Below are 112753 nucleotides of genomic sequence, written 5' to 3' on the forward strand. Positions count from 1 at the left end.
AAGCATTCGATCGAGGATCCGATCGAGATGGAGGCGGCGGCGGATGCGTTGCCGATCGAGCAGGTGGCGAAGCGGTGGATTGTGGCGTCGGATCCGGATGAGGCGGTGGAGCAGGTGAAGGCGTATGTGGATGCGGGTTTGAATCATCTGGTGTTTCATGCGCCGGGTCATGATCAGCGGCGTTTTCTGGAGTTGTTCGAGCGGGATTTGGCGCCGCGCCTGCGCGCCCTCGGCTGACCGGCCCGAAATCACGGTCGAAGGCGCCCACCCGGACGCGTAACCCTCACGAACGAAAGGATTTTCACCGATGGCAATGGCTCGGCTCGGTGTGGTGAGTGCGCTGCCCACGGCAACCGTCGAGGCATGGGACTGGCAGTTGCGTGCCCGATGCCGGGGTATGGACAGCGCGATGTTCTTCCATCCGGAGGGGGAGCGCGGTCCGGCTCGCGCCTGGCGCGTGCGCACCGCCAAGGCGCTGTGCGCGGAGTGTCCGGTGGTCCAGGAGTGCCGGCAGCACGCCCTGAGCATCGGTGAGCAGTACGGAATCTGGGGCGGGCTCTCGGAATCCGAGCGATACCGCGACGGAAGGCCCGTCAGCCGAATGGCGCGGTGACCGATCCCTTTCTCTCGGCGCCCGGGTATTGACAGTATGCTGTCGTCATGACAGTCTTCTGTCATGACTGAGACGGTGCACGTAGCGATCTATGACACGTTCGTCGACTGGGAGATCGGTTTCGCGATCGACCACATCAACAAGCCGATGTGGCACCGGGAGCCGGGCCGGTTCACCGTCGCCACCGTCGGTGCCGACGACCGCCCGATCCGGACGATGGGCGGCCTGCGCATCCTCCCTGACAGGGTGTTGGGCGAGCTCCGCCCGCAGGAGAGTGCGATGCTCATCCTGGCGGGCAACGACATCTGGAACACCGCGCAGTTCACCCCCTTCGCGGACAAGGCCCGCGAGTTCCTCGACGCCGGAGTGCCGGTGGCCGCCATCTGCGGTGCCACCGGCGGCCTGGCGATGGCCGGCCTGCTCGACGATCGTCAGCACACGAGCAACGCCGCCGAGTTCCTCGCCGGCGTCGGCTACGCGGGCGGGCACCTGTACCGCGACGAGCCCGCCGTCACCGACCGGGACCTGATCACCGGGGCGGCCAACGCCCCGGTCCACTTCGCCCGCGAGATCCTCGAACGCCTCGACGTCTACGAACCGCACGTCCTGGCGTCGTGGTTCAAGCTGTACGGGAAGCGCGATCCGCAGGGCTTCTACGAACTGATGGCGGGCTGAGCGTGCGCGACGACCAGGACCTGCTCAGCGGTCTGGCGCTGGGGACGTTCCGGCTCAACGGGCAGTTCCTCTCCGTCGCAGAGGATCTCGCCCGCCCGGTCGGGTTGACCGCCGCGTGGTGGCAGGTGCTCGGTGCCGTCCTGACGCGGCCACTGTCCGTGGCCGACGTCGCCCGCGAGATGGGCATCACCCGCCAGAGCGTGCAGCGGATCGCCGATCTGCTCGTCACCCGTGGGCTCGCGGAATACCGGGAGAACCCGGCCCACCGGCGGGCGAAGCTCGTCTCGCCGACCCCGGCCGGACGTCGGGCGGTGTCCGCGATCGGTCCGGCGCACGCCGACTTCGCCGGCCGACTCGTCGAAGCCTTCGGACGTGAGGAACTGGCCGATGCGCTTGCCGCACTGCGGCGGCTGTCGGCGGTCCTCGACGACCTCGCCGACGACGACTGACCGGTTCGAGTGCCGGGGTGCCCCGTGCCCGCCCTCGCCGATCGGAGATCAGCACCTGGTGATAACTGTGCGCGATGCGCCTTCACCTGTTCGGCGTGCTGGGCTGCGTCGTTCGTGTGTGGCGCTGCCCTCGGCGCCGTACAGGTGGCCGGATCAACCGCCGGCCGCGGTGTGTGCTCGCTTCTCCGATCGGCTACCCGCTCCCGACGCTGTGCTCAGTCGAGCAGTTCGACCTCCCAGTTGGTTTGCTGGATCCGGGTGTCGACCTCGCGGATCGCGCGGGCCAGATCGTCCGCGGTGGCGCGCAGTTCGGACACCGGTACGGCGGCGATGTGGACCAGTTCCGAGCGCAACTGGCGGCCGTAGCCGCGATCCTCACGACCGGACGCGGCGTCGGCGGCCGCGGTCACGGCAGAGTGGCGCAGCCGCAACACATCTCGGCGGGCCAGTGCATCGGTGACGGTGCCGTCGCCCAGTGTGGCCCGGGCGTTCGTCCGATTGATGCGACGAATGAGCTGCTCGAGTTCGTCGAGCGTCCGGTCGAGTTCGGCGAGGAGGGCGCCCGCGTCCTCCGCAGGTTGCTCGCCCTCCTGGTACCGGGCGTTGGCGACGATGCGCTCGCGCAGCTGGGCAACCTTGCGGACGACGTCGCCGCGCAGCGCCAACGCCTCTGCCAACTTCATCGAAAACAACTCCGCCCGGTCGACAGCAACACGTCTTCGACTCTATCGACCGGCACGTCGTCGGCCCGGGATGATTCACGGCGCGGCGACCGGAATGTCGGGAATGGGCCGGCGGTAGCCGTCGCTGTCCGTCACACACCGCCCGGCTGTTTCGTCAGAGATGCAGGGGAGACGTAATCCGGAATCGGGAAGGTGATGGTCATGCGGGTCTTCGTGGCAGGCGGGGCCGGGGTCCTCGGACGGCGGCTGGTGCCGCAACTGGTGGCGCGCGGGCACCACGTGACGGCGACGACGACGAGCCCGGACAAACTGGAGTTGGTGGAGCGATTGGGCGCCGAGGCGCTCGTGATGGACGGGCTCGACGCCGGGTCGGTCGGTGCGGCGGTGGCGCAGGCCAAACCCGACGCGATCGTGCACCAGATGACCGCGATCTCCCTCACGCACGGCGGCAAGCCCGACATGAAGCACATCGACCGCTGGTTCGCCACCACCAATCGGCTGCGCACGGAGGGGACCGACCACCTGCTGGCCGCCGCCGAGGCGAACGAGGTGTCCCACGTGGTCGCGCAGAGCTACGCCGGCTGGAACGGGATTCGCCGGGGCGGATGGGTGAAGACGGAGGAGGATCCGTTGGATCCCGAGATGGGGACGAAGGCGCGGCCGGGGATGGAGGCGATCCGCCATGTCGAGGAGGCGGTGGTCGCGGCCGGTGGTGCGGCCCTGCGCTACGGCGCGTTGTACGGGCCCGGTGCCAGCGACGATCAGGTCGAACTCATCCGCAAGCGGCAGTTCCCGCTCGTCGGGGGCGGCACCGGTTACAGCTCGTGGGTGCATCTCGACGACGCGGCGAGCGCCACCGTGCTGGCCGTCGAGCAGCAGGCGAAGGGGGTGTTCAACATCGTCGACGACGAGCCCGCCCCGGCGAGCGAGTGGCTGCCGTACCTGGCCGAGTGCGCGGGAGCGAAGCCGCCGATGCGGGTCCCGAAGTGGCTGGCGCGGCTGCTGGCAGGGGAGGTGGCGGTGACGATGATGACCGAGGGACGCGGGTTCTCCAACGCCAAGGCCAAGCGGGAGCTCGGCTGGCAGTTGCGCTACCCGTCGTGGCGTCAGGGCTTCGAGGAAGGTTTGACCTGAGCGGATTCTCTGCTCGACCGTGATGCGACGCAGCCGAGGGCCGCGACGATTCCGGTTGCGCCCAGTCCGATCCAGGCCAAGGCCCGGCGGGTGTCGAGCTCCTCGCCGCATGCCTCGAACCGATCCGCACCGATCACGCCCTGGGCGTGGGGTGATGCCGGACTTCCACAGTTGACGCCGTCGGTCCGGAAGTCGGCGACCAGCAGAATCGCGCAGACAACGAGGCCGACCAGCGCCAGCGCGACCGTCACCCTCGCGGCCACGGACCGACCGGAGGTCCCCGCGCCGACAGCGGCCCGCGGCCCATCCGGGACTCGGCCGCTGTCGGTGGCCGGAGTGCTCGGATCGGCATGCCGGCCCGCCTGCATGTCGGTCGTCATACTGTCGCATCCAACCAGACGGACCACGAATTTGCTGAATCGTTACCAGATCGACGGCGGCGTGAGGTGGGGGCTCGACGCGTTCGTCCTGCGTTGGGGTGCGACGGCGACGCGGACGGAATACGGGCCGATCCGGTGCTTGCCTGTCGGTAGCTGAACGGGGAGAGGGGTCCGCGGCGGGATCGTCGAGCGGGCACGTCGGGTCGGCCCCGCCGAAGGCGGTAGCCTGCATCGATGGCATCGGATGCGAGCCCCCGAATCGATCGGTTGCGAACGCTGATCGACCACCCGCGCACCGGCGACAGCGAACGGGCGGTGGCGCAACGGATGCTCGACCGGATCCTCGGGAGGACCGGCATTCGCGATCACTCCGGCGGACCCGACCGCGGTGCCGGGCACGGCCGGGTCGGGCGGCATGCGGGCCTGGCGCACATCGCGGACCTGATCCGTGGCGACATCGCGCTCGCCCGGTCGGTGTTCACGGCGAACACGCCGGACGGACTTCCGGCGGTCGCGGACCCCATCGGCAACGCCCCACCGGGAATCACCTTGGCCGTCGAGACGCCGCACGATGCGGGCATCGTCATCACGATCGACGGCGTTCCCGAGCACTGGGGCTGGGTGAACGACGGCGGCATCGAGACGGTCACACCGGCGCTGCGCACGCTCGCCGACGAGCTGGCGTCGGTCATGAACGCGTACAACCGCGACGATGCGGAGGGCGGCAGGCGATTCTTCGGGAGGGTGCGGGTTCGGGACACCACCTTGGTGTGGTGACCGCGACCCAGTCGATCACGGCCGCGACAGATGGCTATCCGGCGCGCGGGTGCGGGCTACGATGGCAGGGAGGTTTGCCCAGCTGGTGCCGCGCAGCCGGTGCGGCGCTCGGACTCTGGTGCCGAGGCGGTGGAACCGACGATGAGCGATCTGCGCGCGGGGTTCCTGCCGGCCCGGACCGCTCGCCTCGCCGTACTCGCGGCGTCCGGCGCACTCGTGATCGCGGGCTGCTCGACGAATTCCGAGCCGACGGTCGCTCCGACATCGGATGCAGCGATCGGCTCGACCACCGGGACCGTCTCCGCCCCAACGTCTTCCGCGCTCAAGCCCATCGATCCTGCGGCGTTCCAGGCGGCGGTCGACGCGGCCGCGAAGGAGTTGCTCGTTCCCGGGGCGGTGGTACGGCTGCGCACCCCGCAGGGGAGCTTCGAGGCGCTCGTGGGCACCACCGAGCGGGGCACGCAGGCGCCGCCGGCCATTGATTCGCATTTCCGGATCGCCTCGAACACCAAGACGATGACGGCGGCGCTGACCGTCCTCCTCGTGCAGGACGGGAAGCTCCGCTTCGACGACCCGGTGTCCGCCTACGTCCCGGGCGTGCCGGGCGGCGAGAACATCACCATCGCTCAACTGCTGACGATGCGCAGCGGGCTGTACAACTACACGAATGCGCCCGAGCTGTCGGCCACCCTGGACGCCGACCCGACGAAGGCATGGACACCCCAGGAGGTTCTGGACCTCGCGTTCGCGCACCCGCCGAATTTCCCGCCCGGAACGGAATACGAGTACAACAACACGAACTATGCACTGCTGGGGCTGGTCGCCGAGGCCGTCGGCGGGCGCCCGTTGGCGCAACAGTTCGAGGACCGGCTGCTCGGTCCGCACGGCCTGCGGCAGACCTCGCTTCCCGCCGCGGACGACACCACCCTGCCTGAGCCCTACTCGCACGGCTACATGTACGGCGGATCGGCGTATGCGATGGGTGACCAGGAGTACCCCGCCGACATGCAGGCCGCCGCCCGGAACGGCACCCTCCAGCCCCACGACTACACCAACCAGAACCCCTCCTACGCCACCGCCGCCGGCAGTGCCGTCTCCACGGCCGACGACATGGCGACGTGGATCCGGGCGCTGGTGTCGGGCAAGGTCTTCGATCCCACCTTCCAGCAGCAGTGGCTCGACAGTCCGCAACCCGAGGACCCGGGCAACCCAGACGGGCAGCGGTACGGCTACGGCATCAGCCATCAGCGATTCGGCCCGAACGCCGCGATGTATTACCACGGCGGTGAACTGCCCGGCTTCAACTCGTTCATCGGCTACGACCCGGACAACGACGTGACGCTCGTGGTCTGGACGAACCTGACCCTGTCGCCCGACGGCAAGACCACGGCAAACGCCCTGCTGCCGACGATCCTCGACCAGATCTACGCCGGGCTGTCCCTGGCGCCGGCGCCGACCCCGAGCCCCACCGGATAGCGGCACCACGTCACTCGCTTCCCTCCCGGCACGACCCGAGGCCCAGCCGTACCGTGTTGAGCTGCAACGTCTTCCCGGGTGAACGGATCGTCAGCGTGATTTCTGGGTGCCGGGACATGTCGGTTCCATGCTGTCCTGGCAGCTGAGCCGGGTCGAGTCGGCGATTGTCATCGTCTGCGGAGTGATGGCTGTCACATTTGTCCGGGTCGTCGTAAAGGTGTTCGCCGGCATCTCGGAGAATTAGCGGGTGAATCGCTGACTGGATGAATGCGTGGGCGAACGACGGTCGGCCCCGCATGTTCGGATTGGCGGCGGACGGGGCTCTGGGTGTTGGTGTACCGGCTGGGAGGGCCGGTCGGCCCGGCGACCGGGATGAAGAGCGGGGTTGGGTTCAGTGCTTGATCTGTTCGGAGGTTGTCGGGCTGCGCTACCGAGTTCCCTGGTGTGGCGATGATGATGCATGACCACCTGTTCGGTCGACTGGACCGGGACGTGCGGCTGGTGGTGCTGCGAGCACCCCTCGGGTTCGGCAAGTCGGCATTGGTCAGCAACTGGCTACAGAGCCGCGAATCGGTGACCGAGTCGGTCGTCTGGATGGACAGGCCGACCCGTGACATCGATCCCGACGCATACTGGGCCTCGGTCCGGGCCAGGGCCGCGTGCCCGGAATGCGGGACGGCCGATGCGGGCTCCCGGCGCCGACGAGGGGGCCCGGTGCCGGACCGTACCGCCTCGCCCCGGATACTTCTGATCCTCGATCGTGTCGACCTGCTGGGCAGCGACGAGGTCGAGGCCGGGATATTGCGGGCGCTCGGCGGATGCAGGCACCTGAAGGTCGTGGCGACGGTGTGCGACGGTGGCTGCCTCGCGGATCTCGCGGCACTCGGATGCAGTCACGACCTGATCACCGCGGACGATCTGCGGCTGAGTCCGGCCGCAGCCAGGTCGTTGGCCGAAGAGGCGTCGGTCCACCTGGAACCGGGTGAACTCGAGCAACTGCACGAGAAGGTGCGGGGGATGCCCGCCCTGCTGAGGGTCGCCGTGGCAGCCGCGCGGGGCATCCCGCGCGGCGCCGGGCGCGGAGCCCGTCTCGACTACGCGGTGGAACGCGCGCTTCGGCGACGGGTGCGAGACCTTTTCCTCGAACGTCCGGACATCGTCGACGTCGCACCCGAGGTGCTGCTTCGGTTGGCAACGGCACGCGAACTCACGCCGGCCGTCGCGTCGTTCCTGGTCGACGAGGGGAACCCGCAGGACCTCCTGGCGCGGCTGGAGGCGGCCGGGGTACTGGGCCGCCACACGCAGTCCGAACACGAATGCTGGGAGTTCGCCCCCGCGGTCCGCGACGTGCTGCTCGGCATCGCGCAGGACAACGGGGTGGCCACAGCCCACAACATCGGGAGGCTCGCCCGGTTCCACGTCGACCGCGGTGAACCCTTCACCGCCCTGCGGCTGGCCCTCGATGCGCGGGACTGGGATCTGGCCGTCGATCTCGTCGAAGCCCACTGGGCGGACATGATCGCCGAGCAGATGAGCCTGCTGCGGGCAGCGCTGGAGTTGCTCCCCGCGGAGATGCTCGTGGACAAGCCCGCGATTCGCGCCGGACGCGAATTGTTCGTGTTCGCAGGCGGACAGGTGCCGGTGAACACGACGGTCCTGCCGTACGACGATCAGGCACTCCAGCAGCTCACGGCGCCCGACGCCACGGATCTCCTGACCGCCGGGTGCGTCCAGTCGCTGATGCTGCGGGTGTCCGGCGAGTTCCGGGCAGCTGCCGAATTCAGCCGGCGATTGGCGCACCTGAGCCGCAGTGTGGCCGAGACGCTGCCGGACGAGGTGACCGCACAGCTTCCGATCATGCGCCTGCAGTGGGGGATCACCTACCAACTCGCCGGGGATCTCGCCGAATCCAATGTCGAACTCGCGGCGGCATACCGGGCCGCGGTCGCGGACGGGGTCGCGTTCATCGCCCGGAACGCCGCGGGCAGCTCGGCGTTGAACTGGGCCCTCGTGGGTGAGCCGCGACGCGCTCTCGAGTGGCTCGCGGACGAGCACACCCATGCCGAGCCCGTCGGCTGGCTGGAGCCCAAGGTGCGGGTGGCGGGCATGGTGGCGCGTGCCCTGATCTCACTGGACCAGCTCGACATTGCCGCGGCAGGCCGGGCCCTGGGCGAACTGGGCGAGGTTGATCCGACCGAGGAACTGTGGGCGCTGGTGGCGTACGCGCGGTGCAGGCACGCGTTGCTCAGCGGCGATGCACACCGCGGTCTGGTCGACCTCCACCGGACCCTGCCGCTGCATCACGCGACCTTCCGGGACGGTATCGCGGTGCCGCTGCTGACCGCGGCCGAGATCGAGTTGCGGCTCGCCCTCGGCCAGGGCAACCGCGCGCTGGCGATCGTGGACACAGCCGACACCGACGACCCGTGGATCGCGGTGTCGGCCGCGCGGGCCCGGCTCCTGACCGGAGATCCGGCCGGTGCGCTGGCACTGTGCCGGCGGCTCGACGAGCCGGGTCGGCACCACCCGCGTGCGCATCTGGGATGCCGACTCGTCGAGGCCGCCGCGCACCTGGACCTCGATGAGCCCGGTGCGGCCGTCGTCGCATGGCAGCACGCGGGCAAGCTCGCGGAACTGACGGGACTTCGCGCACCGCTGGCCACCATTCCTCGCCGGGCGATCGACCGCCTCGTGACTCTCGGCGGCGGGCACGTCGGCGCGCAGTTGCAGGGCACGGACGTCCCCGCAGTTTTTCCGGGGCCGGTCGAGGTGGTGCGGCTCACCGAAAGGGAGCAGGCGGTCCTCACCGAACTCGCACACGGAAGTTCGGTGCGGGAAGCGGCGGCGAACCTGTTCGTTTCGGTGAACACCGTCAAGACGCAGCAGCGGACCCTGTATCGGAAGCTCGGGGCCCATTCGAAGGACGAGGCGCTCGGCGCCGCAACAAGACTGGGGCTCCTCGCCGAGGCCTACCCGGTCGGCGGGGACTGAGTCGGCGCCGGCCGCTGTCGCGCACCACCGCGCACACGCGGGCAGGCACTGCCCGCGGATCTATCTGACGTAGTGCAGCGTGTTGCCTCGGGGGACGTGACTCAGGGTCAGCTCCTGCTCGGTGACCGAGAGCAGCACATACCGAACGGACAGATGGTCGGCGTCGTCGACGATCTCGAGGATCGTCGTGTCCGGTGCGGTCGACGGCGGAAGGTCGGGGGCGTCGTCCCGTCCCACGATCGCCCAGGTGCCGCTACGGGGCGGGACTCCGGTGTAGTCGCGGCTCGTTGTTCCATCCGGATTGAACGTCACGGATTCTGCAGGGTCGACCGCCGAGGTCCAACGGCCCGCGAGTTCGGCCGGTCGGTCGCCCGCCCGCAGCTGGAGGACGGCCCCGGATGCGGTCGCGGGGGACGGTGCCGACGCCGCGGTGACGGATGGCTGCGACGAGGACTCGGCGCAGCCCGACACACCCAGGGCCGCGACGGCCAGCGCCGCCGCAGCCGACGCCCTGTAGCTGTCTGCCGTCATCCGAAGGTCCCCTCGCGTGGTTCGACTACACGGTGACAGTAGGCCATCCGTTCGGTGAGGGCGGTGCCGGCCACTCGTCGCGCCCGGAGCCCGGTGCCGCACGCGTCGACGACGGTGCGGACAGGATTGCCGGCGCCGGTGCGAGTTCGGCTGCCCGGTGGGCGTCGTCCGCGCGGTCGGCCACAGCAGCGGCGCGGGAATGGTTGTGGATTCCTAACGGGTCCAACAGATTCGGTCGATGCGCGCCCGTGCTATTCCTCGGGCAGCGCGCGCAGTTCGTCGAACGCGGCCTCGAGGAGGTGTGCGTATGCGTCCGGGTCCCGCATCATCGCCGCGTCGGACGTGAACTCCACACTCAGCACGTCGCCGATCGACACCACACTGTGTGACAGGCCGGCTCCCGGGTGGATCGGGGGGACATAGAACCCGTCCACGACGGGACTGCCGCCGAACATCAGGTCCGCGGCACCGCGCGGCATACTGGTGACCAGGGTGTTCGCCCATGTGACCGTGCTCTCCGTGCTTCTCGCTGCCGCGGCGGACTTTCGCTGGGAGAGGCGGAGGGCGATCCGGAGATAGATCGCCGGCGCATGGTCGATCGGCGACTCGATGTCGATGGCCGATTGATGTTGCACCCGAGCCTTTTCGGCGATTGCCGAGTCGTGGATGCGCCGCAGTCGTTCGATCGGTGTCGGTTCGTCGGTGTGAAGATCGACGAACATGGTGGTGATCTTGTTCGACGCGGCGACATGGGACCTGTCCCGGATCGAACGGGGGACCTGCGCGGCGAGGGCGCCATCGGGCGCTTCTCCGAGGCCGCCGAGATATGCGCCCAACCCGCCGCCGACGATCGCCAGGACGACGTCGTTGACCGACGTCCCGGTCGCTCTGGCGACCTCCCGGACATCCGACAGGGCGAACTTCGCTCGACCGAACGTCCGCTGCCCGCTCTGGTTGCCGTTGAACCGGGTGCGCGGGCGACGATGTCGGGGCGTGGACAGCGCGCCGGACTCGACCAGCGCGGTGAGGTCGCGCCGCGCCGCTGCGGACCTCACCAGGGACCTGCCCAAGCCGATGAACTGCGCCGGCAGGCGAAGCAGCGACGACACCGGACCGCGGATGGGGCCCCTCCTCCCTTCGAGGCAGGAGACGGCTTCCGGGTCGTCGAACAGTGCTCGGGCAACCTGGACGGCGCCCAGCCCGTCCGTGGCGCAGTGGTGAAACCTCAGCACGACCAAGGTCGCGTCGTCGGGGATCCCGGCAACACCGCGGATCTCCGTGAGCAGGTGCAATTCCCAGGGGTTGTGAGCGAGGTCAACCGGCTGCTTCGTCGTTTCGGCAAGATGATCGGACAGGGCCCGCCATGACGTTTCGCCGATGCGCTGAACGCGGATGTGGTGGTCCAGATCGACGTCGGGCGCGAAGCTCCAGTACGGGTGGTCGAGATCGCCGGGTACCCGGACCAGTCGTCGGCGGAGCACCTCGGCCCGATCCAGACGATCTCGCATCCAGGACGCGGCTGAGGCGTGGGTCCGAATGGGGTGAGGATCGTGACGGGTGTCGAAAACGTAGACCGTCGTGATGACGTCCGGCGAGTGCTGCCGATCTGTCAGTTCGGAGTAGACGAACCACGAGTCCCGCCCGGCCAGTTGTACCGGCTCCGTGCACTCGCCTGCGGTGATCGGTTGGTCGTCCAAGGCTGTCCATCCTCCCCAGAGGATCCCTCGCGAACCCCCGGTTGATGGATCGATTCAATCAGATCTGCCGAGACCTACATTGTTAGTGATGCGTATGAATTGCTCCGCGTGTCGCGTCTAATCAATCGTCGTCGCCAGGGGTACCGAGTGAGGCAGTGGCAGAATTCGCCGGACCACCAAGGGATGCAGGGTATTCGAGGTTCTCGTGATGCCCGGCGAGGGGTGAGTGCGGCGCGTCAGTCTCCGGTAGCGGTGTCGCCGTTCGCGTTGCGCGAATTGGACAACGTCTCCATGAGGCCGCGCATGGCTCGCATGTCCGAGCGTAGTTCGTCGAGTTCGGAACGGAGGTCGTCCACGGTGTCGGTGGATGGTCCGGGGACGGTCTTCGCGGCGGGCACCGGTTCGCGCCGGCCGACCGTCGGAGACGGTTTCGGTTCCGTGTCGGTGCGTTCGGTTCGCGCCGGCGCGAACCCGTCGAGGAAAACCGATGTGACTGTGGCGGTTATTGATTCGATGTCGTCGGCGAGCGTTCTCCGATGCCATCTGACCGACTGGAACACGCACTCACGCATCATTCTCTGGAACTCGAAGACGTCGATGCCGGAATTGAATTCACCGACGCGCACGCCTTCGTCGACAACGTCGAACCAGGCCCGGTGCGAGGACTCGACGGCACCGGCGATCTCCGCGTAGTCGGGAAGCGCACCGAGGTTCTCGAACTCGTTCTGATAGATCTCGGTGGCGTAGGGGTGCTCGTGTGCGACCTCGAGCGAGACCTGCACCATGAGTCCGAGACGGTGACGCGCCGTCTCGGTCGCGGTCAGGACGATGTCGTAGCGGCGCACCAGGTCCGTCAGGAAACTCCTCAGGATCTCGGAGACGATGGCGTCCTTCGAGCTGAAGTAGTGATACAGCGTCCCGGAGTTCAGGCCCACCGCATCGGCGATCTCACGGATCGTGGTGGCCGACATGCCTCGTTCGGAAAAGAGCCGAGCCGATTCGGCCAGGATCATCTGACGCCGACTGGCTGTCACTGTTCACCTCTCGTGTCCGGTCCGACGATCTGTGCGCGTGCCGTATCCGAGGCTAGCAGCAGGTCAGGGCCGTTTACCTGAACTCTGTCGACGAACTCCTCGGCTTCTCTGCGCCGGGCCGGACGAGCATACGGCCTCGGCCGCGACCGTGCCGTCACCCGGTCGGGTCGGGGTCTGGGGGAGCGCCGTCTCATCAGTCGAACCAGGTCCAGTTCCAGGGTTCGATGTTACGAAGCACTCCGGAGAACAGGAGTGTGAATCCCTCCTCGGATGGCGCCGGCTCTGGCTCGATCCCACGCCGTGCCCGATCGGCCCTGTACCGGGCCGGATCTCCGTCGAGGAACACCATCAGAATCCGCACCTGGCCAGATGCACCGTGGTTGTCCTCTGCGAAGGTGACGCCGTCGTCGGCGTCGCGTCCCAGGTCGAGCGTGGTGCTCTCACTCGAGAAGGTCCACGCTCCGGCAACCCCCTCGCAGTCCAGCAGGGCGGGAATCACCTCGCGATCCTGCCTGGCGAAGTACTGCTCGCTTGCGATGGAGCTGGGGTCGAGGACCCGGATCGCGACCAGCGCAATGCCCCGGTTCGGGCGCATCGGCAGTGCGTCGGCGCCGAGCAGGCAGCGCGGGCTCACGTAGCCCTTGACCGGCATGAAGGTGCCCATCGCCAGCCGACGGCTGATCCGGATGTCGGGTCGCCGTCCGAGCTGGAACGTCCGGACCGCGAGCTCCTGCCACTCGGCGAAGCTCTCGTCGACCGGGTCCCGGAACCAGTAGCTGTTGACGTAGTGCAATCCGTCGAGTGCGTCGCAGGTCCGGGTGGATGCGGCGCAGTCCGGGCTGTGTACCCACCGCTCGCCGTGCACGACGCCGTCCAGAGCGAGGTTCTCGGGCCGATGGTCGAGTTGGTGCCAGGCGTTGTACTCCGCGTGTGAGGCCCGCTCCGTCACGTGGGTGAACGAGAAGAAGACCTTGCGGGCTAGCACGGTGCCGCCTCGGCCAGTGCCGGCTCGACGCGGGTGAACATCAGTTCCAAGTGGCGGTCGACCAGCGCGTCGGGCATCCCCGGCAGTCCGGCCCACAGATAGACGTGCTCGACGGGCATGCCGTGGGTGCGGAGTCGGATCTCGCGGGCGGCCGCCTCGGGCGTGGCGACGGTCAGCCCCGGCACCGATCCCGTCCGGTCGAACTCGGCGGTCAGCCCGGCCTCCAGATCGGCGGCACTCCGCGCGTCGCCGCGCCGGCTCTGGTAGGTCGCCTGTTGATGAGCCAGATGTGGGATCAATTGTCTCGTGGTCGATTCCGGGTCGTCGGCGACCACGATATCGAGCATTCCGCCGCGTCGAGCCGAGTCCGCGCCGTGGCCGCCCTCCTCGAGACCCGCGAGGTACGGCGCCGACAGCGCGGGATCGAGAGAGAGCAGTCCTGCGCCGAGGCGTCCGGCTCGGGCGGCGCCGCGGGGCCCCTGGTACCCGAGCCACATCGGCACCGGGTCCTGCACCGGCCCCGGCGTGACACCGCCGTCCGAGAGCAGGTTCCGCACGGCCGCGAACGCCCTGTCGGTGACGGCGTACCGGGCGCGGAAGTCCGAACCGAAGGCGTCGAACTCCTCGGGGGACCACCCGGCACCGAGCCCGAGTTCGAGTCGGCCGCCCGAGACCAGGTCGACCAGCGCGGCCTCCTCGGCGATGTGGACCGGATGCCGGTGGGGGGCGAGCAGCACGGCCGTGCCGATCCTGATGCGTTCGGTTCGGGCGGCGATCGCGGCGGCGAGGGTGAGCGGTTGCGGCAGGTAGCCGTCCTCGAAGAAGTGGTGCTCCGTCAGCCACACCGAGTTCGCACCCAGTTCCTCTGCCCGGACGACTCTGTCGAGCATCGCACGGTAGTGCTCGGCACCGGGGCGCTCCCAGCGGGCAGGGTTGCGCATGTCCAGGAACAGTCCGAGTTTCACGAAGTGGTGTCCTTGTCCGTGGGTGTGGTTGGGGAGCAGGCTCAGTCGGCGCTGGGAGAGGGAAGGGCGCCTGGAGCATTGATCTCTGCGGCGCCGCCCTCGCTCGCATCGTCGTCGGCGCACGCGTCGATGTCCGCACAGTCGCGCGCGTCCTCGATCTCGGCTCCTCGGCCCACCTCGTTCTCGAATGTGGCGTTCCACTGGGTGAGCTGTTCTGCGGTCCAACCGAACTGGGTGCGTTCGCGGAGCAGACGATCGGCGATCCCCGCGACCATCGCCACCCGCGGTGCGCGTCTGGACTCGACCTGCCCGAGGATGTCCGCCGGGGTCAACGGCCGTGTCTTCGTGCGGTAGTGGGCCCAGGTGGCCTCGAGAGCGTCGGATTCGGCGCAGTCCCTGAGTAGTTCGGCCCAGTAGTATTCACCGAACCCCTCCGGCGACGCGTACTGCTCGATTCCGGCGCGGATTCGCAGAATCTCCCGGCAGGTGAAGATGTCGACGGTCTTGACCCTGGTCACGACGCACTCGTATCGGGCGCGCGGTCCGTCGTGTCGCGCGACCACGTCAGGTTCTGGTCGCCCCACGAGCGCGGCGGGCGTGAGAAGACCTCCTCCAGCATCGGCGTGAAGAACTCGAGGGGTTCGGAGTCGTAGTTCGGGTCGAACGACTCCTGGTCCCAGGCCGCGCAGAAGTGTGCGCACGCGTCGAAGTACGGGGAGTCCCGATACCGGTCACGACTGTCGGTCGGCATGCCGAGCTTGTCGCCGTAGTGGTAGGTCTGGAAGACACCGTGGTGCTTGACGATCCACACCGCCTCGTCGTCGAGCACCGGCCGCAGAATTGCAGCGGCGACCTCGCTGTGATTGTCGGGACACAGATCGTCGCCGATGTCGTGCAGCAGCGCGGCGATCACCAGATCGACACGGGCGCCCTCCCGATGAGCGCGGGTCGCGGACTGCAGCGAGTGCTCGTAGCGATCGACGCGGTAACCGAAGGTGTAGCCCTTCATCGACTCGAGGAGACGCACGACCGTCCCGAGCCAGTGGTCGCGTCGGTGGATCGCTGCTTCGTCCCGGATCAGCTCCATCTCCGCGGCGGTCGCCTCGTCCATCCGGGTGAATTCGACGGTGCGGGTGTCGTCGACCATGTCGGCCCTCTCATGTCTGGTTGATTGAACGGAATGGTCACGCGACGGGTGCGGCTGCCCCGCTCGGGACCTCCGTCTCCTCGGTGAGGGCGATGCCCTTGGTCTCGCGAGTGAAGTAGGCGGCCGCGACGACGGCCAACGCGAGCACGACGACGTACCACGTGAACAGGTCCGGCGTGCCGCGGGACGTGAGCCACGAATTGAGGTACGGCGCAGTGCCTCCGAAGATCGCGGCCGCGAGCGACACCGCGATTCCCGTACCCGCTGCACGGGACTTGGTGGAGAACAGTTCGGCGAACCAGGCGACCTGGGTGCTGGCGGCGAGCGCCTGGATGATGAGCGCCAGGGACATCGCGATCGCCAGGGTGCGGGCCGAGCTGTCGAGCATGCCCGACAGCGGGAAAGCGAACAGGGCGATGAGCACGCCCCACAGGATGTTGTTGGGGCGCCGGCCGAAGCGGTCCGCGGCCAGGGCTGCGAGCGGCAGGGCGGCGATGAAGACGAGGTTCGCGACCACGCCGGCCCACATCGCCAGTTTGTCGTTCACGTGGTGAAAGCTGATGGCGTACGCGGGAGCGTTCACCGACCAGGTGTACGAGAAGACCGATGTGCCGCCCACCAGGAGGACGACCCGCAGGATCGAGCCGCGCTGCGCCCAGATGTCGCGGAGCGCAGATCGGGCCGACGATGGCGCCGCGGCGGCCTCGGTCTCGGCGGCGTGGTCGGAGAAGGCAGCGGATTCCTCGAGGCCGCGGCGCAGGTAGAGCGCGAAGAAGCCGAGCGCGCCGCCGATCAGGAACGGGATGCGCCAGCCCCAGTCGGCCATCGCTTCCGAGTCGATCGCGGTGCGCATGACGGCGCCGAGGAGTGTGGCGAGCACCGTTCCGCCGACGGTGGACATGATCACCGTGCTGCCCCACAGTGCGCGGTTGTCCGGCCGCGCGACCTCGGCGATGTAGGTGTACGAGCCGCCCTGCTCACCGCCGTGTGCCACACCCTGGAGGCACCGAACGAGCAGCAGCCACAGCGACGCGAACACGCCGATCCGTTCATAGGTGGGTGCGATCGCGATGAGGACACTCGATGCCGCGACGAGTGACATCGTCAGCACCATGACGAACTTCCGTCCCTTGCGGTCGGCGACGAGGCCGAACAGCAGGCCGCCGATCGGGCGCATCACGAACCCGACCGCGAACACGGCCATCGTGGACAGCAGGTTCGACACCTCGTTGGTCGAGTGGAAGAACTGGTTGGAGAAGTAGACCGCGAAGATCGCGAACACGGTCCAGTCGAACCATTCCAACGTGTTACCGAGATTGACCGCCAGGATCATCCGCGCCTTGGCCCGGAGCGTGGACGGGGTTGTTGGCGTTGGACCCTTCGGGGCGTCGTTGCTCGAGGGTGTTGCGGTCATGCCGGTTCTCCTTGTCGGGCGGGTCTCGGTGGTGTTGTCGTGGTGGCGGATCAGGCAAGGCGGTCACGGGCCGACGTCCCGGCGGGTACCGGAAAGCGGCAGGGCTCAGCGCGAGAGTGATGGGGCCACACGGTGTATGGCGCAGGTCACAATCTAGATCTATCCATAGTTGATGTCAATCAACCGTTTGACTGGGTCGGAAGTGGCCGCGTGCGTGAATCCTGCCGAGTCCGTCCTCGGCGCGTTGCGCTCCACATCTGTGCAGGTCGAGGGGGTGAGGAGGTCGAATGGCGGATGTGGGGCGGGGTGGGTGCGGCTCGACCGCCGGTTCAGTTGCCCGATCTGGCGGTGGCTTACATCGCTATCTTTTGTAAGATAGAGTTCGATCCGTCCGAATCTGTGACCCTGATCTCATCCCATGGAGGCGTTGTGACCGTGTACGACGAATCGACGGCGATCGGAGGTGGCGTGGACCCGGTGGGCGAGTGGAGGCCGCGCGCCACACCCCCGATCGGGGTCGAGCTCAGCAACGAGCAGAAGCTCGCCTGCGCGTTCCGAACCTTGGCGCACAACGGTTTCAGCGAGAACATGGCCGGCCACATCACCTGGGCCGACCGGGACGACGACAGCCTTCTCATCAACCCGTGGGGGCTGTGGTGGGAGGAGGTCTCGGCCTCCGACGTATGCCGCGTCGACGCGAACGGTGTTGTGATCGAAGGCAAATGGGACGTCACTCCCGCCTATCACATCCACACCGAACTGCACCGGCGTCGTCCGGACGCCCGGGTGGTGATCCACAACCACCCGTACTACGTGACACTGCTGGCCGCCGTCGGTGTGCTGCCGATGATCGCGCACCAGACCGGCAGTCTGTACGACGACGACCTGTCCCTGGTCGACGAGTACGGCGGCGAGGTCAACGATGCCGAACTCGGCAGGGATCTCGCCGACCAGATCGGTGACCGCAACAACGTGATCCTCGCCAGCCACGGCATCATCACCACCGCCGACACGATCGAACTCGCGGTCTACCGCGCGGCGTCGATCGACAGGTTCTGCCGGCTCGCGTACGACATCCTGTTGCTCGGCAAGGACCCCCTGCCGATCGAGAAGAGCATCCGCGTCGCGATGCAGAAGGCGCTCGTCGAGCGCGCCTCCGGCGTCTACTGGGCCGGCGCGGTTCGCAAGCTGCTCCGAACCGATCCCGACGTTCTCGACTGAGTCCGTCCACCCCAATCCCCGTTCCGGGCTGCGTATGTAGCGCAGCCGGATTCACCGACCCACGAACAATCGAGGAGTGTGCGAGATGGCCAATCTCGACGAACTGATCCACAACACCGACTTCACCCAGAACGTCAAGGGAAAGGTGACTTTCCTGCCCGAGCCGGAGAAGGCGCACCGGCCCTTCCCGTTCATCTCGGTCGACGACCACATCGTCGAGCCCAAGGACACCTTCGAGGGTCGCCTGCCGGCGAACCTCGCCGACCGGGCTCCCAAGGTCATCCACCGTGACGGCGCAGACATCTGGGTGTACGACGGCAAGGAGATCCCGAACGTCGGCTTCAACGCGGTCGTCGGACGTCCGGTCGACGAGTGGGGCTTCGACCCGCAGCGCTTCGAGGACATGCGCCGCGGTTCGTGGGACATCCACCACCGAGTCAAGGACATGAACCTCTCGGGTGTGTATGCGTCCCTGAACTTCCCGTCGTTCCTCCCCGGATTCGCCGGCCAGCGTCTGCAGCTGAGCACGAACGATCAGGAACTGGCGCTCGCCGCGACCCGCGCCTACAACGACTGGCACCTGGAGGAGTGGGCGGGCCCGTACCCGGACCGCATCATCCCCTGCCAGATCCCGTACTTCCTCGACCCGGAGATCGGTGCACAGGAGATCTACCGCAACGCCGAGCGCGGCTTCAAGGCGGTGACCTTCTCGGAGGGTCCGCACGCGCTGGGGCTGCCGTCGGTGCACTCGGGCCACTGGGATCCGATCATGCGGGCGTGTGAGGAGACGGAGACCGTCATCAACCTGCACATCGGCTCGTCCAGCACGTCGCCGAGCACGTCGGAGGACGCCCCGCCGGACGTGTCCGGCACGCTGTTCTTCGGCTACGCCATGTTCGCGACCGTCGACTGGCTGTTCTCGAAGATTCCGGTGCGCTTCCCGAACATCAAGATCGTGATGTCGGAAGGTGGAATCGGTTGGGTTCCGGCCCTTCTCGACCGCCTCGACCACATGACCACGTACTCGTCGATGTACGGCACCTGGGAAGGTGTCGACATCTCCCCGGCGGACGTGCTCAAGCGGAACTTCTGGTTCTGCGCCGTGGAGGATCCGTCGACGATGGTGCTGCGGGACCGGATCGGTATCGACCACATCCTCCTCGAGGAGGACTACCCGCACAGCGACAGCCTGTGGCCGCGCACCATGGAGATCGTCAGCGAGTCCATGAAGGGGCTCTCGGCCGACGAACTGCGCAAGATCACGTGGGAGAACGCCTCGAAGCTGTACCGGCATCCGGTGCCGCAGAGCGTGATCGACGACCCGAACAGTTTCTGACCGAGGGCTGGGCGGGTCCGGGTCGGCCGGGCCCGCTCAGCCGAAGAAGAGGCGGTCCCGCGCGACCGCGGGGTCGAGGGAGACGGGAGGGCGCTCCGGGTCGTGCGGATAGGTCTGCACGTCCCGGAGGTGCCGGGCCGCGATCACCCGGGCCGATGCGGCGTCGCCGTCCTCGATGCACTGCAGGATCTGGCCGTGTACGGCCAGGGCCTGCGCTCGTTCGGCCGGCGGAATCCTCTCGGGGTCGGCTCGCTCGTTGGCCCAGTCCGTGACGTGACTCGACCACAGGGCTTCGAGGGCGCCGGCCAACACGATCAGTGACCGGTTTCCGCACAGCTTCACCACGGATTCGTGGAACCGCCGCGAGAGCGTGGTCGCGGCGACGAGGTCGTCGACCTTGGACAGCGATTCCTCGTGCAGGGCGCGCAGGACCGGAACCACCTCGGTGGCGCGGTCGTCGCGTTCCGCGCACAGGGCGGCGCACATCGGTTCGACCTCGTGCAGGGCGCGGCCGACGTCGTCGATGTCGGTTCCCGACATCGCGAGCACCATCGAGAGGCTGTAGGCGACGTTTCCGGGGGTGGGGCGATGGACCACGGCGCCGCCGCGATTTCCGCGGCGGACCCGGACGAGACCCTCGGCCTCGAGGATCCTCAGCGCCTCGCGCAGGGATTGGACGTTGACCGGGTATTGCTCGCGCAGCTCGGCTTCCTTCGGCAGGAGGTCGCCCTCGGCGAGGTCGCCGCGCAGGATCCGCTCGCGGATCTGGTCCGCTACCATCTCGGCCAGTCGCCGCCAGCGCAGGCTGCTCGGGTCGGGGGCCGGTGACTTCCGGTCCTGTCCCTGTGCGGACACCGCCGTCACATCCTTCCGGTCTCGGTCGTCCTTCCGTCGCAAAGTTACCAAACTTACTGAACTTGGGTTGCGGGTGTCGATGCAGTTGCGGCTGGATCACCCACGCGTCCACAGCGGTGGTTCGCCGCGGCACGCTCGCGCAACGTTGGCGGCGGTCATCTCGAACATCCGCTCGAGGGCGGTCGAACTGCCGCCGGCGACGTGCGGGCTCAGCAGGACGTTGTCCAGCCCGAACAGTGGACTGTCGGCCGCGAGCGGCTCACGGGCGAAGACGTCCAGCGCCGCCCCCGCCACCGACCCGGACCGGATCGCAGCGGCGAGCGCGCCTTCGTCGACAACCGGACCACGAGCGACGTTGACCACCAGCGCTTCCGGGGGAAGCAATGCCAACTCGCGGGCGGAGATCAGGCCGTCGGTCTGTGCGGTCAGCGGGACCGCGACCACCAGCACGTCCGATTGTTCGAGGAGGGCGTCGAGCGCCCGGTGTGGCAGTGAGGAGCCTGGGTCCGGACGCCTCGACGTGTACGCGACCTCGCACCCGAATGCCTGGAACAGTGCGGCGCAACGTCGGTTGATGGCGCCGAAGCCGACGAGCCCCACTCGTCGCTCACCGAGGTCCCGGCAGTCTCGCTCGAGGATCGACATCTGTGGCCACCGTCCGGCCCGCATTTGGGCATCGGCCCATCCGATCGAACGGCACAGGCCGGCCGTGGCCGCGACCGCCCACTCCGACACCGACGTGGCGTTGCCTCCCGGCGTGTTCGCCACCGGGACACCGACGTTCGTCCAGGCATCGACGTCGATGTAGGCGATGCCGACCCCGGGTTGCTGGATCAGCCGCAGGTGGCCGCCCATCGCCGCCTCCGCGGCGCCGAGCGGCAACCGCCCGCTCCAGTCCGCAACGACGATGTCGACGTCCGGCAGCAGGACCCGGACTTCGTCGACGGTACGGGCAGCGGGCACCACGACGGCCGCGGCATCGCCGACGGCGCGCCGCACCGCCTGCTCGATCGCGGGCTCCGGCGTGAGCACCAGGATTCGGGGCCGCTCCACTGCCGCCGTGGTTCGCCCTTTCGGGTCGGTGTTGGCGGTGTCCACGACATCGTGCCGGTTTTCCATGTGTGACGGATGCTTTCGACGACAGAAGTGCCGGGTCAGCGCGTGAGGAACTCGGTCACGAGCGACTCGAAGTCGTTTTTGCGCTCGACCTGGGCCCAGTGCCCGCATTCGCCCAGGATGTGCAGGTCGGCCTTGGGCATGCGCCGCAGCGCGAACAGGGCGCCGTCCGGCGGGAGCATGCGGTCGTCGCGGCCCCAGGTGACAAGGGTCTTGTGCGGAATCTCGTGGGTCCGCGCCCACAGCGGTGCCTTGCCGGGCAGCGCCAGCGACGCCATCACTGCGCGCATGCGCTCGATGGCTCGGGGTGCGGTGGCGTTGTTCCAGCGCTCGTCGAGCAGTTGTGGCGTGACGATGGCGGGGTCGTAGACCATCGAGTCGACCCACGCCTCGAGTGCCTCTCGGGTGGGGTCGACGAGGAAGTCGCCGAGGCGCCGGGCGCCCTCGCTCATCATCGGCCCGAGCAGCGGCGCGTACAGCCCGCCGGGTCCCATCAGCGCCATGCGCTCGACTCGTTCGGGTGCGATCGCCGCCGTCTCGAGTGCGACCCATCCGCCCATGGAATTGCCTAGCAGATGCGCTTTTTCGATGCCGAGATCGTCGAGCAGCGTGACCATCGATTCCGCGGCGATCTCGGGATACGGGCGGTCGTACTCCAGGTCCGGGCTCGCGCCGAAGCCCGGCATGTCGACGACGATGGTGCGGAAGTTGCGCGCGAAGACCGGCAGGTTCTTCGAGAAGTTGGACCAGCCGGACACGCCCGGGCCCGACCCGTGCAGCAGAACGAGGGGATGGCCCTCGCCTGCCTCGTGGTAGTGCAACTTGTCCGTGGCCGACGGTCCGCGGGTGGTGTCGGCGTAGTCGAGGGTGTCCATGTCGATCCAATCTCTCTCGCGGCGAGGGTATTCCGCCACGCACAGCGAAACGGTGAGCCCACGCGAAACCACGACCCGCTCCAGTGGGACTCGTCATGTGAGCTGAGTCACGAATGATGCACACCGTAGCGCCCGAAGACCTATTGATCAAACACGCGGTTGGTATTCCCAATCAAGCGATTGATCGAGCGGACTCTTGACGCTACCGTGGGTGGCCGGGCCGTCGTGTGACGGCCGACACGATCATGAGTTCGGGCCTGGGAGGCAGTGATGGACAACGCGGCGGCTGCGCGCTATCGGGAAGCCGGCTGGTGGGGTACGCGTTCGCTCGGTCAGGTGATCGCCGACCACGCGGGGAGGATTCCGAAGAGGCCGGCGTTCGTCGCCGGCGCGGACCGGACGAGCTGGCGTGAGTACGACACCTACGCCGACGCGATCGCGGCGGCGCTGGTGGCCGCGGGAATCGAGCCGGGGGACCGTGTCGGTGTGCTCCTTCCGGACACCGCCGATGTGCATGCGGCGCTGGTGGGGACCGAGCGCGCCGGGCTCGTGGCGATGGGCATCGGGGCACGTGCCGGAGATGCCGAGATCACCCACCTGCTGGGTCGTTCCGGCGCGGTCGCCCTGATCTCGAGGGCGGACGATCGAGGCCGAGGCCTCGATCAACTCGGGCAGCTCGTGCTCGCGGCCGGGTTGTCGGTCCGCGTGCACCTGGTTGTCGGGGCCGGGCGGGTGCAGGCGCTCCGTCGGCTCGACGCCGGACGCTGGCGTGAGGTCCCGGTCGAGTTCGCACCGGCCGATCAGGTGCGTCCGCGTGCCCTCGGCCCGGACGACGTCTCGATGCTGAACTCCACTTCGGGGACCACCGGCCTGCCGAAGTGCGTGGTGCAGTTTCAGAACCGCTGGATGCACTTCTCCCAACTGGCCATCGAGGCCGGCGAACTCGGCGACGACGAGGTGTTCCTCGCGGCGGTGCCGGCCCCCTTCGGCTTCGGACTGTGGACGAGCCACTTCGCGCCGACGATGCTCGGGGCGCCCGCGGTCCTGTTGCCCCGCTTCAACGCCGACGAGATGGTGCGAAAGATCGCGGAGGAGCGGGCGACCGTCCTGTTCTGTGTCAGTACGCAATTCCGCATGCTGCTCGCGTCCGATCTGGCGGATCAGGTCGACCTGTCGTCCCTGAGGGTCATGTTCACCGGCGGCGAGGCGGTGCCGTACCGCGACGCGGCACGATTCGAGGACCGGACCGGGGCCACAGTGCTGCAGTTCTTCGGGTCGAACGAGAGTGGCGCCTTCAGCTACACGACGACCAAGGATCCCCGGGAGAAGCGGCTGACGACCGCCGGACGGATCGTGCCGTCGATGACCGTTCGCCTGTACGACGACGAGGGACGAGACATCACCGCGAGTGGCGGACCGGGGCAGCCGGGTGGCACCGGGCCGCTCCTGAGCCTGGGGTACTACGACGATCCGGTGGCCAGCGGCGAACTCTATGCACCCGACGGCTCGCTGCTCATGGGTGACCTGGTCACGATCGACGACAGCGGCTACCTCACCGTCGTGGGGCGCAAGGCGGAGATCATCATCCGGGGAGGGAAGAACATTTCCGCCGCCCATGTGGAGCGGGAGGTCGAGACCCACCCCGACGTCGAGATGGCGGTGGCCGTGGGACTGCCGGACGACGTCTTCGGCGAGCGGGTCTGCGTGGTGGTCAGCGGGAGTTCCGCTGCCGGGCTGACGCTCTCGGACCTGACCACGCATCTGGCCGGGCACGGAATGACCAAGGAGTACCTGCCCGAGTATCTGCTCGTGGTCGACGAACTGCCCCGCTCCTCGGGAGGAAAGCTGGCCAAGGGGCAGGTCCGGGATCTGGCCCTGGCGGCGCGAGCCGCCGGTGACGTCGAGGCCGCGGGTGGCGTCGACCTTCGCGTCGAGGCAGGCAGGGGAGCGTCGGGATGAGTTCTCTTGCGACGGTGCTCGTTCCCGGCGGGAGCGGCGGACTCGGCGTGGCAGTCGTCGAGCGGTTGTTGCGCGACGGCCGCCGCGTGGTGGTGCCGTCTCGTTCCGTGGACGCCGATCGACGTCTGGCCGGGCTCGCCGACAGTGAGCGACTCGAACTGGTCCGTGCCGACCCGTTGGACGAGGCGGCGGTCGGTCGCATGGTCGAGGTGGCCGCCTCGCGGCCCGACGCCCCTCTGCGCGGACTGGTGAACCTGGTCGGTGGTTTCGCGATGGGTGGACGAGTCCACGAGACCTGCGTGGAGGACTTCGATGCACAGTTGCGCCTGAACGTGCGCCCGACGTTCCTCGCCTGCCGGGCGGTGCTCCCTCACATGATCGCGGCCGGAGGCGGGTCGATCGTGTGCGCCTCGAGTGCGGCCGTCCGCGCCCCGTTCTCGGGGGGCCTGCGGCTATGTCACTTCGAAAGCCGCCGTGCTCTCCCTCGTCGACGTGCTGGCCACCGAGTATCGCGCAGACGGAGTGCGGGCCAACGCCCTCTTGCCCACGGTGATCGACACCCCCGCCAATCGCAGGTCGCAACCGAATGCGGACCGGGCCGGGTGGGTTGCGCCCGAACTCGTCGCTCGGACCGTCGCGTACTTCGTGTCCGAGGAGTCCGCCCCCACGACCGGAGCCCACGTGCCGGTGTCGGCGGTCGGTCGTCGTGAGAGTTCCATCCGCTGAGAATTGACCACAGTTGTCGCCCCGCTGCCGGTACGAAGGCAACACGCCCGTGGTTCCAGATCTGTCCGCCCGCGAAAAGGAGGTCCCCGTGACCGAGATCGACCAGCCGACACCCATGGTCGGCTTCACCAGAATGGACGAGTCGACGAAGGAGGACATCGAACTCATCGTCACCGAGTCGAAGAAGTTTCTGAACGATCGCCTGGTCGACACGATGATCGACCTGCTCGACTCCCTCAAGGGCCCCACGCTCGGCTACCAGGTCGACCGCTACGAGCACTCGCTGCAGACGGCGTCGAGAGCCCACCGCGAAGGGGCCAGGACCGATCTGGTCGTCGCCGCCCTGCTGCACGACGTCGGCGATGCGATGGCACCGGCGAACCACGCGGAGTTGGCGGCCTCGATCGTCCGTCCTTACCTGGACGCGGAGTCGACCTGGGTCGTGCAGCACCACGGCATCTTCCAGGGGTACCACTATTGGGACCGTCTCGGGCTCGACACGAACGCCCGCGAGAAGTTCCGCAGTTCACCGTATTTCGACACATGTGCCCACTTCTGCGCCGAGTGGGACCAGGTGTCCTTCGACCCGGCCTACCCGACCCTCCCGATCGATCACTTCGTGCCGATGTTGCGTGAGGTGTTCACCCGCCCGGCATCGGGATTCGGCTCGGACTGACCCGGACCGACACCGGCACACCGCCGTCGGTCGGATGCCGCACAGGCGCCTGCAGCTCGACGAGCCGTGGGCGCCTGTCCGCGTGGCGGGGAGGACCCGGGGAGGCGTTCGGTCATCGTTGTCGGTACGGTGACCCGACCCGCGCGATCCGCAGCAGCCACGGCAGCACGCCGTGCCTGTGCACCATCGGAATGAAGTCTTTGCCGGTGGCCTGCTCGAGATGGTCGCGCCGTGCGTGGGCGACCTCGGTGGGGTCGGTGGTCGCGCACCGTCGCATGCCCCAAGACGAATTTGGAACAGTTCCAACATTGTTCGTGGTCCAGAGTGGGATACTCGGACATTCGGATCCCCTCTGTCTGGAGTTGAGGGGATAGGATTGACTGACTTGCTTCCGTGTGGACCACAGGACGAAGGATGAGGCGATCCTGCGCCTTCGATGGCCGGTGCCCGCGTCTTTCACGTCGTCGACGTCACCGCATGTCTCGACGGCCGACCGAGTGTGTCCGCCTCGGGCCATCGCTTCAGAAAGCCGTCAACCCTCGGTGACGCGGATTCGTCAACTTGGAGCGGGCAGAACCCGGTACGACGAAAGGAATTCCGATGTTCACGTGCAAAGGCAAAGCTCTTGGTCGAACGGCGGGGCTGATCGCGGTGGTGGGCGCATTCTCGTTGGCGGCACCGCCGGCCGCGTCGGCCGCGCCCTCCGCTTTCGTACCGTCCTCGATATCGAGTTGCGCGCCCGGCGAATGGCTCACATTCACCGCCGAGCGGGTGGCACCCGACCGAATCAACTACACGACCACCGCGCCGCTGGCGAAGTGGAACGGAGCCATCGTCCAGTGGACCAATCTGACCACCGGCGCCCAGGGCTTCGCGTTCATGAATGCCGCGGTTCCGGCGAGCGTCGGGCTGGGTCCCGTCCTGAGCCAGGTGGCGGGTTTGCTGCCCTGCTATGTGTCTTCGGGTGTGGTGATGTCCTGATCGTGTTCAGCCGATGACGGCGGGCGCCTCGACTTCGACGAGTACGTCCGGCTCGACCAGGTGATCAACGCCGATGAGGGACACCTGCGGCAGCGGCGGTCGATCGGGTTCGGTGCCCTTGCCGGTCGCCGCCGGTCAGTCGGGCACCGTGCCGTCCGGCATGGTGGCGTCGGTGAGATCGGCACCGGCCAGGTCGACGGAGGCGAGGTTCGCGCCGGTCAGATTGGCCTTGCCCAGGTAGGTGCCGACCAGGGTGGCGTCGGTCAGGTCGGCTTCGCCGAGGTAGGCGCCGGTCATGTACGCACCGGAGAGGTCTGCGCCGGTGAGATCCGCGTGCCCGAGATAGGTCGACGTCAGGTAGGCCATCGTCAGGTCGGCGTTCCGCAGGACGGCCCGGGTGAGATACGCGCCGGTGAAGTTGGCGTCATGGGCGACCGCCCCCGTGAGATCCGCCCTCGCCAGGTCGGTGCCGACGAACTCGGCGGAGGTCAGATCGGCCCCCGCGAGCGTGGCGTCCGTGAGGTCGGCTCCCGACAGGTCGGCGCCGGTGAGGTCCACGCCCGCGAGGTCGGCGTTCGCCAGGTTGGCGCCCGACAGATCGGCATCGACGAGGCTGACGCTCGAGTCGCGTTCGGCCCGTTGGGAATTCCAGGCCGCAACGTCCGAGCGCAGCAGGTCCAGCGGATTCGCCTGCGATGTCGATGTCATTGAACCCCCAGGACGACAGCGGTGGTCGGTACCCGAGCTGGGCCGGCCGAACTTCCGAGTGATGCGGACGTCGCCCGCCGTGTTGACCGCGTAAAACTAGCAGCGACCGGGTGGCCTGCGGGCGGTCTCGCGCCCATTTGCCCGGCCGGGCCGAGCCGCCCGAATTCCGGACTGCCGTGCCGGCGCAACGGCCCGGTCGCGCCTGCGCCCCCTTGGGTGTTGGGTGGATGCGAGCAGAAGGGGTGTCAACCATGATCCTTCCGAAGGTCCGAGACCCTCGGTTCGTGACGATCCGTCGCGGTGGGACGCTCACCGATTCGGATCACCATCTCCTCGCTCTGTGGGCGGCGTCGTGCGCTGAGCACGTCCTCGGGTACTTCGAGTCGGTTCGGCCCGAGGACCCGCGGCCGCGTCAGGCGATCGAGCATGCCCGTGCCTGGGCGCGTGGCGAGGTGACGATGACCCAGGCTCGCACCGCGGGTGGTCACGCCATGGGCGCGGCCAGGGACCTGCGTGGGGCGGCACGGCACGCCGCGTACGCCGCCGGCCAGGCCGGGGTCGTCGCACACGTCGCCGCGCACGAGCTCGGCGCGGCCGCCTATGCGATCAAGGCCGCGCGTGCTGCCGCGCCGGACGGCGAGGATGAGGCCGCAGGGCGATTCGAGTGCCGGTGGCAGCGGGACCGGCTTCCGGAGGCGATTCGCGAGCTCGTCCTCGACGACCAGCAGCTGCGGAATGCCATCTGCTGGTCGGTGTTCGACTGCTGACCGCGCGCCGGGTGCGTGGACGGCATTGCGGAAAGGGCTTGACAATCTACAACCAAGCGGTTGTATGTTTGAACTGTGAATGGAGACGACGAGGACCGGGCGGACGCCCTGTTCCACGCGCTCGCCGACCGCACCCGGCGCGACATCATGCGCCGCGTGCTCGCCGGGGAGCACTCGGTTTCCGCGCTCGCGGCTGAGTACGACATGAGCTTCGCCGCGGTGCAGAAGCACGTCGCCGTGTTGGAGAAGGCCGGGCTGCTCGTCAAGCGACGTAGTGGTCGGGAGCAGCTGGCCAGCGGCGACGTGGCGGCGGTGCGATCGGTGGCGTCCATGCTCACCGAGTTGGAGCAGGTGTGGCGTGGGCGCATCGCACGCATCGACGAACTCATCGCATCAGACTCGACCAAGGAGGGCTGAGGAATGCCTGTGACCGACGTCAAGCAAGATCTGGACAACCTGACCCTGACCATCACGGCCGATTTCGCCGCACCGGTGGAGCGGATCTGGCAGATCTACGCCGACCCGCGCCAGCTCGAGAAGGTGTGGGGCCCGCCGAGCCACCCCGCGACCGTGGTCGACCACGACCTCACTCCGGGTGGCCGCACGACGTACTTCATGACCGGACCGGACGGCGACAAGTTCGCCGGGTACTGGCAGATCACGGCGGTCGACGAGCCGACGAGCTTCTCCTTCGTCGACGGTTTCGCCGACACGGACTTCAACCCGAACCCCGCCCTGCCGGTCTCCCGGAACGTCTACACCTTCGCCGAGCACGACGGCGGCACTCGCGCAACCTACGTGAGCACCTTCGAGTCGGCCGAGGCGCTGCAGCAGGTCTTGGACATGGGAGTGATCGAGGGTTCCTCGCTGGCGATCAACCAGATCGACGACCTGATCGCCGTCTGAGAGCGCGCCGCGGCCGGACCGTCCCTGTCGGGGCGGCCGGCCGTTCCGCGGCGAGAACCGCCTGCCCTGGCCCGGTCGGGCGCCTGTTCGGGCGTCAGGGGATGAGAACGAGTCGTCCGCGCACGCCGCCTTCGGCCAACCGGGTGTGGGCTGCCGCTGCATCCTCGAGCGGGTAGGTCTGTGCGACGCGGGCCACGATTACCCCCTGGTCGGCGAGGCGGGAGAGCTCGGCGAGCTGGGCGCCGTCGGCCCGTACGTCCAGGGCGTCGACGCTGACGCCGCGCTCCGACTCCGGTTCCTGCCCCGGCCACAAGCCGACGTACGAGCCACCGTCGCGGACAGCGTCGATCGCCTCAGGGCCCAGGCCCGCGGCGTCGAGCACGCCGTCGAAATCGGCAGACCCAAGGTCCGCTCCGCGGGACAGGAAGTGCCCGGCTCCGCGCGAGAGCAGGAAGGGCTCGTCACCGACAGAGGCCAGTGCTGTGACCTCCAGGCCCATCCGGTGAGCCAACTCCACCGCGTGCCCTCCGACTGCGCCGGCCGCTCCCGTGACCAGTAGGCTCTGCCCCCGCCGCAGCGCCAGCATGTCCAGGGCCTGAGCGGCGGACAGCGCGTTGAGGGGGAGTGCCGCGGCATGCACGTCGTCGAGGGATCCGGGCGACGGGGCAATGGCGGTCGCGTCGAGCACGACGTGATCGGCATGTGTGCCAAGCGGTTTCACGTGGCCGGTGGCCAGACCCATGACCCGGTCCCCGACCGCCCAGTCGACCCCGGCGCCCACGGCATCGATCGTGCCGGCGACATCCCAGCCCAAACCGATCCGCTCCCCGTCGTTGCCGAAGACTCCCGAACGCATGGCAACGTCCACCGGATTCAGCGCAGCCGCGCCGACCTTGATCCTCACCTGCCCTGGTCCCGGGACCGGTACCGGGACCTCGGTGATCTCCACTGACTCGGGCCCGCCGAAGCGGGAAACGGTTGCGGCGCGCATGAACATGGTCTTCCTTCTGGGAGGGGTGCGGGCGCGGGCTCCCGCATCGGCTGAAACTTCCGCTGCTGCTCGCGGGCGAAGCCCGACCGTCGAAACGGCCGGAGGGGTGACAGCCCGGAGCGGGCCGCCCGTCCAGGTGCCGGCGGGCCGCGTCCAGGCGATCGACGCTGCGGAAGGTCGTTCGTCGACGGTGCCTGGTTGCACGGCTCTGAACTGGTGCCTTACGAATAGTGCGTGACTCCATGATGGGGCAGTATTGAAGGCGATACAAAACGCACACGCGTGTGCGGAAGGCAGGTGCGCCATGGAACCCGACCCGATCACGGGGCACAACGGGGCGCTTCCCGGGCCGTGCTCCCGATGGCCGGCGGAGCAGGGGGAGACCATTCGGCAGATCATCGAGCGCGCGGGAAACAAGTGGGCCGTGCTCGTCGTCGGTTCGCTGCGGGGCGGGCCTCTGCGCTACACCGACCTGCTGCACTCCATTCCAGGCCTCTCGCAGCGCATGCTCACGCACACCCTGCGCCAGCTGCGGCGTGACGGTCTCGTCACCAGAACCGCCTATCCCGAGGTGCCGCCGCGCGTGGAGTATGCACTGACCGATCTGGGTGCCACCCTGCTCATCGCCATCACCACCCTGATCGATTGGGCCGGTACCCACCACGACGAGATCCAGGAGAACCGCGCGCGATTCGACAAGGCCGAGGCCACGACCTGAGGCAGGGCTCCACTTCACAACAGCGAGTGGAGAATTGACGTGGCACGATATCGATGGTGCCAGGCCGGTTTGCGGGTGCGGAAGTCGCTGATCAGTCCAGCGATGACGTCGGCACGTGCGAGGTGGCCGCTGGAAAGAAAGTGGCTTTCGGCAACCGAACGGGTGGTCTTGACCGGACTGGGCAATTGGACCACGCTGAAACGATCAAACCTCGCCGGCGTGAAGTAGGTGGTCGGTGTGCCAGTCGAAGCGGACCGAGGCAAGCACCCGGTCAGCGCGGGGTTGGCCGGGCCGTACGGCCATCCGTTCCACCCGATCCTGGTGAACGTGCCGATCGGGGCGTGGGTGGCGAGCTTGGTGTTCGACATTGGGTCGCGGGTCGTCGACGAGCCTCGCTTCCTCACCCAAGGATCGGTGTGGCTGATCGCGATCGGTGTCCTCGGGGCTCTGGCCGCGGCGATGATCGGCTTCCTCGACCTGTTCGCAATACCGCCGGGGACGCCGGCGTTCCGCACCGGCCTGGTGCACATGGCCCTCAATCTCGCGGTGACAGCGGCGTTCGCGGTCAACTTTCTCTGGCGTCAGTCGGAGTACGGGCAGCCACATCCGGTCGGTGTCGGACAGATCGTGCTGTCGGTGGTGAGCGTGATCGCCCTGTCCGTGTCCGGATATCTCGGTGGCAAGCTCGCGTTCCGTTACGGGGTCCGGGTAGCTGACGAGGAAACCCAGGCAGAGGGTTTCGGTCCGCCCCCCGGACACGAGCGGTCGGTGCAGTCGTAATCATCCGTCCTGTCCACCACTTGTTAGGAGATGACATGGGTGTCGCAGCGCTCGTGACGTGGCTACTGACGGCGGTCGGCGGTTTCTACATGCTGGCCACCTGGATCGCCAAAGGCGGGTCACGCCAACCACATGGCAGCCACTTTCCGCCGGCACTGATATTCGGGCACTTCGCACTCGCCGTGATCGGCCTGATCGTGTGGATCGTCTACCTCGTCGCCGACAAGGACGCGGTTGCCTGGATTGCCTTCGTCCTGTTGATACCCGTCGCGCTCTTGGGATTTGCCATGTTGGTGCGATGGATACCGACCTACCGCGCCGCGGCCGGTGCGGGTGGCGTCCCGCCCGCCACTGCAGCGCAGGACCCGGCGGAGAAGCACTTCCCTGTTGCCGTCGTCGCGGGGCACGGCGTATTCGCCGTGGTGACCGTGGTGCTGGTGCTGCTGACCGCCCTCGGCGTGGGCGGCAGCTGACATGAAACCCTCTGCATCTCTGGGTGATGGGTCGAGTGGACCGGCCCGCGTGAAGTATCGACACGGAGCGGCGCGCTACCCCAGGACCCTCTCGGTCCTGGCACTCGTCGGAGTGTGTCTTCTCTCCCCGACAGCCGGCCGGACAGCGAGCGGCGCACCCGCGGCAGACGCGGTCGACACCGGGTTCGCGATCCCCTTCTCCGGGGCACCCGGCTACGAGCTCCTGGCACCGACGCAGACGACCGGTCCGGCTCAGCTCAATCAGCCACTCGGTCAGCAGGCGGCGGACGAGATCGCCGGTCGGATCGGGCTGAACCCAAGTGACGCGTTGTCCGAGCAGCAGTATCGCGACCTCATCACCGGCGGCGGGGTGGGCGGCAGCCGCGAAGCGGCCGAGGTGATCGATGCATGCGCCCGGATCCTCACCAATACGAACGGCCGTCCTCTCTATTCCAACGTCGACGGCCACGCCATACCGTCGGTTCTGGCCAGCTACGGGCTCTACGTGAACACCAGCGGACTGCTGGAGAGTCCGGCCAACGCGGACGCGCCGACGCGGCAGGTGAACTCGTTGATCGCTCCCGGCGGGTTCGTGGGCACCTGGCTGCGGAACAACGGTGCGACACGAAGCCTGGTGGCGCTCTACCGGTCGGCCTACACGGTGCAGGCCGTCTATGGCTTCGCAGCGCAGCAGATTTCGGGCACAGCTCAACTGGTCACCAATGCCAAGGCAGGTGTGAGTTCGCAGGTGGGCATGTCGATGGCGCCGCCGCTCTGGATGGTGAACTTCGCCCTGCTCTACATATTGAAGCCTTCCCTCGCGGCGGCGATGCCCGCCCACTGGGCTCCCATTCCTTCGGCGGTTGCCGACGCCGTCAGGTCGAGCCCCACCGGCCAGGTACCATTCAGCGAATATGCCTCCCATTTCCGGTGATTCGAGTCAGTGCCCTGCGGGGTCTTGCTCGATGACGTGAGCGGCGGCGAGGTGCGGAACCCCGGGCCGTCACCCCCTGCGGTGGCGTCAGGGGACGACCACGTCCGTCGAAACAGGAATGCTCGGGTGGTCGGTCCGCAAGGTGAGCCGAACGCGTCCCGGGCCCGTACCCACATGCACGGTCATCGGCCGGGTGCTCGTGTTGCTCGCGGGAACGTACCGGCTCACCGTGCCACTTTGACCGGTGTCGAGGTTCTGCCAATCGACGATCGCAGTCACGTCGCACGCCAGGATGGTCGGCGCCCACTCGCCGAGCGGTGAGAAGCCTTGCGAGATTCTCAATTCGACGGAATGGACGGCCCCCGGAGCTGCGGAGTACTCCCACAGAGGTCCGTCGAACGCGTTCCCGGAAGCGACCAGCATGCCTGCACAGATGCCGTTTCCGAGCGTCCACACCGGGGCCATTCCGACGTCGGTCATGGCGCACGTTCGTGGTCCCACATTCGACCACCCGAGCTGACAAGAATCGGCAGCGCCGGCCACGCCCGGCGCCACAACGAACATCGCAGTGCCCAGAAGCCCGGCGGCTGCGGCTGAAGCAAATCGATGTGAAATTTTCATGCTTCGAGCATCGTCCGGTTTGCCGTGTTCGTTACACCGCACAGTGTGTGTGGATCCGGCTGCGCGGGAGTGGTTCTGGATTCCCCTCCTGTCCCGGCGAACGCGTCGGTCCTGTAATGGTGGTGCACAGGCAGCCGATGTTCTCGGTGTCGGGACACGCGCGGGTCGTGCGTGTCGGGGTTCGGGGTGGTCCGGAAACAAGGGGTGGGTATGAGAACAACCGCTGCAGTGTGGTTTGTTGCTTCGGGTCTGGTGGTCGCTGGTTGCGCTGATGGCGGCACGCCGGCCGACACGGGGGGTGCGTCCTCGGTGACCACCACGGTCGCGGCAGTCTCCCCAACGCCTTTCACGAGCGGTACCCCGATTGCAGCTACCGCGCCGCAACCCGCGGACGCTGGGTCCAGCGGCTCGTCGGACGCTGACAGCGCAACCGCCGGACCGGACGAGGCTCACCCCGATTCGCACGCGGCGGAGGGAACTCAGTGGCCCGGCCCCAACAGGTCCGGGGCGGCGCCCTCGCCGGATTTCCCCACGACACTTCCGGAATGGACGCTGTCGCGGTCCTGGACGGGTACGGCCCGGGCATTCCCGGGACAGTGGACGGCGGCCCCGGGACCGGACAACATGCCGTACACCGCACCCCAGAATCACTGCGACAGTGGTCGCATCCTGGTTCGGTGGCGCGCACTGAATCCCAACGCGACCGTGATCGCGACGGACCAGGCTCCGCGGGACCCGGCCCTGGTCACGGCGAACGCCGGGTGGATGGACTTGGATGCCTGTCACGTTCCGGCGTTCCAGTTCGCCGCCAGCACTGATGCGAGCACTCTGACCGATGTCACGGTCGCGATTCAGCAGTGGTCACCGGCCCCCTAGCGACATTCGCGGGCTCGCACGGACCGCGTCGGGGGTCTGGGCTACAAGCGGATTGACCGGGTTCGCATCGACCCGGCGTTGCGTTGATTCGGGTGCACAGGAGATTTCGGATTTCCTTGCCGGTCCTGCCGGGCCTGCCGGTTCGCCCCGCGAGCCCGACCGTAACATCCAGGGTGATTTCAGGGCATCCTGCTACGCCGCGAGAACGCGCTGAAACCCCCGTGCACGAGAAGCCCCGTGCACGATCCGAAACAGCTGGTCCGTTCCATCCGCATCAAGAGGGAGAGTTCATGAGCGTCCACAACTTCACCGTCGCGACCGCCGACGGCACCACCGAGGACCTGAGCGGCTACGCAGGCAGGTACCTGCTCATCGTCAACGTCGCCAGCAAGTGCGGCCTGACCCCCCAGTACGAGGGCCTCGAGGCACTGAACCGCAAGTCCGACGATCTCGGCCTGCAGATCATCGGCTTCCCGTGCAACCAGTTCGCGGGCCAGGAACCCGGCACCGACGCCGAGATCCAGGAGTTCTGCCGCATCAACTACGACGTCACCTTCCCGGTGTACGGCAAGATCGACGTCAACGGCGACGACGCGCACCCGCTGTACCAGCACCTGCGCGCCCAGGCGCCCGGCGACTTCGGCCCGGACCACGGTTTCCTGTTCGAGCACGTCAGCAAGACGATGCCCGAGTCGATCGGCACCGACGCGGTCAAGTGGAACTTCACCAAGTTCCTCGTCGACCCCGAAGGCAAGGTCGTGCAGCGCTTCGAGCCGACCGTCCTGCCCGCGGAGATCGAGACGGCACTCGCCGAGCTCGCCTAGCAGCGCCGAATCCAGCTCACCCGCCCCCGGGACCGGCCACACCGGTCTCCGGGGGCGGTCCCGTCGAGGGCGTCGTGCGGTCTGCGACCGGTCGGTCGCGCGAGTCGTACATCTCGCGATGGGCTAGCACCTCGTCCATGTGTGCCTCGGCCCAGTCCTTGAGGCCGCGCATCATCTGCTGGAGCGAGAGGCCGAGGTCGGTCAACTCGTAGGTGACGGTGACCGGCACGGTCGGGGTCACGGTGCGGGTGAGCAGGCCGTCCCGCTCGAGCGAGCGCAGCGTCTGGGTGAGCATCTTCTGGCTGACCCCGGCCAGCCGGCGCGACAACTCCGAGTACCGCATCGCCCGCGGCGCGTCGACGTCGCCGCACCCGGGGCGACGAGGGCCGCCACCGCCGAGCGCGGCCAGGATCAGCGCGACCCACTTGTCGGAGATCCGGTCGAGTAGCCGGCGGCTGGGGCAGCTCGCCAGGAACGCGTCGTACTCCTGCCTTGCCTGTGCCCGTTTCTGGGCAGCGGTCGTGGTCGGCATCGCCCCGCTCCTTCCTCGCGGAGGGTGGCTTACGCACTTCGAAGTGCGTACTTCCCGTTGGGGAGCTACCCACCAATCATGAAGCGAGGGGGTTCCCACAGACAAGCAGGAGGAGCGACGTCATGAACACAGCGACCTTTCGCGCCGCCGTCGTCCGCACCCCCAGCGGACCCGGCTCGATCGAACTCATCAACGTTCCCGTCGTCGACGCCGGACCCGGCCAGGTGCGGGTCGCAATCGCCGCGGCGCCGGTCAACCCCGTCGACCTCGCCGTCGCCGAGGGCCGTTTCCACGACGCGGGACTGATCGACCAACCCGAACACACCGGCCTGGGCTGGGACTTCGCCGGCACCGTCCTCGCCGCCGGACCGGGCGTGGACCTCGCCGTCGGGACCCGGGTCGCCGGTCTCGTCGGCGGCTTCGACCGCGACTTCGGCACCTACGCCGAGCAACTGGTCGTGCCGGCCACCGACGTCGCCGTCGTGCCCGACGACATGGATCTGGTGACGGCCTCGACCGTGCCACTCAACGGGTCGGCCGCGGCCGGGATCGTCGACCTGCTCGGCGACGCGCCCGCTGACGGCAACCGACTACTGGTGACCGGCGCGGCCGGGGCGGTCGGCGGATACCTCGCCATCCTTGCGCCGGCCCGCGGCTGGCGGGTGACCGGGCTGGCCCGAGCGGACGACGAGAAGTTCGTCCGCAGCCTCGGCGCCGACTTCACCACCCGCGCCCAACCCGGGTGGGACGCCGTCGCCGACTGCGCGTCCATTCTCGAGCGCGGCCTCGCCCTGGTCCGTGACGGCGGCCGGTACGTCGGCGTCCGGCCGAACCTCGAACCGTCCACCGAGCGCGGCATCACCGTCGCCTCGGTGAACACCCAACCCGACGGTGTCCGCCTGGCCGCCTTGCTCGCCCGCGCCGCATCGGGCGAACTGCCTGCACGAGTGCACGCGGTCGTGCCGCTGGACCGCGTCGCCGACGCCCACCGGGCCGTGGCCGCGGGCGGGGTGCGCGGCCGCTACGTGCTCGCACCCTGACCTGCCCGCCCGCCCTCGGCGCGGCAACGCTGCTTCGGCTCGGCATACCGCCACCACTGCGAGTCGGGCGCGGCGGGCACGCGAAAAATGGTGGGCACGAGGGGTATCGCGGGGTGTTGCCATGTCTGGCGACAGATCGAGGTTCGTTGCACAGGTTCACAGTCTCGATCCGGGGCCGACCGTGGTACGCGTTGTCAGGCGAGAGGATTCGTCGAGTGTGGTCATCGACCACCCCGGACAGGTCGGATGTGTGGCACCCCTGTGGTTCCACCAGGATTGCCGATAGCATCTGATTGCACGAGGCGGTTCGTGTCGGCGAGTGATCTGCTGGTTTCGGCTCCACGAAACTCACCATCGTCGACCGCATGTCGTGCCGCGCCGAACTCACATCGAGGTGAGGAAGCCGTGAAGAAGACGCTGAACGCACACCCCGGCACCACAGACAAGGGCATCACGATTCCCGAGATCGTCACGGGGCTCCGTGCGACCTACGCTGTCGGCCGCACCAGACCCGCATCATGGCGCATCGATCAACTGCGAGGAATCGAGCGGATGCTGGACGAGCGTGAGGACGAGATCGCCCGCGCCCTGGCCGACGACCTCGGACGTGATGCCTTCGAGTCCTGGATGGTCGACATCCTCCCGAACAAGATCGAGGCCGCCCACGCACGCAAAAGGGTGCGCCGGTGGATGCGCAGCCGCCCGCGCCCGCTGCCGCTGCAGCAGATGCCCGCGCTGGGTTGGGTGCAGTACGAGCCGCTGGGGGTGGTGCTCGTCATCGGGGCGTGGAACGCACCTCTGTCGGTCACCCTGGGACCGCTGGTCGCCGCACTGTCGGCGGGGAACTGCGCGGTGGTCAAGCCTTCGGAGCTGGCTCCCGCGACCTCGCGCCTGATGGCCCGGATTCTCCCCGAATACCTCGACGCCGAGGCCATCGCGGTGGTCGAGGGTGACGGGCAGATCACCCAGAGCCTGCTCGCGCAGGGCTTCGACCACGTGTTCTTCACCGGCGGCACCGAGATCGGCCGGAAGATCCTGGAGGGGGCCGCGCCGCACCTGACGCCGGTGACGCTCGAACTCGGCGGCCGGAACCCGGCGATCGTGATGCGGGACGCGGACCTCGCCGTGACCGCCCGTCGCGTCGCCTGGACGAAGGTCGCCAACTCCGGCCAGTCCTGCCTCGCGGCGGACTACGTGCTGGTCGAACGCGCCGTCCGGGACGAACTGATCGACCAAATCATCGGCAGTCTCAACGAATTCCGGGCGGAAGAACCCACGCGCGGCGTACGAATCGTCAATGAGCGACAGTTCGACCGGTTGGCCGGGTACCTCGCGCACACCGCGTCGAGGGTTGCGCTCGGGGGCGTTTCCGATCCCGCCACGCTGACGATCGAACCCACCGTGCTGGTTGATCCGAGCCCCGAGGAACCGGTCATGAGCGAGGAGATCTTCGGGCCGATCCTGCCCGTGCTCTCCGTCGACTCACTGGACGAGGCCATCGCCTTCGTCAACGCACGGCCGAAACCCCTGGCCTCCTATGTCTTCACGCGTTCGGCGCGGGCTCGCCGTCGTGTGCTGTCCGAGGTCAGCTCCGGGGGAGCGGTGGTCAATCACCTCACCTACCAGCTCGTGGCGCCCCAGCTCCCCTTCGGTGGTGTCGGCTCCAGCGGGATGGGGCGGTACCACGGCAGATCGGGATTTGAAACCCTCAGCAACCGAAAGGCCGTGCTGCGCAAGCCGTTCACCCCCGATCTCCGGCTCACCTACCCGCCCTACACCGACCGGGCGATCAATGTGATTCGCAGGCTGTACCGGGCCTGACGAAGGGTTGGTTTCGCGGTCGGCGGATCCGCTCACAGCAGCGTGGCGTTGCCCGCCGGACTTCCGGACCGCAGGGTTGGGGCATGTCCGAGAACACGATTGATCCCACCGCGGTCCTCGACCGCGACCTGAACCAACGCCTGTTCGCGCAGCGGATGATTCTGCTTGGCGACGCGCTCGAACAGTCCAACACGAACCGCATCTGCACCGCCTTGCTGGTCCTCGCCGCCGAGGACCCGGAGTCGGACATCGCGCTGGTGATCAACTCGCCGGGCGGTTCGGTGCCGGGCATGCTGGCCATTCGCGACTGCATGCGCGCCGTGCCCAACGATGTCACGACCGTGAACCTCGGCATGGCCTACAGCGCGGGTCAGTTCCTGCTGTCGGCAGGAACCCACGGCAAGCGAGTGACCCTCCCACACGCGAAGGTGTTGCTGCATCAGGGGTCCGGCGGTATGGGAGGCTCCGCTCCCGACATCGCGATCCAGGCCGACGACATCCGCCACACCCGTGACACCGTCCTCGCGTGCATCGCCGAGGACACCGGCAGATCTCTCGCTCAGGTCACCGAGGATTCGGTGCGGGACCGCTGGTTCACCGCGGACCAGGCGCTCGACTACGGCTTCGTCGACCGGATCGTGACCACCCTCGACGAGGTCGTCCCGCGTCGGCTCCCGCGGTCCTTCGGTCTGGGGGTGGCCAGGTGAGCACCTACACCATCCCCTACGTCACGCTGACGACCTCGACGGGTGAACGCACGGTCGACGTCTACAGTCGGTTGCTCGCCGAGCGGATCGTGTACCTGGGCACCGCAGTCGATCAGGGAGTTGCGAACGCCGTCATCGCGCAACTACTTCACCTGGAGAGCGAGGCACCGGACCGGCCGATCTCGCTGTACATCAACTCTCCGGGTGGTGCCGTTCACGCGGTCCTGGCCGTGTACGACGCGATGCAGTTCGTCCGCGCGCCGATCGAGACGACCTGTGTGGGCGAGGCGGTGGGCAGCGTGGCGCTGCTGTTGGCCGGGGGTGCCCCGGGCCGGCGGGCGATCCTGCGCCACGGGCGAGTTGTCCTGCATCCACCGATGACCGAGGGTGGTCGTGCGGCCATCCCCGACCTCGTCCTCGAGGCCGAGGAGATCGAACGGGTCCGCAGGCTGCAGGAACAGATCCTCGCGGACCGCACCGGACGCGAGGCCGAACAGGTACGCCGCGACATCGAGCGGCAACTCGTTCTCGCCCCCGAAGCGGCGATCGACTACGGCATCGTCGACACCGTCGTCGCCGACCGCGAGATGGCCTGACGATGCCTCGGCGCAGACGACCGTGCGCCAGCCGCACCGCCGCGGAATCTTCAGGCCGCCAGGCACACCGGGCCCTGTAGTGCCCGTCGTCCGGTGGCTGCACGTGGTGCGGCACCCAGCGGCACGACCGGGGCGAGACGGTACGCCCGCTGAGCCAAACCCTCAACGGTGGTGCCGAGCGCGCCGGCGACCGCGGCAAGCAACTCGGACGACGGATCCTTCACGCCGCGCTCGATCTCCGACAGGTACTGCGGCGAGACGCCGGCCCGCTGCGCGACGTCCGTCAAACGCTCGGCGCGCTCGGTGCGGATCCGGCGGATCTGCTCTCCGACAACCTCACGCCACAGCCGCTCCGGCGCGCCGGTGGTTTGCTTCGTCGGGGTGACGGGCTCGGCAGGGCCGGCCGCCGGTCGGGTACCCCGGTGAGTGGTGTGACGCCCATTCGGTCCCGAAGGAGCCGGTGCGATCCTGGCGATCCGCACGGGCTTGTCACCCTCGACCGCGGCGTCGCGGGATCCGGCCACATGGTGGGAAGTCCGCTGAACGACCATGGCAGTAGGCTACCCGCTGCACCCTCGGGCGGCGGTTGTCCAGCACTCCGATTCTGTGCGGCTTCCCGGCCCGCACGGCCGGCTGCTGCGATCATCACTCGATGCGATTCTCCCGGTTGTTGCCCGTTCTCGCCGTCGCATCCGTCTTGGCAGGGTGCGCGGACGACTCGCGACCTTCGCCCGTGATCGTGTCGTTCGACGACGGGTGGGGGCAGGTTTTCGTGGCGAACATCGACGGCAGCGGTCTGCGGCAGGTCACCCCGACCGTGGCCGACGACATGTCCGATGGCCGATACGGCACCTACGCCGCGCTGTCACCGGACGGCGCGCTGCTGGCCTACACCCGGGGTGGGAGGTTCATCGAGGTGGTGGATCTCGAATCGGGTGAGACGAGAACTGTTCACGAGGGTGGCTATCAGCCGGCCTTCTCGCCGGACGGGTCGTCCATCGCGTTCACGAGCGGAGGCAGTATCAGCATCATGAACACCGACGGTTCCGACGTGCGGGTCATCGCCGAGGAGGAGTCCGCTTCCGGGCCGACGTTCACGCCCGACGGGTCGCGGGTGGTCTTCAACGTCGGCGGATACATCGTCGAGGTGCCGACGGCGGGTGGGGAATCGAAGGTGATTCTGCGGGACCAGTTCTGGAACGCGGACCCTGCATACTCACCTGACGGCTCCACCCTGGTCTTCTCGAGCAACCGCGGCGGCAACAACGGCTCCGAGATCTACTCGATGCCCGCCGGTGGTGGAGACATCACGCCGTTGACCGACACCTACGCGGTTCATCCGGAGTTCACCCCCGACGGTTCTCGCATCCTCTACACCAGGGCGATGACGCAGTCGGGGGATCCGGTGACCGATGTGTCCACCTCGAGCCGTCCGGAGCTCGCCTCGATGAATCCGGACGGCTCCGATCAGAAGAGGTTGACGCCCCGTTCCATCACAGCACAGGGCCCGAGTATCGGTGGGGGACACTGATGTCGGCCGCTCAGGCTCGTCGCTCCGGTCGGAGCGCCCGTCGGGCCATCCGGACGACGAACGACTGCGGGGGCTGCCAGACGTCGCGGTCCTCGAATGACCATGCGTAGGTTGGGGCTCCGTCGCGGATACAGTCCAGCAGGCCGGGCGCTGCGAGCTCGTGAGACGACCACTCATAGAGCTGCTGCAGCCGTGGGATGATCACCCCGTAGTCCAGGGCCCGGCCGAATCCGAGCTCGGCATCGAGGTAGGAACGTACCCCCTCGCCGAGTGGGTACTCGTCCGGAAGCACGCGCGACAGCTGTAGGAAGATCCCGGTCATGCCCAGTCTCGGGTCACCGAGGAACGGGGCGAGGGGGCGTAGCCATCCCAGCGAGATTCGGGGGGCTGCGACGAGGGCGTGGCTGTACAGCACTCGGCAGAGCACGACGTTCATGAAGAAGCGCTCGGCCTCGTTCTCGTCGCCCGCCAGGTCGCGGTGCTCGAGGTAGGCAGCGACGACGCTCCCGTTGTGCGCCCGATACCAGGCCCGAGCGGTCGGGTAGTCGGCGAAGGACATCCAGAAGTCGACCGTCTGCGAGGAGGTCGGCCCGGTGAAGTCCCCGCTCAGGGCCACGGCCTCACATCCGTCACGAATGATCCGCTCGTTCACCGCACGCCACCATGGACTACCGGGATGGTCGCTGGACAGTGGTTGCAGCAAACCTCGCCGGAGTTGCCATCGCATGAACGACATCGCGGCCCGGCGGAACGGGAGATGCCGCGGGGCCTGGCCGTACGGGCCGTGGTAGCAGCGCTGCATGAGCGCGATCCGGCCAGCCGGATCGTCGCGCACAGAAGCGATCTGCTGCTCGGCCCACGCCGCGGCAGTAGCCCCAGCACCCACGTCAACATGATCGCACGCGCTGTGAGGGCCCAGACCGGGTCCGTGGTCAGCAGGCTTGTGTTGGCCCTGCCTACCGCGGGCCGTCGAGCTCGACGGACAGCGTGTCGGACCAGTAGCCGAGATCGAGCTCGCATGCTGGTCTGCCCTCGAGTGGGCCGTGGTTGTTCATGCGATCGCCGGTGTTCGCCGTGGCGCGGGCGGTTTCGAAACGGCCTGAGCGGGCAGTCAGAATCGCACGGTGAACACCACGTGCCGGTCGTCGCGGTCCGCGCGCTGGAAGAAGTCCTGCACTTCCTGCAGCCAAGCCCAGGCGTATGCGCGCTCGTCCGCGCCGTATTCGGGGTTGCGAGCGTCGAGCGGCATCGCGTCGTAGCCTGCGCCGAAATCGGATTCGGTGATGCCGGTCAGGTACCCGGCGACCTCGGCGACCCGGTCGGGCGTCAGGTAGGTGATCAGTTGGTCGTCGGTGTCCGTGTTGAGGTCCTCGTCCCCCAGGATCACGCCGTAGGCCGGCCAGTTCTCGGGCACGCGCTGGTACCCGGCGCTGGAGAGGGCACACAGGATCGGGTCCCACGCCTTGTCCGTGTCGCACGAGAACTCGGCGCGTCCCGTCTCCTCGATGTCCTCGACGACCCCGCCGAGCCTGCCGTCGTCGCCCCGAGCGTCGAGAAGCTCCGCTGCCACGCCGTCGGAAAGCGCGAAGTGCACTCCAAGTTCCATGGCGTCAACGCTAACGGCTGCGCCTGCGCATCCGGCCACGCCACCTCGCGTCGGACGCGCCCGCTGGACGCTTCCGCCGACGAGCAGGTGGGGGACGCACTGTGTGGCAGTGGCGAACGGATATCGGTCGATTCCTGGACACGAAACCGGAGACGATGCGGTGATCGGCGAACAGCGGACGAAGCGTCCGCTGTTCTCACGGTAGGGCGATCAGGCGTCCTGGGATGTCGAGGAGTTTGGGGTGACCGTGCGGCCGCACCAGTAGACGTCATGAGTTGCAAAATGATGGCCGCAGCTCCGGTTCGGGTATTTCCCGTGGGATAGCCGGTGGAGGGTGTTCGGGGCCTCAACTGGTGGGGCTCGTGTCCGTCTCGGGCTGGCGTTCATCGTTCGCCATGAGTGGTCATCTACTCGAATCGGCGCCTTCGGGCGTGTTCAGAGGACGGCGACCGTACGGCGGAGGACCAGGGGGCCTCTTCGATTCGTGCATCTTCGTGCGAAACCGGTCCCTGTCTGTCGGAAACCTGTCTCACGCGCCAGCTGTTCGCTGGGGTGGTCCCCATCGGCCAGGTCCGCATCGTCTCGAGTAGCACTCCGCGAACAAAGGGATTCGTTAGCTTTGCTATCCATATTTGCCGCGCCCTGGGCTAGCGTTAAACACCAAGCGGCCCGGCCGAATCAGGAAGGATCGGGTAATCGAGGCCGAAGTACACATATGAGATTCGGCCAGCTATATTCCCCCGATGTTTAAAGTGCGCCTCGGCATCCGAGCCCGGATCCTGGCCATCGCATTGGTTCCCAGCCTGGCGTTGCTCGGAATCGGTGTAGGCACAGCTGGCTACCTGATCCGTGAAGGCCGACAGTCCGAACAGTGGGCGGAAGCGAACCGGGATGCCGTGAGCCGCGCTCGCGACGTGGTTGCCGGTGTGGAACAGGAGCGGATGCTGTCGCTGTGGCACCTCTCCGGTGAACAGAGCGATCCGGCCGCGCTGGGCGTAGCACGGACCACGCTCGACGCCGCGTTCGCGGAGCTGGCCCCCTACGCAGCAAAGCTGCAGAGCGTGTCGCAAGGCGCCATGGGTGCCGACACGGGTGGGTTCGACACCTTGGCCGCCGCCCTGCCTCAGATTCGCGGTCAGATCGACGCAGGACGAATGTCGATCGTCGACACGTACTCCATCTACAACCAAATTCTCGACGCGGTTGCGCTCGGCACCAACCTCATCACCACCAACGCGCCCAGCGCCGAGGTCGGCGTCGCACTCATCAATGGCGTGCGCATCCTGCACGCCATGGAGGGGATGTCGCGCTCCGCCGCGCTCACCGCTGCCGAACTGCAGGGACAGCTCAGCAGCGGTCCGCTGCGCAACGACTATCGAAATCTGGTCGGGTCCTACCGGGTCGCACTTCCACAGCTCGCCGCCGACCTGGGTACCGATCCTGCTGCCGAGAAGATCCAGGCGGCACTGGCATCCCCCGGCTGGCAGCAGGTGGCCGCGATGGAGGATTACCTCATCAATCCCCCGGAGCCGGACAAGGACGGTGACGTCGCCCCACCGCCCATGACCTTCGCCGCGTGGCACACCGCGCAGGAACAGATGTCCGAAGGCGTGATCGACGCGTGGAACGGCCTGAACGACCAGGCGAACCGGATTGCTGCCGACGAGGGCAAACGCACCGCGATGAACTCACTGTTGGTGGGTGCGGCCGTGCTGGCGCTCGCACTCGTGGCGTTCCTGCTGTCGCTGTGGCTGGCCAACCGACTGATCGGGCGGCTCAAGCGCCTGCGCAAGGAAACACTGGACCTGGCAGAGGTCGAACTGCCCGAAACCATGCGAAAGCTGGGTGCGGGTGAGCAGATCGATCCCAGTGCTGCGCGCCTGGACTTCGGTGACGACGAGATCGGCTCGGTGGCGCAGGCCTTCAACCGCGCGCACGAAGCGGCCGTGTCCGCCGCGGTCGCCGAGGCTCGCACCCGCGAGGGGGTGCGCGCGGTGTTCCTCAACATCGCCCACCGAAGCCAGATGGTGGTGCACCGGCAACTCGAGGTACTGGACGAGGCCGAACAGCGCCAAGAGGATCCCGCCATGCTGGAGACCTTCTTCCGACTCGACCACCTGGCGACCCGCGAACGCCGCAATGCCGAGAACCTCATCATTCTCGGCGGCGGCGAGCCCGGCCGCCAGTGGCGGAGTCCGGTGCCACTCGTCGATCTGGTGCGGAGCGCGATCGGTGAGAGCCTCGACTACACGCGGGTGCACACCCGCCGCATGCCTCAGGTGTACATCGTCGGCAACGTGGTCGCCGACCTCATCCACCTGCTCGCCGAACTGGTCGACAATGCGACGGCGTTCTCGCCGCCGCAGTCACGCGTCGAAGTGAGCGGCAACGTGGTCGGCAAGGGAGTCGCGATCGAGATCATCGATCAGGGCATGGGAATGTCCGCGGAAGAGCTCGACCGCGTCAACGAGACGCTGCGCAATCCCCCGGATTTCGGTGTCGACAGCCTCTCGGCGACTTCACGCCTGGGAGTGTTCATCGTCTCGCAGCTGGGGGCACGGCACGGAATCTCGGTTCAGCTGACCGAATCCGTGTACGGCGGCATTCGCGCCATCGTGCTGGTGCCGAACTCGGTGGTCGCCGCCGACGCGGCACCCATGGCCGACCATCAGCCCGATCGATTCGGCGGACGTCGCACCGAGAGGATGATGGCCACCGCGATTCCGGCCCTCGAGTCGACCGAATCTGCATCGGCTGCAACGGGTGTCGCAACACTGGCACCGCCCATTTCGGAGCTTCCCCCAGAACAGCCCGTGCGGTCGGTGGAACCGTCGCAGGAGTGGGCGATCGTCGAGCAGACCGACAACGCGCCGTACGCCGAGTACACGGAGCATGATGTGACGACGCCGTGGCACGAGCTGCCGACAGCAGCTGTCGAACCGGAGTACCGCACCCAGCAACCGTTGCCCGACAACGGTGGTGACGGTCGCCCAGGCCTTCCTCGCCGTCGCCGGCAGGCCAGTTTGGCGCCGGAACTGGCGCACGATCCTGAATTCGAGATGGAAGCGCAGCAGCCGTCACGATCGGCGGAACAGGCGCGAGATCTGTTCTCCGCGATCGCGTACGGTACCGAGCAGGCTCGGCATTCGGCACCCCCGCCCGGGTATACAACCGGGGACGAAATGGAAGGTGAAGGAAGGTGAAGGTGACGACTTCTAACTCAGGTGATCTGAACTGGCTTCTCGACGATCTGGTCAATCGTCTTGCCGGGGTGCGCTACGCGGTCGTGCTTTCCACCGATGGGCTGTTGCTGGGCCGGTCCACGTCCATGAGCCGTGAGGACGCCGAGCACTTCTGCGCCATGTCGGCCACTCTGTACGGGCTGGCACGCAGCGCGGGACGTCGCTTTCAGGGCGGCGGTGTTCGCCAGGCCGTCATCGAACTGGAGAACGCGGTGCTGTTCGTGACGGCGGCCGGTAGCAACGCATGTATCGCATTGCAGGCCGCCGACACCGCGAATCTGGGTATGGTCGCGTACGAAATGAACCTGACCGTGCAGCGAGTCGGTAGCCATCTGTCCGCCGATCCTCGTATCGGCGCGGCCGAGCATGGAGCGTAGGTTGCCGTGACAGGTATGGGGCAAGCGTGGTTCGACGATGCGGCGGGTCCTCTGGTTCGCCCGTACGCCGTCACACGGGGCCGCACGATGGGCGCGGGACACGATCTCGACATGCTCACGCTGGTCGTGACCGTGTCCCCCGCTCCGCGGCTGCAGCACGTCGAAACGGAGTACGAGGAGATCGTTCAGTTGTGCCGTACTGCGCAGTCGGTGGCCGAGGTCTCGGCGCACCTGAATCTGCCTCTGGCGGTTACCAAAATCCTGGTCGGTGATCTCATCGCCGAGGGAATGCTGAACTTCCGGACTCCCGCCGGCAACGACTCCGTCAACGACATTGCCGGGATCGGCGACCTGAACATTCTGCAAGCAGTGCTCGATGGAATCCGAAAGCTGTAGACAACCATGCATGACAATGCGTCCTCAGCCGACCTGGCTGCTTCGGTCAAAATCCTCGTAGCCGGCGGCTTTGGAGTCGGTAAGACCACGATGGTGTCCGCAGTCAGCGAGATCGCACCACTGCGCACCGAGGAAACGATCACCGAATTGTCCACCGGCATCGACGATTTGTCGGGCGTGGAGGGCAAAACCACGACCACGGTGGCGCTGGACTTCGGTCGTATCACCATCGATGAAAGGCTGGTTCTGTACCTGTTCGGCACGCCTGGACAGGACCGGTTCTGGTTCCTTTGGGACGAACTGGTGCGCGGGGCCCTCGGTGCGGTCGTTCTGGCGGACACCCGTCGGTTGGAGAACTCGTTCGCCGCCATCGACTTCTTCGAACGGCGCGGAGTCTCGTTCGCGGTCGCGGTGAACTGCTTCGACAGCGCCCAGGCCTACACAACCGACGAGGTTCGCGAGGCACTCGACCTCGACACCAGTACCCCCGTCGTGCTGTGCGACGCGCGTGATCGCGAGTCGTGCAAATCCGTACTGATAACGCTCGTCGAACACCTCATCGCTCAGGCCACCACCTCGGTGGCCTGAGCAATCCGGTGTTTCGTGGTCGCGGCCCGAGCAGTCTCCGGACTCGCGGGGGCGGTTCACACAGCTCAGCGCCTCCACTGATCCACCGGCTGCGGCCTGCTGGTGGTTCACGGCGCAAGTCGAAGAAGCCGACGGGCCGGTAGATCTGGCGAGCCGCGCGGCAACATGCTGCGCGGCTCGCTTACTCGTATTGAACAGCGCCTGCGGCGATATGTTGTGGCGCATTCGGATTCACCACCAGGTCGCGCCGATAGTCCCAACCTGGCCCGCGACTGGCACATGACGAACTCCCCAAGGATCCGGCAAACGTCCGAATTCTGTCTCCGGATCTCAACGTGTCCGATTCTTCCCGAGAATCGATGTCCGCGGCTGCGAGCGACGTATGACGATCGAGCGAGAGGATGGAATCGCGTAGCGGCTCACGCTCCCGGTCGACTGCGATGCGCTGCTTCACGCCGTCGCAGTGCCTGCGATGTGGGTATTGAACGGGAGGAACGGGGTGTGAACCCGGTAGCGGTCCATGGTGACGCTCTCGAACCCGGCGGTGTGCATGGAATGCTCCAGGTCTCGTTCGCATGAGCAGCCCTCGAAGGTCCAGGCCCACGGACGGCGAAGGATCCGTTGCGCGGCACGGGTCGGTGTGCCGCTCCTGGCCACCACGTGTTCGACGAATCGGAAGGTGCCGCCGGGGCGCAGGATGCGCCGGATCTCGGTGAGCACGGCCACTGGATCCTGCACCGAGCAGAGCACGAGCGAGGAGATGACGCTGTCGACACTGTGGTCGGGGAGGCCCGTCTGCTCGGCCGTGCGCTCGCGCAGGTCGAGCTGAACGCCGTGGCGGCGCGCTGCGGCGTGCAGCCGGCCGTGCATGTACCTGTTCGGTTCGATGGCGACGAGGGCGCCGCCGGGCGGGAGATAGCGGAGGTTGGCGCCGACGCCCGGGCCGATCTCGACGACCTCGCGCGGAAGCCCGCTGAACACGCGTCGTTTGCGCGGGCGGAGGTTCCACTCCAGATACGGACCCATGACCTGGAAGAACGCGGCATTGAAGCGGCCCCGACCGCCGTGCGGCTCGAAGCCGGTCGCTGACGGGGTGGTGGTAGTCGTGTCGGTCATCTCTGCTCCAGCGGTGTCTCGTTGTTTGTCGATCTCACAACGATGCGCGACACCGTGAGGCGTGTCAGGCGTGGAACTACCTCACCCCGCCGATTCCGGCCGGTCGCGCCCTGCGGCGTACCACGCAGCAATCTGGGCTCGCGAGCGGAATCCGAGGCGCAGGCGGATCCGTTCGACATGACCCTCGGCGGACCGTTCATCGATGCCCAGCCGCGCGGCGAGTTCGCGGTTCGTGTACCCCTCGCTGATCAGCGCCGCGACCTCGCGCTGCCGGGCCGTCAACGTTCGGGTGCCCCGCCGTGAGACGCGCAGGCCGAGGAACCGGCGAACCGTCCCCACCAGTGCGTCCGCGTCACCCACGTACGGCAGATGCGAGCGGCCGGGCAGCACGATGAGCTGCGCGCCGGCGATGCCCTCGGCGAGTGCTGCGGCCTGCTCGACGGGAGCGGCCCGGTCGTGGGCTCGGTGCACCACCAACGTCGGGGCGCGCACCTGAGCGAGAAGGGCGCTGACGTCGAGCTCGTAGCTCATCGCCAAGAGCGCCCGGGCCGTGGCGGCGGTGGAGCAGGCCCTCTGGTAGCGACCGACCACCTCGCGCATCGTGGCACCGGCGTCGGGAGCGAAGATCTCGGTGAGCACGTCCGAGCCGAGTCCCCAATGCGACTCGACCAGTCCGAGGACGTGTTCCCGCACGCTGGGCGGGGAAATGTTCGCGCCGGACACCCAGCCGCCGTAGAGCACCAACCGCCGGACGGTGTCCGGGTGCGCTGCCGCCCACGCCACCGCGACCGGCGCGCCCATCGAGGTGCCGATCAGGTCGAAGGGCTCCGGACCGACGGCCGCGGCGACCGCGTCGAGCTGGTCGAGCTCATGCGCCAGCGACGGCGACCGCGTCGACGGTGCCGACAGCCCACAACCAGCTCGGTCGTAACGCACGAGCCGACAGCCCTGCGCCAGACCCTCGTAGAACGCCCGCTCCTCCGGCAGCTCCCAGCTCAGCTTCAGGTGACTGAGCCAGCCGGAGACGTAGACGAGCGGCCGGCCGGCGCCGATCGTGGCGTACGCCAGGGTGCTGCCGTCGGTCGTCGTCAACCGACCAATGCGCTGCTGCACGCCCCCAATTCTGCAAGGTCGCGTCGGTGTCGGCAGGTGCCTGTTCGTCGATTTTTTCGATGGATACCCCGAGATCGACCGTCACGGTATTCTTCGCAGCAAGGTAGCCCCGCGCCCGATGGCGTCGCCCATCGGATCGTCGAGTGCGTGGGGTTTTGACGATGACTGCCGAAACGGCTGATCGCACTCTTGCTGTGTTCGTCCCGGGATGGGTTCTCGATGATCGCGCGCTCGCACCCCCCGCTCGAGGTGACGTCGTCGAAGTCGTGCTGACCTTCGACCCCACCGGTCCAACGCCCTCGCCTTGGGAGCAAACCGTGCTGGCAACCGCACGGCCGGTGTTCGGGCACACCCCCTACAGCCACCCCGAGGGTGGACTGCGGTGGCCGCTCGAGGTGATCGGTGACGGATGGTCCGCCGAGTGGTTGTCCGACCGGCCCCTGGCGGGGCGAGTCGAGCTCACCGGAAGACTATTCGCCGGTATCCGTTGGGTAGGGTCCGACCATCCTGTTCGGGTTCGCGGCAGGGTTCGACGGGTTCAGCTTGTCGAACAGCGCATCGAACACACCGGCAGGGGGTTGCGCGCCGTGGACGGCACCGAGCGACTGACCGAGGTCGAGGCCGCCCCTCACCGCTTCTGGTCGACTTGGGGCATGCCCTCGACCGAGGACCACTTCCAGGGGACCGGAGTGCTGGTCGACCTGGACCTCGACGACGTACCGGCCACCAAAGGGGAGTTCGTCGCCGGCGCGGTCTCCGTCGACGGGCCCGACGTGTGGGTGATGGACCGGTCGAATCCTGTTCTACTGCACGTTGATACGGGTTACGCACCGCCGCGAACAGTCGAGTATCTGTTGCCGCTGACGATCGAGCCGCCGACGGACCAGTGGACCCGCAAGGTCCACGCCGACCGCGACGGGTGCTGGATCACCTCCCGATATGAGGTGTTCCGGTGCGATCGTGCCGGGGACGGGACGCTGACCATTGAACGGGTCTGTGCCGAGGGCGGTAGCAGCGTCGTCGTCGATGGACGACTGTTCCTCGTCGGCCCAACGTATCCGATGCTGAGCAATGATCGCAGGTACGGTGTGGTGCGTGTCGATCCCGATGCTCACCCGGTGCGGATGCTCGATGACGAGCGGCAGTTCATCCCGGTCGATGATCCGGCCACCGTTGCCCGTGTGATGGCCCAGTCGCGACGTGCCGACAAAGCGTGCAGCGCCGACGGCACGGAATGGGTCGCCGTCGTCGGCCTCACCGCGAAGTCTCCGGATGATGCGCGCCGGAGGGTCGATCTCGAGCCGCGGAGTCGTGGCACGGTGCACTGGATTCAGCCGGATCCGTATGCCGATCCAGCGAACGCGGACATCGTGGCGCGGATCTCGGTGCCGATGCCCCGAACGCGTTGATCCGAACACTCGCACTGCAATAGTGCGGTCGCTCGACTGCCGGCGATCGCACAGAAAACGCGCGCAGGACACGATGTCATGGTTGACGAGACGGGTCAGGGGACGTGCATCAGCTTCCCGGCGAGGCCGAACAGGCGACCGGCGAGCCTGATGACGGGGAGCCCCAGCGGAATCAGGATCAACGTCACGCACAGCAATCCGCCGACGAGCCACAGCAGGGCCGCGACGATCCCCAGCACGGTGCCGAGCACGGCCGTGAGAAGTCCCAGGACCACGTCGAGCAGGCCCCGTAAGGCGCCCATGATGACCTCCTGGCTCCATTATGCGCGCCCGACCGGCAGTGGCCTGTCCGATTTCTCACCGATCCACGTGTCGCCGGATCTCGACCGCGAACAGGACCGTCCTCGTACTCTCGGTGAGAAACCCGAACCGATGAGTTCGGGGCGCACCGGAGGTCTAACCGATCATGAGGAAACTGATCTACGGGTACGGCGTGACCCTCGACGGCTACATCAACGACCGCGACGGCAACATCGACTGGACCGAACCCGACGACGAACTGCACCAGTTCCACAACGACAGATACCGCCAGCTCGAGATCGCGCTGCACGGCCGCCGACTGTACGAGCTGATGGCCGAGTACTGGCCGCACGTGCCCGACAACGCGTCGAGCATCGAACGCGAGTTCGCTGAGCTCTGGACGCAGAAGCCCAAGGTCGTCTTCTCCCGCACACTGACCGAGGTCCACTGGAACAGCCGACTGGTCAGTGACAACGCAGTCGAGGAGGTTCGCAAGCTCAAGGCCGCGGGTGATGGCGTCATGGAGGTCGGTGGCGCGAACCTCGCAGCGTCGCTGATCCCACACGGCCTCATCGACGAGTACCAGCTGTTCCTCTCGCCCATGGTGCTCGGCGGCGGCACACCGATGTTCCCGACATCGGACAAGCGTCTGCCGCTCCGATTGGTCGAAACGAGGCACTTCGCCACCGTGGTGATGCTGCGCTACCTCGCCGAGTGAGGGTCGTTCGGGTGCGAGGTGTCAAGGTGCGGCCGTGCGCTTGCTGATCGGGGGTGCCCCTACTGGGCGTCAGTGGCCGGGCCGTAGAGCCTTGCGACATCTGGGGAGTCGAGCCACTTGGAATAGGTAGGCGATTTGGGCCAGCCCTCCGGGGAGTCCTGCCATTCCTCCTGGCGGCCCCACGGAAGGATGTCGATCAGGGCGAAGGTGTAGCTGAGCTGTTCGGTTCCGCGGCCGGCGGTGTGCCAGGTGCGGTAGACCTTGTCGCCGTCGCGAAGGAACACATTGACGGCGAAGCCGCCGCCGGGCGGCGCGTCGACGTCGGCGCCGAACGAACTCTCCGCGGACGAGTACCAGTCCATCTTGTTGCCGACCTTGGCCTTGTAGGCCAGTGCTTCTTCGATGGGCCCGTTGGTGACGATGACCATGCGGGCGTCGTAGTTGTCGAGGATGCCCAGCCGGGTCCACTGCGACGTGAGGCCGGTGCAGCCGCCACACTGCCACTCCGCGCCGTCGGACCACATGTGGTGGTAGACGATGAGCTGCGAGTGATCCTGGAACACATCGGCGAGTCGAATCGGGCCGTTCGGGCCGATCAGCGTGTAGTCGGGCAGCTCGACCATCGGCAGCCTGCGGCGCTGCGCTGCGATTGCGTCGAGTTCGCGGGTGGCGGCCTTCTCCCGTCTCCGCAAGTCGTCGAGCGCTGCCCGCCAGGTCTGCTGGCCGACGATCGGAGGTAGGGCATTGGCGGTCTGTCGGGTCATGGCCTCTCCCTGAGTCGAAGGGATTTCTACTACCAGTGTCGACCCGATTCGGGCCCGGAAGTCATCGCTTTCGCCTGCTGGACTTACCAGCACAGTGCGGGTGATCGGTTCACACTCGCCCAATGGCGTACGACGAGGAATTGGCCGACCGCATCCGGAATCTGATCGAATCGGGGCCGACCATTGCCGAACGAAAGATGTTCGGCGGGTTGTCCTTCATGGTGAGCGGCAACCTGGCCCTCGCGGCCAGTGGTGACGGGGTCTGCTTGTGCGCGTCGGACCCGAACTGCGCGACCGGCTCGTCGACGATCTCTCGGTCCTGCCGGCGAAGATGGGCGAGCATGAAATGACCGGCTGGGTGAGGGTCACGGCCGCAGGGGTCGAGGACGATGCAGATCCGCGCGAGTGGCTCACCCGCGGAGTCGAATTCGCTCGCTCGCTTCCGCCGAAGAGTTGACGGGTCCCACGTTCGCCGACCGCCTGCTGGTCGACGAATCGGCCGGGCGTCCGCCGGCAACCGCGCCGATGCGCTCGGCGCCGGCCGTGGGTGGGTGTCATTTCAGTCGTCCTGTGGGGGGATGGGACGACTTCACCTCCGACCGTCGCCCGATTCCGAGCTGAACGATCAGGTCATACAACAACGTGATTCGTGATGATGCTCTCGCGGTTACCATTTGCATCGATCGAGAAGCGGCCCGTGGATTCACCTGCGTAGGTCTCGGTGGACATCCACTCGATGATGGCGTCAGCGGTCGCTTTGTGCGGTCCTTCCCAGGTTGGCGCCGTTTCGTATTGCATCATGTGGCTGGCGCATCGGATCTCGAGGAGAACCTTCTTTTCGGTGGTCAGCGCGTCGTAGAGGTGGTGTGCGTTCTCGACAGGGGCTATTCCGTCTATCGAGCCGTGGAGAACAAGCGTCGGCAACCTGAGGTCCGCTGCGACCTCCTTGTTCCACCCGGAGACCGTGAATGTAGGTGTACGGATGAGACCTGTGGGGCCGTACGGATCCGAGCCGCCCCATTTGGCGCCGATCGGGTCGAGTGCTTGTTCCTGTTTGGCCAGTGCCTCGGGTGCGTCCGGAGGAACCCGTCCGGTGCATTGGCCGTCCGCCCCCACCCTGCCCTTGTCCCAAAGGCTGCGGGTTTGGGTGAGCGTCAATGGGAACGTCGTCGATCTCTCGTTTTCGTCCAGTTCATGCTCTTCTGTCGGATAGAACACAGAGGTCGGGGGTTGGCCAGGCGCGCCGGGGAGCGCGTCGAACAGTGACGACATGAAGATGACTTCGCTGATCTTCCCATGCGCGCTCGCGCCTAGCTTGTAGAGAGCCCGGCCGACACGTGGCCCCCCGAATGAGTAGCCGAGCAGGGCGACCTTCTGATGCGTTTTGTCTCTCGCATCATCGATGACCTGCAGAATATCGCGTGCCCATACATCGGTATTGGCGAAGTATTTGGAACTGATGTGCGGCCGGGGGCCGTCACTGAGGGGATTGACCCCGAGTCCATCGGCGGGCGGTGAGATGTTGTCGCCCAGGTACCTCGTTTGCTGTCTGAGGGGGAATACCCTTTCGCTGCGAGTTTTGTCGTAGCCCGGCTCGCGGCTGGCGTTCGCGGGGTTGTCGAGGCCGTCGGCGAAGCGCGTCGACAACCCGTACCCAAGGAGGTCGGGAGCAAACGTATCGATGCCGGCGCGGGCGAGAGCTTCCTGAAGGCTGAGCGAGGCACCTGTAGAGGAAGTGTGCTGAAAATCGAACGAAGTCGACCCTGCCAGGGTCTTGCCGTGCACGAGCACGATCGCCATCCGCGCCTTGCAGAAGCTGGAATCGTAGGTGGGACTGACGCGGTGCACTCGCAGGGAAGCGTCGTAACCTTTGAACGCGGCGTCGTCCGGCATGAGTCCTTTCGGCACCTTGAACTGAAGCGTGTAGTCCGATGTGGTGATGCCGGTCTGAGTGCAGGGCGGAATCGGATCGTTCGGCGCCCCAGACATTTCCGGCGGCCTTGGACTCATCTGCGACCACAACCTTCCGCAGGGGGATGTCCTACCGGAATTGTCCTCGCATCCACCATCATTCGTCAACCCGCCTCGGTGACCGACGGGCCCCGGTGATCCGTGAAGGCTTGAGTGTCGTCGTGGGCTTTGTGAGTGGCCCTGAGTTGCGCAACCCTACGCTCTGTGATTTGGTGCCGTATTCCGTTCCGTCACAGGAATAGAGGCTAACTAACTAGTCCTTTCACTCCCTCGAAACGGAAGGTCCCTGATCGGCGCATTGCGCAATCGAGGCACCCTCCTGGACTACGTGGGTCAACCCGATGGGCTGGGTCCAGGAGACCCGGCCAGCGACGCGGAACCACTGGTGGCCACTGCTACTGGCCGTCTCCTTCGCCGGCGCTATTGCCGGAATTGCGTTCGCATTGCAGACCTCTCGCGACTTCGGGCAGCCCTGATCGCGCCGCGCCTCCCGGGGTGGAACGTGGAACTGCCTGCACCGCACTGGCATTGGCGACCCGACCCAACCAGTCGCCGGTCATCTACTGGGCGTGCGCGTTCGTCAGCATGGGTGTCATCTTCGGTTAGTTCGTGGGCCCGGCCATCGACCTGTTCTCCGCCCGCCCGGCGTTGGCGGTGATATTTGCGTCCTGCGTCGCCACACCAGCCGAATTCGTCGCCACCTTCCTGGCCACGAGTCTCAGGATGGTCGGGAACGTCGCGTCGATCGCCGGCGTGCAGATCGTCAACGGCGTCCGCAGCGAAGAACTCGACAATCGCGTCGAACTGGTGCTCGCCATGGAACTCCCGTCGGCCCGTCGGACAGTTCCGCGGAGCTGTGGGGTGAACGCACAACGGTCCCTGGCGGTGAACGAACAGGGAGTGGAGAGCCGATGAGCGAATTGACCCGGATCAGCGCACCGAGAGCGACGACCGGACCCGGCCGACCATGAGATACACAGCGATCATCAGCAATCCGACGTAGACGTCGTTCTCGAACCAGCCGAACACGGTCTGTTTTTCCGCGGTGAACGTGGTCGGGTAGTAGAAGACGCTGATCGCCAGCAGCACGACGAGGTAGGCGAGTACGCCGATCTGGGCCCAGGCCTCCTGTCGGCGCGCGAGCCACACCGAGCCGAACCCGACGGCGTAGAAGAGCCAGGCGGCAGGTGTCGTCACGGTGAATGTCGGGTCTTCGATACCTGCGACCGCCGCGTACACGGTGTGGACTGCCGACAGTGTGAACGCGGCGGCGAGCACCCACGAGACGGCGCTGGTGGTCACGGTGGCGGGGGATGTGGTGGTGGCGGTTGCCATGGATGGCTCCTTGTGTCGGGCGGCCCTTGCGGTCGCCGTGTGCATTGACACTCGGTCGAACGGCCGGCGGGTAACAGCCACAGCGGCGAGCTGTGGGGCCAGTGTGGGGGTCGCGTGGCTGGGAGCCTGGCGCGGCGCAGCAGAGGCTGGACACGTACAGAACACACCCACCCCGGAGGCCCACATGAACGTCATCAGCCCCGCCGCCCCGTCCCGCCCCGACGTCAACGAAATGGTTGTCATCCACCGCGTCTTCCGGCGCGAGTTCACCGCGCTGCCGACGCTGATCCGGGCGGTCGCCGAGGGCGACGTCGCGCGGGCAAGGCTGGTCGCGGAGCACCTCGCACTGATCCTCGACGGGCTGCACATGCATCACACCGGCGAGGACGCGGTGCTGTGGCCGCTGCTGCAGGTGCGTGCAGCCCCGTCGACGGCACTCGTCGAGACGATGCAGCACCAGCACGGGATCGTCGACAGCCGCACCGAGGAGGTCCGGACGCAGAGTGCGATCTGGGCGCAGGCGCCGACACCGATCGGTGGCGAGCAGCTCGCGCGGACGGTCGAAGGCCTGGCGGCCGCGCTCTTCGAACACCTCGAGCTCGAGGAGCGGGAGATCCTGCCGCTCGTGTTGTGTCACATCACCGTCGAGGAGTGGCAGAGCCTCGGAGACCACGGTCGTGACGCGATGTCCGCCCGGCAGCTCCCGCTGATGTTCGGTGCCATCCTCGAGGAGGCCGACGCCGACGAACGGGGCCGGATGCTGGCACAGCTCCCGATCCTCGTGCGCTTGTTCCTGCGCACTGTCGGTGCCCGCCGGTATCGGCGCTACATCACGCGCGTGCGCGCCGCGTGAGCCCGTCCACCAGGTCGGCGAGCTCGGGCCCTGTCGCGGCGCGACCGGCGTTCCACGCTTCCTGGAAGGCATCGTCGCCGAGGAGACTGCGCGCGGTGGCCAGGTCCTGCGCGGCGAGCTCGCGTGACACCGGGAATCGGGGGTCGACCGCGTCGGCCACCGACAGGGACGCCGACGCAGCGAGGAGTGTGGCAGCGGCGCGCGGCTCGTCCAGCCGCACGGCGACCCCGGCCAGGGCGGGCAGCGCATAACTGAGGGGCCAGCTGAGGCGGGCATCGAGAGACCGTGTGATGGATTCCGCGAGCAGGGCAGCCGTGCCTGCCGTGTCACCCCGGAGAGCGGTGACCGTGGCCCGGCGATTCAGGCTGGTGGTGAGGGTGAAGTCGTTTCCGACGCTCCGCGCGATCTCGAGGGCACGGCCGAGCACCCGGTCGGCCTCGTCGAGGTCGCCGCGGACCAGCGCGAGTTGTCCGAGCGCGACCAGCGTGTGCGCCTCTTCCCACCTCAACCCGGCTCCCGACGCGCCTGCCAGCGCCTCGTCGAGCAGGTCGCGGGCTCGGTCGAGGTCACCGATGAAGACCGCGGCGTGCCCGGCCAGCGTCGCCGCCTCGGTTGCCAGGCCGGCGTCGCCGACACGACGGGCGATCGGGACCGCGGCGCGGGCCACCTCCCGCATGCGGGCGATGTCACCGCTGGCGAACAAAAGGCCCATCCGGCCGACCAGCGCTCGGGCACGGACTGTGTCGGATCCCTGGACGGTCGCCCGGTCCAACCACTCGAGGCCTTCACGGGCATGCCCGCGAAGGGCGAGGTAGAGCCACACGGTGGCAGCCAACTCTGCGGCGTCGTCGCCGCGCTCCAATTCGAGCAGGCGCAGGAACGCCGAGCGCAGGTTCGCATGGTCTGCTTCCAGGCGATCGAGTTCGGTGCGCAGAGCCGGACCGCGTAGCCGCGGGCCCGCGTCGAGGGCGCAGGATCGGTACCACCGAGCGTGGCGATCGGCCGCAGCCACGGCACCTCCGGCGGCGGTGAGTCGGTGTCCTGCGTACTGGCGCACCGGCTCGAGCAGCCGGAAGCGTGGTTGATCATCGGTCGCCGCGCTGCGGGCGACCAGTGAGTGATCGACGAGCACGGTGAGCGGGTCGAGGACGTCGGTGATCCCGGTCACCGCGGCCGCGGCGTCGAGGGTGAAGCCGCCGGAGAAGACCGCGAGCTGCTCGAACACCGCGGCGTTGGGGGAGGTGACGAGGTCGACGCTCCAGTCGAGCGTGGCCGTCATCGTCCGCTGGCGCTCCGCCAGGTCACGCGGCCCCGGGGGCGCCTCGTGGACCTCGAGGCGAGCGAGCAGCGCTGCCGGGGGCAGCAGGCGCGCGCCCGCGGCGGCGAGCTCGAGCGCCAGAGGCAGCCCGTCGAGGCGACGACAGATGGCCGCCAGGACCGGAGCATTGTCTGCGTCGAGCGCCAGATCGGCTCCCGCCGCGGTGGCGCGGTCGAGAAGGAGCTGCACTGCCGCGGAAGTTCGCACGTCGGCGTACCGGTCGCTCTGGGGGAGAGGCAGCGGGCCGAGACCGACTTCGTACTCGGCCCGGACGCGCAACGCCGCACGACTCGTCACCAGCAGCACGAGCCCGGGGGACCGGGTCAGCAGGTCGGCCACCTCGGGGGCCGCGTCGAGGAGGTGCTCGAAGTTGTCCAGGAAGACCAACGCACGGCGACCCGCGAACGAGGCGACCAGCCGGTCGGTGACGCCGCCTGCGCCGCGCTCGGGAAGGTAGACCGCGGCAGCGAGCTGCGGCAGGGCCTGTGCCGGATCGCGGACGGGGGCCAGGTCCACCGCGACGGCGACGTCGAACGAAGGAGCCAGCCGCTCCAGCACCGCACACGCCACCCGGGTCTTGCCGACGCCGCCCGTCCCGGTGACCGTGATCAGGCGCCTGCCCGACGACACCAGTGCCGCGATGCGCTCGATGTCACCGTCCCTACCGATCAGGTCGGTGGCCGGCGCGGTCACCGACCAGGTGCCTGTGCTGCGAGGCGCGGGACGCGCGGAGGCGGGAATCGCAGCGCTGAGATGGTCGCGGTCGGCGTCGTCGAGGTCGAGCGCGGCGGCCAGTGCCCGGACCGTGTGCGGGTACGGACGCTGCCGCTCACCACGCTCGAGCGCGCTCACGGCCTTGACCGAGAGACCGGCTCGCTCGGCGAGCTCCTCCTGGGTCAGGCTGCGGGATCTGCGCAGACGCCGAAGGACGGCACCGAAACTGCTCTCGTTCGCCTGCGCCACGGCAGGGACGCTAGTCGACTGGCGGCACCATCACACGCTTCAGGGAGAAGTGGGGCGGGGAGAAGCGCATTTCGAAGTCGGTGCGCAGGAGTCGGTTCCAACGGGTGGACACAGTTCCGAACCAAGGGTCTCGACGGCGAAACCGGAACTTTGACGACGCGGGATGGCGTCGCCTTTCCCATCATGGATCACAGATTGTCTGGAATGCAGGCTTGTAGCGGCTCGCCGGTGAACGCCCAGCACAGCAACCTGAACGGCGCCAGAAACACAATGTTGCTGAGGTCGGTGGATCCGGAGTTCTGGCCGTCGTGCGGGTAGAAGAAGTCGCTGCTGCCGGAACTGCTGCCGGCCCAGGGGACAGGGAGTGCCGGATCGTCGAGGTCTGCGGGCGCGGCAGACGCCGAAGCCACGGTGCTGAGGGTGATGGCTGCGCCGGCCAATGCAACGATGATTGATCGCTTCAAGATGGATCCTCTGCGCTAGTGCTGTTTCGACGCCGAGAGACGTCGTGGAGGACGATATATATCGCTCGTCGAGTCGGTGGCTGGTTTTGATCATGTTGACTGCATCGAGAATTCTGTTGTGCTGGTGTCGATTTGTGCACAGCGTTTGCCGGTGTGGTTCGACCGTTGCGTCCGACCAGTCAGCCTCGAGGGTGTCCCGTGGTTCCACTGGACCTCGAAACGACTCGAGTGAGCGGAGAATGCCCGACGCAAGTTTCTCGAACTGGGTTGCTACGTGGTCTGTGTCGTTGACGACCAGATCCATCTGGCAACTCCCATTTCCATCTCGCCCAGCACGATCCCGGTGACGAGGACGGAGGCTGCGAGGAGCTTGGGTACATAGTTCCCGGACCACCGGCCACCACGCTGCTCAGGACGTTCGACCATTCGTGTTTGCTCGCCCGTCGAGACCGTCGCAGCACTTCGGCAGCCGGGCGAATGATACGCCGACCGCCCCTTCGCTCGAGGCGTATGGGATCATTCCCGGCAGAACATCTTTCGACCGCTCGAGTTCCGATCAGAGTGCGATTCGCCCACTCGGATCCGGGTAGCGATACCCTTGCTCCCTCAGGTGCCCAGGGTAGTGGCGCCGCGATCACGAAGGGATGTCCCCGATGTCGTCGGCGGTGCGCGAACGGATCGGTAATCTCCCACACGAGCTCACCAACTTCGTCGGCCGTCGCCGCGAGCTCGCGGAGGTTCGTCAGCTGTTGACCGAGTCGCGTCTGGTGACCCTGACCGGCATGGGTGGTGTCGGCAAGACCCGGCTCGCGCTGCGGGCCGCCGCGAGCCTGCAGCAGGACTTCGAGGACGGGGTCTGGCTGGTCGAACTCGGTGCGCTCGCCGAGCCGCACCTGCTGGCGGACACGGTCGTGGCCGCACTCGGGCTTCGGGAACGGGCGGCACGCTCCCCGCTCCCACTACTCATCGACTTCCTGGCCGGCCGGCGCGCGCTGATCGTTCTCGACAACTGCGAGCACCTGGTGGCGGAGGTCGCCGAGTTCACGACGGCGGTATTGAGCGCATGCCCCGAGGTGCGGATCGTGGCGACCAGTCGGGAGGCTCTGGCCTCCGGGGAGGAGGCGGTGCTGCGGGTTCCGCCACTGACGGTTCCGGATCCGGATACAGCGGCGCTGCGGGGTCTGGGCCATTACGAGGGCGTCGTCATGTTCGAAGCTCGTGCCCGCTCCGCGGTTCCCGGGTTCAGCCTGACCGTGGACAACCAGGTCACGGTCGCGGAGATTTGCCAGCGGCTCGAGGGTCTGCCGTTGGCGATCGAGCTGGCCGCGGCCAGGTTGCGCGCACTGTCGCTGAAGGAGATCCTCCTGCGGCTCACCGACCGGTACCGGCTGCTGACGTCCGGCAACCGCGTCGCTCCGTCGCGGCAGCAGACGCTGCAGCTGTGTATCGACTGGAGTCACGACCTGCTGAGCGACCGCGAGCGGACGCTGTGGCGTCGGCTGGCGGTGTTCGCCGGCGGCTTCGAGCTCGACGCCGCAGCGGAGGTCAGCGGCTTCGCCGACGACGTGCTGGTCGACGTGCTGGACTCGCTGGTCGACAAGTCGATCCTGATCCGGCAGGAGACGGGCGAGGTCGTCCGGTATCGGATGCTCGAGACGATTCGCGAGTACGGGCTCGAGAAGTTGACAGAGGCGGGCGAGTCGGCGCTCCTGCGGCAACGTCACCATGACTGGTGCGTTCGGTTGACGCTGCAGGCCGAGGCCGAGTGGATGGGGAAGCGGCAGCTCGAGTGGATCGCTCGATTCGATCGCACCGGAGCGGATCTGCGTGGGGCGCTGGAGTTCAGCGTCACTGCCGCGGCCGACACGGACGCGGCGCTGCGGATGGTCGCTGCGATCTATCCGTACTGGGTTTCCCGCGGGTTGCACAGCGAGGGGCGGTACTGGATCGAGCGGGCGCTGGCCCGTGCCGACGAGGCTCCGGCCGCGTCACGGGTGACGGCGATGTGCTTCGGCGGCATGCTGGCGTCGATGCAGGGCGATGTCGAGGCGGCCCAGGTGTGGACCGACGGTGCATGCGCCCTGGCGCAGTCGGAGGGGGATCCCGCGGTGCGTGCGGTCGCGGTCTCCGCGACCGGCTACCTCGCCACGTTCACCGCTGACTTCGCCCGTGCGACAGAATGTTTCGAGGAAGCGCTGCTGACACTCCGTGTCGAGGGGCCTCCGCTGTCACGCGTCGGGACTCTCGTCGGACTCGCGATGGCATGCGGGCTCGCGGGCGACGCTCAGCGCGCGATCGCCTGCCACGAGGAGGTCGTCGAACTCACCGAGTCGCTCGGCGAGTCCATGTACCGGTCGTACTCGCTGGGCATGCTGGGCCTGGCGCTGTGGGAGCAGGGCGACACCACGCGCGCGACGAAGCTGATCGAGGAGGGGGTGCGGCTCACCCGCGTCGTCGACGATCCGCTCGGCCTCGCGATGTGTCTCGAGATCCTGGCCTGGATCGGCGCGGACCGTCCCGAGCGGGTCGCCGTACTGATGGGTGCGTCGGCATGGGTGGGCGAGGCTGCCGGTAGCCCCACGATCGTGGTCCGCGACCTGTTCGGTCATCACGATCGAATCGTTCGCGAGTCGACAGATGCCATCGGCCAGAAAGCGTTCGAGGCCGCCTTCGCGCGCGGGCGCGCCCTCCGCGTGGACGCGGCCATCGCCTACGCACTCGGGGACCAGACGTCCGCCGAGCCGAGTGCGAGCGCGCCGACGGAGCGGCTCACCCGACGGCAGCGAGAGATCGCCGAACTCGTCGCACAGGGGATGACCAACAAGGCCATTGCGCAGCAGTTGGTGATCTCACAGCGCACCGCCGAGGGGCACGTGGAGAACGTCCTCACCAAGCTGGGCTTCACGACCCGCGCGCAGATCGCAGCGTGGGTCGACGCGGGCGCGGGTCAGGAGGCCTGACGGCGGGAAGAACCCCCGGGTGGCCCTTGTACGACGGCATTGGGGTGGTCACGCCACCTTCTCCCAGTTTGCCGCGTTCAACAACGTGACAGTGCCATCAGCCGTCCCTGCAGGTCAGACCCCGGATCCCGTGTCCAGGCCATACATCAACTGCGGAACCCGGGTCAGAAATAGACTTCCTGCAGTTCGTGAATCGATCCGCTGTTTCCCTCGAACTCGAAGAGGGACTCATCCCTTAGGACGTACATCCGATCACAGACGCTGGACAGGGTCTGGATGTTTTGGTCAACGACGAGCACACCCTCGCCGCTTTCGCGGGTAAGCCTCAGCAGGACCTGCAGAGCTTCGCTGGTGGCCTTGGGGGATAGCCCGAGGCTGAGTTCGTCCACCATCAAGATGAAAGGCTCGGCAGCGAGTCCTCGGGCGATCGCGAGCATCTGTTGCTGACCGCCACTCAGGAACCCGGCGGGGCGCTGCAGTAGCGGCCTGAGTGAGGGGAATCGGCTCAGAATTTGATCCAGGTTTTCGTTGGTCAGTTTGTGTCCAACCGCCAAGGCGCCGACCTGTAGGTTCTCCAGAACGGACAGTGATCCGACGATGCCCCTCCCCTCGGGCACGTGGATCAATCCGGACCTGGCTGCGTCCACCGGTGACGGGGCAACGGCGACCGCGTCCACGTTGACGAGGCCGGCACCGCGACCGATCATGCCGGAAAGGGCTCGAAGCAACGTCGTCTTCCCCGCACCATTTCGACCCGTAAGCCCCACGAGTTCCCCTCGGGAGACATGCAGGGAAATCTTGTCGAGCACGCGCGCCGGCCCGTACCCTACGGTCAGGTCGGTCACAGTCAGCCCCTGTGACGACGTCTCTGTGGACGACGTCTCTGTGCGAGATATTCTCGGCTGGAATTTCTCTGAGTACGGCGGAGCGCTCTCAGTCGATTCGGCCGACGAGCAGAAAGCGGGTTCCCCTGCCATGGAACCACATTCACCCTCCCGATTCAGCGGTTCGACAGGCCTGCCGACGAAAGCCTCCAGTACCCGATCGTCACATGTGACCTGCTCTGGTTGACCGGAGGCTAGTACCTGCCCTCCGTTCAGTACGGTGACCGTATCGGCCACACGCCGAACGAAGGCGACATGGTGCGCGACAAGTAAGACCGTTACGCGTCCATTGGAACGAAGTTTGAGGATCGCGTTCTGAACGGTGTGGATCTCGTGTTCTCCCAGTCCGGCGGTCGGCTCGTCGAGGAGCAAGATCGTCGGCTCCGCCACGAATGACCTCGCCAGGTCGACCAGTTTCCGGTCAGCCAGCGAGAGTTCATCGGCCCTCTTGTTCCATGTGGACTCCGAAACCCCGACCAGGCGCAGGGCCCCTTCGCACCTTGCTCGAGCATCAGCGTCTGCTTTCCGCCCGAGGGTAGGGCGTAGCAGATCCACGAGCATCGAGCGCCCTTGCTGGCTCAGCAGTCCCAGTGCCACGTTCTCGACTGCGGACAAATCGTCGACGAGCGACGGATTCTGAAAGGTCCGCCCCACTCCAGCAGCACGAATCTCCGGTGGCGACAGCTTGGTGGTTGCAAGTCCATTGACTCGGATCTCTCCACTCGTCGGTCGGAGTAGACCGGTGATGGCATTGATCAGCGTCGTCTTACCAGCACCGTTTGGGCCAATCAGGGCATGGATCTGTCCCTGGGTCACCATGATGTCGACTCCACTCAGTGCCTGCACTCCATCGAAAGCGACACCTACGCCGGCAATCTCCATTGCGGCCGCTGCAGTCGCTGCAGTGTCGCAGTCGTCGGAATACGTCTGGCCGGAGTTTGCCGCTGCTGGGGCATCGAAGGCCTCGGACGATGTATCGCAGGCGTCGGTGCTTTCGGACCCGCGGGCGGTGCCGGTCGAAGCCTGCGGCCGACTCGACAGCCGCTTGGCGGTAGCACCGCCCCACCTGGACAGGGCTCCCAGGATTCCCGCCGGAGCCAGCACAACAAAGACAAGAAACGTGATACTTGCGTACAAGGCTTGGTTCTCGGGAGCGCCTTGAAAGATGGAGGGCAACGCCGCAAAAAAGAGTGCACCGAGCAATGGTCCCAATAATGTACCCTGGCCTCCCACGACAACCATCGCCACTAGGGTGATGGATACCGCGACGGTAAATGAGTCTGGTGTGATGACCGTAAGCGCCTGGGAAATTACAACACCGGCCAAGGCCGCACCAAGGCCTGTGAAAACAAAGGCGTTCCACTTGGCCTTCTTGACCCTGACACCGAGTAGGGATGCGACCTGCTCGCTCGACCGCACCAGCCGAAGTTCGTGACCGCGTCTTCCGACTCCGAAATTTGCGGACGAGAACAGAACGACAGCCAGGAAACCGAACGCAAGGTAGTACAAGCCAACGCCGTTGCCGAAATCGACACCAAGAACGTACAGCTCGGGCACGAGCAGACCGGACTGGCTACCGGTGAGATTGACGAACGCACTTGACTGCAGACCGGACCACACCACAAATGCCATAAAGAAGGTGACAACGGCGGAACCGAAGTGTGAAAGTTGCACCACCGCAAGTCCAATAATTCCGCACGAAATCAAGGTAAGTCCCACGCAAATGGTAAGCGCAAGTATCGGGGACAGCCCAGCGGATCTCGCCGCGGTCCAGGCATACGCGGCGATGGCAACCAGAGCCCCATGTCCGAACGAGAGTTCGCCAAGGTATCCCTGCCAGAGGTTCATTCCAACGGCCACTGCGCCCCAGGCCATGCCGAGTATCAGGACGTACTGCCACGAGGCTTCGCGGACGATCACCCCGAGGGCTGCGAGCGTCACAAGCGCCGTTGCCACGCCCGAGTACCGTCGCAATACGACTGTCGGTAGTTGCCGCTGCACCGAGTGCTCAAACACGATGTACTCTCCGCTCTCCAAAAACTCCCTGTGGGCGAATGACTAGGACGGCAATCAGCGCCGCGAAGATGACGAGGTTGGCCGCGTCGGGTCCGAAGTATGTTGCGACCACATTGCTCACAAGACCCGCACAGATGCCGCCGACAACCGCCCCCGTCAGGCTCGTGAGCCCAAAAGCGATCGCCGCTGTGAACGCGTAGAGCAAGTAGCCTTCGAGCATGAAGGTCGAGACGTAGACACGGTTGGCGGACAGTAGGCTCACGATCGCGGCCAAGAAGCTACTGATTCCCCAGGCGGCCGCAAATAGGCGATCGCTACGGACGCCGAGCACCTTGACCGTTTCGCGGGATTCGGCCATGGCTCGTGTGAGCAAGCCGGCGCCGGTATATCGAAAATAGAGACTGAAGCAGCCGAGGAGGACCCCGGCAACGGCAAAAGTTTGCATCAGTGAATAGTTGATCTGGATTCCGAATAGGTTGACGCCGCCGGACCCGAGAAGTTGAGGAAATTGGAATGGCTGACCGGCGCCCCTGAATCGGTCCACGAAAGCTGCTAACACCAGCGACAGGGCGAGCGTTCTGATAATCACATTTGTCTTACCTGCACTCGGCTTGGGGCGAATGACACAGTAGAACGTGAGAACACCCAAGAAGGTGCTGAACAACAATCCGACGATGACGGCCGCGCCAAATGGGACGCCGTACTCGACCATGACAGTCAGGGCGATGAAGGCGGCGGCAGTACCTATCATTCCCTGGGCGAAGTTCACGGTGGCCGTCGCCTTGTACAGCACAACCATCGCGAAGGACAGGAGTCCGTACAGCATTCCGACGGTCACGCCGCTCAGGACCGTTTCCAGGAACAGGCCCATGACACTCTCCTATGGTTGGTCGGTGAACCTCACGGCAGTACAGGTACGTCGACGGTCTCGGTCGCCTGGTATTGACCGTCCTTGACCGTGACCGCCGGCAGTGAAGTCAGACCCATGTGCGATTCTCGAGAGAAGGTCATGGGGGGGATGAGGGGACTCACCTGATGGTCCTGCATGGCGGCAAGTGCCTCGACCAGGCTCTCGCTGGTCGGGTCGGGCCCAGCGAGTTCGAGGCCCGCGACCACGGCCTGCGCGATCGCGCAACCGAACGTCGTCACTGTGTCGATCGGTGAGTCCGGGTAGTACTTGCGTACCGCGTCGAGGCAAGCGGCTGCGCTCGGGTCCGTGGGTGGCTTGGTGATGGCCAGGCTGAAGAGAAGATCATGTGCGCTCCGTGGTGTTCCTTGCAGAAAGGTCTCACCGGGAAGCGAGGTCGTACCGAGGATCGCCCTTCTCGGGAGCTGGTCCTTGCCGGCAAGGTAATTCACGATCTTGGTCGTCTCGGCGGGGGCTGAGGTGAAGACGACGTAATCCGGCTTCGCCTCGGCGACCTGGAGTGCCACGGGTGTCACGTCGGCCCCGAACGGCACGATCGCCGTGCCGAGGAATGAGCCACCGCCCTCTTGTACTGCCGCCTCGACCTTCGTCAGTATCGGGTCATTCTGGTCGGACACCGTGCGAACAAGGAAAACCCTTCCTGGTCCGGTCTTCTCGAATGCCGCGGACACCAGAGCATGTGCCTGATCAGGGAACGTGGGAACCATCGCGAAGGCGTGTGGCACTAGTGCGTTGACGAAGGACGGACTTGACTTTGCGGGGAAGAGTAGGGGAACACCTTCCTTGTCCAGAACCGGGACAATCGCATCGATCGAGCCTGAGCCAGAGCCGCCGACAATCGCTATGTTCTTGTCTGTCACCAGCTTCCGCACGTTCTGCACTGCGCGGGCCACATCGAGCCCGTCATCGAGCAGTGTCAGCTCGATCTTCTTCCCGTTCACACCGCCGCCATCGTTGACTGCCCGAAAGATCGCCTGCTGCCCTTCGCTCAGGGCCTTGCCGTAACCCCCGGCCGGTCCACTGATTCCACTCGTCTCACCGAGTTTGATGACATCGCCGTGTGATTCGGCATTACCTGCGGCCCCACAGCCGGCGAGTGACAGAGCTACCGCAGCGGTGGTGACCCCGCAAACAAGTCTGCTGATGTGAAAGGACGTGGGCATGACATAACCTTCCGTATTCGCATTCCCGACGGAATGGCAAAGCTGTGGTTGTTGAACGGGCCCTCGCGCCATAGTCAGGCCCGGGGTGGATAGCTAGAGGGGGCTACGATCCCCGACTGGAGTGACCGGTGCCCTGGATGAAGTCCGTCAGTTGCCGATATCGGAATCGGGCAACTCATTCAGCGAGATCAGGCTGTTCCCGCATGATCCGCGCAAATATCGGCTGGAAATTGAACCATCCAGCCCGCTGATCGTAGAGTGCGGCCACCTCTCGGGCAGTCTCCGCTGGAATGGAGTCCGGCTCACCGGCTGCAAGCGCGAGAAGCTGTGCTTGGCAAGATCTTTCGAGAGATATAAACCACCATGCGGCTTCGTCTACGGTTGCGCCGACCGTCAGTATGCCGTGGTTCTTGAGGATCGCGGCGCGATTCCCTCCCAAACTCTCTGCGAGGGAACGACCTTCGATGTCGTCCAACACGACACCGTTGTACTGATCAAAAACGGAGTGCCTCTCGTAGAATGCGCATGCATCCTGGGTGATCGGATCCAACTTCCGGCCGAACGCGGACCAAGTCTTTCCATGAAGCGAGTGGCTGTGCGCGACGGCTACGACATCAGGTCTGGCGTCATGCACACTGGCATGTATCGTGATTGCTGCTGGATTGACGGGACCTACGCCCTCTACCAGGTTTCCGGCCGCATCGATCAGGCATAGATCAGATGCGCGGATCTGACTGAAAGACACACCCCAGGGGTTGACCCAAAGGTGGTCGAGGTATTCGGGGTCTCGGGCGGTGATATGTCCGGTAACTCCGTCGTCGAGGCCGAACCTACTGAAAACCCTGAAGGCCGCGGCAAGACGAATCTTCCTATGATTTCGCTCTTCATCGAGTGAAAGGAATGTGGGCGGAGTCGGTAGGTCGAGGGTGTGCATTGTCGGCACTCCAGGGAGAAGGTAGTCGGGCGTCGTAGTGTCTCTTGTTGCGGATCAACTTTCGGAAATGAGCGATGAATCGATCAGCCCCGTGGGTGGGAGAGGGTGCTTGTAGAGAGCACTCGCATTCCGGAAACAGAGTTTCTCGACCGTGTCTCGGGGCAATGACTTCATGTCCCGGCTGAAGAGTTCTTGTGAATCGGGCCACGAGGAGTCGGCATGCGGGTAGTCGGTCTCGACCATTACCTTCTCGACGCCGATGATGTCGAGCATCCGGAATGCCGCTGGATCTTCGATCGACGTGAACCAGAAATTTCGTCGCAGGATGTCGACGGGGTCCGGGTCCGAGGTGCTCCATGTATTCGAACTGGCAGCCTGCCTGTAGGAGCGGGTGAGTCGTTCGATGATCATCGGCACCCATGAGACGCCGGACTCGGACAGGACGATCTTCAGCTTCGGAAAGCGCAGTGGGATCCGGGAGAAGATCCAATCAACCACTGCCTGTATGGAGTTCAGCGGGAAGAGCGCGACTGTGACGTCTGCAGGGGATGCCGCACTCGGCTGGCAGATCGATCCGGAGGACCCCACGTGCAAGTTGACTACGGTTTCGGTCTCTTCGCATGCGCGAAAGAACGGATCCCAGTACTCGGAGTAGAGGGAGGGGAGCCCCAGCCCCTCGGGGTTCTCCGAGAATGTCACCGACTGGAAACCGCGTTCCTTGTTGCTTCTGATCTCCATTGCGGCCACCTCGGGGTCAAGGAGCCACGGAAGCTGGCATGAGATGAATCTGTCGGGATACGCGCCGCACCATTCCTCGAGCATCCAGTCGTTGTAGGCGCGGACGGAGGCGAGACCGGCCTCGTGATCACGCATTCCGCTCAACCGCTTGCCGGCAAACCCCCAGACGAAGGATGGAAAATTCAGAGACGCGTACACTCCGTTGAGGTCCATATCTTTGACCCGCGAATGAACGTCCCACACACCGGGTCGGAAGTCTTCGTACTTTTGAGGCGCCAGGCTCCATTCTTCGATGGGTCGTCCGACTGCTCCGCACATCGTGAGGCGCATGGGGATTCGGTCGCCGTCAATATGCCAGTACGGGATTCCGTGCTGATCGGGGACAACTGTTGGTACCAAGTCGCGGTACCGCGAGCTGGTCCGACTGGTGAAGATATCTGCGGGCTCGAGAACATGATCGTCCACCGAGACGAGAGGACACCACAATTCCCGGGGGGCGGGGTCGGAGAGAAAGGTTGGCTCCGACCGAACGAGCCCTCTTCCCTGACTTTCGACATCTGGGTTGTGGATATCAAGCGCCATTTCTGACTCCATTCGGTCGTCATATCGCCCGGTGGCGGCCTCGAATCACTTTTCTCATCGCCCGAGCCGGCCAGAGTGTGAACCTCGTCACGGTTAGCCTAACGATTGGAAGGTATACGACCGTTGGGGGGCTGTCAACGGATTGTGTTGTTCGCGAGGGTATTCGGGGTTGACGGCAGGACGCGAAGGCAAGTGGCGCTCCATCGTCGCCGCCTCGAGTCGGGCTGGGTCGACTTCTTCGGGCGCATGGAAGCGTCACCGACGGGCTGATCTATCACGGCTGCACGGGCTGATGCTCCTATGGTCTGTCAAGCTGCGGGTGAGAGTGGCTCGACGGCGGTGTTGCCGGGTGTGAGGACCGTGGAGACCTCGCCAATCGACCTCGCTATTGACCTTCCGATCGTAAGGAATTAGATTCCTCGCACAACCGATCCGGTTTCAGTGGTCGGGTAACGACGGTCTGCCGATCTGGCTGCACGTCGTGAGCAACTCCGAAGCGAGGAGTGGTGACTCCTATGAGTGTCAGTTCTATTGGTACACAAAAGTTATCGAGTGTGGTCATCCGGATTGCCGGAGACTCGGGAGACGGTGTCCAGCTGACCGGCGACAGGTTCACGGGCGAGACCGCCCACCTCGGTAACGACCTCTCGACCATGCGGGACTTCCCTGCCGAGATTCGCGCTCCCGCAGGGACGCTCGCTGGCGTTTCGTCATTCCAGTTGCACTTCGCGGACCACGGGATCGAGACCGCCGGGGACAGCCCCGACGTATTGGTGGCGATGAACCCGGCGGCGCTGAAGGCGCATCTGGCCGACCTCCCGGCCGGCGCGGAGATCATCGTCGACAGCGACCAGTTCAAGCGGCGCAGTCTCCGGCGTGTCGGGTACGAATCCAACCCGCTCGAGGACGGAACCCTCGACGGCTACCGGCTGCATGCCGTCCCGTTGGCGTCGATCACCGTCGAAGCGTTGCGAGAGTTCCCGATCAGCACGAAGGATGCGGAACGGGCGAAGAACATGTTCGCCCTCGGGCTTCTGTGCTGGATGTACGACCGGCCCACCGAGTCGACCGTCCAGTTCCTGCGCCGCCGATTCGCAACCGAACTCGCAGAGGCGAACATCGCAGCCTTCCGCGCGGGCTATGCCTTCGGCGACACCACCGAGACCTTCGCCGCGCGCTACGAGGTTCGCCCGGCCCGACTCCCGCAGGGACGGTACCGGAACATCTCCGGAAACCTTGCGCTCGCGTACGGACTGTTGGGCGGTGCCCAGCGAGCCGGTGTCCCCCTGTTCCTCGGCGCCTACCCGATCACTCCCGCATCAGACCTGCTGCACGAACTGGCCCGACACAAGGCCCACGGGGTGCGGACCTTTCAGGCCGAGGACGAGATCGCCGGCATCGCGGCGGCCATCGGCGCCTCGTTCGGCGGCCACCTCGGCGTGACCTCCACGAGCGGCCCCGGCATGTCCCTCAAAGCCGAGGCGCTCGGCCTGGCGGTCGCATTGGAGCTGCCGCTCGTCGTGTGCGACATCCAGCGCGCCGGCCCCTCCACCGGCATGCCCACGAAGACGGAACAGGCGGACCTGCTGCAGGCAATGTTCGGCCGCAACGGCGAGTCGCCGGTTCCGGTGCTCGCGCCCAGGTCGCCGTCCGACTGCTTCGACGCGGCGTGCGAGGCGGTCCGGCTCGCGACGAAGTACCGCACACCCGTGGTGCTGCTGTCCGACGCCCACCTCGCGAACAGCTCGGAGCCCTGGCGCCTGCCCGACCTCGACCGCCTCCCGGGCACCGGGGTCCGGTTCGCGACCGAGCCGAACCGGGACGGCGAGTTCTGGCCATTCCTGCGGGACCCGACGACGCTGGCGCGCCCGTGGGCGCCACCGGGCACGCCGGGACTCGAACACCGCATCGGCGGCCTGGAAAAGCTCGACGGTAGGGGCACGATCTCCTCGGACCCCGACAATCACGAGGCGATGGTGCGGGCCCGCGCCGCCAAGGTCGCGGGGATCGCGACCGACGTGGCGCCCCTCGAAGTCGACGACCCCGGCGGCGGCGCCGACGTCCTTGTGCTCGGCTGGGGCTCGACGCACGGCGCGATCGCCGCGGCGGTGCGCACCGTCCGCGAACGCGGTGGACGCGTGGCCCAGGCCCACCTTCGTCACCTGAACCCGTTTCCGTCCAACACCGGCGAGGTGCTGGGCCGATACCGCACGGTGCTCGTCCCCGAGGTGAACCTCGGTCAGCTGGTCGTGCTGATCAAGGCGGCCTTCGACGTCGACACCGTCGGATACAACCGCGTCCGCGGCCTGCCGTTCACCGCACGGGAGCTCGTGGACCGGATCGAGGAGCTGATCTGAGTTGTTCGACAACCTCATCGTGCAGGCGAATTCGACATCGGCGACCCGATCGTCCGTCGCGTTGACGACCGACCACTTCAAGACCGACCAGGAGGCGCGCTGGTGCCCGGGGTGCGGGGACTACGCGATCCTGGCGGCGGTGCAGGGATTGCTGCCCGAGCTGGGCGTCGCCCGCGAGAACATGGTCTTCGTCTCCGGGATCGGATGCTCGTCCCGGTTCCCCTACTACCTGAACACCTACGGCATGCACTCGATCCACGGTCGTGCCCCCGCGATCGCGACGGGTCTGGCGATGTCGAGGCCGGACCTGTCGGTCTGGGTCGTCACCGGTGACGGCGACTGCCTGTCCATCGGCGGCAATCACCTGATCCACACGTTGCGACGGAACGTGAACCTGACGATCCTGCTGTTCAACAACCGGATCTACGGCCTCACCAAAGGGCAGTACTCGCCGACGAGCGAGACGGGCAAGGTCACCAAGTCGACGCCCGCGGGTTCGGTCGACCACCCGCTCAATCCGATCTCCCTCGCGCTGGGTGCGGAGGCGACGTTCGTGGCGCGCACGATCGACTCCGACCGCGGCCACCTCACGTCGGTGCTGCGGGCCGCGGCACAGCACCGCGGGACGGCGCTGGTCGAGATCCTCCAGAACTGCAACATCTTCAACGGCGGAGCCTTCGACGCGCTGAAGGACCCCGACACCCGGGGCGACGTCACCGTCCGGCTGCGACACGGCGAACCGGTGGTGTTCGGATCGACGACCAGGAAGGGTGTGCGGGTCAACCCGCGTGGCGGCCTGGAGATCGTGACCGTCGAGGACACCGATGCGGCTGATCTGCTTGTTCATGATGTCCATCAAGAGGATTCATCCACCGCGTACATGCTCTCGCGCCTCGCCGACCGGCCCGACGGCGTCACCCCGCTCGGCATCTTCCGTGATGTGGCGCGTCCCGCCTACGACGACCTGGTCAACGCACAGCTGGTCGAGGCTCGGGGCGACGGTCACATCCCTGATCTGTCCGACGTCATCGCGGGAAGCGACACCTGGCTGGTGGGTTCGGGCCCGGAGTAGACCCACACCCGCCACGCAACACACAACTGCACTGATAACAGAGGAGAACGAAGTGATCATCGATCGGGTGGGCGTCGTGGGTGGCGGCCTCATGGGAACGGGCATCGCGCGGGTCTGCGCGCTCGCCGGGGCGGACGTCGTGATCTGCGAGGCGGATGCGGACCGGGCCGAGGCGGCGCGGACGCGCACAGAGAGCTCGCTGCGCCGGGCCGTGTCGGCCGGGAAGATCAGCGACGAGGACTGCGCGGCTGCGGTGTCGCGGCTGCGGTTCACGGCGGAGCTCGAAGAGTTGGGCGACCGCGAGATCGTCATCGAGGCGGTTGTCGAGGACGAGGCCGTCAAGTCGGAGCTGTTCGCCGCGCTCGACAAGGTGGTGACCAGCCCGACCGCCGTTCTCGCCTCGAACACGTCGTCCATCTCGATCACGAAGCTGGCCGCCGCGACGACCCGACCCGAGCGGGTCGTCGGCCTGCATTTCTTCAATCCGGTGCCCGCGCTTCGTCTCGTCGAGCTCATCCCGACGCTGCACACCGAGGCGGCGACGATCGATCGCGTCGAGCGCTTCGTCGGAGAAGACCTGCGAAAGCTGGTCATCCGGTCCCAGGATCGGGCGGGGTTCGTGGTCAACGCCCTGCTGACGCCCTACCTGCTGTCCGCGGTGCGGATGTTGGAGTCGGGATTCGCCTCCGCGGCCGACATCGACCGGGGCATGGTGGAGGGCTGCGCCCACCCGATCGGTCCGCTGTCGCTCGCGGACTTCGTCGGTCTCGACATCCTGCTGGCGGCGTCTACCTCGATGTACGAGGAGTTCAAGGACCCCCAGTTCGCCCCGCCGCCGCTGCTGCTGCGCATGGTCGAGTCCGGACTCCTCGGCGAGAAGACCGGGCGCGGCTTCTTCACCTACTCCCGATGAACACACCCGAAGGAGAGCCCATGCCCGCAGACGACGACGGCATCGGCCTGCCCGTGACGCCGAGCGCCACGTGGTCGCTGCCCGATCCCTGTGGCGGCGGCACCGGGGTCACCGTGTCGCCCGACCTGGCTTGGACACTGCGCCGAGCCGCCGGACTGCGAGGCCGGTCCGTCGCGGTCGTCGACGGCGAAACCAGGATCAGCTACGCGGACCTGCAGTCCTGGTGCGACCGGATGGCATCCGGGATGGCCCGGCGCGGGGCCGTGAGCGGGGACCGGGTCGCCGTTCTCGGCGCCAACAGTGCCGAATACCTCGCCGCGTACTTCGCGATCCCCACGGCAGGGCACGTTCTGGTCCCGCTCAATTCCCGGCTCGCCGATGCCGAGTTGCGCCAGGTCCTCGACGACTGCGAGCCCGCCATCGTCGTGGTGGACGAGGCGCACCGGGAGCGAGCAGAAGCGCTCACCGGGGCCCGCCGCACCGGCGTGGTCACCTTCACACAGTTGCTCGCCGAGCCGGACGCGCGGCCCGGTGACCACCGCGACACCGAGGTGAGGCCAACCGATCTCGCGGCGATCTTCTACACGGGCGGAACCACCGGACGGGCCAAGGGCGCGATGCTCACCCACGCCAACCTCGCCGCGAACGCACTGCACATGATCGCCGGGCTCGGCTACAACGCCGACGACGTCTACCTGCACTGCTCCCCGATGTTCCACCTCGGCGACGGCATGTCGACCCACCCGATGACCTGGGCCGGGGGAGGCCACGTGGTGATCCCCCGATTCGACCCGGAATCCGTCCTGGACGCCATCGAGAACCACGGGGTCACCTGCACCTTCCTGGTGCCCACCATGCTCACCCTGCTGCTCGAATACCTGGACCGGACGGGACGGGATCCGGACCTGTCGTCATTGCGGCTCGTCGTGCACGGCGGCGCGCCGATCTCGCCGGCACTGCTGGACCGGGCCATCGAGCGGCTGGGGTGCTCGTTCACCCAGTCCTACGGCATGACCGAGGCCGGACCGATCCTGAGCTTCTTGCCCCGCGAGGACCGACTGCTCGACAGCATCGTGCTCCGGTCGGCCGGCCGGCCGGTCGTCGGTGTCGAGGTGCGGGTCGCGCGGCCGGACGGCAGCGACTGCGAGGTCGGCGAGACGGGCGAGATCGTCGCCCGCGGACCGAATTTCGCGATCGGATACTGGCGGCAACCCGAGATCACCGCGGAGCGGTTCCGGGACGGCTGGTACTGGTCCGGTGACCTGGCCTACCGCGACGAGGACTTCCACCTCTACATCGTGGGTCGGGCCGGGGACGCGATCATCAGCGGCGGCGAGAACGTCTACGCCGCCGAGGTGGAGGCCGCGCTCGCCCAGCATCCGGATCTGGTCGAGGCCGCGGTCATCGCCGTCCCCTCGTCGCAGTGGGGCGAGCAGGTGCATGCGGCGGTGGTGATCCGCGACGGCGCGCAGACGACCGAGTCGGACCTCGACCGGCACTGCCGAGGGCTGATCGCCGGCTACAAGATCCCTCGCTCCTACGAGTTCCACGCCCAGTTGCCGCGCACGGGCCCCGGCAAAATCGACAAGTTGGCCCTGCGCCGGCCGCACTGGTCGGCGCATGGAAGGGATGTGTCATGACCACTTCGAACATTGGTCGGGAGCGGGTCGCGCTCGTGACGGGAGCCTCTCGCGGGATCGGGGCGGCCTGCGCGATACGCCTTGCGGCACAGGGGTACAGCGTCGCGGTGAACTTCGCCAGATCCGCGCAGGACGCCGAGGCGGTGGTGAAGCAGATCATCGCGAACGGAGGTACGGCGGTCGCCGTGCGGGCGGACGTCTCGGTCGAGGGCGCGGGGGAGGAACTCGTCCATGAGACCGCTCGGCTGCTTGGGCCGCCGCTCGTGGTGGTCAACAATGCCGGGGTTCAACGGTCCCGGGCGATGATCCGGCAGACCCGCGACGAGTTCGACCAGATGCTCGACACCAACGTCCGCGGAGCGTGGTCCGTCACGCGGGCGGCGCTTGCCCACATGTACGACGCCGGCTGGGGTCGCGTCGTCTTCGTCAGCTCGGTGCTGGGAGCCACCGGCGGCCCCGGGGACAGCGGGTACGGCGCGTCGAAGGCTGCGCTGCTGGCGATGTCGAAGAGCCTGGCCCTGGAGGTGTCGCGCCGGGGCATCACGTCCAACGCGGTGCTGCCGGGCACGATCCTCACCGACATCGTCGCCGACGTCGATCCGGCGGTGCTCGAGCACAACATCGCGGCGATCGCGGCTCGACGCGGGGGCGCACCCGAGGAAGTCGCAGCCGTCGTCTCGTTCCTCTGCTCACCGGATGCCTCCTATGTGAGCGGTGCAGAGGTCGCTGTTCACGGCGGCGGCTGGGTCACCCTGCCTCCGTCCCGGTGATCGATCTGGCAGTGGAAATCGAATACGAACCTCGGAGGTAGGAGATATGCAGTACGGGATCGGCTTGTACACCGGCCAGGTGCCGCCGGGCGAGGACATCGGCTTCCACGACGAGTACGCCCGCATCATCGAGCAGGCGAAGCTGGCCGAGCAGGCGGGCCTGGATTCGATCTGGCTGAGCGAGCACCACGGGGCGGCCGACGGGTACCTGCCCTCGCTGCTGCCGCTCGCGGCCGCGATCCTCGCGTCGACGAAGCGGCTCGTCGTGGGCACCGCGGTTCTGCTGGCACCCTTTCACGACCCGCTCCGGCTCGCCGAGGACGTCGCGGTCCTCGACCAGATGTCCGGTGGACGATTCATCCTGGGTATGGGAACGGGATGGCGCCACAGTGAGTTCCGGGCCTTCGGGATGAACCCGGCGACCCGCGGCAGGACCCTCGAGGAAACCGTCGAGATCCTCCGGCTCGCGTGGCGGGGCGAACGGTTCGGATTCGACGGGCGGGTGCACCGGATCGACAGCGCGATCGTCAGACCGCAGCCCTTCACCCCCGGGGGCCCGCCGATCTGGCTCGGGGGTACCGGCCCGCGGGCGTTGGTCCGCGCGGGCCGCCTGGGCGACGGATACTTCGGAGTCTGCACCCCGTTCGACACGGCCATGTCGACCTTCGACGCCGTGCTCGAGTCGGTGCCGGCCGATCGGCGGGATCGGTTCTCGTTCGGTCAGTTGCGGTCCGGCTTCATCTCGGACGATCCGGACCTCGGCTGGAAGCTCGCCGGGCGGGGCATGACCTACACGATGGACGTGCACGCCCGGTGGGCCAGGGAGGAGGCCGGCACCCCGGTCGAGCCGGACGCCACTCTCACCCCGGAAGAGGCGGTCCGCCAGTACAACCTCATCGGCACGGTGGACGACGTCACGGCGGCGCTGCGGCCCTACGAGCGCAGATTCGCGGGCCGATCCGACGCCCACCTCTGCTTCCGCCTCTATCATCCGTACATGCCGCACGCCGCGGTGCTCGACGCAATCCAGACGTTCGGTAGGATAACCGTACCCGCACTGCGCGGCACCGCGGAAGGTTAGCCGCCGCTGGACTGACCGTGGTGCCGCGCCGACCAGCCGGAGGAAAGCCCGTGCCACCCAAGCGCTCCGCGGAGCGGCATGCCGACGTCCTGGACGCCGCCATCGAACTGATCCGCCAGAAGGGCATCGACGGCACGAGCCTGCAGGACATCGCCGATGCCGTCGGCATCAAGAAGGGCAGCCTCAACACCTACTTCTCGTCGAAGGACGAGCTGGTCGGACTGATCCAGGCCCGGTTCACCGAGGTCGCCGAGCACGAGCTTGCCAAGATCGCCCAACGTGACGACCTCGCCCCGGACGAGAGGCTCCGCGAGCTCCTGTATTTCCACGCCGAGCACTGCACGCTGCGGGTGTCGTCGCCCGTCCTGGTCGGCTTCATGCATCTGTGGACGGCATCGTCCGCCCAGTCCGGCGGGCGCCAGCCCGACATCGTCCGCGAGTACCAGCGGACGTTCGAGGATGCCGTCGCGTTGTGTTCGCGCAAGCGCATCTTCAAGAGGGTCGATCCTCAGCTGACGGTGAACGGGCTGATGGGGAGCATGAGTTGGTGTGCCTTCTGGTACAACGAGGACGAGCACGGGCCGTTGCGTCCGCTCGTGGACAAGATCCTCGACATGGCCTTCGACGGATTGCGTCCCCGCCCTCGGGTCCGGCGCGCCGGGGGAGCGGGCGGGAACTGACGTCCCGCTCCCCGGGCGCACCCGTCAGCGCTTCGCGAGCCGGGAGCCCGCATCCAGGCGGATGACCTCGCCGTTGAGCATCTCGTTGCCGATGATCGCGCACGCCAGGTCGGCGAATTCCTCCGGCTTGCCCAGTCGCGCGGGATAGGCGACGGACGCGGTCAACTGATCCTGCAGCTCCCGCGGCAGGTCGGTGGTCAACGATGTGGCGAACGCACCGGGGGCGATTGCGGCGCAGCGGATTCCATACTGTGCCAGCTCTCGGGCCGCGGGCAGCGTCATGCCGGCGACGCCGGCCTTGGTTGCCGAGTACGCCAGCTGCCCCTGCTGCCCCTCGAACGCGGCGATGCTTGCCGTCGTGACGATCACGCCGTTCTCGGTGTCGGTTCGCGCGTTTCTGCTCATCCGCCACGCCGCGGCGCGGATGACGTGGAATGTGCCCATCAGGTTGACGTCGATCACCGCCTTGAACCGGTCCGGATCGACCGGCCCGTCCCTTCCGATGAGCCGAAAGCCCCCGGCGACCCCGGCGCAGTGCACGGCGATGTCCACACGGCCGAACACCGCGACCGCCTCGTCGAACGCCGCGTCGACCTCGGTCGCAGAGCTCACGTCCGCGGTCAGAGAAAGCCAGGCCGGGGAGGGTGTTCCCGGCGGAGTCGTCAGGTCGATCGCGGCCACCTTCGCCCCGTGCTTCGCGAGCATGTGAGCGGTGGCCTGGCCCAAACCTGCACCGGCGCCGGTGATCACGGCGACTGATTCGGCGATTTGCATTGCTGCCTCCTGTGTTGGGGATCGTGCATCACGGGTCGGATGCGAAACACTTTGAAATCTCTTCGATTCGGGTCTTGATCCGCCGGTGTGACGCGGATAACCTTCCAATCGACAGGGTAACAGTCGAGCCGCCTGGACCAACCCCCTCTCCCGTCTCGGAGAAGGTGGCGCCGGGGCTCATTCAGCCAGCCCGCCCGGTCGGGGCGTGGACGAGTGGAGGATCCGCATGCTGTCGCATGAAGACAATGAACTCCTGACCCGGGTCGAGGGGTCGGCGCCGATGGGCGCGTACCTCCGTGAGTATTGGACGCCCGCGGTGCGTTCGGAGCGGCTGGTCGCCGACGGCGCTCCGGTCAAGGTCCGGCTCTTCGGGGAGAACTTCGTGGCCTTCCGGGCATCCGACGGAACGGTCGGGTTCCTCGACGAGGCCTGTCCCCATCGGGGAGCCTCGCTCGCGCTCGCGCGCAACGAAGACTGCGCCCTGCGGTGCATCTACCACGGGTGGAAGATCGACGTGTCCGGAGCGGTGGTCGAGGTGCCGTCCGAGCCCGCGGAACGCCTCGAGGACATGGCCCAGAAGATCAACGTCGGCCACCACCCGTCCCGGGAGGCCGGGGGGGTGGTCTGGGTGTACCTCGGATCTCAGGACGATCCGCCGCCCTTCCCGCGGTTCCCGTTCGACGGACTCCCGGCCGATCACGTCCGGGCACTCACCGCGCAGACGCACTGCAACTGGCTGCAGGCGGTCGAGGGGACGCTGGACTCCTCGCACGTGTCGATCCTCCACCAGGCCTGGCTGGGACAGAGCACAGGAAGCCTGGGAGAGACCGCGGAGGACTCCGCACCGCGTTACGAGTCCGACGACACCGGATACGGCATCCGTTTCGCTGCCATCCGGCACGCGGGTGCGGACGGCATGCACGTGCGGGTGACCGAGTTCGTGATGCCGTGGACGGCGTACATCCCCACCGGCGACGAGGACCGGGTGGCGATCATCGGGACGCCGATCGACGACGAGCACTCGCGGCAGTGGTTCATCAGATGGAACGACGACCACCCGCTCACCGAGGACACCGACACCGACTACTGGTACCGGGATCTGACGGTCGCGCCGGACGACTTCGCCTCGCTGGCCCGCGGCAAGGACAGTTGGGGCCAGGACCGCACCCTGATGGCAACCGGCCACTTCTCCGGGTTCTCCAACCTGATTCTCGAGGACGTGGCGATCCAGGAGAGCCAGGGTCCGATCGTCGACCGTACCCGGGAGAAGCTGGGCACCAGCGACATCGCCGTGGTCAGGACTCGCCGACTGTTGCTGAGTTCCGTTCGTGCGCACGAGAAGAACGGAGAGGTGTTCGGCCAGGAGGATCCTCACGTCAGGCCGGTCACCGCCGGGGTCGCGATGACCCTCGACACCGCCGAGGACTGGCGCACCGCCGCGGGCGCGGAGGCGCGATATGTCTGAGTCGGCCGGTGTCGATTTCGCGGACTGGCAGGCGATCCGCGAGCTGACCGCGACCTACAACCGCTGCTTCGACAAGTCGGACGCCGCCGGCTGGGCGGGGACCTTCCTCGCGTCGGGACGTCTCGAGGTCGCGGGTGAGGGTGTCACCTACACCGGGCACGACGAGCTCGGCGGGTTCTGCCGGTCACGCGGATGGGGCATCCTGCACATGACCCTCGATCCCGAGGTGACCGTCGACGGCGATCGTGCCGAACAGCGCTGCAACCTGGTGATGTTCCGGCGCTACGAGGACCAGGCCCGACCCACGCTCATGGCGACGGGGCGCTACACGGACAGCCTGGTGCGCACCCCGGACGGATGGCGCTTCGACCTGAGGGTCGTCGAGCTGGACACCCGACTCGGGTCCGGCGCGGAGGCCGTCCGATGAGCGCCCGAACTCGCGGCGCCGAGACCGTGATCGACGGCGCCGATGTCGTCGTATTCGGCTCCGGGGCAGCAGGCTTCGCGGCCGCCGTGACGGCGGCCGCAGCAGGGTGCGAGGTCGTGCTGTTCGAGAAGGCCGATGCGATCGGTGGCACCACGGCGAAATCGGGAGGTGTGTACTGGATTCCCGACAACCACCTCATGCGCCGGCGCGGTATCGACGATCCGGAGGACCGTGCGGTCCGGTACATGGCCAGGGTGAGCGCGCCCGATCGCTACCGCTCCGACGATGCGTTGCTCGGGCTCACGGCATGGGAACACGACCTCCTCACCGGGTACTACGGGTTGGCGTCCGAGGCGGTGGAGTTTCTCGAGGGCGTCGGCGCGCTCCGCTCGACGATCGAGGTGGCCTTGCGCTTTCCCGACTATCACATGGGCCTCCCGGAGCAGGGCGGGGTGTACGGACGGGCGTTGTGTCCGGCGGACGAGCACGGTGCACCGGGCGGCGGTGCCGACCTCATCGCGCAGTTGGCCGCCGCCGCAAGGCGGTTGGGCGTGCGGATCGTGACGCGTCACGCACTCACGGACCTGCGGCTCGACGGAGGGCGGGTGACCGGCGCGGTCGTTCGCGATCTCGGCAACGCCCGCGACATCGACGTCCGGGCCCGCCTCGGTGTGATCCTCGCGGTCGGCGGCTTCACGCACGACAACGCCCGCAGGAACCGGCACCTGCCGGCACGGGTGTGGGGAGGCTGTGCGGCCGGCACGAACACCGGAGATGCGCTCCCGGTGCTCGAGTCCCTCGGCGTCCCGCTGCACAACATGGATTGCGCCTGGTGGGATCAGGTCGCCGTCGAGCACACCTCGGCGGAGTCGACCGAGACCCGCGCCGGAATGTGGGTCGCCCCGGGCGACTCGTCGCTGATCGTGGACCTCACGGGCCGCCGGATCGGCAACGAGAAGCAGTTCTACAGCGACCGCGCCAAGGTGCACATCGGCGCGGGTGCGCCGGAGTTGCTGGTGCTCGTGTTCGACAGCCGGACCGAGCAACTCTTCTCGGCGGAACAGTTCGCCTACCCGCTCGCCCTGCCGGGTGAGTCGACCGCACACCTGGTGTCGGGGGACAGCTGGGGACAACTGACCGCCGGTCTCGAGGAACGGTTGCACGCACTGGCCGGCGCCACCGGAGGCACGCGGTTGCACAGCGACTTCGCGTCGAACCTGGCGGCGACCGTCGCCCGTTTCAACGATCTGGCCCGCGCGGGCGTCGACATCGATCACGGCCGCGGAGTCGAGCCGATCGAGGCGTTCTTCACGGGCGAACCGCGCCCGGGCGGTGGCCCGAACTCGGTGATGGCGCCGCTGCACGAGGAGGGGCCGTATCACGCCGTGCTCATCGGGCTCGGAACGCTCGATACGAAGGGCGGTCCGCGAACCACGCGCGCCGGCCAGGTGCTCGGCGCGAACGGCCCGGTGGACGGGCTCTACGCGGTCGGGAACTGCGCCGCCTCGCCGTCGAACAACGGCTACTGGGCGGCCGGCGCGACCATCGGCCCGGCGTTGGCGTTCGGCTACGGCGCGGGCCGCGATCTCGCGGGCCGGTCGGTTCAGTCACCGCCTTCACGCGAGCAAGGAGTGACGTCGTGACCTTCATCATCGGCGCCCCGTGTGTCGACGTGATGGACCGATCCTGCCTGCAGGAATGTCCGGTCGACTGCATCTACGAAGGCGAGCGCAAGCTCTACATCAACCCCGCCGAGTGCATCGACTGCGGTGCCTGCGAGCCGGCCTGCCCGGTGGAGGCCATCGCCTCGGATCGGGACGACGACGAGGAGTTCGAACCGTTCGTCGCCGACGCCGTCGAGTTCTTCCAGACCGTGTTGCCGGGTCGCGACGAACCCATCGGTTCGCCGGGAGGGGCACGGAACCTCGGACCTGTCGCGGCGGACGGCAGCCTTGTCCGCGCGATGCCACACACAATCCCGAATGTATAGCAGCACAACAGAGTTCAAGCGACAAAGAAGGAGACAGGTATGACCAAGGTGACAGTCGTCAGCGCACACGGCATGGACTGGGTGTGGCGCACGGGCGGAACGATCCTCAAGTACGTCAAGGCCGGCGCCGAGGTGACCGTCGTCTGCCTGTCGATGGGGGAGCGAGGCGAGTCCGCGTCGGCGTGGGCGGAGCCCGGTCAGACCGCCGAGCAGGTCCGTGCGGTCCGCCTGGGCGAGGCGGAGAAGGCCGCCGCCGTCGCCGGGGTGGAGCTGCGGACCTACGACTGGGGCGACTACCCGATGATCATCGACGACGAGCGCCGCCTGGAGATGGTCCGGCTGCTCCGGGAGCTCAAGCCGGACGTGGTCCTGACCCACGGTCGCCGTGACCCCAACAACCCTGATCACGTCGCGACCGCCCGCCTCGTCGAGGACGCCGCGATCTGGGCCCGGGCACACGGGCGCCTTCCCGAGGCGGAGCGGTTCGTGGTGCGTCAGATCCACGGCTACGAACCCGAGTTCCCGGAATTCTGCGACTTCAAGCCGGACACCTACATCGACATCAGCGACGTCGCCGACCAGAAGCTCGAGATGATGCAGTGCTCGCAGGTGCAGCAGTTCATGATCGAGGTCTACGAGCAGCGGGCCCGGTACCGCGCGATCATGGCGGGTCTGCTGCTGGACCGGAAGGTCACGCACGCCGAGGCATTCGAGCGTTTCCTGCCGGCGGCCGGGGGTCTGTTCTGATGTCCGACCATCTGATCAGTCCCACGATTGTCGACCGGATCGATCGTCGAGTGGGCGCCTTCTCCGCGGAGTTCGCCGAGCTCGGCGTCGCGACCGTGCACGAGTCGCAGGGGCGCAGCGGGCTGATGGATCCCGCGATCAAGCCGCTCGTCGAGGGGGCCCGGGTCGCCGGGCCCGCCGTGACCTGCCTCAACCAGCCCGGTGACAACCTGATGCTGCTGGCCGCACTGGACCTGTGCCAGGAAGGCGACGTCCTGGTCGTGGCGAACCTGTCCGCGTCGACGTCGGGAATGGTCGGCGAGATCATCGCCAGCATCCTCATCGCGCGCGGCGCCGCCGGACTCGTCGTGGACGCCGGGGTCCGCGACGTCCGCGAGCTGCGCCGACTGTCGCTGCCGGTCTGGTCCAAGACCATCTCCGCGTCCGGCACCACCAAAGGGGGTCCGGGCTGGGTCAACACACCCGTCGTCGCCGGCGGAACCCTGATCCGGCCCGGCGACATCGTCGTCGCGGACGACGACGGGGTCGTCGTCGTTCCCGCCGAGTCGGCCGAGGAGGTGCTCGCCCGGGCCAAGGACCGCGTCGAGCGGGAGTCCATGCTGCTCAAGGACATCGCCGCCGGTCGCTGGCCCGGTCTGTCCCCTGAGCTACGCGAGCAGCTACGCAAGCTCGGCGTCCACCGGACACCAGGGCCGTACTAGACACGACCTGTGCCGGGGGGATGTGATGTGTACGGCCGGATCTGGCCCCTGCGGGCGGATCAACCGCCGGCCACCGAGGCGCAACGGCGTGCCCTGTGAAGTCGATCACCACTTCTGAAACACCCCCCGGCGCTTCTCGCGTCCCTGACATCCACTCGAGAGGTGTTTCTCATGCGTCTGTGTTCCTTTCTGTCCGGCGGACGGCCGCACGTCGGCGTCGTCGGCGTCGACGACTCGGTCGTGGACGCCACCGCACTCGTCGACGTCCTGGGGGAGGACCTCCCCAGGACCATGACGGGCTGGGTCGAACTCGGCCCCGGCGGGATCGAGCAATTGCGCCGGATCTGCGAGCGGTCGGGTGCGGACCATGTCGCCGGCCGGGTCGACGATCTCACCCTGGTCGCGCCACTCGGCCGGCCGGCGCGCAACGTCATCTGCGTCGGGGTCAACTACCGCGAACACATCGAGGAGTCCGAGCGCGCCGTCGGCGAGATCGACGTGCCCGATGCCCCGGTGTACTTCACCAAGGATGTCCGGAGCATCTGCGGACCCTTCGCCGACATCGCCTACGACCACCGGGTGAGCACGCAGCTCGACTGGGAGGTAGAGCTTGCGGTGGTGATCGGTCGGTCCGGCCGCGACATCGCACCGCAGCAGGCACTCGACCACGTCTTCGGATACGCCGTGCTCAACGACGTCAGCGCGCGGGACGTCCAGCTCTCGCGCAATCAGTGGTGGAAGGGCAAGAGCATCGAGGCGTCGTCACCGTTCGGACCGTTCATCGTCACGAGCGACGAGATCCCGGACCCACAGGTCCTCGAGCTCAGATGCTGGGTCGACGGTGACGAGAAGCAACGGTCCACCACCGCACTGATGATCCACAACGTCGCCGCGCTGATCGCGGACCTGAGCCGAACGTTGACGCTCGAACCCGGCGACGTCATCAGCACCGGGACACCGGCCGGGGTCGGGCTCGCCAGCACACCCCAGCAGTGGCTGCGCCCCGGATCCGTTCTGGAGAGCGAGATCACGGGTCTCGGCCGTCAGCGCAATCGCGTCATCGACATTGGAGCATGAGGACAATGGCAAATCTCGTAGGCGTTTTCGGGACCTCGCACAGCCCCGCGCTGATCGCGCCGGTCTCCGACTGGCCGGCACTCGAACCGAAGATCCCACGACCCACACTCGTGAAGCTGGTCGGCAACGTGCGCGACCACTGGGACGAGCACCAGGACCGATACGACGTCGCAACGGCAAAACTGCGCGCCGCGATCCTGGCGGCCGAGCCCGACGTGCTGCTGATCGTGGGCAGCGACCAGGGCGAGAACTTCGGTCCGCGCTCCGCGCCGGTGTTCGAGATGTACCTCGGGGAGCACCTCGAGGCCAGCGCCGCGAACCGACGCGACGAGGGGCCCGACCAGTTCCGGATCTCGGTTCCAGTTGCCCATCGGCTGGGACGGGAAATCCTGGAGCATGTGTGCCACAACGGATTCGACGTTGCACACGTGTCCGAGACCTCGGACGAGTACGGCATCGGCCACGCGGTTACCTGGCCGATGCGCTTCCTCGACCTCGCGGACGCGGGGCTCGAGCTGCTGCCGATCGTGACCAACGTGTGGAACCCGCCGAACGTGCCCAGCATCGATCGCTGTGTGGCCTTCGGCCAGACACTGCGGCAGGCGATCGCCGCGGCCCCCTCGCAGGCACGGGTCGCGGTCCTGGCCTCCGGCGGGCTCAGTCACCTTGTGCTCGACGAGGAACTGGACGCACGGGTGCTCGCTGCCCTGAGGTCCGCCGACCTCGGCGCCTGGCGGTCGATCGGCGACGACGAGCTGCGGCTCGCCCACGAGAACCACGGCCTGCCGCTACGGCTCAACGGAACGTCGGAGATCACCGACTGGATCATCGCCGATGCCTGCGCGCAGGCGCCCGCCGAGATCTTCGACTACGTCCCGGCCTACCGCACCGAATCCGGGTACGGGGTTGGCATGTGCTTCGCCCAGTGGGCCCTCACGCCCTGACCCTCGACACCACCCAACGTATTTGGAGAACCCATGTATGCCGCACTGCCCGACGAGCACGTCGAACTTCAAGCAACCGTCAGACGATTCGCCAAGACCGTGGTCGAACGGCGGGCACGGGAGATTGATTGGACCGGCCTTCGGCCGGGCGCTGTGGTGGGACTGATTCACTCAACCAGAAGGGAACAACCATGTCGCTGAATGGATATCACGGATCGGACGAGGACATCCTGCTCTCTATCGAGGGTCGGATCGCCTGGATCACCTTCAACCGCCCGGAGACGTTGAACGCCTTTGGCCCAGCCCAGTTCCATCGCCTCGCGGATCTGCTCGACGGGCTCTCGGTGAACCCCGAGGTCGGCGTCGTCGTGATGACCGGCAACGGCCGGGCATTCTCGGCGGGCGGCGACGTGCGGGAGTTCACCAAGAAGGGTCTGGTGGACACCGGGGTCTACGCGCTGCGGGCGATGACATCGATCCGATCCTGCCGCAAGCCGGTCATCGCGATGGTCAATGGAACTGCGGTGGGCGGCGGCAACGAACTGGTCATCGCCGCCGATCTCGCGATCGCCGCACGAAGCGCACGTCTGGGGCAGGCCGGCACGATGATCGGGGCGTGCCCCGTCCTCGGCGGGACCAACATCCTGCCGCTGCAGATCGGCGAGAAGCGGGCAAAGCAGATCGTCTTCTTCAGCGAGAAGGTCTCGGCCGAGCAGGCATTCGAGTGGGGGTGGGTCAACGCGGTCGTCGACGATGACGATCTCAGGTCGACCACCCGCGAATGGGCGGAGCGGCTGCTCGCGCTGCATCCCCAGTCACTCCAGATCGCCAAGGCCGGTAGCAATGTCTGGTGGAACTACTCCTACGACACCATGGTCAACGGCCTCGACATGATCGCCATGGGCGTGCCCGCCGAATCCGTCGACGAGGGGCGCGACGCGTTCCTGGCGAAGCGTCCGGCCGACTACTCGCGGTGGCACTGATCCACGTCCAACCGGCCTAGGGCGTCGCCGCCGACGCACGCGCGGCCGAACCGACCCGCTGACGAGAGGAACGGTGTGGGTGCGCGGGATCGTCACGTCGACTTCACCCGCGCACCCACACGATTCGCCCCGATCCCGCCGAGCGCGCGTCACAAGCATCGGATGCCGTTGGTCTGCACGCGGATTGGTGTGAATCGATGCGCATCTTCACCGTGTGTGGCGGGCTGATTCAGCTCGGTGGGATCCTCCGAAAATGACCATTGAACTTCCGATCGGAAGGTTCTAGTGTCGACGCATCGCCCGGCTCAGGGCACAACAATCACCGGCTTCTGGCCCATCCCGATTGGGGGAGCAGTGGACATCAGCAACCGAAACTACGACCACCGTCACGTCGCCACTCTCGATGATCCCGAGCGGATTCACTCCGAGATGCGGACCGTGTGTCCGGTTCATCGCAGCGAGAACTACGGCGGCTTCTGGGCGCTGACGCGCTACAAGGAGGTCGAGGCGACAACGCGGGACACCGCGCGGTTCTCCTCCCTGCCGACCATCACGTTGCCCGACGTCGGCGCGCCGCGGCCTTTCATCCCCATGGAATCGGACCCGCCGGAGCACTCGAAGTACCGTGCCCTGCTCAACGTGGTCTTCAACGCCCGCCGTGTCGCCGAACTCGAGAGCGCGGTGCGCGAGCACGTCGTCGAGCTGGTCGACGGATTCGCCCCCGCCGGCGAGGCGGATCTGGCGCGGGACCTCATCTTCCCGCTGACCTCCCGGGTGATCACCTGGCTGCTCGGGATCCCCGACGAGGACGTGTCGCGGTTCAGCGAGTGGTCGCTGGGGCTGGTCTCGGTCGGCAGTCCGGAGGAGGGGATGGCGCTCCAGATGGAGATCCGCGACTACTACGTGCAGTTGATCGCCGCTCGCCGCGACCGCCCGACGCAGGACCTGGCGAGCCACCTGCTCGCCTCGACTGTCGACGGCCGCCCGGTCACAGAGGAGGAGACGCTCGACATCTACCTGTCCCTGACCGGAGCAGGTGGCGAGACGACCGCAGCGGCGGCCAATCACATCTTCACACTGCTGGACCGCCACCCCGAGCTCCGGGCGCAGCTGCAGGACGATCGCGGGCTGCTTCCCTCGGCGATCGAGGAGTTCCTGAGGTACGTCTCGCCCGTGCCGGGGTTCGCCCGCACCACGACCTGTCCGGTCGAGGTGGCCGGGACCGTGATCCCCGAGGGGGACCGGGTCTGGGTGTCCTGGCTGTCGGCAAACCACGACGAGGCGGCGTTCGACGAACCATCGTCGATCGTACTTGACCGAAAGCCGAACCGGCACCTGGCATTCGGCGCGGGCGTTCACCGGTGCCCGGGAGCGCCGCTGGCTCGGCTCGAGTTGAGCATCATGGTCGACGAGATCCTCCGGCGGCTCCCCGATTACCGCTTGGCCGATCCTGGCTCCGTTCGGATCTCCGAGGGGCAGACGCGGGTCATCCGCTCGCTACCGATCGTGTTCACACCCCAATCATGACCAGTCACAGCCCGATTCGGGTGTCACGGAGGCACCCCATCACGCGCAGGAGAGTCACATGAGAGCCGCAGTCAGCCGCGGAGTCGGCGAGATCGGGATCGAGGAGTTGCCGGACCCGCACCCGCGGGCCGGTGAGGTCCGGGTCCGCCTGGTGAGCTCCGGGATCTGTCACACCGATGTCTCGGTGCTGGCGGGGCATCTGCCCTCGCCGCGACCGATGGTGCTCGGCCACGAGGGCGCCGGGGTCGTCGACGAGGTCGGTCCCGGGGTCGACCACCTCGAGGTCGGTGATCACGTCATCTGTTCGATCATCACCTCGTGCCATTCCTGCTTCCAGTGTCAGCGCGGGGAATACGCGCTGTGCGAACGCGCGGTGGGTTTCTCGGGCACGATGCTCGATGGGACCACCAGGCTCCGATCCGGGGACGAGGACGTGCACACCCTCTTCTGTCAGGGATCCTTCGCCGAGTACGCGGCCGTCCCGGCCACCGCCGCGGTGAAGGTCCGCCCGGACGCGCCGCTCGACAAGCTCGCCGGCCTGGGGTGCGCGTGGTCGACCGGGCTGGGCGCCGCGATCGTCCGGGCCGAGGTGCGACCCGGGAGCAGCGTCGTCGTGATCGGGGCGGGCGGGGTCGGGCTGGCCGCGATGATGGGTGCCAGGGCAATGGGGGCGACCTCCGTCATCGCGGTCGACATCGCCGCCCACAAGCTCGAGCGGGCACGTGCGCTGGGGCTGGCCACACACACCCTCGCCCTCTCCGGCGCCGACGCGGTGGCGGCGATCCGCGACCTCACCGACGGCCGCGGCGCGGACTACGGCTTCGACGCGGTCGGCGCCCCCGGCACGCTGGAGACCGCGCTCCAGGGGATCCGCCCGGGCGGTCTGACGGTCGCGATCGGCGTGATGGATGCCGCGGTGACTTCCACGTTCGACCTGTTCGGGTTCCTGATGCAGAAGCGTCTGACCGGCACCTACGCCGGGTCGATCCTCCCGCAGCGGGACATCCCCGCGTTCGTGGACCTGTACATGGACGGGCGGCTACCGCTGGACTCGGTGATCGACGCCACCTTCTCTCTGGACGATGTCCCCAAGGCGCTCGATCGGCTCGCCGCCAACGAGATCACCAAGGGAGTGGTGCTGCTGTGACCGCATCGAAGATGGGCATGTACGTCGATGGCAGCTGGCGCGAGGCGGCCGCCGGTGGGCGGATCGATGTCGTGAACCCGGCACGCGCGACGGAGATCGTCGGGTCGATTCCCGACGGCGGGCCCGCGGACATCGACCACGCGGTCGCCGCCGCGAAGCGGGCACAGCGGGAATGGTCCCGTCGTCCGCTCGCGGAACGCGCGGCGCTGGTCGCGGAGGCCGGCGCGCGGCTCGCCGCGATCGATCCGTCCGGACCGCAGACGCTCACCCGCGAGATGGGCAAGATCCTCGCCGAGTCGGTGATGGACTTCCAGTCCCCGCCCTGGGCCTGGTCGCATTACCTCGACAACCTCGATGAACTGGACCGGATCCTGGGGGATCGTCGGTTCGACGACACCGGCCGAATCGAGATCCGTCGGCGGCCGGTCGGCGTCGTCGGCGCCATCGTCCCGTGGAACTGGCCGATCGCCCTGCTCGGCGTCAAGCTCGGTCCGGCCCTGCTCGCGGGTAACACTGTTGTGGCCGTGCCGTCCCCGTTCGCGTCGATGGGCGTGCTCAAGGCCGTCGAGGCGATCGGAGCCGCGCTGCCCGCGGGTGTCGTCAACGTCGTCACCGGCGCCGGTGAACGTGTCGGCGCCGCACTCAGCACCCATCCCGACGTCGACATGATCGCATTCACCGGTGGACTCGATGCCGGCCGCGCGGTCGCGCAGGCACTCGGATCACGTTTGCGCAGGGGAGTGTTCGAGCTGGGCGGCAACGACCCGGCCGTCCTCCTCGACGATGTCACCGTCGACGACGACCTGATCCGCAAGCTGGTCGCCGCCTTCACCATGACCTCGGGCCAGGTCTGCTTCGCGGTCAAGCGGTTGTACGTCCACCGCACCCTGCTCGAGGAGGTCACCGCCAGGCTGGGTGATGCGCTGCAGGAGGTGGTCGTGGGCGACGGTCTCGATCCCGAGGTCACCATGGGCCCCCTGGCCAACGAGCGACAGTTCAAGCGCTTCACCGCCCTGCTTGCCGAGGCGGAATCGTCCGGTGCACAGGTGACGTCGTTCGGGCACGCCCGAGATCGCTCGTCCTGGGACGACGGGTACTTCCACCTGCCCACGCTGGTCGCCGGGGTCGATGCGCGCGAGCGAATCGTCACCGAGGAACAGTTCGGCCCCGCCCTGCCGATCATCGGCTTCGACTCGGAGAGCGAGGCGATCTCACTGGTCAACTCGACCCCGTTCGGCCTGACGTCGAGCATCTGGACGTCGGACCCGAGCCGCGCGTGGGCGATGGCCGATCAGGTCGACGCGGGCGTCACCTTCATCAACAAGCACGGCATGGCCGCGTTCGACCCGGGCGCACCGTTCGGCGGCGTGAAGTCCAGCGGGTACGGACGCGAGATGGGCATGGAGGGTCTGCTCGAGTTCACCTGGACCCAGGCGATCAGCGACCGGCAGATCCCCACGTAACCACCCGGCCGACCGCGGCGGCGTCGAGGCGTCGTGCCCGGCGCCGCCGTGGACCGAGACCGGGCAATCAAGTCCGCAGGACGATCTTCAACTTTTCGAATGGGTGAATTCGCATGACCAAAGGTGACCCGGACAGGAATCCGCAGCACGTGCTCGAACTGCGCGTGCAGCAGGTCACGTGGGAGGCCGAGGGCGTGATCTCGCTCCGATTGACCGATCCCGGCGGCGAGCCGCTGCCGGCCTGGACCCCCGGCGCGCATCTGGACCTGCTGCTGCCCTCGGGGAAGGCGCGTCAGTACTCGCTGTGCGGCGATCCGGACGACCGGTCCGCGTACACGGTCGCGGTGCTGCGGGACGAGGCCGGCCGCGGGGGTTCGCTCGAGATTCACGACACCGCGTGGGTCGGGCGAAAGATCTCGGTCCGGGGTCCACGCAACCACTTTCGGCTCGTCGACGCACCGTCGTACGTGTTCGTCGCCGGCGGCATCGGGATCACCCCGATCCTCGCGATGGTACGGGAGGTCAGTCGCCGCGGCCTGCCGTGGCGGCTGAGCTACGGGGGCCGGCGCGCGGAGTCCATGGCGTTCGTCGCCGAGCTGGAACGGCTCGGCGAGCAGAACATCGACATCATTGCGCAGGACGTGCGCGGGATGCTCGACCTCGACGCCGTGTTCAAGGACGCATCGCCCGGCTCCGCCGTCTACTGCTGCGGTCCAGAGGGTCTGATCCGGGCCGCCGAGGAGCGTGCCGCGGCCGCCGGGACCGCCGGGGCGCTGCACGTGGAGCGGTTCGGCGCACCGCCCGGTGACCAGTTGCCGATCGCCCCCGAGGACAAGGGTTTCGAGGTCGAGCTGCGCCGCACCGGGGCAGTACTCGAGGTGCCCACAGATCGCACACTGCTCGACGTCGTGCGCGAAGCGATACCGGACTTCATCTCCGACTGCGAGGAGGGGTACTGCGGCGCCTGCGAAGTGCGCGTACTCGGCGGCCACCCCGAACATCGCGATGTGATCCTGTCCGACAGTGAACGCGACGAGGGCGACCGAATGATGATCTGCGTCGGGCGCGCGCGGTCGGCGCGGCTGGTCCTCGACCTGTGACTGACTAGGAGTCTCGGTGGAACCCATCACATTTCCCGAAATTGGACGGCCCGTAAAGGCATTCGCGGGATTCCGGTACGACGAGGCCGCCACCGCACCGGCCCGACCACGCGTGCGTCCGCTCGATCAACTGGTCGGCGAGCATGTCCGGTCGGGCGCTGCGATCCACTTCCCGTGGCTGTCGACCCGGGCCTACGCCGCGCTGTTCGAGGTGATCCGACAGGCACGCGCGGGCCGCCTCCGTGAACTGACGGTCATCTCGGCATCGTTGCGCGCCGAGGTCGGACTGCTCGTCGCCTCAGGCGGCGTCGACAAGCTGATCACGTCGTTCGCTGCCACGACCTATCCGGCAGTTCGACCCAACACGATCCTCGCGCAGGCGCTCAAGGACGGGTCGCTCGTCGTCGAGGAGTGGTCGATCCTGGCCCTTGTCCAGCGGGTGCTCGCGGCTGCGCTAGGGTGGCCGTTCGTGCCGGCCCGAACGATGGACGGGACGGACCTGCCCGCGGGCGCCTGGGACGGCGGAACGGAGCGGATCGTCGATCCGTTCGACGGCACGGAGTGCTCGGTCATGCCCGCGCTCCGACCGGACGTCACGCTCGTCCACTGCCCGGTCGCCGACTGGGACGGAAACGGGGTCTTGTTCCCGCCCTTCGCGGAGGACCTACACACCGTCTACGCGGCCCGCCAGGGCGTCATCCTCACCGCCGACCACATCGTGTCCCCGGCCGACCTGCGCCGGTGGGCCGGCCACGTGCGGGTTCCCGCCGCCCGGGTTCTCGGGGTCGCACATGTTCCGTTCGGAGCACACCCGGCGTCGTCGCCGGTGCCGGTTCGGATCGAGGGAGTCGCAGGATACGGCGAGGACTACCGGTTCCTCACCGAACTGGGGCGCCTACGGACGGTCGAGGAGGCCGACACCTTCAGCCGCCGGTGGATCGACGAACCCACGCGGGAGACATATCTGGGCGAGCTGGGCCGAGGGCGGATCGAGCATCTCCTCGCGATGGACCTCGACGAATCCTGGCGAATCGACGAACTTGACGCCGAACCCGACGCGCCCCGGACGGGACCGGCGACCCTGGGCGAACGCCTGGCCGTCTCCGGTGCCCGCGCGATGGCGGAGCTGGCCAGCACATCCGGTTCCCGGACGGTGGTTGCCGGGGCGGGGCTCTCCCATCTCGCGGCCGCTTTGGGGAGGACAGCACTACTCGAAAATCAGCACGTCGTCGACCTCGTCTTCGAGGGCGGGGTGCTCGGCTACATACCCAGGCCCCACGACGCGACGCTGTCGAACACCCGAAACCTGCCCACCGCTCGCCACCTCAGCAGCACGCTGGAGGTGCTCGGCATGCTCCTGCCGTCCACGGCCGACACCACGATCGCCGTGCTCTCGGCCGGGGTCCTCGACCACCACGGGAACGCGAACAGCAACCGGACCCCGGCCGGGCAGTTCCTGGTCGGCGGCGGCGGCAGCACGGACATCGCGTCCCGGGTCCCGACGATCGCAGTGGTGGCCGCCGACCGGAGAAAGTTCGTGGACACTGCCGAGTTCGTCAGTTACCACGGAGGAAATCTCGCCGTGATCGCGACGGAGATCGGGCATCTGCGCAAACACGACGGCAGGTACGTCCTCGAGGCCTGGTTCGCCGACGCGGCGGACGGCGCCGACGACGCGCTCGCGCGGGCCCGGGACGCGACCGGGTGGGACGTCCCGCTGGCCGCGGACGCGCATCCGCTGCCGGCCCCGACCGCCGAGGAACTCGACTATCTGAGGGCGATTGACCCCGACGGCAACCTGCTGGGGTGACGGGATGAATCATGAGGACAGGCACCTGGTCCAGTTCGCCGTGATCTGGGCGCCGTTCGGGGGCGCTCCGCCCGCCGAGATCTTCGTGACCTTCGGGATGTCTCCGGACCGATACCAGCGTCGGCTGCGTGAGATCCTCCGCACGCGGAGGGCGACCGATTCGCCGATCTGGTCGTGACGGATCGACTCCTTCGGGTGAGTCTCGAACTGGCGGAATCAGACTGAACGACAGCGTAATACCCGAACGTGATCAGGATCCTGAAGGCGCCGGTCTCCGGCCGCCTCAGGGCGATCAAGGGAATGCGGATGCGGACGCACCATTGCCTTGCACGACACCGACTACCCCGACATGCGGATGCCGTTTCAAAATGGCACCGTCGCGTGGGCGGAGTCGTATCACCGCCACCCCGGAATTGAGAGCGTGTTCGCCGACCTGAAGCAGAACCGACTCCACGTGCACCACGGCTACTTCCGCGGCTTCGGAATCAGCCGCTACACATCGCTTGTCGGATTCACCCTCGCCGCACCGAACCTGCTCAATCTGCACGACTGGTATTCCAAGCGCGAACGCCTGGATCCGTGGGGTCAGTTCCTGGGGGAGGCTGAGCCGGCGCGCACAATCTGTGAGCGGCCGCGTCGCGTTGTTCCCCGCCGCCACGAAGAAACTTCGGTGTCCAGTCGAGTCGGCAGATAGCCACCCCGCACCGCAGCGAAATCCACGGATTCCGCTGCTTCACTTCGGCCCACCGCGGAATTCGCCGGCTCACAGGCGCCGTTAGCGTGCAAGTCGGCTCATTTCGCTCCACAGTCAGCGCGAGGATCGGCCGAGTTTGTTCAGTCAGGCGGACTCGCGACGGAATTTCGGTACTAATTTCGTCCGCAGATTCAATAGGTGAAAGCAAGCGGCCTCAATGGGTGAACACCCTGGAGAGAGAGGAGAGGAGGGAGAGGGGGAGAGAGCCGATGACGGGAATCGAACCCGCGTATTCAGCTTGGGAACCTGAAACACACACGTTTTGCCTGCGCTGGCAGACTACCTAAACAGGTCGACCACCAGGGCAAACGTACCACGCGGGTTACGGCACGTTACGGGGGCTGAGTGGGCACGTAGTGGGCACGCCACTGGCATTCGGCGGCGCGCACAGTGTCGCGAGCATTGAGATAGGGGTCGAGTAGCCAGCGTTTCGAAGCCACGGCAGCGCCGTGGACGGTGGGTGTCGAGCTAGGTTGCAGCGATGAAGATGCTTGTGACTGCGTCGGTCGTATCGGTGCTGTGTTTCGTATCGGTGTGGCTGTATGTGATGCCTCAGTTGGTGAGTTCGGGGGTCATTGAGCCGGGTCCGTTCTTCGAATTGATGGTGGTGCTGCCGACGCCGATCGGGTTGGTTGCCGCGTTGGTGGGAGCGGTGGCTGGTGTGATCGTTCTCGTACGCGGCACCGCCCGAGTGTGGGTGCCTCCGCTCCTGATGACGCTCGGGCAGTTGACGACGCTGGTCCTGGCCGTGGCGATCGTGGTGTGGGCATTGCAGTTCGGCTCGACTGGGTGGGAGCTGATTGCGTTGCCGGTTTCGTTAATGCTGGGCCAGGTGCTGGTTGCGGTCGGCCTGATTGCGGAGCGTCGTCGCCGGCGCGTTCGTGAACAGGGTGTGCTTGGCGGATAGGTCGCGGTCCGGAACGGCCCTCTGGTCGACTTCAGAAACACGGCCTAGGCGGAGAAGTGGGTTCGTGGACCAGCGGCGTTGACGCCCCTAATGCCGAGCATGATCTCAAACCGCTTCACCGAACTGCCGACCTCAATCGGTCCCGGCAGGGCGGACAGAACATGGAGATTGCCCATCGTGTCCGTAGACCCGATTCGACCGATGGTGGGAAGGTCGACTAGTTCGGCTGCGTCGCACGACGCCAACACCGTTGCCAGAAACGGTTCAGCCGCCACGACCGGGCCTGATATCAGCTCGACAACCCGTTCCCCTGTTGGTGCGAACAGCTCTTCGTTGAGGGCGATAGGAGTTGCGTCCGCCGATACCGCAGCAATCACCCCCGAAAGGTAGGGTTCCGCCATCATCTGGAATCCGGCCTGAAAGAGTCCGCCGGACATGTGTATTACGCCCAGATGTGTGTCCAGTAGCCGACTGATGTATAGCCACATGCTGTTGAGTGAAGCCTGTAACTCCTGGCGACTCTGGTCGTCTTGCGGCAGATGGTAGGCACGACCTTGCTTGGCGTGCATGAGGCCGGATCGTGCATCGCGATAGATGTTCTCGTAAACCCAATCGATCGCCGAGGGCACTCCGCTTGGAGCCAGCAACGGCGAGACCGGAACCAACTCGTCGGCCTTTTGCAGCGCGGCTTTGAACCAGGTGCTCTCGTTCATGCCCCTTGGCGGTTGTGGGTAGATGTCACTCAGCACTGCCTCGAATGCGAGAAACATGTTTCGGTAGGCGTCAAACAGGTACTCGGACGTTCGGGACATACGAATGAATCGGAACGCGTCATGCTTCGTCGCCTTGCGAACGTGTGCGGCGCGGTGTGGCGCGCGCCGTCCGGTGTACTGACCGCCGCGGAACGCGCCGAGTGGCTACGCACCGAAGCGAAAGCCCCGATACGGCCGACGCCGGATCGGGCAGACGGCGGACGGACAGCGCGTACAGGTCTCTGACGACCTCGTCCACAGGTCCGGACACTGCGGCACCCGCCGGCGAGACGTGCTTGAACGACGTAGCAGCCGGCTTACCGAGAGCCACACTCGCTTCGCTGACCAGCTGCCAGGCATTGAGCGCATCGAGCAGGTTGATGTACGACGGCTCACCGTTGAGAAGCCGAACCGGCCACTGCCCGGCATGAATCGGCACCACATCGGCACGACGCTGCTGCGGATTGATCCCGTAACGAAGCTCCACGTCAACACTCCCTCGTAAGGACATCGTTGACAGGAGCACCCAGGCGGGCGGCACTCGAATCGGTGAACAGCCGCTCCCCGGTGGTTGTCCACCCGCGCCAGTTGCGGCCGTGGCCGACGGTACAGCAGGGACGGACGACCGGCAGGGTTCTCGGTGTCTTCTGCTGAACGCATTCATGTCGATCGGACTCGAGATAATGCGGTCGCGAACGGACGGCGCCGGACCATCGCGCGAGAGAGAGGGGTGTTCACCGATGGCGGTTTACCCGCTGAGGCAGGTGGATTCGCTATGTTCCCAGTCGGCAATCACATTCTTTGGCGGCCGCTGCTCACACGACCGGCTGTCGGCCCGTGGTGGCGTCGGACCTTACGACTTGTCGGTAGCACTGGCTGGAAGCGGTGCGACACCTCGCAGGTAGGCAGTGAGGATGGATTCCAAGGGAGTGGTCCCGTGGATGACCGTTCGCGTGAAGACCAGGGAATCGGTGAGCGAGATCAGCTCCTCGATCCGTTCGTCGGAATTGGGAAGACCCGCGCCAGCGAGGAGTGACGAGGTCACCTCTCGGGTGATCGCGTGGACTTCGGACTGTGTCGTCAGCTTCCGCTGCAGCAGAGGAGCGTCATCGAGTTCGAGGATGAGTGCGTAGCGGGCTTTCATGTCGTCGCGGCGTTCCGCGAGTCTCTCGACGAGCGTGGCGATGACGCCGGCAAGCTCGGCGATGCTCAGCTGGCGTTCGCCCTGCGACGTTGTGCCCAGTGCGTCTGCGGCCCGTTCGGCGTCTGCTATCGCGCGCTCGGCGAGTGTGTCGACCACGAGTTCGAGTAGTGCGAGCCGGGTTCGTGCATGGTGGGACGTCGATCCCTGCGGGATTCCGGCCTCCTGGTCGACGGCTCGGTGCGTGAGCGCGCGAAGCCCGTCGCGGGAAATGATGCGGATAGCGCTGGTCGCGACCAGCTCTCGGCGTTCATCGCCACCTTTTGCTTCTGCAGACACAATCTGATGCTACAGGTGTAGCGTACTGATGAGGCGTCGCTACAGATGTAGCGCAGTCGGAGGTGCGGGTTGCCGCGGGGCTGGATTCGGCCGCCCCGGGCCTGTCGCGCGGCGTGAAGAGATGGTCCGGACGAGGAGGGCGCCCAATGATGATCGATTTCGTTCCAGACGAGGCCCTGTACCCGTTCGAGTCGCGATGGTTCGACTCGTCTGCCGGTCGGCTTCACTACATCGATGAGGGATCCGGACCGCCGATCCTGTTCTGTCACGGCTCGCCGACGTGGAGTTTCCTCTACCGCCGCATCGTGCAGGGATTGCGCGGCCGGTATCGGTGCATCGCGGTGGACCACCTGGGCTTCGGTTTGTCCGAACGGCCGGAGGATTTCGGCTACAGGATCGCCGAGCACTCGACGGTCCTGGGTGAGCTGATCGACCACCTGCAACTGGACGGCTTCGTCGTGATGGGGCACGACTGGGGTGGACCCATCGGGCTGAGCGCGGCGACCGTGCGCGCGGATCGTGTCAGAGGAATCGTGCTGGGCAACACGGTGTTCTGGCCGATCGAGGCACTGGCCAATCGGGCATTCAGCGTGATCATGAGCAGCCGTCCCATGCAGCGCCGCATCGTCGGGCAGAACCTGCTTGTGGAGCGGTTCCTGCTCGGGGAACTGGGGCGCACGCTCACCGAGGAGGAGGCCGACCACTACCGCCTGGTGCAACCCACCGAGGATGCGCGACGCGGTCTCACGTTCATGCCCAGGGAAATTCGCGCCGCGCGCCCGCTGCTGGACCGTCTCGCCCGAGACGTACCCGCCCTACTGGGAGACAAGCCGACGCTGGCAGTGTGGGGGATGCGGGACCCGATCTTCCGGCCGAAAGCGTGTATCCCGCGTATACGCGACACATTTGCCGATCTCGACGTCGTCGAGTTACACCGTGCTCGGCACTTTATTCAGGAACACGCACCGGACGAGATCGTCTCGGCCATCGCCAAGCGGTTCTCGTGACGTGTCGAGAGGAGCGGGAGGTGACCGCCGCGATCGCGGCGGCGGAGCCGGCCGCGCCGAGCGCCATCAACGCCCAGACAAGAGGCTCGCGACCGTCGATATCGCCGAACGCGAGCAGCCCCAGGTTAACGACGGCATGAAACAGGGTGGCGATGAGTAGGTTCCCGCTGCAGAACGGGTCCAAGAGAACTGCCAACAACACCGATATGGCAATCGTCGCCATCAGGAAGGCGGCCGCATACGCGATCCCGGCCATGAAGATCTCCACATGCCACACACCCCAGACGGTCCCGACCAGCACGCCGGTGACCAGTACGGAGTATCTGCCACGCAGGTAGGGCTGCAGGAATCCGCGCCATCCGATCTCTTCGCCGCAGGCGCCGACACACTGCGCGAGGACGAGCAGCCCGATCGGCGCCGACCCGGCGTGCACCGCGGAGAGGCTGACGCGGCCACCGAGCGCGACCACCACCACCGCAGGCAGGGCCAAGACGACCAGCAACGATCCGGCGGCGCTGGCCGCCAGAGCTGCGTCGGGCCGCCACAGGCTCACCTCGAGCGGCGCAACCCGCCGGCCCCGCCATGCGAGCAGGGCCGCACCCACCGCGACCGCGGGTGCGAACTGCACCAATTCGGGCAAGTCTGCATCGGGGCCGGTCGCGGACTGCGTTGCGGCGAGAATGCCGCCGGCCAGAAACACGACGAGCGTGTATACCGTTGTCGGCGCCCACATTCGGGGTAGTTGTGAAGTCATGCACCGGAGCCTCGCGCGGCGCCCCCGGGAGCGCATCAACCCACGGCATCAACCGTTACTGGTACCCAGGGGCCATCTCGCTCCGGCTCTGCTGTCGGCAGCCCGGCTTGTGTCGGTGTGCGCGGCGAAGGTGCACCAGCAGTTGGAGGTGTCCGCCGCCACCGTCGCGTCACCCATGGTGGTGCGATCGTCAGCTTCAAGCTGAGGGAGGGCGCCCGGAGAAGGGCTGAAGAGCGGCGATGGATGGAGCGAGAGAGAGAAGAGAGGCTTGGATCGATGGATGTGGATGGATGGAGAGAGGGAGATGGAGAGGAGAGCGCGCTGTCGTCGTCGGTGGCGTCGACGGACGAGAGATGGCTGATGGATGGATGGATGGAGGGTTGTTCACCGATGACGGGCCATCCTGGGCTGCATGCAGATTGGATTGGTTTACCGATCGGTAATCACATATAAGAAGGGCGCCAGATCACACCAAATCTGGATGAGTTCCAGCGACGGATGCCGGTCGTCCGACAGCGGCCGCGGCATTTCGATCAGTGGCCGAGGCGGGCCGGATCGGGCCGCCAGGCTAAGCCAGCCATGCACGGCACAACCACCAGGCCGTCACGGCCCCGAACGTGGTGTGCGGATCCAATCCGGTAACCTCAGTGAACCGTTGCACCCTGTTGCGCACCGTATTCGCATGCACGAAAATGGATTTCGCCGCCACATCAGTGTCACGGTCCGCCTCGAGCCAAGCACATACCCCGTGTACCGTCGGCTCGGCGTTCGCCCCGAGCGCGACGAGCGCCGGCCCGTACCGGTCCAACAGTGCCTCCGCCAGGTCCACCCGATCGGCGATCGCCGCCGGCACCGCCACCTGCGCGATGTGGATCACCCCCAGCTGCCCGGTAGTCTCCGCGGCCGTCAGGGCGGCCATCGCGAGCCGATAGGTGGTGGCGAGTTCCTCGGGTTCGGAGGGGCCCGCCGCCCCGATCACCGCCCCGGACGCGACCTCCCGCAACGCCGGCGCCTGGTCGAGCACACCGGCCAGGTAATCGTCCGCCGGGGCGATCACCGCAGCACCACCGTCTCGGGACAATCGCTGGAGTTCCGCGCCGGACACGGCGTTACTCGCTCGCGCCACTACCACCCATAGACCACCCGCGGCCCGTAAACCCGCTTCTGCGGAAGCCAACCCGGCGGCCGAACCGCCCGCCAGCAGACGCCGCAGGATTACAACATTGCGTTCGCTCACCCCATGTCGCTGGCCGGACAGAGCGCCGCGATGGGCCGCGATCAGCCTGGAGCGCACCGCCTCGGCCCAGTCCTCGTACAGTTCCCGTGCATCGAGTAGCAGATTCGGGTGAATTCCCTCGGCTGCGGCCGCTTCCCTCGCACTGGACCAGATGGCCCGCTCGGCCACATGGATGGCCCGCAGTACTGCCTCGATGGGCAAGCCCTGTCCGGCTCGGGTCACCGCGAGCTCCTCGATGAACGACAGCTCCGCCTCCACCGGTCCACGCCGTGCCGCCAATGCCCGTGTCGCAGCGGCCAGTAGTGCCCGCGTGTGGCCGGCGATGTCGGCTCGCGTAAGCGGCGCGACCTCCCGAACTGTCGCACGCACACCTGTGACTGCGGCGGACAACAGGTCGTCGTCGCCGACGACCTGTTCGATGAGATCGACCATGGCCGCCCAGTCATCGCGAGAGTTCATTCGTCGACGATGCCCTTGATTGTGGAGAACCACAACATATCGCCCGAAGAGAGTGATCCACGCCATGTTCGGAGGCGAAATATCTCCCTACCGTTGGGGAGCGATACAACAACTCAGTGCGCCCGGCCCGAAGCGGCTCGTTCGAGCCACGACCGAGCGCGCGAAGACAGGACGACACATGAAGAAAGTTGCCGTGATCACCGGTGACGCCGGCGGGATCGGCCGGGCGATGGCACGCCAGCTCCGGCGCAATCCGCCTCCCGCACCGCCTGTTCCATCGGTCCCCCTACCCGTATCCGAGGAGACAGCTCAATGAACGCCCCCAACCGCGTCGCGGTGATCGGTGCCGGGGCTGCCGGCCTCGCCACCACCAAGGCCCTGCTCGATGTCGGGCTCGAGGTAGTGACCTACGAAAAAGGCGATCGCCCCGGAGGTTTATGGGCGCGGGACAACAACAGCGGGCTCTCGCCCGCTTATGCGTCACTGCACCTGAACACCAGCAAGGCTCGTACCCAGTTCGCGGATTTCCCGATGCCAGCCGAATGGCCCGACTATCCGTCGGCTGACCATATCGCCGGATACCTCGCCGAGTACGCGGACCGGTTCGGACTGACCGAGCACATCCGATTCGGCAGCACCGTCACCGTGGTCGACCGCGCCGAACCCGCGCGGCCGTGGGTCGTGCGCACCGACTCCGGGGACACCGGCGAATTCGATGCCGTCGTGGTCGCCAACGGTCACAACTGGGATCCTCGTCACCCCGAACCCGGATACCCCGGAACCTTCACGGGTACGCAACTGCACGCGCACGATTACCGCACTGCCGAAATCTTTCGGGACCGGCGTGTCCTGGTCGTGGGTATGGGCAATTCCGCGATGGACATCGCCGTGGACGCTTCGTACGTCGCCCGCGGGCCGGTGTTCTTGTCGGCCCGGCACGGGGTTCACATCGTCCCGAAATACCTGTTCGGGAGGCCATCGGACCAGACGGCCGGCGTGCTGGCGGCCCTACCCTGGCGTGCCCGCCAGTTCGTCGCCGAGACACTGTTGCGGCTGGCGGTGGGGACGCCTCAGAGTTACGGCCTGCCCGCGCCCAGCGGCGGCCTGTTCCAGAACCATCCGACCATCAGCGACACGATCCTGCATCGGTTCACCCACGGTGAAGTGGTCGCGCGGCCCGGCATCGAACGCCTCGACGGTGATCGGATCGTTTTCGCCGACGGCAGCTCGGAGCCCGTGGACGTGATCGTGTGGGCCACCGGCTATCGCGTCAACATCCCGTTTCTGCGCGAACGCTGGATCGGACTCGACCCCGAGGAGTTGCCGCTCTACAAGCGCGTCTTCCATCTCGAGGATCCGAGCCTGGCCTTCGTCGGACTGATGCAGTCCACGGGTGCGGCCCTGCCGGTGGTGGAAGCCCAGGCCAAGCTGGCCGCGGCATTCTTCGGCGGCCACTTCGCGCTCCCAGCTCCTGCGGAACGAAATCGAACGGTCGTTACCGATCTGCGGGCCGCCACCCAGCGGTGGGGCCATGACCGGCGGCCGCATATGCGCATCGACTTCGACCGATATCTGGCGGACGTCGCGCGGGAGCTTCGTACCGGGCGCGCCCGGGTCTCGCACCCGCCCGCTGTTGGCTTCATCGGCGCTCGCCGTGAGGATGCTTCCGCGTGAAAATCCGTCGTTTTCGCCAGCCCGCGTCGAACCGCCCGCGTGACGCACGCGGCCTTCGCGTCCTGATCACGGGCGCCTCCGGAACCTTCGGCCGGGCGCTCAGCGCTCGCCTGACCGCGCTCGGCGCACAGGTGATCGGCTTGGACGTGGCGCCGCACCCCGACGACCCGGGCACGGTCCTGGCGTGCGACATCACCGATGACGTGAGCGTCGAGACCGCAGTGGCCGCCGCCATCTCCCGCCTGGGCGGCGTGGACCTGCTGATCAACAATGCCGGGGTCGGCGGGCCCGCGCCCGCCGAACTCGCGCCCGGCGCCGAGGTTCGCCGCCAGCTCGAGATCAACCTGCTCGGGGCCTGGCGTGTGACAGCTGCGTGCGTCGACGCGCTGGTGCAGTCGCGCGGGCGCGTCATCTTGTTGTGTTCCCGGATGGCGGTGATGCAGCTGCCGTTGGCGGCCGCCTACGGAGCGTCGAAGCGAGCCCTGGTGGCCTATGCGGACGCACTGCGTCTGGAAATCGGCTCTCACGTCGCCGTGACCTGCGTCTACCCGTCGGCAGTGCGCAGCCCGATTCACGATTCGACTGCGTCCGCTGGCTTGTCGCTGGAAGGAATGAGCAGCTACGAACCGCTGGAGGGTGTGGTCGACACGGTCGTGCGCGCGGCGCTGGGGCCGGTGCGCCGCGATATGACCACGACACGGCGGGGGGCGGTCGAGTTCTTCGTGTCGCGGCATCTGCCGTGGCTCACCGATCGCATCATCGCGCGGACCTTCGCTCGCCGCGCCCGCTCCGGTGCCTTTGACGGCGTCGAACTCGCGGCCGGTGTCGTACGACGTGGGAGGATCGGATGAACTCGTCTAGTGAGTTCGTGACCCTTGATTCGCCAAGGCCGCCCGGCGGCTCGTCGCGCGCGCGGATCGACGATCTGCTGGCCTATTCCACCGGCTCGATCGGCATGGGGATCTGGATCACGGTCCCCGGGCTCCTGCTGCTGTATTTCCTGACGCGCACCCTAGGGGTGTCCCCGCTGTTCGCGGGCCTGACGCTGCTGCTGCCCAAAGTCGCCGACGTCGTGATCCACCCGCTGTTCGGGTATCTTTCCGACCGGCAGGCGCGCCTCGTGGGACACCGGCGTGGAATGTTGCGCGGAGGCCTGCTGCTGGGGCTCGCCATGATCGCGATGTTCACTGTGCCACAGGGATTCTCGGGTCCGACGGCAGCGCTGTGGGTCGGGGGCTGGCTGGTCACCGGCAATCTGCTGTTCGCGGCATTCCAGGTACCGTATCTGACCACCCCGTCCGACCTGCGGATCGGATACCACGAGCGCACCCGAGTGTTCATGTTCCGAATGCTGATGCTCACCGTGGGCCTGCTGGGCGCGGGTATCGTGGCGCCAGCCCTGGTGTCCGCAGGCGGGCGGGCGGATTACACCCGCATGGCGCTGATCCTGGCAGGTGTGATGATCGCCGCCGGCGTGATAGGGCTGGCCGGCGTTCGGCGACTCACCACGCACTGCGGTCTCCGCCTCCCAGGCGCGGCCACGCACCCCGGCCTGGGCGACATCCGGGATACCTTGCGCGACAGGTCCTTCCGTGCACTGGTGCTGTCCTATCTGTGCACCGGAACGACGACGCACCTGTTCCTCGCGGCCGTGCCCTTCTATGCCGAATATGTCGTTCGCGACAGCAGCCTCACCGCGGTGTTCATGGCCGGGTTCCTGGGACCGGCGCTGCTCGCGGGCCCCGGATGGATGCGGCTGTCCCAGCGGATCGGGAAACAGCGGGGACTGCTGCTCGCACAGGGCATCTTCATCACCGGCTCGCTCGCGCTGCTGCCCGGTAGCGCAGCCGCACCGGCCGTGAGCGTGGCCGTGGTCGCGGTGCTCGGGATCGCCTTCGCCGGACTGCAATTGCTGGCGTTCGCCATGTTGCCGGATGCGGTGGCCGCCGCGGAATCACGGGGATCGGGGCGCGCCGGGGCATACACCGGTGTGTGGACCGCGACCGACGCATTCGGCTCCGCGTTGGGCCCGTATGTCTACTCCGCTGTTCTCGCGCTTGGCGGATTCGTCTCGGCGACGGAGGGACAAGCGGTCGCGCAGTCGGATTCCGCTCGCACCGCGATACTGCTGGGATTCACGGTTTTGCCGACGCTGCTCATGGCGGTGGCCCTGCAGTTCCAGCGTCGCTGCGCTGTCGACCAGGCCGCGACGACGTGACCGGGCCCGTCCTGTCCGGTGCGCATGTCCTCGCGCTCACCGGAGTGCTGTTCGGCGCCATCGCCCAGTCCGCGACCGGGATGGGTTTCTCGCTCGTCGCGGCGCCGTTGCTCGTCCTGTATCTCGGCCCGCGGGAGGGCATCGCCGCGGCGGTGGTCCTCGCGGCGCTATCCTCCATCGCACCGCTGTTCCGTGACGGCCGCCATGCCCGTCCGTCCGAAGTCGGCCGCCTGCTCGTGCCGATGTTGCTGGGCACTCCGGTGATCGCCCTGATGCTGCACGGGGTCGACACCCGCCTACTGTCGGTGATCGCCGGTTGCGGTGTCATCGTGTCGGTGACCATCCTTGCCCGCGGGGTGCGCTGGCAGTGGTTACGGCGTCCCGTGGGAGCGATGGTCACCGGCGGCGCCAGCGCTCTGCTCAACGTCGTGGGTGGGGTCGGGGGACCGCCGGTCGGTCTCTATGCCGCCAACGCCGGATGGAAGCCCCAGACGGCGCGCGCCAATCTGCACTGTGTCTTCCTCGTGCAGAACATCGTCACATCGCTGGTCCTCGGAGTCCGGTTCCCCGGTGTTCCTGAACTGCTCGCGCTGGCAGTCGGTACAGTCCTCGGGATGCTGCTCGCGCCCCGGATGCCCACCGTCTTGCTGAGGCAGATGGTCCTGGGGGTGTCGCTTCTCGGCGGCATCACCTTGGTCGGCCGCGTCGTGTGAGCCCTGACGCGAGGTGACCGAGACTGCTTCGGGCACAACCGAAACCGGAGTCGTGCTCTGGGCTGCAGGTTCTGTGGGGTCTTCTTTTGGCCAGGGTTCTCAGCAGCAGGCTGAACCTGTGAACCAGTAGCCGCAATAGCCGCGCACGGTTTGTTTTCGCGGCGTAGCGATTTGGTGTCGATGGACCACGTGTCGCTGACCGCGATGGGAGGGTACTTCGAGGTGTTCGGCGCCTGGGAGCCGCGCCGATCGTCGTAGCGCGAGTTCCGCGGCGAGCCGGCACATACGGTCGAGGCCGGCACCGACACCGACACCGCGGCTGCTTCGTCGCTGCGTTTGGCACGGGTCCCGGCCCCGATCGCGGATGAGGCCGCGCAGTTGGCGGCGATGAAGAAGGTCACCGATGCTGGGGGAGCGTGGGCTGCTAACGCCCGGAAGCTGAGCGCCTGACCGCTCTGTACGATGCCCGCCAGGCAGGGGTGCTGATGGAGAAGTTGCGTGGCGAAGGGCGGATGAACACGCCAATCCCGAACGTTCCAATTGGTGAACACAACGGCAAGTAATGGGTGAACACCCTCGGTTGAGATGAGAGACCGGGTTGGAGGGGTGTTCACCTATGGCGGGTCGTGCTGGGCCGCCTTCGGAGTGGATTGGTTGACCAGTTGGTGATCACACTTCGTGGAGGTCCTGGATCACACCGACCTGATGGGCTCCTTGGATTCTCGTCTCTCGTAGTTACACCTGGCTCAGGTATCTGCTCGGTCGGACGCGACGGAGTGGCTCGTTGAGTGCATCGGAAGCGACACTCTTCGGTCCTCATACGTGGAGGAACGGTGCTGGATCTGGCGTCGGCTGGTCCCGGAAGCGGGGATCGTCCGATGGTCCGACAATCAGGCGTCGTCGCAGGTGGCCAGCGCAATCTTGCGTCCATGCGCGGTGAGCGCCCTCGGCTCGACGCCGCACTCCTGTTTGTGTTCGTCGACGATCACCGATTGAGGCGGTCGAGCTCCGCCGCGAGGTAGGTTGATGCCGAGTTCAGAATATCGTTGGCGTGCTTGAATTCTCGATTCCCTGCTCGCAGTCGGCGGAGCCTCCCGGTCATCTCGCTGCTGACTCCAGCGCGCTTGCCTGCAATCGGCCTGGTCGAGGCGGACCGCGTTCAGCAGTGTCAGGGTCCGGTGCCGATGATGAACAGCCAGCCAATCCCCGTGGGATAGCGACCGCAACGATAGGTGGCCTTCCGGCGAATCGGGCTTCCGGAAGGCCACCTTGGGTTCAACGTGCAGGGTTGTAACCGGATGTCACTTAGCCGAGGCTGCTTGGTAGTTTGGTCGGCTCCGCGTGTGCCTCTGCGCCGTCGTCGATACGGGTGATGTCCTCGAGGCTGCGTCCTCGCGTGCGTTCGCCGAACACTCGGATCACAACTCCGGCTGCCAGGACGGTCGCCGCCATGTAGATCAAGACCGCGGTGAAGCCCAGCGCTCCGAGGAGTGCGGCAACGAGGAAGGAGGTACCGAAAACGGCCAGGCGCCCAGTGCCGTTCGCAACGCCCGTGCCGAGGGCGCGGAGGCTCGTAGGAAAGATCTCGGGCATATAGGTGTACCAACACGGCGTACTCATCTGCAGCAACATCGTAATCAGGGTGCCGCTGGCCACCAGCACGAGGACGTTGTCGGTGAAGCCGAAGATCAACATGAGCACAGGAACCACCGAGTAGATCACGAGGATGGCGGCTCGGCGCTCCACGCGATCGATGAACAGCAGGGCGAGGAGAGCCCCGGGAACGGCGGCGAGGGACATCCACGACGTGTAAGCCAGGCTTTGTTGGGCGCTGAATCCGCTCTCGGTGAGCAGTGTGGGAACCCAAGAATTGAAGCCGTAGAAGCCCGAGAGCGCGAGAGCCATACCGAGGCTGACAACCACGGTCCTCTTCAAGTAGCCGCCGCGGACCAGGTCGGATGGATGACCTTGCGCCACAACGGGCTGGGGCTCGAGGGGAGGCAGCTCCCCGCGAGTCGCCTCGCGTGCCTCGGCCTCGATCTGGGCGACGATTGCCTCGGCTCGGTCTTCATGCCCATTCTCCTGCAGCCAGCGAACAGACTCCGGCAGCCAGCGCAAGGCGACCGGGATCAGGATCACGCCGACTCCGCCCAGGACGAACACCCAGCGCCATGCCGAAGGCGCCGTCGGTACAACTGTCCGCGCGAACCACGCCATCAGCGGGATGCCGACGAGACTGAAAGCAACGATCCACGTTTGTGCGCGTCCCCGGTGCAGCCGTGGGAACATCTCCGATACGTAAGTGAGAATCACCACGGTGGTTGCCTGGAGGCCGAATCCTGTCAGCACTCGGTACAGGGCCAGGTCTGTCACGCCCACAGCGAAGGCCGACAGCAACGAGAATGCCGAGAAGAAGACGATTCCGGCGATGACGATACGCTTTCGGCCATAGCGATCTGCGAGTCGTCCTCCCACAATGGAGCCGGCGAACATGCCGAGGAACGATGCCGCGGTAATCGTGCCGACGTCGCCCACCGAGAGGTCCCAGTCGGCTCGAATCCCTGGTGCGGCGTATGCGAAGGTGTTCAGATCGGCCATGTCGACCACCAACAGAGCCGCCAGGACCGCGAGCCAGCGTTTGTGAGACCGCGTGATTACCGGAATGCGGTTGAGTCGATCATTTAGCTGGACGGGGTCGTCCGCCGCGCGAGTAGGTTCCATCGATTTCCTCCAGTTATGTTGCTGAGTGGGCATTTTCGTCGATGTGTGTGGCGTACCAACTCGCCTACTGGACTGTTCGACTGTGATGCCCGGTCAGTGACACCGTCGCGTCCACGCACGACGGTGCCACTGACCGCAGAGGCGTCAGTGTCTTGTGGGTAGGTCCAGGAATGCTGACGGTTGACAGTCGCCTACCTGCAGTGCTGTTCGGGACTTCCCGAGTCGCGTGCTGCTTAATGGAACAGTGTGCCGAACCCGTTGTGGGTGACGCCCATCACAGCGCAGTTGCGTCATGCTTGTCAAGCCGTGGTTCGTCGACGCCTCCTTGCCTATTGACCGCTTGGGCGACTCGCAGTCACACTGTTGTGCGGCACGCCGTTCCACTAGAAGGAACGGCGTATGTGTCAAGAGATGCAATGAGGCACGGTGAGGAGTTTCCTATGGTGGAGTGCGTACACCCTGGCCGAAGCGCTGAGGTAGTACTTGCGACGGAGTCGTCAGGTCTCTGCCTCGAGCAGGTCCCCGCCGACGTAGTAGACGCCGCGGTCGATTTCATTCTCGACACGCTGGCGGTCACCTTCGGCGGCGGATCCGAAGACGTTGTGCGACTGGCGGCCCGAGTTGCGGACGATCGAGGTGCCTGCGTTCGGGTGACCGACAGTAGTGGTGCAGGCTCCCGTTCCGCCGCATTGATCAACGGAACAGCGGCTCATGTGCTCGACTTCGACGATTGGTTGCCTGCGGCGGGAATCCATCCCTCGGCGCCGCTGTTGCCCGCCGTGTTGGCGCAGGCGCAGGCGCAGGGTGCCAGGGGTTCGGCAGAAATCGGTACGTCCCGCTTGCTCGCCGCGTACATCTCCGGATTTGAGGCGCAAGCTCGCATCGGCGCCGCACTTGCGCCGGAGCATTATGCTATGGGGTTCCATCCCACCGCCACGGTGGGAATATTCGGGGCAGCGACCGGCGCGGGGTATCTGCTCGGGCTGGGGCCTGCAGTCCTCCAGCATGCATGGGGTTTCGCAGCCACCCAGGCGGCAGGCCTCCGCATGATGTTCGGCACGATGGGCAAAGCGCTGCACGTGGGACGAGCGTCTGAGGCAGGAGTGTTCGCGGCACAGCTGGCCGCAGCAGGGGCAACGGCTCCGAGTGGGGCCATCTTTGGCCTCAAGGGATTTGCCGCTACTCACGGTCACACCGGCGATGTAGGGCCACTAACCGTTCCCTTTGCGGAGCGGTGGTACCTGCGCGAGGCACTGGTCAAGCGGCACGCTGCATGTTTCGGTACACACGCAGCAGTCAACGCGCTGCTGCTCCTGCGCAACGAGATCGAGCTCGATCTCGTGCGCGAGATCGAGTTGACGGTGCCGGAGCTGATGCGGACCGTTTGTGCAATTCAGTCGCCCGCTACACCGTTGGAGGGAAAGTTCAGCCTCGCCTTCGTCGCTGCCCTGGCCCTGGTGCGAGGCTCATGCCAGGTCGCGGACTTCACCGAAGAGGCGATCCATGACGAATCCCTGAGGTCGGTGGCCGAACGTGTCCGGGTCAGTTTCGACCCGTCCATGAAAACCCAGGAAACCCATGTCCGAGTCGTACTGGATGGACAGAAGACTCTCGAAGGCTCGTCTGACTCATCCGTGCCTGTCACACCTCAGGAACGGCACGGGATAGTGCGCGAGAAGTTCCGCGCCCTGGTCGGACCCGTCCTCGGACTTGACCGTTGTTCCGCACTGCTGGCGGCGGTGGAAAACCTGCCCGCCGGCGGGAGCGTTTCAGAACTGACCACTTTGCTCCACCCGGGCTGATTGACCGCGCCGTTCGCCGCACAGGCCCCGTTCATCCCTTGCACCTCGACACGCCCTCAATTGGCAAAACCCAACAATCAAGGAGTTCGACATGGACATTTCATTCAAGGACCGCACCGTTGTCATCACCGGTGCTGCCGGGGGGTTCGGAGCTGCCACCGCCCGAATGTTCGCGGCTGCCGGAGCGAATGTCGTGGTCTCCGACATTGACGGTGTCCGAGCCAAAGACCTGGCGAGTCAGCTGCCGTCTGCCGTGGCCGTCACGACCGACGTCACGGACCCCGATGCGATGAGTGAGCTCATCGCTGCAGCCGAAGGCCGATATGGCGCTGTGCATGTGATGGTCAACAACGCCGGTCTACCGCACCGAAGTACCTCCCTGGTGGACATGGCTGTCGAGGACGTCGACTTCCAACACGTGATCAATTTGCGCAGCGTGTTCCTCGGCTGCAAGTACGCCATTCCCGCACTGGCCAGGGCGGGTGGCGGTGTCATCATCAACACTGCCTCGATCGCGGGCAAGCGGCCCCGTCCAGGAATGGTCATGTACAACGCGACCAAGGGTGCGGTCATCACGCTGACCCGCGGCCTGGCGGCAGAAGTTGGCCCGAACATCCGGGTGAACGCAGTGAATCCGGTTGTGTCTCAGACCGGTTTCATCAAGAACGCCCTCGGGGTCGACGAGTTGAACGACGAGGCGCGTGTCGGCATGACGGCGAACATTCCGATGGGTCGCATCGCTACTCCAGAGGATGTCGCTTCGGCAATCGTGTTCCTCGCCTCCGATCAGGCCTCGTTCCTCACCGGTGTGTGTCTCGACGTAGATGGTGGCCGGTCCATCCAGTGATCACTCCGCGGTCAGTCGGCGAGTGCATTGCCGATTGACCGCGCGGTCTCACTGACCCACCTGCCCCATTCCGGCACTCTGGCCGGCTCGAAACGGATGTCGGGCATGCTGATGGAAACGGCGGCAACAGGCCGACCGGAAGCGCCGGGTACAGCTGCACCGACTGCACACACATGGGCGCGGTTCTCGGAAATATTGACCGCATATCCGCGTTCGCGTGCTTCGAGGATCTGGTGGAGCAACTGCTGCGGGTCGACGATGCTGTTGGGCATTGTCTTCTCGAGCGGTCGCTCCAAGATGGCGTGGATCTCGTCATCCGGCAACATAGCCAACCAGGCTTTTCCACTGGCTGTGGTGTGAAGGGGGGAGCCAGCCCCGATGGGGTTGAACGTCCGGACCGGATGAACCGAATCCACTCGCTCGATGAGCACGATCCGTGAGTCGCCGTCGGTGACGGAAAAATGGATGGTCTCGCCCGTGCGCTCGGCGAGTGCGGTCAGG

The 112753-nt window shown here is 66.9% G+C and carries 107 protein-coding genes, 3 pseudogenes and 1 riboswitch (1 of these 111 cut by a window edge); of the genes and pseudogenes, 68 read left to right on the top strand and 42 right to left on the bottom strand.

Features of this window, described 5'->3' with window-relative positions; translation table 11 throughout:
• The 4 genes and pseudogenes from ACWDUM_RS24910 to ACWDUM_RS24925 form a co-directional block, all read left to right on the top strand.
• Positions 1-237, top strand: a pseudogene (locus ACWDUM_RS24910) (glucose-6-phosphate dehydrogenase (coenzyme-F420)); the annotation flags it as partial.
• 70 nt (positions 238-307) lie between these two features.
• Entirely contained in the window at positions 308-613 is a 306-nt protein-coding gene (locus ACWDUM_RS24915; RefSeq protein ID WP_450136045.1) for a WhiB family transcriptional regulator, read from the top strand.
• A 63-nt stretch (positions 614-676) separates the two neighbouring features.
• Positions 677-1288, top strand: a complete 612-nt coding sequence (locus ACWDUM_RS24920) for a DJ-1/PfpI family protein (protein WP_450136046.1) — start codon at positions 677-679, stop codon at positions 1286-1288.
• Positions 1285-1737 (top strand): MarR family winged helix-turn-helix transcriptional regulator, encoded by a 453-nt coding sequence (locus ACWDUM_RS24925; protein WP_450136193.1) that lies wholly within the window; start codon positions 1285-1287, stop codon positions 1735-1737. The genes ACWDUM_RS24920 and ACWDUM_RS24925 overlap by 4 nt, the downstream gene beginning before the upstream one ends.
• Positions 1738-1952: 215 nt before the next feature.
• Here ACWDUM_RS24925 and ACWDUM_RS24930 read toward each other — a convergent pair whose 3' ends face one another.
• Positions 1953-2420, bottom strand: coding sequence for a DIP1984 family protein (locus ACWDUM_RS24930; RefSeq protein WP_450114042.1), 468 nt, complete (start codon positions 2418-2420; stop codon positions 1953-1955).
• A gap of 201 nt (positions 2421-2621) precedes the next feature.
• On the opposite strand from ACWDUM_RS24930, the gene ACWDUM_RS24935 reads away from it, so the two are divergent.
• Positions 2622-3554 (top strand): NAD-dependent epimerase/dehydratase family protein, encoded by a 933-nt coding sequence (locus ACWDUM_RS24935; protein WP_450136047.1) that lies wholly within the window; start codon positions 2622-2624, stop codon positions 3552-3554.
• Here ACWDUM_RS24935 and ACWDUM_RS24940 read toward each other — a convergent pair.
• A complete protein-coding gene (locus ACWDUM_RS24940) occupies positions 3527-3934 on the bottom strand; it encodes a hypothetical protein (protein ID WP_450136048.1) in 408 nt (135 codons plus the stop codon). The genes ACWDUM_RS24935 and ACWDUM_RS24940 overlap by 28 nt on opposite strands.
• 234 nt (positions 3935-4168) lie before the next feature.
• On the opposite strand from ACWDUM_RS24940, the gene ACWDUM_RS24945 reads away from it, so the two are divergent.
• The 3 genes from ACWDUM_RS24945 to ACWDUM_RS24955 all read left to right on the top strand — a co-directional run bounded on the left by ACWDUM_RS24945 (position 4169) and on the right by ACWDUM_RS24955 (position 9178).
• Positions 4169-4711 carry a hypothetical protein gene (locus tag ACWDUM_RS24945; RefSeq protein ID WP_450114039.1) on the top strand — a complete coding sequence of 181 codons (543 nt, stop codon included), beginning with the start codon at positions 4169-4171 and terminating at the stop codon, positions 4709-4711.
• Between the two features lie 141 nt (positions 4712-4852).
• On the top strand, positions 4853-6187 hold the full coding sequence (locus tag ACWDUM_RS24950; RefSeq protein ID WP_450136049.1) for a serine hydrolase domain-containing protein: 1335 nt from the start codon (positions 4853-4855) through the stop codon (positions 6185-6187).
• A 450-nt stretch (positions 6188-6637) separates the two neighbouring features.
• Positions 6638-9178 carry a response regulator transcription factor gene (locus ACWDUM_RS24955; RefSeq protein ID WP_450136050.1) on the top strand — a complete coding sequence of 847 codons (2541 nt, stop codon included), beginning with the start codon at positions 6638-6640 and terminating at the stop codon, positions 9176-9178.
• 60 nt (positions 9179-9238) lie between these two features.
• On the opposite strand, the gene ACWDUM_RS24960 is transcribed toward ACWDUM_RS24955, so the two are convergent.
• The 8 genes from ACWDUM_RS24960 to ACWDUM_RS24995 all read right to left on the bottom strand — a co-directional run bounded on the left by ACWDUM_RS24960 (position 9239) and on the right by ACWDUM_RS24995 (position 16951).
• Positions 9239-9709 (bottom strand): hypothetical protein, encoded by a 471-nt coding sequence (locus ACWDUM_RS24960; protein WP_450136051.1) that lies wholly within the window; start codon positions 9707-9709, stop codon positions 9239-9241.
• 251 nt (positions 9710-9960) lie between these two features.
• A complete protein-coding gene (locus ACWDUM_RS24965; protein WP_450136052.1) occupies positions 9961-11406 on the bottom strand; it encodes a wax ester/triacylglycerol synthase domain-containing protein in 1446 nt (481 codons plus the stop codon).
• A 236-nt stretch (positions 11407-11642) separates the two neighbouring features.
• Positions 11643-12419 (bottom strand): TetR/AcrR family transcriptional regulator, encoded by a 777-nt coding sequence (locus tag ACWDUM_RS24970; protein ID WP_450136194.1) that lies wholly within the window; start codon positions 12417-12419, stop codon positions 11643-11645.
• A 214-nt stretch (positions 12420-12633) separates the two neighbouring features.
• On the bottom strand, positions 12634-13425 hold the full coding sequence (locus ACWDUM_RS24975; protein ID WP_450136053.1) for a hypothetical protein: 792 nt from the start codon (positions 13423-13425) through the stop codon (positions 12634-12636).
• Positions 13419-14390: an LLM class flavin-dependent oxidoreductase gene (locus ACWDUM_RS24980; RefSeq protein ID WP_450136054.1), complete on the bottom strand. Its 972-nt coding sequence runs from the start codon at positions 14388-14390 to the stop codon at positions 13419-13421. Before ACWDUM_RS24980 ends, ACWDUM_RS24975 begins: the two co-directional genes overlap by 7 nt.
• A gap of 41 nt (positions 14391-14431) precedes the next feature.
• Complete coding sequence (locus ACWDUM_RS24985; protein ID WP_450136055.1) at positions 14432-14908, bottom strand: hypothetical protein; 477 nt, start codon at positions 14906-14908, stop codon at positions 14432-14434.
• Positions 14905-15537: an HD domain-containing protein gene (locus ACWDUM_RS24990; protein ID WP_450136056.1), complete on the bottom strand. Its 633-nt coding sequence runs from the start codon at positions 15535-15537 to the stop codon at positions 14905-14907. Before ACWDUM_RS24990 ends, ACWDUM_RS24985 begins: the two co-directional genes overlap by 4 nt.
• 37 nt (positions 15538-15574) lie before the next feature.
• Entirely contained in the window at positions 15575-16951 is a 1377-nt protein-coding gene (locus ACWDUM_RS24995; protein WP_450114031.1) for an MFS transporter, read from the bottom strand.
• A gap of 429 nt (positions 16952-17380) precedes the next feature.
• Between ACWDUM_RS24995 and ACWDUM_RS25000 the strand changes: the two genes are divergently transcribed.
• Together ACWDUM_RS25000 and ACWDUM_RS25005 are read left to right on the top strand one after the other, a co-directional pair.
• Positions 17381-18172, top strand: a complete 792-nt coding sequence (locus tag ACWDUM_RS25000) for a class II aldolase/adducin family protein (protein ID WP_450114030.1) — start codon at positions 17381-17383, stop codon at positions 18170-18172.
• Between the two features lie 85 nt (positions 18173-18257).
• Positions 18258-19508, top strand: a complete 1251-nt coding sequence (locus ACWDUM_RS25005; protein ID WP_450136057.1) for an amidohydrolase family protein — start codon at positions 18258-18260, stop codon at positions 19506-19508.
• 36 nt (positions 19509-19544) lie between these two features.
• Here the strand turns inward: ACWDUM_RS25005 and ACWDUM_RS25010 are convergent, their stop codons facing one another.
• The 3 genes from ACWDUM_RS25010 to ACWDUM_RS25020 all read right to left on the bottom strand — a co-directional run bounded on the left by ACWDUM_RS25010 (position 19545) and on the right by ACWDUM_RS25020 (position 22354).
• Positions 19545-20363, bottom strand: a complete 819-nt coding sequence (locus tag ACWDUM_RS25010; protein WP_450114028.1) for a FadR/GntR family transcriptional regulator — start codon at positions 20361-20363, stop codon at positions 19545-19547.
• Between the two features lie 96 nt (positions 20364-20459).
• The gene (locus ACWDUM_RS25015; protein ID WP_450136058.1) at positions 20460-21482 is read right to left on the bottom strand and encodes a 2-hydroxyacid dehydrogenase; all 1023 of its coding nucleotides are present in this window, start codon (positions 21480-21482) and stop codon (positions 20460-20462) included.
• 35 nt (positions 21483-21517) lie between these two features.
• Positions 21518-22354: an alpha/beta fold hydrolase gene (locus ACWDUM_RS25020; protein ID WP_450136059.1), complete on the bottom strand. Its 837-nt coding sequence runs from the start codon at positions 22352-22354 to the stop codon at positions 21518-21520.
• 270 nt (positions 22355-22624) lie between these two features.
• Between ACWDUM_RS25020 and ACWDUM_RS25025 the strand changes: the two genes are divergently transcribed.
• The 3 genes and pseudogenes from ACWDUM_RS25025 (at position 22625) to ACWDUM_RS25035 (ending at position 25715) form a co-directional block, all read left to right on the top strand.
• Positions 22625-24313 (top strand): class I adenylate-forming enzyme family protein, encoded by a 1689-nt coding sequence (locus ACWDUM_RS25025; RefSeq protein ID WP_450136060.1) that lies wholly within the window; start codon positions 22625-22627, stop codon positions 24311-24313.
• Positions 24310-25039: pseudogene (locus tag ACWDUM_RS25030) on the top strand (SDR family NAD(P)-dependent oxidoreductase). The gene ACWDUM_RS25025 and the pseudogene ACWDUM_RS25030 overlap by 4 nt, the downstream one beginning before the upstream one ends.
• A gap of 88 nt (positions 25040-25127) precedes the next feature.
• Complete coding sequence (locus tag ACWDUM_RS25035; RefSeq protein WP_450114023.1) at positions 25128-25715, top strand: HD domain-containing protein; 588 nt, start codon at positions 25128-25130, stop codon at positions 25713-25715.
• A gap of 112 nt (positions 25716-25827) precedes the next feature.
• On the opposite strand, the gene ACWDUM_RS25040 is transcribed toward ACWDUM_RS25035, so the two are convergent.
• Positions 25828-25992 carry a hypothetical protein gene (locus ACWDUM_RS25040; protein ID WP_450136061.1) on the bottom strand — a complete coding sequence of 55 codons (165 nt, stop codon included), beginning with the start codon at positions 25990-25992 and terminating at the stop codon, positions 25828-25830.
• Positions 25993-26276: 284 nt separating this feature from the next.
• On the opposite strand from ACWDUM_RS25040, the gene ACWDUM_RS25045 reads away from it, so the two are divergent.
• Complete coding sequence (locus tag ACWDUM_RS25045; RefSeq protein ID WP_450136062.1) at positions 26277-26696, top strand: hypothetical protein; 420 nt, start codon at positions 26277-26279, stop codon at positions 26694-26696.
• Positions 26697-26831: 135 nt separating this feature from the next.
• Here the strand turns inward: ACWDUM_RS25045 and ACWDUM_RS25050 are convergent, their stop codons facing one another.
• Positions 26832-27404, bottom strand: coding sequence for a pentapeptide repeat-containing protein (locus ACWDUM_RS25050; RefSeq protein WP_450136063.1), 573 nt, complete (start codon positions 27402-27404; stop codon positions 26832-26834).
• 251 nt (positions 27405-27655) lie between these two features.
• Between ACWDUM_RS25050 and ACWDUM_RS25055 the strand changes: the two genes are divergently transcribed.
• The 3 genes from ACWDUM_RS25055 (at position 27656) to ACWDUM_RS25065 (ending at position 29077) form a co-directional block, all read left to right on the top strand.
• Positions 27656-28171, top strand: coding sequence for a putative immunity protein (locus tag ACWDUM_RS25055; protein ID WP_450136064.1), 516 nt, complete (start codon positions 27656-27658; stop codon positions 28169-28171).
• Positions 28172-28246: 75 nt separating this feature from the next.
• Positions 28247-28588, top strand: coding sequence for an ArsR/SmtB family transcription factor (locus ACWDUM_RS25060; protein WP_450114018.1), 342 nt, complete (start codon positions 28247-28249; stop codon positions 28586-28588).
• 3 nt (positions 28589-28591) lie between these two features.
• Positions 28592-29077, top strand: a complete 486-nt coding sequence (locus ACWDUM_RS25065; RefSeq protein ID WP_450136065.1) for an SRPBCC family protein — start codon at positions 28592-28594, stop codon at positions 29075-29077.
• Positions 29078-29171: 94 nt separating this feature from the next.
• Here ACWDUM_RS25065 and ACWDUM_RS25070 read toward each other — a convergent pair whose 3' ends face one another.
• The gene (locus ACWDUM_RS25070; protein WP_450136066.1) at positions 29172-30068 is read right to left on the bottom strand and encodes an NADP-dependent oxidoreductase; all 897 of its coding nucleotides are present in this window, start codon (positions 30066-30068) and stop codon (positions 29172-29174) included.
• A gap of 304 nt (positions 30069-30372) precedes the next feature.
• Here ACWDUM_RS25070 and ACWDUM_RS25075 point away from each other — a divergent pair, with 304 nt between their 5' ends.
• The 4 genes from ACWDUM_RS25075 to ACWDUM_RS25090 all read left to right on the top strand — a co-directional run bounded on the left by ACWDUM_RS25075 (position 30373) and on the right by ACWDUM_RS25090 (position 32973).
• The gene (locus tag ACWDUM_RS25075) at positions 30373-30786 is read left to right on the top strand and encodes a winged helix-turn-helix transcriptional regulator (protein WP_450136067.1); all 414 of its coding nucleotides are present in this window, start codon (positions 30373-30375) and stop codon (positions 30784-30786) included.
• Between the two features lie 237 nt (positions 30787-31023).
• Complete coding sequence (locus ACWDUM_RS25080; protein WP_450136068.1) at positions 31024-31566, top strand: DUF2231 domain-containing protein; 543 nt, start codon at positions 31024-31026, stop codon at positions 31564-31566.
• Positions 31567-31601: 35 nt separating this feature from the next.
• Positions 31602-32039, top strand: a complete 438-nt coding sequence (locus ACWDUM_RS25085; protein ID WP_450136069.1) for a hypothetical protein — start codon at positions 31602-31604, stop codon at positions 32037-32039.
• A gap of 1 nt (position 32040) precedes the next feature.
• Complete coding sequence (locus ACWDUM_RS25090; protein ID WP_450136070.1) at positions 32041-32973, top strand: hypothetical protein; 933 nt, start codon at positions 32041-32043, stop codon at positions 32971-32973.
• Positions 32974-33060: 87 nt separating this feature from the next.
• On the opposite strand, the gene ACWDUM_RS25095 is transcribed toward ACWDUM_RS25090, so the two are convergent.
• Positions 33061-33453 carry a hypothetical protein gene (locus ACWDUM_RS25095; protein WP_450136071.1) on the bottom strand — a complete coding sequence of 131 codons (393 nt, stop codon included), beginning with the start codon at positions 33451-33453 and terminating at the stop codon, positions 33061-33063.
• A gap of 1307 nt (positions 33454-34760) precedes the next feature.
• Here ACWDUM_RS25095 and ACWDUM_RS25100 point away from each other — a divergent pair.
• Positions 34761-35294, top strand: a complete 534-nt coding sequence (locus ACWDUM_RS25100) for a glutathione peroxidase (protein WP_450136072.1) — start codon at positions 34761-34763, stop codon at positions 35292-35294.
• 97 nt (positions 35295-35391) lie between these two features.
• Here ACWDUM_RS25100 and ACWDUM_RS25105 read toward each other — a convergent pair.
• A pseudogene (locus ACWDUM_RS25105) lies at positions 35392-35826 on the bottom strand (winged helix-turn-helix transcriptional regulator); the annotation flags it as partial.
• A gap of 122 nt (positions 35827-35948) precedes the next feature.
• Here ACWDUM_RS25105 and ACWDUM_RS25110 point away from each other — a divergent pair.
• The 4 genes from ACWDUM_RS25110 (at position 35949) to ACWDUM_RS25125 (ending at position 39990) form a co-directional block, all read left to right on the top strand.
• Positions 35949-36866: an NADP-dependent oxidoreductase gene (locus ACWDUM_RS25110; RefSeq protein WP_450136073.1), complete on the top strand. Its 918-nt coding sequence runs from the start codon at positions 35949-35951 to the stop codon at positions 36864-36866.
• A gap of 405 nt (positions 36867-37271) precedes the next feature.
• Entirely contained in the window at positions 37272-38687 is a 1416-nt protein-coding gene (locus ACWDUM_RS25115; protein WP_450136074.1) for an aldehyde dehydrogenase family protein, read from the top strand.
• 83 nt (positions 38688-38770) lie between these two features.
• A complete protein-coding gene (locus tag ACWDUM_RS25120) occupies positions 38771-39394 on the top strand; it encodes a ClpP family protease (RefSeq protein ID WP_450114008.1) in 624 nt (207 codons plus the stop codon).
• Positions 39391-39990 carry a ClpP family protease gene (locus ACWDUM_RS25125; protein WP_450136075.1) on the top strand — a complete coding sequence of 200 codons (600 nt, stop codon included), beginning with the start codon at positions 39391-39393 and terminating at the stop codon, positions 39988-39990. Before ACWDUM_RS25120 ends, ACWDUM_RS25125 begins: the two co-directional genes overlap by 4 nt.
• Before the next feature lie 50 nt (positions 39991-40040).
• Here ACWDUM_RS25125 and ACWDUM_RS25130 read toward each other — a convergent pair whose 3' ends face one another.
• Entirely contained in the window at positions 40041-40541 is a 501-nt protein-coding gene (locus ACWDUM_RS25130; RefSeq protein WP_450136076.1) for a helix-turn-helix domain-containing protein, read from the bottom strand.
• Between the two features lie 182 nt (positions 40542-40723).
• Between ACWDUM_RS25130 and ACWDUM_RS25135 the strand changes: the two genes are divergently transcribed.
• Positions 40724-41521, top strand: coding sequence for a TolB family protein (locus ACWDUM_RS25135; RefSeq protein ID WP_450136077.1), 798 nt, complete (start codon positions 40724-40726; stop codon positions 41519-41521).
• Between the two features lie 10 nt (positions 41522-41531).
• On the opposite strand, the gene ACWDUM_RS25140 is transcribed toward ACWDUM_RS25135, so the two are convergent.
• Complete coding sequence (locus ACWDUM_RS25140; protein WP_450136078.1) at positions 41532-42407, bottom strand: hypothetical protein; 876 nt, start codon at positions 42405-42407, stop codon at positions 41532-41534.
• 225 nt (positions 42408-42632) lie between these two features.
• Positions 42633-43127, bottom strand: coding sequence for a DUF1877 family protein (locus ACWDUM_RS25145; protein WP_450136079.1), 495 nt, complete (start codon positions 43125-43127; stop codon positions 42633-42635).
• A 743-nt stretch (positions 43128-43870) separates the two neighbouring features.
• Between ACWDUM_RS25145 and ACWDUM_RS25150 the strand changes: the two genes are divergently transcribed.
• The 4 genes from ACWDUM_RS25150 to ACWDUM_RS25165 are packed head-to-tail and all read left to right on the top strand — an operon-like array spanning position 43871 to position 47730.
• Positions 43871-46330, top strand: coding sequence for a sensor histidine kinase (locus ACWDUM_RS25150; protein ID WP_450136080.1), 2460 nt, complete (start codon positions 43871-43873; stop codon positions 46328-46330).
• A gap of 2 nt (positions 46331-46332) precedes the next feature.
• On the top strand, positions 46333-46746 hold the full coding sequence (locus ACWDUM_RS25155) for a roadblock/LC7 domain-containing protein (protein WP_450114051.1): 414 nt from the start codon (positions 46333-46335) through the stop codon (positions 46744-46746).
• Between the two features lie 6 nt (positions 46747-46752).
• On the top strand, positions 46753-47142 hold the full coding sequence (locus ACWDUM_RS25160) for a DUF742 domain-containing protein (protein ID WP_450114001.1): 390 nt from the start codon (positions 46753-46755) through the stop codon (positions 47140-47142).
• 6 nt (positions 47143-47148) lie between these two features.
• Positions 47149-47730, top strand: coding sequence for a GTP-binding protein (locus ACWDUM_RS25165; protein ID WP_450114000.1), 582 nt, complete (start codon positions 47149-47151; stop codon positions 47728-47730).
• 450 nt (positions 47731-48180) lie between these two features.
• Here the strand turns inward: ACWDUM_RS25165 and ACWDUM_RS25170 are convergent, their stop codons facing one another.
• Both ACWDUM_RS25170 and ACWDUM_RS25175 read right to left on the bottom strand, forming a co-directional pair.
• On the bottom strand, positions 48181-48846 hold the full coding sequence (locus tag ACWDUM_RS25170; RefSeq protein ID WP_450136081.1) for a methyltransferase domain-containing protein: 666 nt from the start codon (positions 48844-48846) through the stop codon (positions 48181-48183).
• A gap of 81 nt (positions 48847-48927) precedes the next feature.
• Complete coding sequence (locus tag ACWDUM_RS25175) at positions 48928-49959, bottom strand: alpha/beta fold hydrolase (protein ID WP_450136082.1); 1032 nt, start codon at positions 49957-49959, stop codon at positions 48928-48930.
• 317 nt (positions 49960-50276) lie between these two features.
• Between ACWDUM_RS25175 and ACWDUM_RS25180 the strand changes: the two genes are divergently transcribed.
• The gene (locus tag ACWDUM_RS25180; RefSeq protein WP_450136083.1) at positions 50277-51368 is read left to right on the top strand and encodes a hypothetical protein; all 1092 of its coding nucleotides are present in this window, start codon (positions 50277-50279) and stop codon (positions 51366-51368) included.
• A 95-nt stretch (positions 51369-51463) separates the two neighbouring features.
• On the opposite strand, the gene ACWDUM_RS25185 is transcribed toward ACWDUM_RS25180, so the two are convergent.
• A complete protein-coding gene (locus tag ACWDUM_RS25185; RefSeq protein WP_450136084.1) occupies positions 51464-51670 on the bottom strand; it encodes a hypothetical protein in 207 nt (68 codons plus the stop codon).
• Positions 51671-51834: 164 nt separating this feature from the next.
• Here ACWDUM_RS25185 and ACWDUM_RS25190 point away from each other — a divergent pair, with 164 nt between their 5' ends.
• Complete coding sequence (locus ACWDUM_RS25190) at positions 51835-52386, top strand: dihydrofolate reductase family protein (protein WP_450136085.1); 552 nt, start codon at positions 51835-51837, stop codon at positions 52384-52386.
• Positions 52387-52445: 59 nt separating this feature from the next.
• Here the strand turns inward: ACWDUM_RS25190 and ACWDUM_RS25195 are convergent, their stop codons facing one another.
• On the bottom strand, positions 52446-53150 hold the full coding sequence (locus ACWDUM_RS25195) for a DUF899 domain-containing protein (RefSeq protein ID WP_450136086.1): 705 nt from the start codon (positions 53148-53150) through the stop codon (positions 52446-52448).
• 122 nt (positions 53151-53272) lie between these two features.
• Between ACWDUM_RS25195 and ACWDUM_RS25200 the strand changes: the two genes are divergently transcribed.
• Entirely contained in the window at positions 53273-53500 is a 228-nt protein-coding gene (locus ACWDUM_RS25200) for a hypothetical protein (RefSeq protein ID WP_450136087.1), read from the top strand.
• A 280-nt stretch (positions 53501-53780) separates the two neighbouring features.
• On the opposite strand, the gene ACWDUM_RS25205 is transcribed toward ACWDUM_RS25200, so the two are convergent.
• The gene (locus ACWDUM_RS25205; RefSeq protein WP_450136088.1) at positions 53781-55160 is read right to left on the bottom strand and encodes an alpha/beta hydrolase; all 1380 of its coding nucleotides are present in this window, start codon (positions 55158-55160) and stop codon (positions 53781-53783) included.
• Between the two features lie 570 nt (positions 55161-55730).
• Between ACWDUM_RS25205 and ACWDUM_RS25210 the strand changes: the two genes are divergently transcribed.
• Positions 55731-56036, top strand: a complete 306-nt coding sequence (locus ACWDUM_RS25210; protein ID WP_450136089.1) for a hypothetical protein — start codon at positions 55731-55733, stop codon at positions 56034-56036.
• 15 nt (positions 56037-56051) lie between these two features.
• Here the strand turns inward: ACWDUM_RS25210 and ACWDUM_RS25215 are convergent, their stop codons facing one another.
• Complete coding sequence (locus tag ACWDUM_RS25215) at positions 56052-56456, bottom strand: hypothetical protein (protein ID WP_450136090.1); 405 nt, start codon at positions 56454-56456, stop codon at positions 56052-56054.
• A gap of 184 nt (positions 56457-56640) precedes the next feature.
• On the opposite strand from ACWDUM_RS25215, the gene ACWDUM_RS25220 reads away from it, so the two are divergent.
• Positions 56641-57309: a hemerythrin domain-containing protein gene (locus ACWDUM_RS25220; RefSeq protein WP_450136091.1), complete on the top strand. Its 669-nt coding sequence runs from the start codon at positions 56641-56643 to the stop codon at positions 57307-57309.
• Here ACWDUM_RS25220 and ACWDUM_RS25225 read toward each other — a convergent pair.
• On the bottom strand, positions 57287-59590 hold the full coding sequence (locus tag ACWDUM_RS25225; RefSeq protein WP_450136092.1) for an ATP-binding protein: 2304 nt from the start codon (positions 59588-59590) through the stop codon (positions 57287-57289). The genes ACWDUM_RS25220 and ACWDUM_RS25225 overlap by 23 nt on opposite strands.
• A gap of 188 nt (positions 59591-59778) precedes the next feature.
• Positions 59779-60054: a hypothetical protein gene (locus ACWDUM_RS25230; RefSeq protein WP_450113987.1), complete on the bottom strand. Its 276-nt coding sequence runs from the start codon at positions 60052-60054 to the stop codon at positions 59779-59781.
• 653 nt (positions 60055-60707) lie between these two features.
• Here ACWDUM_RS25230 and ACWDUM_RS25235 point away from each other — a divergent pair.
• Positions 60708-63014 (top strand): ATP-binding protein, encoded by a 2307-nt coding sequence (locus ACWDUM_RS25235; protein ID WP_450136093.1) that lies wholly within the window; start codon positions 60708-60710, stop codon positions 63012-63014.
• 164 nt (positions 63015-63178) lie between these two features.
• Here ACWDUM_RS25235 and ACWDUM_RS25240 read toward each other — a convergent pair whose 3' ends face one another.
• The 5 genes from ACWDUM_RS25240 to ACWDUM_RS25260 all read right to left on the bottom strand — a co-directional run bounded on the left by ACWDUM_RS25240 (position 63179) and on the right by ACWDUM_RS25260 (position 70259).
• Positions 63179-65914, bottom strand: a complete 2736-nt coding sequence (locus tag ACWDUM_RS25240; protein WP_450136094.1) for a branched-chain amino acid ABC transporter ATP-binding protein/permease — start codon at positions 65912-65914, stop codon at positions 63179-63181.
• Positions 65907-66785, bottom strand: coding sequence for a branched-chain amino acid ABC transporter permease (locus tag ACWDUM_RS25245; protein ID WP_450136095.1), 879 nt, complete (start codon positions 66783-66785; stop codon positions 65907-65909). The genes ACWDUM_RS25240 and ACWDUM_RS25245 overlap by 8 nt, the downstream gene beginning before the upstream one ends.
• Before the next feature lie 29 nt (positions 66786-66814).
• On the bottom strand, positions 66815-68005 hold the full coding sequence (locus ACWDUM_RS25250; protein WP_450136096.1) for an ABC transporter substrate-binding protein: 1191 nt from the start codon (positions 68003-68005) through the stop codon (positions 66815-66817).
• A 175-nt stretch (positions 68006-68180) separates the two neighbouring features.
• On the bottom strand, positions 68181-68939 hold the full coding sequence (locus tag ACWDUM_RS25255) for a class II aldolase/adducin family protein (protein WP_450136097.1): 759 nt from the start codon (positions 68937-68939) through the stop codon (positions 68181-68183).
• A gap of 54 nt (positions 68940-68993) precedes the next feature.
• A complete protein-coding gene (locus ACWDUM_RS25260; RefSeq protein ID WP_450136098.1) occupies positions 68994-70259 on the bottom strand; it encodes an amidohydrolase family protein in 1266 nt (421 codons plus the stop codon).
• A gap of 515 nt (positions 70260-70774) precedes the next feature.
• Between ACWDUM_RS25260 and ACWDUM_RS25265 the strand changes: the two genes are divergently transcribed.
• Genes ACWDUM_RS25265 through ACWDUM_RS25295 form a run of 7 tightly spaced genes read left to right on the top strand, consistent with a single transcriptional unit; the run spans position 70775 to position 78772 of the window.
• A complete protein-coding gene (locus tag ACWDUM_RS25265) occupies positions 70775-72616 on the top strand; it encodes a 2-oxoacid:acceptor oxidoreductase subunit alpha (RefSeq protein ID WP_450136099.1) in 1842 nt (613 codons plus the stop codon).
• A 16-nt stretch (positions 72617-72632) separates the two neighbouring features.
• Positions 72633-73688, top strand: coding sequence for a 2-oxoacid:ferredoxin oxidoreductase subunit beta (locus ACWDUM_RS25270; RefSeq protein WP_450114050.1), 1056 nt, complete (start codon positions 72633-72635; stop codon positions 73686-73688).
• A 52-nt stretch (positions 73689-73740) separates the two neighbouring features.
• On the top strand, positions 73741-74601 hold the full coding sequence (locus ACWDUM_RS25275) for a 3-hydroxybutyryl-CoA dehydrogenase (protein WP_450136100.1): 861 nt from the start codon (positions 73741-73743) through the stop codon (positions 74599-74601).
• 20 nt (positions 74602-74621) lie between these two features.
• Positions 74622-76241 (top strand): class I adenylate-forming enzyme family protein, encoded by a 1620-nt coding sequence (locus ACWDUM_RS25280; RefSeq protein WP_450136101.1) that lies wholly within the window; start codon positions 74622-74624, stop codon positions 76239-76241.
• Positions 76238-77011, top strand: coding sequence for an SDR family NAD(P)-dependent oxidoreductase (locus ACWDUM_RS25285; RefSeq protein WP_450113977.1), 774 nt, complete (start codon positions 76238-76240; stop codon positions 77009-77011). Before ACWDUM_RS25280 ends, ACWDUM_RS25285 begins: the two co-directional genes overlap by 4 nt.
• A gap of 46 nt (positions 77012-77057) precedes the next feature.
• Positions 77058-78092, top strand: a complete 1035-nt coding sequence (locus ACWDUM_RS25290; protein ID WP_450136102.1) for an LLM class flavin-dependent oxidoreductase — start codon at positions 77058-77060, stop codon at positions 78090-78092.
• A 50-nt stretch (positions 78093-78142) separates the two neighbouring features.
• Positions 78143-78772, top strand: coding sequence for a TetR/AcrR family transcriptional regulator (locus tag ACWDUM_RS25295; RefSeq protein WP_450113975.1), 630 nt, complete (start codon positions 78143-78145; stop codon positions 78770-78772).
• A 24-nt stretch (positions 78773-78796) separates the two neighbouring features.
• Here ACWDUM_RS25295 and ACWDUM_RS25300 read toward each other — a convergent pair whose 3' ends face one another.
• Complete coding sequence (locus tag ACWDUM_RS25300) at positions 78797-79546, bottom strand: SDR family NAD(P)-dependent oxidoreductase (protein WP_450113974.1); 750 nt, start codon at positions 79544-79546, stop codon at positions 78797-78799.
• Positions 79547-79772: 226 nt separating this feature from the next.
• On the opposite strand from ACWDUM_RS25300, the gene ACWDUM_RS25305 reads away from it, so the two are divergent.
• The 17 genes from ACWDUM_RS25305 (at position 79773) to ACWDUM_RS25385 (ending at position 96588) form a co-directional block, all read left to right on the top strand.
• A complete protein-coding gene (locus ACWDUM_RS25305; protein ID WP_450136103.1) occupies positions 79773-81011 on the top strand; it encodes a Rieske 2Fe-2S domain-containing protein in 1239 nt (412 codons plus the stop codon).
• Positions 81004-81438 (top strand): nuclear transport factor 2 family protein, encoded by a 435-nt coding sequence (locus tag ACWDUM_RS25310; RefSeq protein ID WP_450113972.1) that lies wholly within the window; start codon positions 81004-81006, stop codon positions 81436-81438. The genes ACWDUM_RS25305 and ACWDUM_RS25310 overlap by 8 nt, the downstream gene beginning before the upstream one ends.
• Positions 81435-83081, top strand: coding sequence for an FAD-dependent oxidoreductase (locus ACWDUM_RS25315; protein WP_450136104.1), 1647 nt, complete (start codon positions 81435-81437; stop codon positions 83079-83081). The genes ACWDUM_RS25310 and ACWDUM_RS25315 overlap by 4 nt, the downstream gene beginning before the upstream one ends.
• A complete protein-coding gene (gene fdxA / locus ACWDUM_RS25320; protein ID WP_450136105.1) occupies positions 83078-83428 on the top strand; it encodes a ferredoxin in 351 nt (116 codons plus the stop codon). The genes ACWDUM_RS25315 and fdxA overlap by 4 nt, the downstream gene beginning before the upstream one ends.
• A 39-nt stretch (positions 83429-83467) precedes the next feature.
• Positions 83468-84175 carry a PIG-L deacetylase family protein gene (locus ACWDUM_RS25325; RefSeq protein WP_450113969.1) on the top strand — a complete coding sequence of 236 codons (708 nt, stop codon included), beginning with the start codon at positions 83468-83470 and terminating at the stop codon, positions 84173-84175.
• Positions 84175-84876, top strand: coding sequence for a 4-carboxy-4-hydroxy-2-oxoadipate aldolase/oxaloacetate decarboxylase (locus ACWDUM_RS25330; RefSeq protein ID WP_450113968.1), 702 nt, complete (start codon positions 84175-84177; stop codon positions 84874-84876). The genes ACWDUM_RS25325 and ACWDUM_RS25330 overlap by 1 nt, the downstream gene beginning before the upstream one ends.
• A 171-nt stretch (positions 84877-85047) precedes the next feature.
• A complete protein-coding gene (locus tag ACWDUM_RS25335) occupies positions 85048-85953 on the top strand; it encodes a fumarylacetoacetate hydrolase family protein (RefSeq protein WP_450136106.1) in 906 nt (301 codons plus the stop codon).
• Between the two features lie 5 nt (positions 85954-85958).
• The gene (locus ACWDUM_RS25340; protein ID WP_450136107.1) at positions 85959-86897 is read left to right on the top strand and encodes a DODA-type extradiol aromatic ring-opening family dioxygenase; all 939 of its coding nucleotides are present in this window, start codon (positions 85959-85961) and stop codon (positions 86895-86897) included.
• 191 nt (positions 86898-87088) lie between these two features.
• Positions 87089-87880, top strand: a complete 792-nt coding sequence (locus ACWDUM_RS25345; protein WP_450113965.1) for an enoyl-CoA hydratase/isomerase family protein — start codon at positions 87089-87091, stop codon at positions 87878-87880.
• A 354-nt stretch (positions 87881-88234) separates the two neighbouring features.
• Positions 88235-89407, top strand: a complete 1173-nt coding sequence (locus ACWDUM_RS25350; protein WP_450136108.1) for a cytochrome P450 — start codon at positions 88235-88237, stop codon at positions 89405-89407.
• Positions 89408-89465: 58 nt separating this feature from the next.
• A complete protein-coding gene (locus ACWDUM_RS25355; protein WP_450136109.1) occupies positions 89466-90554 on the top strand; it encodes a zinc-binding dehydrogenase in 1089 nt (362 codons plus the stop codon).
• Entirely contained in the window at positions 90551-92017 is a 1467-nt protein-coding gene (locus tag ACWDUM_RS25360) for an aldehyde dehydrogenase family protein (RefSeq protein WP_450136110.1), read from the top strand. Before ACWDUM_RS25355 ends, ACWDUM_RS25360 begins: the two co-directional genes overlap by 4 nt.
• A 113-nt stretch (positions 92018-92130) precedes the next feature.
• Positions 92131-93117 (top strand): PDR/VanB family oxidoreductase, encoded by a 987-nt coding sequence (locus ACWDUM_RS25365; protein WP_450136111.1) that lies wholly within the window; start codon positions 92131-92133, stop codon positions 93115-93117.
• Positions 93118-93133: 16 nt separating this feature from the next.
• Positions 93134-94927 carry a CoA-transferase gene (locus tag ACWDUM_RS25370; protein WP_450136112.1) on the top strand — a complete coding sequence of 598 codons (1794 nt, stop codon included), beginning with the start codon at positions 93134-93136 and terminating at the stop codon, positions 94925-94927.
• 4 nt (positions 94928-94931) lie between these two features.
• Positions 94932-95105, top strand: coding sequence for a hypothetical protein (locus tag ACWDUM_RS25375; RefSeq protein WP_450113959.1), 174 nt, complete (start codon positions 94932-94934; stop codon positions 95103-95105).
• Positions 95106-95252: 147 nt separating this feature from the next.
• The gene (locus ACWDUM_RS25380) at positions 95253-95621 is read left to right on the top strand and encodes a hypothetical protein (protein ID WP_450136113.1); all 369 of its coding nucleotides are present in this window, start codon (positions 95253-95255) and stop codon (positions 95619-95621) included.
• Between the two features lie 541 nt (positions 95622-96162).
• Complete coding sequence (locus tag ACWDUM_RS25385) at positions 96163-96588, top strand: hypothetical protein (RefSeq protein WP_450113957.1); 426 nt, start codon at positions 96163-96165, stop codon at positions 96586-96588.
• 44 nt (positions 96589-96632) lie between these two features.
• Here ACWDUM_RS25385 and ACWDUM_RS25390 read toward each other — a convergent pair whose 3' ends face one another.
• From ACWDUM_RS25390 to ACWDUM_RS25400, 3 genes are all read right to left on the bottom strand, one after another.
• Positions 96633-97301: a hypothetical protein gene (locus tag ACWDUM_RS25390; protein WP_450113956.1), complete on the bottom strand. Its 669-nt coding sequence runs from the start codon at positions 97299-97301 to the stop codon at positions 96633-96635.
• Between the two features lie 118 nt (positions 97302-97419).
• On the bottom strand, positions 97420-97851 hold the full coding sequence (locus ACWDUM_RS25395) for a hypothetical protein (RefSeq protein ID WP_450136114.1): 432 nt from the start codon (positions 97849-97851) through the stop codon (positions 97420-97422).
• Positions 97852-97857: 6 nt separating this feature from the next.
• Positions 97858-97942, bottom strand: a riboswitch (ZMP/ZTP riboswitch).
• A 251-nt stretch (positions 97943-98193) separates the two neighbouring features.
• Entirely contained in the window at positions 98194-98820 is a 627-nt protein-coding gene (locus ACWDUM_RS25400) for a TetR/AcrR family transcriptional regulator (RefSeq protein WP_450113955.1), read from the bottom strand.
• Positions 98821-98966: 146 nt separating this feature from the next.
• Here ACWDUM_RS25400 and ACWDUM_RS25405 point away from each other — a divergent pair, with 146 nt between their 5' ends.
• Positions 98967-99827 (top strand): haloalkane dehalogenase, encoded by an 861-nt coding sequence (locus tag ACWDUM_RS25405; protein WP_450114048.1) that lies wholly within the window; start codon positions 98967-98969, stop codon positions 99825-99827.
• On the opposite strand, the gene ACWDUM_RS25410 is transcribed toward ACWDUM_RS25405, so the two are convergent.
• Both ACWDUM_RS25410 and ACWDUM_RS25415 read right to left on the bottom strand, forming a co-directional pair.
• Entirely contained in the window at positions 99769-100527 is a 759-nt protein-coding gene (locus tag ACWDUM_RS25410) for a CPBP family intramembrane glutamic endopeptidase (protein WP_450136115.1), read from the bottom strand. The genes ACWDUM_RS25405 and ACWDUM_RS25410 overlap by 59 nt on opposite strands.
• Positions 100528-101149: 622 nt before the next feature.
• The gene (locus ACWDUM_RS25415; protein ID WP_450136116.1) at positions 101150-102277 is read right to left on the bottom strand and encodes a helix-turn-helix domain-containing protein; all 1128 of its coding nucleotides are present in this window, start codon (positions 102275-102277) and stop codon (positions 101150-101152) included.
• Positions 102278-102589: 312 nt separating this feature from the next.
• Between ACWDUM_RS25415 and ACWDUM_RS25420 the strand changes: the two genes are divergently transcribed.
• The 4 genes from ACWDUM_RS25420 to ACWDUM_RS25435 are packed head-to-tail and all read left to right on the top strand — an operon-like array spanning position 102590 to position 106882.
• On the top strand, positions 102590-103951 hold the full coding sequence (locus tag ACWDUM_RS25420; RefSeq protein ID WP_450136117.1) for a flavin-containing monooxygenase: 1362 nt from the start codon (positions 102590-102592) through the stop codon (positions 103949-103951).
• Positions 103948-104802, top strand: coding sequence for an SDR family NAD(P)-dependent oxidoreductase (locus ACWDUM_RS25425; RefSeq protein WP_450136118.1), 855 nt, complete (start codon positions 103948-103950; stop codon positions 104800-104802). Before ACWDUM_RS25420 ends, ACWDUM_RS25425 begins: the two co-directional genes overlap by 4 nt.
• A gap of 17 nt (positions 104803-104819) precedes the next feature.
• Positions 104820-106169 carry an MFS transporter gene (locus ACWDUM_RS25430; RefSeq protein WP_450136119.1) on the top strand — a complete coding sequence of 450 codons (1350 nt, stop codon included), beginning with the start codon at positions 104820-104822 and terminating at the stop codon, positions 106167-106169.
• Entirely contained in the window at positions 106166-106882 is a 717-nt protein-coding gene (locus tag ACWDUM_RS25435; RefSeq protein ID WP_450136120.1) for a sulfite exporter TauE/SafE family protein, read from the top strand. The genes ACWDUM_RS25430 and ACWDUM_RS25435 overlap by 4 nt, the downstream gene beginning before the upstream one ends.
• Before the next feature lie 1305 nt (positions 106883-108187).
• On the opposite strand, the gene ACWDUM_RS25440 is transcribed toward ACWDUM_RS25435, so the two are convergent.
• Entirely contained in the window at positions 108188-109636 is a 1449-nt protein-coding gene (locus ACWDUM_RS25440) for an MFS transporter (RefSeq protein ID WP_450136121.1), read from the bottom strand.
• Positions 109637-110043: 407 nt separating this feature from the next.
• Between ACWDUM_RS25440 and ACWDUM_RS25445 the strand changes: the two genes are divergently transcribed.
• Entirely contained in the window at positions 110044-111405 is a 1362-nt protein-coding gene (locus ACWDUM_RS25445; protein ID WP_450136122.1) for an MmgE/PrpD family protein, read from the top strand.
• Positions 111406-111496: 91 nt separating this feature from the next.
• A complete protein-coding gene (locus tag ACWDUM_RS25450) occupies positions 111497-112252 on the top strand; it encodes an SDR family oxidoreductase (RefSeq protein ID WP_450136123.1) in 756 nt (251 codons plus the stop codon).
• 11 nt (positions 112253-112263) lie between these two features.
• On the opposite strand, the gene ACWDUM_RS25455 is transcribed toward ACWDUM_RS25450, so the two are convergent.
• On the bottom strand, positions 112264-112753 hold the 3' portion of the coding sequence (locus ACWDUM_RS25455) for an IclR family transcriptional regulator (protein ID WP_450136124.1). Its footprint extends 329 nt past the window's final position; only the last 490 of its 819 coding nucleotides appear in the window; its start codon lies beyond the right edge, outside the window — the gene reads right to left on this strand; the stop codon is at positions 112264-112266.

This window comes from Rhodococcus sp. NPDC003322 (assembly GCF_053589555.1).

What these genes read in the sequence shown, in the direction of transcription:
- ACWDUM_RS24915 (WP_450136045.1), top strand. Translation starts at nt 308, where the DNA reads ATGGCAATGGCTCGGCTCGGTGTGGTGAGTGCGCTGCCCACGGCAACC.
- ACWDUM_RS24920 (WP_450136046.1), top strand. Translation starts at nt 677, where the DNA reads ATGACTGAGACGGTGCACGTAGCGATCTATGACACGTTCGTCGACTGG.
- ACWDUM_RS24930 (WP_450114042.1), bottom strand. Translation starts at nt 2,420, where the DNA reads ATGAAGTTGGCAGAGGCGTTGGCGCTGCGCGGCGACGTCGTCCGCAAG.
- ACWDUM_RS24935 (WP_450136047.1), top strand. Translation starts at nt 2,622, where the DNA reads ATGCGGGTCTTCGTGGCAGGCGGGGCCGGGGTCCTCGGACGGCGGCTG.
- ACWDUM_RS24940 (WP_450136048.1), bottom strand. Translation starts at nt 3,934, where the DNA reads ATGACGACCGACATGCAGGCGGGCCGGCATGCCGATCCGAGCACTCCG.
- ACWDUM_RS24945 (WP_450114039.1), top strand. Translation starts at nt 4,169, where the DNA reads ATGGCATCGGATGCGAGCCCCCGAATCGATCGGTTGCGAACGCTGATC.
- ACWDUM_RS24950 (WP_450136049.1), top strand. Translation starts at nt 4,853, where the DNA reads ATGAGCGATCTGCGCGCGGGGTTCCTGCCGGCCCGGACCGCTCGCCTC.
- ACWDUM_RS24955 (WP_450136050.1), top strand. Translation starts at nt 6,638, where the DNA reads ATGATGATGCATGACCACCTGTTCGGTCGACTGGACCGGGACGTGCGG.
- ACWDUM_RS24960 (WP_450136051.1), bottom strand. Translation starts at nt 9,709, where the DNA reads ATGACGGCAGACAGCTACAGGGCGTCGGCTGCGGCGGCGCTGGCCGTC.
- ACWDUM_RS24970 (WP_450136194.1), bottom strand. Translation starts at nt 12,419, where the DNA reads ATGATCCTGGCCGAATCGGCTCGGCTCTTTTCCGAACGAGGCATGTCG.
- ACWDUM_RS24990 (WP_450136056.1), bottom strand. Translation starts at nt 15,537, where the DNA reads ATGGTCGACGACACCCGCACCGTCGAATTCACCCGGATGGACGAGGCG.
- ACWDUM_RS24995 (WP_450114031.1), bottom strand. Translation starts at nt 16,951, where the DNA reads ATGACCGCAACACCCTCGAGCAACGACGCCCCGAAGGGTCCAACGCCA.
- ACWDUM_RS25005 (WP_450136057.1), top strand. Translation starts at nt 18,258, where the DNA reads ATGGCCAATCTCGACGAACTGATCCACAACACCGACTTCACCCAGAAC.
- ACWDUM_RS25015 (WP_450136058.1), bottom strand. Translation starts at nt 21,482, where the DNA reads ATGGAAAACCGGCACGATGTCGTGGACACCGCCAACACCGACCCGAAA.
- ACWDUM_RS25020 (WP_450136059.1), bottom strand. Translation starts at nt 22,354, where the DNA reads ATGGACACCCTCGACTACGCCGACACCACCCGCGGACCGTCGGCCACG.
- ACWDUM_RS25025 (WP_450136060.1), top strand. Translation starts at nt 22,625, where the DNA reads ATGGACAACGCGGCGGCTGCGCGCTATCGGGAAGCCGGCTGGTGGGGT.
- ACWDUM_RS25040 (WP_450136061.1), bottom strand. Translation starts at nt 25,992, where the DNA reads ATGCGACGGTGCGCGACCACCGACCCCACCGAGGTCGCCCACGCACGG.
- ACWDUM_RS25050 (WP_450136063.1), bottom strand. Translation starts at nt 27,404, where the DNA reads ATGACATCGACATCGCAGGCGAATCCGCTGGACCTGCTGCGCTCGGAC.
- ACWDUM_RS25055 (WP_450136064.1), top strand. Translation starts at nt 27,656, where the DNA reads ATGATCCTTCCGAAGGTCCGAGACCCTCGGTTCGTGACGATCCGTCGC.
- ACWDUM_RS25065 (WP_450136065.1), top strand. Translation starts at nt 28,592, where the DNA reads ATGCCTGTGACCGACGTCAAGCAAGATCTGGACAACCTGACCCTGACC.
- ACWDUM_RS25070 (WP_450136066.1), bottom strand. Translation starts at nt 30,068, where the DNA reads ATGCGCGCCGCAACCGTTTCCCGCTTCGGCGGGCCCGAGTCAGTGGAG.
- ACWDUM_RS25075 (WP_450136067.1), top strand. Translation starts at nt 30,373, where the DNA reads ATGGAACCCGACCCGATCACGGGGCACAACGGGGCGCTTCCCGGGCCG.
- ACWDUM_RS25085 (WP_450136069.1), top strand. Translation starts at nt 31,602, where the DNA reads ATGGGTGTCGCAGCGCTCGTGACGTGGCTACTGACGGCGGTCGGCGGT.
- ACWDUM_RS25090 (WP_450136070.1), top strand. Translation starts at nt 32,041, where the DNA reads ATGAAACCCTCTGCATCTCTGGGTGATGGGTCGAGTGGACCGGCCCGC.
- ACWDUM_RS25095 (WP_450136071.1), bottom strand. Translation starts at nt 33,453, where the DNA reads ATGACCGACGTCGGAATGGCCCCGGTGTGGACGCTCGGAAACGGCATC.
- ACWDUM_RS25100 (WP_450136072.1), top strand. Translation starts at nt 34,761, where the DNA reads ATGAGCGTCCACAACTTCACCGTCGCGACCGCCGACGGCACCACCGAG.
- ACWDUM_RS25110 (WP_450136073.1), top strand. Translation starts at nt 35,949, where the DNA reads ATGAACACAGCGACCTTTCGCGCCGCCGTCGTCCGCACCCCCAGCGGA.
- ACWDUM_RS25120 (WP_450114008.1), top strand. Translation starts at nt 38,771, where the DNA reads ATGTCCGAGAACACGATTGATCCCACCGCGGTCCTCGACCGCGACCTG.
- ACWDUM_RS25130 (WP_450136076.1), bottom strand. Translation starts at nt 40,541, where the DNA reads ATGGTCGTTCAGCGGACTTCCCACCATGTGGCCGGATCCCGCGACGCC.
- ACWDUM_RS25145 (WP_450136079.1), bottom strand. Translation starts at nt 43,127, where the DNA reads ATGGAACTTGGAGTGCACTTCGCGCTTTCCGACGGCGTGGCAGCGGAG.
- ACWDUM_RS25150 (WP_450136080.1), top strand. Translation starts at nt 43,871, where the DNA reads ATGTTTAAAGTGCGCCTCGGCATCCGAGCCCGGATCCTGGCCATCGCA.
- ACWDUM_RS25165 (WP_450114000.1), top strand. Translation starts at nt 47,149, where the DNA reads ATGCATGACAATGCGTCCTCAGCCGACCTGGCTGCTTCGGTCAAAATC.
- ACWDUM_RS25170 (WP_450136081.1), bottom strand. Translation starts at nt 48,846, where the DNA reads ATGACCGACACGACTACCACCACCCCGTCAGCGACCGGCTTCGAGCCG.
- ACWDUM_RS25185 (WP_450136084.1), bottom strand. Translation starts at nt 51,670, where the DNA reads ATGGGCGCCTTACGGGGCCTGCTCGACGTGGTCCTGGGACTTCTCACG.
- ACWDUM_RS25190 (WP_450136085.1), top strand. Translation starts at nt 51,835, where the DNA reads ATGAGGAAACTGATCTACGGGTACGGCGTGACCCTCGACGGCTACATC.
- ACWDUM_RS25195 (WP_450136086.1), bottom strand. Translation starts at nt 53,150, where the DNA reads ATGACCCGACAGACCGCCAATGCCCTACCTCCGATCGTCGGCCAGCAG.
- ACWDUM_RS25200 (WP_450136087.1), top strand. Translation starts at nt 53,273, where the DNA reads ATGGCGTACGACGAGGAATTGGCCGACCGCATCCGGAATCTGATCGAA.
- ACWDUM_RS25205 (WP_450136088.1), bottom strand. Translation starts at nt 55,160, where the DNA reads ATGAGTCCAAGGCCGCCGGAAATGTCTGGGGCGCCGAACGATCCGATT.
- ACWDUM_RS25215 (WP_450136090.1), bottom strand. Translation starts at nt 56,456, where the DNA reads ATGGCAACCGCCACCACCACATCCCCCGCCACCGTGACCACCAGCGCC.
- ACWDUM_RS25220 (WP_450136091.1), top strand. Translation starts at nt 56,641, where the DNA reads ATGAACGTCATCAGCCCCGCCGCCCCGTCCCGCCCCGACGTCAACGAA.
- ACWDUM_RS25235 (WP_450136093.1), top strand. Translation starts at nt 60,708, where the DNA reads ATGTCGTCGGCGGTGCGCGAACGGATCGGTAATCTCCCACACGAGCTC.
- ACWDUM_RS25245 (WP_450136095.1), bottom strand. Translation starts at nt 66,785, where the DNA reads ATGGGCCTGTTCCTGGAAACGGTCCTGAGCGGCGTGACCGTCGGAATG.
- ACWDUM_RS25250 (WP_450136096.1), bottom strand. Translation starts at nt 68,005, where the DNA reads ATGCCCACGTCCTTTCACATCAGCAGACTTGTTTGCGGGGTCACCACC.
- ACWDUM_RS25255 (WP_450136097.1), bottom strand. Translation starts at nt 68,939, where the DNA reads ATGCACACCCTCGACCTACCGACTCCGCCCACATTCCTTTCACTCGAT.
- ACWDUM_RS25260 (WP_450136098.1), bottom strand. Translation starts at nt 70,259, where the DNA reads ATGGCGCTTGATATCCACAACCCAGATGTCGAAAGTCAGGGAAGAGGG.
- ACWDUM_RS25265 (WP_450136099.1), top strand. Translation starts at nt 70,775, where the DNA reads ATGAGTGTCAGTTCTATTGGTACACAAAAGTTATCGAGTGTGGTCATC.
- ACWDUM_RS25280 (WP_450136101.1), top strand. Translation starts at nt 74,622, where the DNA reads ATGCCCGCAGACGACGACGGCATCGGCCTGCCCGTGACGCCGAGCGCC.
- ACWDUM_RS25285 (WP_450113977.1), top strand. Translation starts at nt 76,238, where the DNA reads ATGACCACTTCGAACATTGGTCGGGAGCGGGTCGCGCTCGTGACGGGA.
- ACWDUM_RS25290 (WP_450136102.1), top strand. Translation starts at nt 77,058, where the DNA reads ATGCAGTACGGGATCGGCTTGTACACCGGCCAGGTGCCGCCGGGCGAG.
- ACWDUM_RS25300 (WP_450113974.1), bottom strand. Translation starts at nt 79,546, where the DNA reads ATGCAAATCGCCGAATCAGTCGCCGTGATCACCGGCGCCGGTGCAGGT.
- ACWDUM_RS25305 (WP_450136103.1), top strand. Translation starts at nt 79,773, where the DNA reads ATGCTGTCGCATGAAGACAATGAACTCCTGACCCGGGTCGAGGGGTCG.
- ACWDUM_RS25310 (WP_450113972.1), top strand. Translation starts at nt 81,004, where the DNA reads ATGTCTGAGTCGGCCGGTGTCGATTTCGCGGACTGGCAGGCGATCCGC.
- ACWDUM_RS25315 (WP_450136104.1), top strand. Translation starts at nt 81,435, where the DNA reads ATGAGCGCCCGAACTCGCGGCGCCGAGACCGTGATCGACGGCGCCGAT.
- ACWDUM_RS25325 (WP_450113969.1), top strand. Translation starts at nt 83,468, where the DNA reads ATGACCAAGGTGACAGTCGTCAGCGCACACGGCATGGACTGGGTGTGG.
- ACWDUM_RS25330 (WP_450113968.1), top strand. Translation starts at nt 84,175, where the DNA reads ATGTCCGACCATCTGATCAGTCCCACGATTGTCGACCGGATCGATCGT.
- ACWDUM_RS25335 (WP_450136106.1), top strand. Translation starts at nt 85,048, where the DNA reads ATGCGTCTGTGTTCCTTTCTGTCCGGCGGACGGCCGCACGTCGGCGTC.
- ACWDUM_RS25340 (WP_450136107.1), top strand. Translation starts at nt 85,959, where the DNA reads ATGGCAAATCTCGTAGGCGTTTTCGGGACCTCGCACAGCCCCGCGCTG.
- ACWDUM_RS25345 (WP_450113965.1), top strand. Translation starts at nt 87,089, where the DNA reads ATGTCGCTGAATGGATATCACGGATCGGACGAGGACATCCTGCTCTCT.
- ACWDUM_RS25355 (WP_450136109.1), top strand. Translation starts at nt 89,466, where the DNA reads ATGAGAGCCGCAGTCAGCCGCGGAGTCGGCGAGATCGGGATCGAGGAG.
- ACWDUM_RS25365 (WP_450136111.1), top strand. Translation starts at nt 92,131, where the DNA reads ATGACCAAAGGTGACCCGGACAGGAATCCGCAGCACGTGCTCGAACTG.
- ACWDUM_RS25375 (WP_450113959.1), top strand. Translation starts at nt 94,932, where the DNA reads ATGAATCATGAGGACAGGCACCTGGTCCAGTTCGCCGTGATCTGGGCG.
- ACWDUM_RS25385 (WP_450113957.1), top strand. Translation starts at nt 96,163, where the DNA reads ATGAAGATGCTTGTGACTGCGTCGGTCGTATCGGTGCTGTGTTTCGTA.
- ACWDUM_RS25390 (WP_450113956.1), bottom strand. Translation starts at nt 97,301, where the DNA reads ATGAACGAGAGCACCTGGTTCAAAGCCGCGCTGCAAAAGGCCGACGAG.
- ACWDUM_RS25395 (WP_450136114.1), bottom strand. Translation starts at nt 97,851, where the DNA reads ATGTCCTTACGAGGGAGTGTTGACGTGGAGCTTCGTTACGGGATCAAT.
- ACWDUM_RS25405 (WP_450114048.1), top strand. Translation starts at nt 98,967, where the DNA reads ATGATGATCGATTTCGTTCCAGACGAGGCCCTGTACCCGTTCGAGTCG.
- ACWDUM_RS25415 (WP_450136116.1), bottom strand. Translation starts at nt 102,277, where the DNA reads ATGAACTCTCGCGATGACTGGGCGGCCATGGTCGATCTCATCGAACAG.
- ACWDUM_RS25420 (WP_450136117.1), top strand. Translation starts at nt 102,590, where the DNA reads ATGAACGCCCCCAACCGCGTCGCGGTGATCGGTGCCGGGGCTGCCGGC.
- ACWDUM_RS25440 (WP_450136121.1), bottom strand. Translation starts at nt 109,636, where the DNA reads ATGCCCACTCAGCAACATAACTGGAGGAAATCGATGGAACCTACTCGC.
- ACWDUM_RS25445 (WP_450136122.1), top strand. Translation starts at nt 110,044, where the DNA reads ATGGTGGAGTGCGTACACCCTGGCCGAAGCGCTGAGGTAGTACTTGCG.
- ACWDUM_RS25450 (WP_450136123.1), top strand. Translation starts at nt 111,497, where the DNA reads ATGGACATTTCATTCAAGGACCGCACCGTTGTCATCACCGGTGCTGCC.